The sequence below is a fragment of the Ornithinimicrobium humiphilum genome (assembly GCF_006716885.1).
Classification (GTDB): Bacteria; Actinomycetota; Actinomycetes; order Actinomycetales; family Dermatophilaceae; genus Ornithinicoccus; species Ornithinicoccus humiphilus.
Genome location: NZ_VFPU01000001.1, coordinates 1,312,616 through 1,426,387, shown reverse-complemented (window position 1 = coordinate 1,426,387; position 113,772 = coordinate 1,312,616). Strand labels below are relative to the sequence as shown.

The window sequence follows — 113,772 nt, the reverse complement described above, 5'->3', positions numbered from 1 at the left end:
GGCGCAGGTCCGCCAGGTCTTCGACATGACCCGCAAGGCCGACCCCGCCGCCGTCTGGTGGATGCTGCTGGCGGCGCTGGGCGTGCTCGTCGTGGCCGTCCTCGTCGGCCTGTGGATCGACCAGGTCGTCTACTGCCTGATCATCGGTCTGCCGCTGGCGATCCTCGCCGCGACGATCATCCTGGGCCGGCGCGCCGAGCGTGCCGCCTTCGCCCAGATCGAGGGCCAGCCGGGCGCCACGTCCGCCGTCATGGGCCAGCTGCGCCGCGGCTGGTTCTACGACCAGGAGCCCGTCGCCGCTGAGGCCGGTGGCCAGATGCGCGGCATGCGCGACCTGCACAACGCCGCCATGGTCTTCCGCGCCGTCGGCCGTCCGGGTGTCGTGCTCATCGCCGAGGGCCCGCGCGGCGCCGCCCAGCGCCTCGCCGCCTCCGAGCGCAAGCGCGTCGCCCGCGTCGTCGGCGAGGAGGTGCCGGTGCACACCATCACCGTCGGCTCGGGCGAGGGCGACCTCAAGCTGCGCCAGGTCGTCCCCTCGATCAAGAAGCTGCCCAAGAAGCTCACCAACGACGAGGCCATGGTCGTCCAGCAGCGCCTCAAGGCGCTCGGTGGCAAGAACCGCCCGCCGATCCCCGCCGGCATCGACCCGACCCGCGCCCCGCGCATGAGCCGCAAGGCGCTGCGCGGCCGCTGACACGGCATACCTGAGAGTGGCGGGAGGGCCCGGGCGATGCGTCGCCCGGGCCCTGCCCTTGTCCTAGGTCACGGTCGGTGACGGCTGGCCGGAGCAGCGACGACGCTGGCGATGCACTGTCCCTGGTTGGGATATCCGTAGAGCTCCCATCCGCCCTTCTTGCAGACCTCTGGGGAGGCGGCCGTGATCTGCGCGTTGAGCGAGTAGACACGGTGAGCGACCTGGTCCAGGGGATGCTCGAGCTCGAGCGGCTCGCCGACCTCGGGTGGACCGGACAGGTTCGCCTCGTACGGAGCCGGGGCCCCGAATCCGTAGTCCATCACCACGACGCTGCGGCCGACGGCGTAGAACCCCAGGTTGGAGCCCTCGGTGACACCGACGCTCTCGTCGAAGTCGGCCGTGTGGGCACCTGGGGCGGCTACCTCCACCACTTCGGAGAGCCAGGTCACCGTGTAGTCGGAGTCGACGACGACGAAGCGAACCGCCCCGGCCCACCCGGCGAAGAAGTCGATCGAGGTGAAGTAGCCGTCGAAGGGGGCCGGGTTGTTCGTGTCCACGACCGTGAAGTGCTCGTAGCCGTCGCCCCACGGGCGGGGCACCGCCGGGTTGCCAAATGTGGCGGTGACGGCGAGAGCGGGTGCCGCCAGCGCGGTCACCACCCCGAGGGCCGCCAGGACGGCGACCGGGCGCGGGCCGCGGCGCCGGCGACGCGATCGTGGTACTTGGACTGTGCTCATCTGGGGACTTCCTTTCAACGTCTCCCGAGCTCCGTCGCTTAGGAGAGGCTCTGGCCCCCATGCCGGGCGGGTGCCCGTGTCCTCCCGAGATTCCCTGTGGCCCACCAGTGCGCCAGGCTTCGGCGGCTCCGCATCCTGCTGGTCACGAGCGTCAATCTAGGGCCACCGAGCGCGCGCTGTCCCGGTTCGGAGGCGGGCCTCTCGGAACACTCACGACTCACCACACGATGTTGTCCAGATGGACCGATGCATCAGGCCGATCTGACAACAACGTGTGGTGAGTGGGCCCGACCCGCCCCGGTATGCCGTGCGCGCGACCGCTCGTGCCGCGCCGCGTGTCAGCGGGTGCGGATGACGACCGAGCGCGCCGCCTTGTCGTGCCAGCCGCGGCCCTCGGCGTCCATGACGAGCGCCGGGACGAAGAGGCAGAGCAGCGCCGCGCGCGCGACGGAGCGCAGCGGGGCCGGCGGCACCGGCTGGTGGAGGCTGTCGACGGACACCACGCGCAGGCCCAGGAGCCGGTGCCCGACGGTCGTGCCGAGGGTGCTGACCAGCAGGACGTTCTCGACGAAGAGCAGCCCGAGCGGCAGGAAGGCCTCGGTGCCCTGCACCTCGCCCCACTGCATACCGAGCAGTCCGACGGCGATGAGCTGGCAGAGGAACCAGTCGACGAGAAGGGCGGCGGCACGCCGTAGAAGACCGGCGACCGAGCCGCTACCGCTGGGGGGAAGACCCAGGGACTGACCCTGGTAGGACGGCTCGCTCACACGTCCCAGCGTAACGATCGGTGAAACACTCCTGAAACATCGGGGTGACGGTGCGGAAACCACCTCGGGCTACTGTCAGGCACGACCGAACGGGTCCAACTAGGAGGCACACCACATGTTCAGCAGTGCGGAGGAGGTCCTCGCCTTCATCAAGGACGAGGACGTCAAGTTCATCGACATCAGGTTCTGCGACCTTCCCGGCGTCATGCAGCACTTCAACGTGCCGGCCGAGTCCTTCGACGAGGAGGCCTTCAGCACCGGGCAGATGTTCGACGGGTCCTCGATCCGCGGCTTCAAGTCGATCCACGAGTCCGACATGAAGCTCATCCCCGACCCCCAGACGGCCTACCTCGACCCCTACCGGGCCGAGAAGACGCTGATCATGAACTTCTCCATCGTCGACCCGTTCACCGACGAGCCCTACGAGCGTGACCCCCGTCAGATCGCTCGCAAGGCCGAGGAGTACCTGCGCTCCAGCGGCATCGCCGACACCGCCTACTTCGGTGCCGAGGCCGAGTTCTACGTCTTCGACGACGTGCGCTTCTCCACCGGCCCCAGCGGTGGTTATTACCACATCGACTCCATCGAGGCGGCGTGGAACACGGGCCGCTCCGAGGAGGGTGGCAACCGGGGCTACAAGCCGCGCTACAAGGGTGGCTACTTCCCGGTCCCGCCCGTGGACCACTTCGCCGACATCCGTGACCGCATGTGCCTGGACCTGGCCGAGGTCGGCCTGGCGGTCGAGCGTGCCCACCACGAGGTCGGCACCGCGGGCCAGCAGGAGATCAACTACCGCTTCAACACCCTGCTGCACTCCGGCGACGACATGATGAAGTTCAAGTACGTCATCAAGAACTCCGCCTGGGCCGCCGGCAAGACCGCGACCTTCATGCCCAAGCCGCTCTTCGGTGACAACGGCTCCGGCATGCACACGCACCAGAGCCTCTGGAAGAACGGCGAGCCGCTCTTCTACGACGAGAACGGCTACGGCGGCCTGTCCGACATCGCCCGCTGGTACATCGGTGGTCTGCTCGCCCACGGCCCGTCGCTGCTGGCGTTCACCAACCCCTCGATGAACTCCTACCACCGTCTGGTGCCGGGCTTCGAGGCCCCGATCAACCTGGTCTACTCGGCCCGCAACCGCTCGGCGTGCGTCCGCATCCCGATCACCGGCAGCAGCCCGAAGGCCAAGCGCATCGAGTACCGCGTCCCGGACCCGTCGGCGAACCCCTACCTGGCGTTCTCCGCGCAGCTCATGGCCGGCCTCGACGGCATCCGCAACCGCATCGAGCCGCCGGAGCCGGTGGACAAGGACCTCTACGAGCTGCCCCCGGAGGAGATGGAGGGCATCGAGCAGCTGCCCACCTCGCTGCCGGAGGTGCTCGACGCGCTCGAGGCCGACCACGCCTACCTCACCGAGGGTGACGTCTTCACCGAGGACCTCATCCGGGCGTGGATCGACTACAAGCGCACCCACGAGATCGACCCGATCCGTCTGCGCCCGCACCCGCACGAGTTCGAGCTGTACTTCGACATCTGATCGACATCGCGGCGGTGACGTCGCGAACTGATCAGAGCGAAGCGAGCGTGTCGCAACGGCGCGGCATCTTGACCGGGTGATGCCGGTCCGAGGCCCGCGGTGGGAGACGAGCAATCGTCTCTCGCCGCGGGCCTCACCCTTTTGGGTGAAAGCGACGTTTGGATGCGCTACGAAGACAGGGCCGGGTCTAACGTCAGCAATGGCCCGGCTCGCTCACCGTCAGCACCGGGCCGCCAAACTGCCCGGGGCCGGAAACAGAGTGGTAGGAAATGGTCGCCCTGACGACCACGATCCACCACTCTCCTGATCAGGACCGGACCCCCGCGACTGCACCGCAAGGACACGAACGAGATGGCCGCCACAGGGCGACCACCTCGTCCACGTATGCCGGCTGCGCGTCAGTAGCGCATCACCGCTGCCACGGGAGCCCCGTCGGGAAGCTCCTCGAGCACCCGCACAGCTCCCCCGTTGCGCAGGGTCGCACGGGCGGCGGCGTCGACCACACCGCACACGTCGTCCTCGTCACGGCCCGGGCGGACGATCGCCGGACCGTCGGGGTTGCCGGTGTAGCACCCGTCCGCCGAGATGAGCAGCGTGTCGACACGCCCCTCGGCAGCGGCCGCGGCCACGTCCTCGGGCGTCGCCGCACCGTTGCCCCGGGCCAGCTGCTCCTGGTAGCGGTCGAGCAGCCGCGCGGAGTCCTGTGCGAGGCGGGTCTCGACGAGCCCCCAGGCGGCCGTGCGCAGGTCGTCCGCGCTCATGTCGTCGGGGTTGCGCTCGATCGCCGCGTCGAGCAGGTGCGGATAGGTGTTGATCGTGCGGTAGACGGCCACCCACTCTGGCAGGCCGGCCAGGATCATCGGGATCGTGCGACCGGCCAGGTGCTCCTCGACGCCCCGGGCGACCTCGCGGAAGAACTCGGTGACGTCCTCCTTGTGGACGTTGTCGGCCGAGCCACCGCCGTAGTAGACCGACCCGGCCTGGCCGCTGCGCCCGGACGCCGTCGGCCGCGGCACCGAGTCGGAGGCGGGACCGTCGGGCTCGAAGACGTCCTCGAAGGCGCTCGGCACCGACGGCACGTCGAGCTCGCCGATGCGGTCGCGGCTGCCGCGCAGCACGCGGACGTGCCGCTGGCTCAGGGTGAGGACCACGTAGTTCTGGTCGCTGAGCAGCGGCAGCACCGGCCCGAGCACGAAGCCCGACCCGATGGCTGCCAGCTCGGGCAGCTCCAGCGGGACGCGGTACATCGCGCTCCAGCCGGGGGCGAGATACATGGCGAGCCCGTCCGCCATGTGGCTCCACGCCATACCGTCGCCGTGCAGCTCCCGGGCCGGGGCGAGCAGCTGCGCGACGTCGCGCTGCTCGTGGCCGTCCTCGAGAAGGGCCGCCTCCACCGCGCCGAGCAGGTTCTTCCACCGGAGGCGGTCGGCCTCGCTCTCCTTGCCCCCACCCACGCGGTGGGTCGGGATGAACAGCGAGACGCGCGTGCCGTCCCCGTCTCCCACCAGCTCCTCGAACTCGGCCCGGGTCATCAGATCCATGAGGTCCTCCTTCTCGATCGCGGTTCCTGCGAGGCTAGCCGTTCGCCACGCTTTACGCAGGTGCGTTGCCGGGCCCTCCGGGCTCGGGCGGGAGGGTGTCGGCCCTCCCGGCGGCGTCCTCGAGCGCCTTGACCGCCGCGGTGTAGGTCAGCCCGAGCACGCGCAGCATGTCGACGGACGCCGAACGCACCTGCCAGGCCAGCGCCTGCTCCGCCGGCGAGCCCTTGCGCAGCGCCTTGCTCGCGGTCACGGCGGCTCGCAGCACCTCCTCGCGGGCGGTGTTCATGCGCACGGTGCCCCGGACCCAGTCGCGGAGCACCCGCAGCGCCTGGGACACCTGGTCGACCGCGGTCACGAGGCTCTCGTCGGTCTCACCGCCGTGCCGCGCCAGCGTGGCCGCGGCGCGCGAGCTCGACCGGGCGGAGGTGACCATGATCCCGGCGCGGACGGCCAGCTGCTCCATCGCGCGCAGCCGGCGCCGCTGCACCAGACGCGTCTTGCTCGGCGCGAGCGTGATGCGCTCGCGCGTCGCGTTGATCGCGGTCTCGAGGTCGCGGCCGGCGGTCTCCAGCTGCTCCAGGTCGCTCAGCACGCGACGCGCCGTCTTGAGGTCGGACTCGTCGAGCGCTCGCGCGAGATCCCGGTATGCCGTGGCGAGCCTCTCCAGCAGCTGCTCAGCTGTGGTGAGCGCCACCCGGTGGGGGTCGGGCGCGAAGAGCGCGTTGAGCGTGATGGCCACGAGCCCGCCGATGACCGCGTCGATGAGCCGCACGTGCGGCGGGGTGTTCTGCAGGGGGACGAGGACCATGACGAACACCCCCGTCACGGCCGCCTGGTTGGCCATGAGCGAGCTCGCGCGCAGCGCCACGGCCGCGGACATCCCGAGCAGCACGGCGAGCGCCAGCTGCCACGGCCCCGCGCCGATGAGCCGGGTCAGTGTGTCGGCGAGCAGCAGCCCGAGGACGACGCCGGTCGTGATCTCCGCCGCGCGCACCAGCCGCTGGCCGGCCGACAGCCCGACCGAGACGACGGCGGCGATCGGGGCGAAGACGGCGTCGGCGGACGGGAAGACGAGGCTGGCGATGAGGTAGGCCAGACCGGCGGCGCTGGCGGCGAGCAGCAGGTGGGGCAGGTTGCGCCGCACCCGTCGCAGCGCCCTGATGGCACGCGTGCGGGGGCGGACCCGCCGCATCCACAGCGCCGGGTCGCGCCGCACGTCCGGGTCAGGCTGCACCGGTGCCCAGCGCCTCCCGCAGCCGGCGCCCGTAGGCCTCGGCCTCCCCCTCGTCATACTTCGTCCGCGGCCAGAAGAAGCCCCGCAGCCCGTCGCCCTTGGTGCGCGGCACGACGTGCACGTGCAGGTGGGGCACGGACTGGCTCACGACGTTGTTCATCGCCACGAACGAGCCCTGCGCGCCCAGCTCGGTGCGCATCACGCCGGCCAGGGTCCGGGCGGTGGCGAAGAGCGGCTCGAGCTGGTCGTCGGGCAGCTCCGTCAGCGTGGGTATGTGGTCACGCGGCACCAGCAGCACGTGCCCCTTGAAGACGGGCCGGGTGTCGAGGAAGCCGACCGCCGTGTCCGTCCGCAGCACGATCTCGGCGGGTTCGTCCCCGGAGACGATGCGGCAGAACAGGCACTCCACGCAGCGATGATGGCACGGCCCGACGGGGCCGCGCGGGGTGGAACGACGGGCGTCGCCCACCCCGGCGACGTCAGCCGCGCAGCTCGGTGGCGCCCAGCTGGTCGAGCATGAACGCGATCTCGAAGGCGGTCTCGCGCCACGCGTCATACCGACCGGTCTTGCCGCCGTGGCCCGCGACCATCTCGGTCTTGAGCAGGATCGGGCGCTCGGCCGGGTCGTTGGTGACGGTCTCGCGCAGGCGCGCGACCCACTTGGCCGGCTCGACGAAGAAGACGCGCGTGTCGTTGAGGCCGGTGGTCGCGAGGATCGCGGGGTAGTCGGTCTCGCGGATGTTCTCGTAGGGGCTGTAGGAGCGCATGATCTCGTAGATCTCGGCCGACTCCAGCGGGTTGCCCCACTCCTCCCACTCCCCCACGGTCAGCGGCAGCGAGGGGTCGAGGATCGTCGTCAGCGCGTCGACGAAGGGCACTCCGGCGTGCACGACGCGGAAGCGCTCGGGCGCGAGGTTGACCACGGCGCCCATGAGCAGACCGCCGGCGGAGCGGCCCTCGGCGGCGAGCCGGTCTGGGGCGACCCAGCCGGTCTCGACGAGGTGGTCGGCGCAGGCGACGAAGTCGGTGAAGGTGTTGCGCTTGTGCTCCATGCGGCCGGTCTCGTACCAGCCGCGGCCCATCTCGCCGCCGCCGCGCACGTGCGCGATGGCGTAGACGACGCCGCGGTCGAGGTAGGACAGCCGCGCCACGGAGAAGTAGGGGTCGATGGAGATCTCGTAGGAGCCGTAGCCGTAGAGCAGGCCGGGGTTGGTGCCGTCGACCTGCACGTCCTTGCGCGCCACCAGCGAGATCGGGATCTTGGTGCCGTCGGCGGCCGTAGCCCAGAGGCGGTGCTGCTGGTAGTCGGCCGGGTCGAAGCCGCCGAGCACCGGCTGGCGCTTGACCAGGTCGAGGTCGCCGCTGACCAGGTCGAGGTCGTAGATGCTGCGCGGGGTGACCAGCGACTCGACGACGACCTGGAGGGTGTCGGTGTCGTAGGTCGGGTTGGTGCCGGTCTCGATGGAGTAGACCTCCTCGTCGACGGGCACCTGGTAGCCCTGGCCCACCGGCAGGCCCGCGGTCGACAGCGGCAGCACCTGCACCTGGGTCAGGCCGTCGCGGCGCAGCGAGACCGCGAGGTGGCCGGAGAAGGCCTCGACGCCGCTGATGCGCACGCCCTCCTCCCCGGGCAGGACGGTGCGCCACTCCTCGGCGGAGCTGCTGCCGAGCGGCGCGACCGCAAGCTCGAAGTCGCGGTGGCTGCGGTTGTGGACGATCCAGAGGCGCTCGCCCGCGGGCTCGACCTCGTACTCGACGCCCTCCTCGCGGGGGGCCACGACGCGGAACTCCCCCAGCGGGTCCTCGGCGGAGAGGATGCGGAACTCGGAGGTGTTCTTGCTGCCCAGGCCGATGATGATGTGGCGGTCGTCGCGGGAGGCCCCGACGCCCATCCAGAAGCGCTCGTCGTCCTCCTGGTAGACGAGGACGTCGGTCTCGGCGGACGCGCCGACCTCGTGCCGCCAGACCTGGTAGGGCCGCCACGCGTCGTCGACGCGGGTGTAGAAGATGTGGGCGGCGTCGGCGGACCAGGCCGTGCCGTAGCCGATGCCGGTGACCGCGTCGTCGATGACCTCGCCGGTGGTGAGGTCCTTGATGCGCAGGTCGAAGCGCTCGTCGCCGGAGGTGTCCACGGCATACGCGAGCCGGTCGCCGGAGGCGCTGACGTCGAAGGCGCCGAGGGAGAAGAACTCCAGGCCCTCCGCCTCGGCGTTGCCGTCGAGCAGCACCTGCTCGCCCTCGGGCGGCGAGGCGGGGTCGAGCACCGGGCGGTCGGGCGAGTCACCGACGGCGATGCGGCCGTGCACGGCGTACTGCTGACCCTCGATCGTGCGCGAGTAGTACCACCAGTCGCGGTGGCGCACCGGGACCGAGAGGTCGGTCTCCTGGGTGCGGCCCTTGATCTCGGTGAAGACCGCCTCGCGCAGCCCCTCGAGGTGGGACGTCATCGCCTCGGTGTAGGCGTTCTCGGCCTCGAGGTGGGCGATGACCTCCGGGTCCTCCTTGTCGCGGAGCCACTCGTAGGGGTCGGACACGTCCTCCCCGTGGTGGCTGCGCACGGTCTCGCGGCGTGCGGCGACGGGTGGGGTCGGTCGGGTGGTCTCGGCAGTCACCCGCCCAACGCTACCCGCGAGTCGGGGCGAGGCGTGTATGCGGCCCCCGAGTTTTCGGAGGGAACAACTCCGGAGGTATGCCGTGCGCCGTCTCTCCCGTCCACCTCAGCTGCTGATGCAGGCCGGCCCGAGCAAGGCCTTGAGCTCGCCGAAGAGCTCGGCCGAGGCGTTGACCCGCAGCGACTCGTCGAGGCGCATGAGCACCGTCCGGCCCGGCTGCACGAGCTTGACGTGCACCTCCGTGCCGCCGGGGTGGTTGGCCAGCACGCCCTTGAGCTTGTGGGCCAGCCCGTCCGTGGCCCGGGTCAGCGGCACGTTGAGCACGACCGGTCCGCGCGGGCCCTGCTTGATGTCGGGCAGCTGGAGCTCGTTGGCGAGCAGCTCGGCGCCGTCGTCGCCCTTCTTGAGCCGGCCCTTGACCACGGCGACGGTGTCCTCGGCGAGCATCGTCGAGATCGTCATGTAGGTCTTGGGCCAGAAGACGACGTCGATCGAGCCGGCCATGTCCTCGATGGACAGGCGGGCGTAGGGGTCGCCGTTCTTGGTGCGCTTGAGCTGCAGGTTGGTCATCAGGCCCGCGACGGTGACGAAGTCGCCGTCCTTGGCGCCGTCCTCGCCGACGATCTCCAGGATCGAGGCGCTGGCGTGCTGCGACAGGATGTGCTCGATGCCGTTGAGCGGGTGGTCGGAGACGTAGAGGCCGAGCATCTCCCGCTCGAAGGCGAGCAGCACCGACTTGTCCCACTCCACCGCGGGGATGGGCGGGAGGGTGACGATCTGCATACCCGCGTCCTGCTCGCCGTCGTCGCCGAGGCCGAATCCGGAGAAGAGGCTGTCCTGGCCGATCGCCTCCTGCTTCTTCTCGTCGACGAGGGCGTCGACGTAGCGCTCGTGCACGCTGACCAGGCCCTGGCGGGTGTGACCGAGGCTGTCGAAGGCGCCGGCCTTGACCAGCGACTCGATGGTCCGCTTGTTGCAGACCACGACCGGGCACTTGCGCAGGAAGTCCTCGAAGGAGGTGAAGTCGCCCTTCTCCTCCCGGGTCCGGGCGATCGCGCTGACGACGTTGTGGCCGACGTTGCGGATCGCCGAGAGGCCGAAGCGGATGTCGTCGCCGACCGCGGCGAAGTTGGCGACGGAGGCGTTGACGTCGGGCGGCAGCACCGCGATGCCCATGCGCCGGCACTCGGCGAGGTAGAGCGCCGTCTTGTCCTTGTCGTCGCCGACGCTGGTCAGCAGCGCCGCCATGTACTCGGCCGGGTAGTTGGCCTTGAGGTAGGCGGTCCAGTAGGAGATGACGCCATAGGCGGCCGTGTGAGCCTTGTTGAAGGCGTAGTCAGAGAACGGCACCAGGACGCCCCACAGCGCGGCGATGGAGGCCTCGTTGTAACCGTTGGCCTTCATGCCCTCGGAGAAGGGGACGTACTCGGCGTCGAGGACCTCCTTCTTCTTCTTGCCCATCGCGCGGCGGAGCAGGTCCGCGTTGCCGAGCGTGTAGCCCGCCAATTTCTGAGCAATTTCCATGACCTGTTCCTGGTAGATACATAAACCATATGTATTTCCAAGAATTGGTCCGAGGGCCTCCTCCATCTGGGGCTGCAGCTTGCCCTTCAGCGCCGGGTCGAGCGGCACGACCTCCTGCTGGCCGTTCTTGCGCAGCGCGAAGTTGGTGTGGGCGTTGACGCCCATCGGGCCGGGCCGGTAGAGCGCGAGCGCCGCGGAGATGTCCTCGAAGTTGTCGGGGCGCATGAGGCGCAGCAGCTGGCGCATGCCGTTGCCGTCGAGCTGGAAGACGCCGAGGGTGTCACCGCGGCCCAGCAGCTCGTAGGTCTTCTTGTCGGTCATGTCCTTGGACAGCTGGTCGAGGTCGATGTCCTCGCCCCGGTTGTCCTTGATGTTCTTGATCGCGTCGTCGAGGACCGTGAGGTTGCGCAGCCCCAGGAAGTCCATCTTGACCAGACCCAGCGACTCGCACGTGGGGTAGTCGAACTGGGTGATGATCTGGCCGTCCTGCTCGCGGCGCATGATCGGGATGAGGTCGAGCAGGGGCTCGCTCGACATGATGACGCCGGCGGCGTGCACGCCCCACTGCCGCTTCAGGCCCTCCAGGCCCTTGGCGGTCTCGAAGACCTCCGCGGCGTGCGGGTCCTCGGCGAGGACCTGGCGGAACTCGTCGGCCTCCTTGTAGCGCTTGTGCTCCTCGTCGTAGACGCCCGAGAGCGGGATGCCCTTGCCCATGACGTCCGGCGGCATCGCCTTGGTGAGCTTCTCGCCCATCGCGAAGGGGTAGCCCATCACGCGGGAGGCGTCCTTGAGCGCCTGCTTGGCCTTGATGGTGCCGTAGGTGACGATCATCGCGACCCGGTCGTCGCCGTACTTCTCGGTGACGTAGCGGATGACCTCGGCGCGTCGCCGGTCGTCGAAGTCGACGTCGAAGTCGGGCATCGACTTGCGCTCGGGGTTGAGGAAGCGCTCGAAGATCAGACCGTGCGGGATCGGGTCGAGGTCGGTGATGCCCATCGCGTAGGCGCACATCGAGCCCGCACCCGAGCCACGGCCGGGGCCGACGCGGATGCCGTTGTTCTTGGCCCAGTTGATGAAGTCGGCGACGACGAGGAAGTAGCCGGCGTAGCCCTTGGAGATGATGACCTCGGACTCGTAGGCCGCCTGCTTGCTGGCGTAGTCCGGCACGCCCTCGGGGAAGCGGCGGCGCAGGCCGGTCTCGACCTCGGAGAGGAACCAGCTGGTCTCGTCGTGCCCGGGCGGGCAGGGGAAGCGGGGCATGTAGCGCCCCTCGCCCTCGGTGAAGGAGACCTCGCACCGCTCGGCGACGAGCAGGGTGTTGTCGCACGCCTCGGGCAGCTCGCGCCAGATGTGGCGCATCTCCTCGGCGCTCTTGAGGTAGTAGCCGTCACCGTCGAACTTGAAGCGGTTGGGGTCCTGCATCGTCGACCCGGACTGGACGCACAGCAGCGCCGCGTGCGCGGTGGCGTCCTCCTGGCGGGTGTAGTGCAGGTCGTTGGTCGCCAGCAGCGGGAGGTTGAGCTCCTTGGCGAGCTTGAGCAGGTCCTGCCGGACCACGCGCTCGATCTCGATGCCGTGGTCCATGAGCTCGCAGAAGACGTTGTCCGCGCCGAAGATGTCCTTGAGGTCGGAGGCCCACTGCACTGCCTCCTTCCACTGGCCGAGCCGCAGGCGGGTCTGCACCTCGCTGGACGGGCAGCCGGTGGTGACGATCATCCCCTGGCCGTACTTCTCCAGGAGCTCGCGGTCCATCCGGGGCTTGAAGTAGTAGCCCTCCATCGACGCGAGCGACGCCAGCCGGAAGAGGTTGTGCATGCCGTTGTTGTTGCGGGCCAGCATCGTCATGTGGGTGTAGGCACCACCACCGGAGACGTCGTCGCGCCCGCCGTCGCCGTACTTGACCCGGGTCTTGTCGGTGCGGTGCGTGCCCGGCGTCAGGTAGGCCTCGAGGCCGATGATCGGCTTGACGTCGTAGCGCTGCGCGGTCTTCCAGAACTCGTAGGCGCCGAAGATGAAGCCGTGGTCGGTCGTCGCGATCGCGGGCATCCCGAACTCGGCCGCGGTCTTGAACATGTCGTCGATCCGCGCGGCACCGTCGAGCATGGAGTACTCGGTGTGGTTGTGCAGGTGGACGAAGCTCTGGGCGGGGCTGGCTGCGACTGACATCGCAGTCGATCCTAGATCGCCCGACCGACATCACCGACCACCCGGAGGGGACCTGCGAGAACGCCCGCGCTGACCTGCACGGCAGGAACGCCCGGCGTGTCCGATTCGACCGAGGGCCGAACGAGACCAGGGCCACATGGATTCATGGATTGACGAAATGCTAAACTCGTCAGGTCCGGCTGCTTCTCCTGCAAGGAACCTCGTGACCTCTGCCACCGACGCCCCCCTCTACGAGATCAAGGCCAACCTCTTCAAGGCCCTCGCCCACCCCGCCCGGGTGCGCATCCTCGAGATCCTCGTCGCCGCCGACGGCCCGTGCGCGGTCAGCGACATCCTCGCGGTCCTCGACGTCGAGCCCTCCCTGCTCAGCCAGCACCTGAGCGTGCTCCGCCGTCACCACGTGGTCACCTCGACCCGCGCCGGCAACGCGGTCCACTACGAGTTGGCCCACCCGCAGGTGGCCGACCTGCTGACCGTCGCTCGGTCCTTCCTCCTCGACCGCCTCGCCGCCCAGCAGGAGCAGCTCGCCCTCGCCGCCGCCCTGGACGGCCGCCGGTGAGCGCCGCCGCCGTCCTGCGCGGCCTGCTGCCGGGGCGCGCCGACTACGCCGACGTCCCTCGCACCTGGCGGGCCGACCTCGTCGCCGGTGCCACCGTCGGCATCGTCGCGCTCCCCCTGGCCCTCGCCTTCGGCATCAGCTCCGGCGCCGGGGCCGCAGCCGGCCTGGTCACCGCCGTGGTCGCGGGCATCGTGGCCGCCGTCTTCGGGGGCTCCAACGTCCAGGTGTCGGGACCCACCGGCGCGATGGCCGTCGTCCTCGTCCCGATCGTCGGCGAGCACGGCGTCGGCGCCCTCGCGATCGTCGGCATCCTCGCCGGGCTCCTGCTCGTCGTCGCCGGGGTGCTCCGACTGGGCCAGCTGATCGGGCTGGTCCCCTGGCCCGTCATCGCGGGCTTCACCGCCGGCATCGGCGTCATCATCTTCCTGCAGCAGGTGCCCCTGGTCCTGGGTCCGTCCGCGAGCGCCGGCACCCGCCCCGTGCTGGCCGCCTTCTCGGCCGCGACGCACGCGGACTGGTCCGCAGCCGTCTGGCCGCTGGCCGCTGTCGCCGCGGTCGTGCTGCTCATGCTGCTGCTCCCTCGCATCGACGAGCGCATCCCCGCCTCGCTGCTGGCCATCGTCCTGGTCACGATCGTCGCGGAGGTGCTCGACCTGCCCCTGGCCCGCATCGGCGAGATCCCCTCCTCGCTGCCGATGCCCTCGCTGCCGTCGGTCGACCCCGCGGTGCTGCAGACCCTCCTGACCGCGGCCGTCGCGGTCGCCGCCCTTTCGGCGATCGAGTCGCTGCTCTCCGCCCGGGTGGCCGTCGACCTGTCCGGCGACGCGCGCCACAACCCCGACCGTGAACTCGTCGGGCAGGGTATGGCGTGCCTCGCCTCCGGCGCCTTCGGCGGCATCCCCGCCACCGGCGCCATCGCCCGCACCGCTGTCAACGTCAAGGCCGGCGGTCGCACGCGGCTGGCCGCGATCTCCCACTCCCTGGTGCTGCTGGGTGTCATCTACCTGGCGTCCGGCCCGGTCTCGCGGATCCCCACCGCCGCGCTGGCCGCCGTGCTCATGCTCACCGCGGTCCGCATGATCCCCTACCGCGAGATCCGCACCATCCTGCGCGCGACCCGCTCCGACGCGGCGGTGCTGCTGCTCACCATGGGCGTGACGGTCCTCGTCGACCTCATCGAGGCCGTCCAGCTCGGCATCGCGGTCGCCGCGGTCTTCGCGCTGCGCGCCGTCGCCCGCACCAGCGGGGTGCGCCGCGAGGAGATTGACAGCGACCCGGACCCGGCCGACGCGCGGATCGCGGTCTACCGCCTCACCGGCTCGATGTTCTTCGGGGCCGCCGAGCGGGTGCGGGCCGAGGTCCGTGCCGACGGCGACGTCGAGGTCGTCATCCTCGCCTTCTCCCAGCTGCGCACCCTCGATGCCACTGGCGCCAACACGCTGGCCGAGATCATCCGCTCGCTGGAGAAGCAGGGCGTCACCGTGCTCGTCAAGGGTGTCCCGAGCCGCCACATGGCCCTGCTGCGCTCGGTCGGCGTCATCGAGGCCCTGCGCGACCCACGGCACCTCTTCGACCGCTTCCCGGACGCGCTGGAGCACGCCCGCAGCCACGTGCGGCGCGCCGAGGCCGCGCGCCGCACTCGGGCCACGGTCGCCCCGGCCTGAGCCGGGGTCGCGGTCTCAGCCGCGGATGACGTCCAGCGCGTGCTGCAGGTCGGCCGGGTAGGGCGACTCGAACTCGACGTATGCCCCGCTGCCGGGGTGCAGGAAGCCGAGCTTGACCGCGTGCAGCCACTGCCGGGTCAGCCCGAGGCGCTTGGCCAGCGTCGGGTCGCCGCCGTAGGTCAGGTCGCCGCAGCACGGGTGCTTGAGGGCCGAGAAGTGCACGCGGATCTGGTGCGTGCGCCCGGTCTCGAGGTGGATCTCCATCAGGCTGGCCGACCGGTGGGCCTCGAGCAGCTCGTAGTGCGTGATGCTCGGGCGGCCGTCACGACGCACCGCGAAGCGGTAGTCGTGGCCCGGGTGACGCCCGATCGGGGCGTCGATGGTGCCCTCGTGCGGGTCGGGGAGGCCCTGCACCAGCGCGTGGTAGGTCTTGTCGACCGTGCGGTCGCGGAAGGCCTGCTTGAGCACGGTGTAGGCGCGCTCGGACTTGGCCACGACCATGAGGCCGGAGGTGCCGACGTCGAGGCGCTGGACGATGCCCTGCCGCTCCGGGGCGCCGGAGGTGGAGATGCGGTAGCCGGCGGCGGCCAGACCGCCGACGACGGTCGGGCCCGACCAGCCCACGCTCGGGTGGGCGGCCACCTCGGCCGGCTTGTCGACGACGACGATCTCGCTGTCGTCGTGGACGATGCGCATGCCCTCGACGGGCTCCGCGATGACCTCGAGCCCGGGCGGCGGGCCGACCGGCGGCAGCACGACCTCGACCCAGCTGCCGGCCACGACGCGGTCGGACTTGCCGACGACGCGGCCGTCCTGGGTCACGTGGCCGTTGGCGGCGAGGTCGGCGGCCTTGGAGCGGGACAGGCCGAGCAGCCGGGCGAGGGCCGCGTCGATGCGCTCGCCCGCCAGCCCGTCGGGGATCATGAAGGTGCGGGACTCGCTCATCGGGTGCCCTCCGTCGGGTCGCCCTGCGTGGGAGAGGTATGCGGCGTGGCCGCGTCCTGCTCCTCCCGCGTCGGGTAGGCCTCGGCCTTGTCGGAGTCGCGCGTGCCGTCGGGGTGGAAGCCCCGCAGCGCGAGCAGGGCGATGAGGCAGGCGGCCGTCGTCACGCCGATGTCGGCCACGTTGAAGATCGGGAAGTTGGGCAGGCGCAGGAAGTCGACGACGTGCCCCACGCCGACCCCCGGGGCGCGGAAGAACCGGTCGACGAGGTTGCCCAGCGCACCGCCGAGCAGCAGACCGAGGGCGACCGCCCACGGCAGGCTGCGCACCTTGAACGCCTGCCACACGATGAGCACGACGATGATCGAGGCCACGACTGTGAGGACACCTGTCGAGCCGGTGCCCAGGGAGAACGCCGCGCCCGAGTTGTAGATGAGGTGCAGCCGCAGCAGGTCGCCGACGACCTGGACGGGCTCGCCGAGGGTCAGGGCACGCTCGGCCCACACCTTGGTCAGCTGGTCGAGGACGATCCAGAGGGCGGCGAGGCCGAGGACGACGAGGGTGCGTCTGGGGCGGCTGGGGGTCAGCGGCGTTCCTGCTTCTGCTTGCATGTCATGCATAGGGTCGCACGGGGGAAGGCCTGGAGCCGCATCTTGCCGATGGGACGGCCGCAGGACTCGCAGTCGCCGTAGGTGCCCGCGTCCATGCGCTCCAGCGCGTGCAGGCTCTGCATCAGCAGCCCCTTGGCGTTGTTGGTGAGCGAGAGCTCGTGCTCGCGCTCCCAGGTCGCCGCGCCAGCGTCGGCCTGGTCGTCGCCCGCGCCGTCGCCGAAGCTGCGCATCAGCTCGACGAGGTCGTGCTCGGCCTCGTCCACCTCGGCGCTGAGACGGGCCACGTCGGCCTCGAGCTCGGACCGGACCTCAGCGAGCTCGTCCGCCGTCCAGGGCGCCTCGTCCTCGCGGACGCTCAGCGAGGCGTGCAGGTCGGCGGTCGGAGTGTTCTTCGCAAGCTTGGCCACTACGGCTCTCTTCCCCTGTCAGAAGACCCGACCGGCCCGGGGGCCGGTCTGGCATGGTGCGGAGAATATAGGCCACCTGACCGGCGATGACAACGATGAATCGCCACCGTCGCGCCGGACGCGCCGAGGGCGCCCCGGCCGCGTGGCCGGGGCGCCCTCGTGCGCCGTGCGATCGGGGACCGTCAGTCGGTGCCCTCGACCTTGGCGAGCTGGTCGGAGAGGAACGCGCGCAGGCGGTCGCGCAGCTCGGTCTCCTGGGTCTGCAGCTCGTTGATCTTGCTGCTGAGCGTGGACTGCTGGGTGTTGAGGTCGTGCAGGATGCCGGCGCGGTGCTGCTCGGCCTCGCCGATCATCTGGTCGCGCGACGACTGGCCCTCGTTGACGAGGGTGTCGTGCGTTTGCTGACCGGTCTGCACGAGCTCGTCGTGGCGGGCCTGACCCTCGGTGACGAGGCGGTGGCGCTCCTGCTGCCCCTCCTCGACCAGGGAGTCGTGGGTCTGCTGGCCGGTCTGGACGAGCTCGTCGTGCTTGGCGCGGCCCTCCTCCACGAGGCGGTCGTGCGTCTGCTGGCCGGTCTGCACCAGCTCGTCGTGCTTGGCCTGACCCTCGCCGACGAGGCGGTCGTGGGTCTGCTGACCGACGGTGATGAGCTCCTCGCGCTTCTGGTCGGCCTCGGCCACGACGCGGTCGCGGTAGGACTCGCCCTCCTCGACCAGGCGGTTGCGGGTGCTCTCGCCCTCGGCGACGTGCTGGTCGTGCAGGCGCTGGGCCAGCGAGATGATCGTGGTGGGGTCCTCCCCCGGCACGCCGGCCGGAGCGACGGCGGCGACCGGAGCCACCTGCGCAGCCTGGGCGGCGTTCTCCTCGGCCTGGCGGGCACGCTCGGAGGCCTGCTCCAGCTCGGCCTCGAGCTCACGGATGCGCTCGTCGGCGGCCGCGACGCGGGAGCGGAGCTCCTCGACCTCGGCGCCGGCGTTCTCCGAGCCCGCGGCATGGGCCTGCTCGGCCGTCTGCGCACGCTCCTCGGCCTGCGCCCGGGCGGCCTGGCACTCCTCCAGCTGGCGGCGCAGGTCCTCGACCTCGCCGGAGCGGTCCTCGACGGCAGGGGCGTCGCCGGCGGCGGCGAGGCGCTGCTCGGCCTCGGCGGCGGCGCGGCGGGCCTCCTCGGCGGCGGCACGCTCGGCCTCGACCTGGGCGCGCAGCTCTTCGAGCTCGGCCTCCAGGTCGGCGTCGCGCTGGCCGATGACGGCCGGGCGGATGGACTCGGTCTGGTCGCCGGCATACCCCTGGCCGGCTCGGCAGTCCTCGAGGTCGGACCGCAGGGAGTCGTTCTCCGCGATCAGTCGGCGCAGCTCGACGACCACCTCGTCGAGGAAGTCGTCGACCTGGGTCTCGTCATAGCCTCGCCTCAGGTGCGTCGCACTGAAGCTCTTCTTGATGACGTCCTCGGGGGACAGCGCCATGTTTCACCTCGATCAGGAAGTCATCGGGCATGCCCGGATCACGGCGTGGGCAGGCTCGATGACGTGCGGGTCGTGCACGTGCAGGACGAAACTCTAACGCACTCCAGGCACGCCGGTCACGCCCGAAGCAGCAGGCCAGAGGCCCCCTCAGAAGGGCAGGGCCAGGACCAGCGAGCGGCCCATGCTCACCGCGATGATGAGCACGAGGAAGCCCAGGTCGAGCGCGATGCCGCCCAGCCGGAGCGGCGGGATCACCTTGCGCAGTGCGCGCAGCGGCGGGTCGGTCAGCGCGTAGATCGCGTTGGCCAGCACCAGCACCGGGCCCTTGGGCCGCCAGTCCCGCGCGAAGACCTGCACCCAGTCGAAGACCAGCCGTCCGATGAGGACGAACATGTAGAACGAGAGCAGGAGTGACAGGATCTGGCCGACCATGGGAGGAAGGCTACGTCAGCTCTGGTTGAACGGCCCCTGCGCCTTGTGCCCCGTGGCCTCGACACCGCCGTCCACCTCGACGTACTCCGGGCTCAGCAGGAAGACCTTGCTGGTCACGCGCTCGATGGAGCCGCGCAGACCGAAGGCCAGGCCGGCGGCGAAGTCGACCAGGCGCTTGGCGTCCGCGTCGTCCATGTCGGTGAGGTTCATGATCACCGGGATGCCACCGCGGAAGGCCTCGCCGATGTTCTTGGCCTCGTTGTAGGTCCGCGGGTGGATCGTGGTGATGCGGTTGAGTTCGCTCATCTGGGGCTCCCGGACGACCTGCTTGGCGGGGGTGCGCCGCGGAAGGGGGGTGACCTCGGCACCACGGTCGTCGTCGTGCACGGCGCGCACGGGCGCCTCCGGCGCCTCGTGGCGGACCGGCTCGCGACGAGCCTCGTCGTCGTAGGCGTCGTAGTCGTCGTACCGCTCGTCGGACTCGGCGAGTCCGAGGTACTCCATGGTCTTGCGCAGCGCCCCGGCCATGTGTGCGAGCTCCTTGGTGCGAAACGGGCTAGCACCCGTGGTGGATCGGTCGATGTCGACGCTACAACCGCGATCCCATGATCGAGGTTCCGACACGCAGGTGTGTCGCACCACAAGTCACAGCAGTTTCAAGGTCGCCGCTCATGCCGGCGGAGATCCAGGTGGACTCCGGATGGTCGGCGCGGAGGCTCTGCGACAGCGCGCGGAGGCGCTCGAACGCCGCGCGTGTACCGGCCTCGTCCAGGCCGAGAGGCGCGACAGCCATCAGGCCCCGCAGACGCAGGTGCTCGGTCCCGGCGACGGCGTCGGCCAGACCCGGGATGTCCTCGGGGAGCGCGCCACCCCGACCGCGGTCCTCCCCCTCCCCCAGGTCCACCTGGAGCAGCACCTCGAGCGGGGTATGCCGTGCCCCCTCGTCCAGGGCGTGCCCGACACCGCGGTCCAGCGCCCGCACGAGCTTGGCCCGGTCGACGGACTGGACGACGTCGGCATACCGGGTGACGTGGTTGGCCTTGTTGGTCTGCAGCTGCCCGATGAAGTGGACCGTGAGCTGGGCGCGCACGTCAGGGGCGAGCTCGGCGACCTTGGAGCCGGCCTCCTGGTCCCGGTTCTCGCCGATGTGCCGTGCGCCGAGGGCGGCGAGGTGGGCGACGTCGCTGGCGGGGAAGAACTTGGTGACCGCGATGAGCGTCAGCTCGTCGCGGTCGCGCCCGGCGGCGGCGCAGGCGGCGTCGATGCGGGCGTGCACGGCGGCGAGGTTGGCCGCGAGCTCCTCGCGGCGGGCGTCCGTGCTCATGCGACGCGCTCCCGCTCCAGCAGACGGACGACGCCGACGAAGCGGCCGGTCTGCCCGTCGCGCCGGTAGGAGTAGAGGTCCGGATCCTCCTTGGTGCAGCCGGGCAGCCAGCGCACCGAGACCCCCTCGCGCACGAGCTGCTCGACGACGCCCGAGGCCAGGTCGATGGCGGGCGTACCGGTCCAGGTGACAGCGGCGCTCACGGGCTCGACCGCCGCGGCGGCGTCCCTCATGTCGGCCGGGACCTCGTAGCAACGCCCGCAGACCGACGGTCCGACGAGGGCTTCGAGGTCGCGTGCGCCGAGCTCGCGCATCCGGGCGAGGGTCGCGGGGACGACTCCCGACACCATGCCCGGACGGCCCGCATGCACGGCAGCGACGAAGCCTTCGACGCGGTCGACGAGGAGCACCGGCACGCAGTCGGCCACCATGACCACGAGGGCCTCATCGGTGCGGCCCGAGATCAGGCCGTCGACGGAGGGCGGCACGGCATCCTCCGTCGGTTCGGCCTCCCCCGTGCCCGGGGTCACGGCGACGTCGCAGCCGTGGACCTGGTCCATGAAGCGCAGGTCGGCCAGCCGCAGGCCCAGCTCGTGCGCCAGGCGGTGCCTGTTGGTCGTCACCGCCTCGTCGAGGTCACCGACGTGCCGGGCCAGGTTGAGCTCGTCGAACGGCTCCTGGCTCGACCCGCCCCGGCGGTCGGTGATCGCCCACTCGACGCCATACTCCGCGCCGCTCGGCTCGATCCTCTCCCGCCACCAGAACACCTGGTCAGGGTACCGCCGGGGACTCCACGTCCGACGCGGTGGGCGCGGCCACGCGCCAGCTCTCGTCGTCCAGGCCGGCGAGCTGCTGCTGCACCAGCTGGCGGAGCCGGTCGCGGTACTCCCCCTGCTGGCGGTCGAGCTCGGTGATCCGGTGCTCGAGCAGCTCGCGGCGGGCCTGGAGGTCGGCCAGAATGCCGGCTCGCTCCTCCTCGGCCTCCGCGATGAGCCGGTCGTGCTCGGCCTGCGCCGCCGCGGCGATCTGCCGGCTCTCCTGCTGCGCGGTCGTGAGCAGGCGCTTGGCGGACTGCGTCACCTCGGCCTGCCGGGTGTCGGCGTCCGCCAGCAAGCGGTCGGCCTCGGTCCTCGCCTCGCTCAGCACCCGCTCCTGCTCCGCCGCGGCGTCGGCGAGCACCATGTCGGCCTCTGCCTGGGCGGTCGCGCGCACCTCCTCGGCCTGCGCCATCGCGCTGGTGCGCATCGCGTCGACCTCGGCCTGCGTACCTTCTCGCAGTCGGGCAGCCTCCGCCTCTGCGGCGGAGACGTGCTGGTCGTGGATGCTGCGCGCCAGGCGGCCGATGACGTCGAGGTCGTCCGTCGGGTTCCCGGCGGGCTGCCCCGGCTCGATCCCGAGGATGTCCTTTGCACGAATTTCGGCTTCCGTGCGCAGAGCCCGCAGTTCGGCGACCAGTGTGTCGAAGGCGCCACGGAGATCGTCGTGCACGGCCTGCGCGCGGGCCACCTTCTCCTCCAACGTGGCCAGAGTCGCTTCAGCCTGCTCACGGCGGGTCTCCGCGTCCTGCTGCGCGGCGGTGGCCTGCGCCACACGGCCCTCCGCCTGCGCGACTTCTTTCCGGGCGGCCGTCAGTTGTGACTGCAGCCCGCCCAGCTCGCTGACGAGCTCTTGGCGTTCGTTCCGGATCAGGTCAAGTTGCTCCCGCTCACGGACGACGCGCTCGGTCTCAACCTCTCCGACGGAGCGCGGACGTTGAAGCTCGGCGAGCAGCTCGTCACGCTCGGCCTCACGACGCCGCAGATCGGCGACGATCTCCTCGAGGAAGGCGTCAACCTCCGCCTCGTCGTAACCCCGTCGGAACACCGACGTCTTGAAGGACTTCCTGACGACATCCTCCGGTCCAAGTGGCACGGTTCCTCCTGAGATCAGCAAGCAGTGGTTGGTTAGAACATCGCCAGGGCGTTGAGCACAGCTGGCCCCATGATGACGATGAAAAGGACGGGCAGGATGAGGAGGGTCAGGGGGAAGACCACCTTCACCGGAATCTTCATGGCCTTCTCCTCGGCCAGCTGGCGCCGCTTGAGCCGCATCTCTCGAGCCTGCGTGTTGAGGACCCGTCCCACCGAGATGCCGTTGGCCTCTGCCTGATTGATCGCGCGAACGAACCGGCCCAGATCCTGGACTTGGGTGCGCTCCGCTAGGTCCTCATAGGCGAGGCGCCGTGGCACACCTACTTGGATGTCCTGCAAAGTACGGATGAGTTCCTCCGACAGGGGCCCCGTGCCGTGCCTTGCCACGTGGGAAAGTGCGGCCTCGAAACCGAGGCCGGCCTCGACTGCGATGGACAACTGGTCCATCGCGTCCGGGAGACTGAGCTGAATGAGCTGTCGTCTCTCCTGGCCCCGCCCCCACAGGATGAGCTCGGGCGCCCCCCAGGCCAAGAGCGCACCCACGATGGCCAGGGCGACCAGCCTAGGGCTGGGATCCCGAAGCACGAAGAGTGTGACGACCGTTGCCATCCCGACGCTTAGAACCAGCTTAGTCACCAGCACACGTTCGAGCGGCCAGGCCGCCGGACGGCCTGCACGTGCCAGCAAGGCGTCGATCCAGCGGATGGACGCGCCGGGTGTGAGCCTGTAGGCGGCCTTCCCCATCGTTCCCCGCGCCTCCTGCGGGGCGGCGCCTGACTTCTGCGCCTCCTCGAGACCGCGCTGAAGGTTGCGAAGAGTGCCCCGGCGCGTCGAGTTGGCGTCGATGGTGAAGGAATAGGTCAAGAGTGGGAGGGCCACTGCTACACACGCCGCGGCGATAAGGAGTGGCAGCGAAACACCGTTCACGACGCTCCTCAGAACTTGATCTTGATGATGCGGCTCATCCAGAACGATCCGAGAGCCAGCATGGTGACGGCCGTGACGATCATGAACCAACCGAAAAGGCTCTCGGTCAGGATCGTCATGTAGCCCGGGTTGATGATCTGCAGAATCAGCGCGACGGCAATCGGGAGGCCCACGAGGATGTAGGCAGAGAGCTTGCCCTCCGCAGACAAGGAACGCACCTGCCTTCGAATCGCGTTGCGTTCCCTGATCGTCTCGCCGACCGTGTCCATGACCTCGGCCAGGTTCCCTCCGACCTGGCGTTGAATCGCAATCGCCTGGGCGATCCACCGAAAGTCGTCACTCTCCATCCGCTCGGCCGCGTCCTCGAGCACCCCGCCGAAGTCCCGGCCGACACGTACTTGGTTGACTACCCGTGCGATCTCGCTGGCTGCGGGGTCGTCGAGTTCCCGAGCGAGGGAATCCATGGCCTGGAGCACGCTGTGCCCAGCGCGCAGGTTGCTGCCCAGCAGTTGGACCAGGTCGTCCAGTTGGTCCGCGAAGGCGGAGCGGCGCCTGCTGATCTGCACCGACACGTAGACGATGCTCCCCATCAGCACCAGAGCACCCATCATGACGGCGAGGATGACCCCGCTTAGGGCGGCGCCCAGCGCGGCGCCTGCCAGCATGGCCGCGCCCACCAGCAGCGTGAACTCGGGCACCGTGCGCCTGATGCCGGCTAGCTCGAGCCGCTGGCTCATGGGCTCAACGCGGCCCCGTCTCCGGAGCACTTTCTCGATGACGCCGAGACTGGAGTCAGCAGCGCGAGTGAGGGCGCTGGGCCTCGCGTCTACTCCCGGCCTACGGCGGGACGCCGGGATTGCGCGCGAGGGAACGAGCATGACCCAGGCGGCGAGACAGATCGAGACCACCACGGCAGCAGCAGCCCACCACACGGTCGTCTGGTCGCCCCCGAGTGTCGAGAGCACGTTCATCGACGCCCCCGGCTAGCCGGTGCCTCGAAGATGCCTGCTGGCAGCGGAATCCCCTGGTCGATGATGCGATCACTGAACTGGGGGCGGACGCCGGTTGCCCGGGTGGTGCCACGGAAGCGGCCGTTCGCATCCACACCTGCGTGGAAGTCGAAGGTGAAGGCGTCCTGGAGCGTGATCACGTCACCCTCCATACCCTGCACCTCGGTCACGTGGGTGACTCGACGGGTTCCGTCACGAAGACGTGACAGATGGACGATAACGTCGATGGCCGAGGCGATCTGCTCGCGAATCGCTCGGAGTGGCAGATCCATGCCCGCCATGAGAACCATCGTCTCCAACCGGGCCACCGCGTCTCGAGGGGAGTTGGCGTGCAGCGTGGAGAGCGATCCTTCATGGCCTGTGTTCATGGCTTGGAGCATGTCCAGGCTCTCCCCGCCGCGAACCTCTCCGACGATAATTCGGTCAGGCCTCATACGGAGGGAGTTGCGGACGAGGTCACGAATCGTAACCTCACCACGGCCCTCGATGTTCCGCGGCCGGGCCTCTAGGCGAACGATGTGCTCCTGCTGGAGCTGCAATTCGACTGCGTCCTCGATCGTGACGATGCGCTCGTCCGCCGGAATGAAGGAGGACAGGACATTGAGAAGCGTGGTTTTGCCCGTGCCGGTACCTCCGGACACCAAGATGTTCAGCTTGGCTTCGACGCACGCGCTGAGCATCTCCACCATCTGAGGTGACAGGCTCTGGTTGTCGATGAGGTCCTGCACCTGGAGCGGCTTCTTGCCGAACTTGCGAATCGTCAACGTCGATCCGCTAAATGCTAAGGGCGGGATGATGGCGTTGACCCGGGAACCATCCTCAAGACGGGCGTCGACGAGTGGCGAAGACTCATCGATCCGGCGCCCCACGCGCCCGACGATACGCTCGATGACGCGCCGCAGGTGCTCCTCGGAGGCGAACTCGACGGGCACCCGGCTCAGTCGCCCAGCCCGTTCGACATAGACGTTCTGGGGACCGTTCACCATGATCTCGGTGACGCTGTCGTCATCCAGCAGCGACTGCAACGGACCGTGACCGAGGACGTCGTCCGTGACCTCCTTGATCAGCCGGCGGCGCTCGTCCGACTTGAGCGGGGTCTCCGTAGCAGCGACCAACTGAGTCAGTTCGCGGCGGACCAGCTCGTGAAGTTGCTCCTCGTCCAACGACGTGTCGCTGAGCCGTGCGCCAAGCCGGGTGAAGAGCTGCTCTCGCGCGTCAGCTTTAATCTTGGCCAAGGCGTCCGTGATGCGCACTTGGGTTGCGGCTGGAGCGTCAACGTATCCCTGCGGCCCTGCTGCCGCTCCCCCGTCACTCACGTCGTGAGAAAACGAGCCAATACTGGCAGGTAGTTCCGGTTGCGTGGGCGCCCGGCCCTCAGCGTGCCGGGGCCCGGGCTTAGAGGCAGCCAACCGATCAGACAGGCTCACAGGGCCACCCCCCGATGCCGAGCGCGCCGACGCGTCTGGGGCGTGCCTACAGCAATGGGACTGAACCGGGTCACCATCGCCTCGAGGTCTTTGGTGATCCGGTCTCGTCCTCGCTCTTCGAGGAGAGGCTTACCGCGATTGGTGGACATGAGGAATTTGGGCGATCGGGGAAAAGAGAAGTCGATCTTTCGATCGATCGTCGCCTCGACGTCCGCGACAGTGAGTCCGGTGCCCCGCTCAGCCATGTTAACGACAACGTGGCGCGTCGCCGGGGGGAGATCGAGCTCGTCGAGCAGCTCGAGCTCCTTCCGCAGGCCCCGCACACCGGGGACATCCAGGCTGGTGACGAGCAGGAGATCGGTCGTGTGGTCCAAGGCCGCCAACGTGTGCTCGCCAAGCCCGGGGGCGGTGTCGAGCACCACGTAGCGGAACTCGCTCTTGAGCAGGTTGATGATCGTGCTGACGTGGCCGGCTGTCACGTGGTCCGCCTCGGCAGGTGAGAGCACCCCGCACAAGACATGCAGGCCGGAATCGTGCCGCGTCAGCAGGGTCTTCAAGCCCATGACATCGCGTAACCCTGCACCAAGGACCGCATCCGCCAGCGTGTAGGTCGGTTCAAGGTCAAGGGCAGCAGCCACGTCGCCGAACTGGATATCCAGGTCGACAAGGACCGTCCCCTGCGGTGATTGGCCCGCGAGCCCGACCGCGAGGTTCGTGGCGATCGTCGTCTTGCCCACCCCTCCCTTGGGCGAAGCAACCGTAATGACTCGACCGGCAACAACCTGCTCGTCCAAGGAGTCAACGGTGCCCTGACCAACGCGCGTCTCCACCGCGCGACGGAGGACCCATCGGATCTCTTCGACGGGAAGGGACGGCTCCATGAGGTCTCGCGCACCAGCGCGCAGTGCCGGCAGAGCCAGTTCGTCTGGAGCATTCGTCACGATGACGACGGCCACATGAGGAAACTGTTCCTGGAAACGCTCGGTCAGCCCGAGCGCCGAGTCGGCAGAAGCGCTCGCAGTCACGTCGATAACCACAGCGCGCACCTGTCCGGACCCCTGGGCGAGCGCGAGCAACTGGGCAGGCCCGGCCGGAACCTGCTCTGGCGCTAGCACGAAGAGGTCGTCGCCTGTCGCCAGACGTACACGACGGGCCAGGTCGGTCGAGGCACTGGCCAGGATCACGGAGCTCACTCGAACACGTCCCTCAGCTCGCTGGCCCGCCGTGGCATCAGCGTGACCACAACCTTCGTGTCATCCTCGCTCGCAGACTCAGGCTCAAGGGAAAGCCAGACGGTGCCGAACTCCATGGCATAAACAAGCTTTTCGGCGTCGGCGGCCGCCAGCGCTAGGGTGACCAACACGGTCCCTCCTGAGGCTTGCTCACCCTCCCCGTCACCCGCGGTAGTCACCCGACTACCTTCCACTGCCGTCACCAAGACCTTGTGCAGTTCAAGGTGAGTCATCCCTCCGGACCCAGCGACGAACTCGTCGCTACTAGGCGAGTTCTGCACGTCGCCTTCCTCGGCGGCCGCGGCGTCTGGACCGCCGTCCGCGGGATCCAGGGAGACAAACACACCGACCGTGTCTCCCGGTGCGATGTACCCACCCACTGCGCGCGGCGCATCCAGAGGGATGGTGATCCGATGCAAGTCCGCCGCCTCATCCGGCAGCGTGAACTGGCCGGCAGCACGAATTTCCTCAGGCGTGGCGAAGCGGGCGGCGCTCACCTGCTCTCCTGCAACCAGGGAAGCAGTCAAGATTCGTCCCGCCAAGTCTTCAAGGGAGTCAACGCCACCGGACACAGCAAATCGCAGAGGCACTTGTTCGACATCGACGAGGTCAGCAAGCTCCTCGGCCGGAGTCCCCTCGGCTATCGCTTCTTTGGCGACAAGCACGTCTACTGTTTCCATCCCCTCGAGCGCGCGCTTGTCAGCCCCGTTGGCGTAGGCCACGACTAGGGCCACACCGACAGCAGCCAGCGCCAAGGCAGCGACCGCTCCCAATACCCGCTTGAGCACTTGGCCCCCCTCAGTCCGTCATCTTGATTACGTAGGTCTGGTCGCCCGGCTTAGGAGCAACGAGCTCCATCCCCGCCTCGAACGACAGATATTCGACAAACTCACCGTACAGACAGCTCTTCAGTTCGGATGAAGGCTTCGTTCCACATATTCCAGACGCTGGGTACGCACCGAGCTTGTTATGAATGTCGTACCCCCGCAAAATAAATGCCGCAAAACGCGAGATGCTGATAGGCGCCCCATTCCCACCACCCGGAGCGACATCGAATATCGGGATGAGGACCGGCTCACCACTCAACACGGCACGCTTGAACGAATTGTCAGGTTGGCACTCGTCCGGCTGCGGCGTCCCAGTCTTGGAGTATCCAACACCACCTGTCCCATCGGCCGCGATGTCGATTCGCGCTGCACACTTGCCACCTACGGTCTTCAACCAACCGAAACCTCCGTCGGGGTACGCCTCGTGACAAGCATCCCCGAAGGGATCGCTCGGGTGATCCATCCAGATCGTGATATTGCCATCGATCGGCACGTCGACACCATCGACGCGGTGGAGGAAGGAACACTCAGAGATTGCGATGGGCAAGGAGGCCTCACCAGCGATCGGCACTCCCCACATCACGGTGGCATCCGCGGCGATGTCGCTGCTACCACGTCCCATAATGGGCAGGAACCAGTGCTGCTGCACGGTGGCTGCTCTGACCGAAACTTTGTTGACTGCCAGACATGTCGCCGTTCCTGTCGCGATGACGTCGTTGCGGACGTTCCCTTGCACCCACGACGTCGCCGTCACGCTGTCCGGCACGCAGGCCCCTGGAGCCACTCCCTGAGCCAGCGCGAGAGCTGCGGCGTCCGCGCCATTCTGTAACTCCTGTCGCTTCCAGTAGGAGGCACCCAGGTCGATGGCAATGCCGAGACACAGCAGCAGAAGTGTCATAACCAGGGCCACGACGATCGCGACAGCCCCCTTCTCGCGGTCGGCCCGCACGAGGCTCAGCCTCCGCATCGCATCCTGGCCTCTCCCGTCAGCGGAACATTGAAACCTGTCAGCGTGCGAACAGTAGAGGCAGCTTGGGCCACGACCGTGTTCCCCTCCGTACAGTTCGAAGGAGTCACAGACGGCATGATCACTGCCCCCAGCGCTCCCGGGTAGTTCCTGATGACGTCTTCCGCACCGCTTCGGTTGTTGTGGATGGCCATCTCGCGCGCCCCTTCGCGCGCGGCATGGGAAAGGGCTGACTGAATAAGAAACAGTCGGCCTCCGTCGAGGATGCCAAACAGAAGTGTGATCAGCAGTAGGGAGACAAAAGCGAACTCCACGGCTGCCGCCCCCTTGTCACGATTCGACCCCATCACCCCTCCGCCCATCACGCCCTAGTCGGGCATCCGACCCTCAGTGCAGCGTGGTGGGCGCCTGAATGAAAGGCGCCCACCACGTCAAGCCATTAGCGGCCGATCACGAGCCAGCGCCACCACCAGCGGGGGCGGGAAGGCCGAGCTGGGTCACAGCGTTGGAGATGGCAGTCTGCACACCCGGCACCAGGGTGACCAGGGCGAGGATGATCACGACGGAAATGAGGGCGACGATGACGCCGTACTCAACCGCGGTCGCACCGCGCTCCTTGTCGGCCTCGGCGAGCTTGGCCTTCAGGGTGGAGAGGGCATAGAAAACAGCAGCCATGATGGCTCCTTCACGAACGAGTGCTGATCCCCCCTACGGGACCGTACGCACGATTTCAACGGGGAAACCGGCCCGGGGCGCTGACCCCGATCCAGCCACCCTCAGCATGCCTACCCACCAGTACTGACACAAGGCTTCAAGAGGTGATCGAGGCCACATTGGCGTTTAAACTACTAAACGCTTTACGCGCGTGTGACCTGCGCCTTTACCGTTGCTTTACCTTTGTTGAACGTTGGTCCGAGCTTGGACAGCACCTCGAGCGACCCCACCTCCCAAGCCCTGCAACGCATGCGACGAGGGCCCGGCCGCCTTGTCGGCGGCCGGGCCCTCGTCGGGTCGTGCGGGAGCTGCTTACTTCAGGAAGTCAGGCACGTCGAGGTCGTCGCCCTCGTCCTCGAACGTCACCTGGCGCGGCGGCTGCACCGGGCGCTGCTGCACGGGGCGCTGCGGGGCGGCCTGCGCCGGCGGCGGCACGGTGGCCGTCCGATCCGCGTCGACGGCCTGCGCGGCCGGCTGGTGGCCCTGGGCTGTCGCGGGGGCACCCACGGGGCGCGCCGGCGCCTGCTGGGCCGCAGCGGGCTGCTGGGCCTGCTGCTGCGGGCGGGAGGCGCCACCCGGCTGCACCTGCCCCAGCGCGCGGTCGTTGTCGCGCTGCATCGGGGCGCCGCCGTCGAAGCCGGCCGCGATGACCGTGACGCGCACCTCGTCGCCGAGGGAGTCGTCGATGACCGCACCGAAGATGATGTTGGCCTCGGGGTGCGCGGCCTCCTGCACCAGGCGAGCGGCCTCGTTGATCTCGAACAGTCCGAGGTCGGAGCCACCCTGGACCGAGAGCAGCACGCCGTGCGCACCCTCGATGCTGGCCTCCAGCAGCGGGCTGGAGATGGCGAGCTCGGCGGCCTGGACCGCACGGTCCTCGCCGCGCGCCGAGCCGATGCCCATGAGCGCCGAGCCGGCGCCCTGCATGACCGACTTCACGTCGGCGAAGTCAAGGTTGATCAGACCCGGCGTGGTGATGAGGTCGGTGATGCCCTGGACACCGGAGAGCAGCACCTGGTCGGCGCTGCGGAAGGCGTCGAGCATGCTGACCGAGCGGTCGGAGATCGACAGCAGCCGGTCGTTGGGGATGACGATGAGGGTGTCGACCTCTTCGCGCAGCGTCGCGATGCCGGACTCGGCCTGGTTGGCGCGACGGCGACCCTCGAAGGTGAACGGACGGGTCACGACACCGATGGTCAGCGCACCCAGCGACTTGGCGATCTTGGCCACGACCGGCGCACCACCGGTGCCGGTGCCGCCACCCTCACCCGCGGTGACGAAGACCATGTCGGCGCCGCGCAGCGCCTCCTCGATCTCCTCCTGGTGGTCCTCGGCGGCCCGACGGCCCACCTCGGGGTCGGCGCCGGCGCCGAGGCCGCGGGTGAGCTCGCGGCCCACGTCGAGCTTGACGTCGGCGTCGCTCATGAGCAGGGCCTGGGCGTCGGTGTTGATGGCGATGAACTCAACACCCTTGAGGCCGACCTCGATCATCCGGTTGATGGCATTGACGCCACCACCGCCGATGCCGACGACCTTGATGACGGCCAGGTAGTTCTGCGCAGCGGACACGGTGGACCTTTCGAGGGGGAAGACAGGAGTCGTGCAGTTCTTGTGCCGCGAGCATAAGTCGGAGGGCCCCATGTGCCCATCGAGCGTGAACCTCGACTTCAGGTCGAGGGTCGAGGTCTCGACCGAGGTATGCCGCGTCAGCCCTGGGGAGCGGGTGGCAGGCCGGTCACGACCGGCGTGTCGGGCGTGCTGACGTCGATGGTCTGCGGGATAGCACCCTGCGGGTCGATGCTGTCCTGGCCCAGCAGGGCCGTGACGACCTTCCACTTCTTCTCCGCCTCGGTGGGCTGCCCCCACTTGAGCGTGACCTGGTCGATCGTCATCGTCACGGTGCCGTTGGCGTGGTATTTCGGCCCCGACAGCTTGCCCTCGAGCTCGTCGGCCTTGGGTCGCAGGCTCCAGATCTCACCCAGGCCCAGCACGGTCTCCGGGGCGATGGTCTGCGGGTCCTGCGACACGCTGATCGTGGGCACGCCCTTCGGCGTCTTCTCGACCTGGTCGTAGGCGACGCCGTTCGCATCGGCCAGCCAGATGGCCTTGTTCTGCCGCAGCGCCAGCGCGGGCTCGCGCAGCTCGACCTCGTAGGTGATCGTCGACGGCCACGACCGCTTGACCTCGATGCTGCGCACCCGCAGCTCGTTGCCCAGCACCCGCTTGCTCACCTGCGCGCCCGACACGCGGGCGAGCGGCCGGCCGTTGGGGATGTTGGCGAGACGCTCCACGCTCTGGGCGACCTCACCCTCGGCGCCCGACACGCGGACGGTCTCGACGGTGAACGCGGCCGAGTAGAAGAAGAGGAAGACCAGCGCGGCGGCGAGCACCACGACGGCGCTCCCCCAGCCGAGCAGCGCGCGGCGCCACGCCCGGGGCCCACGGATCCCGGCCCGACGTGCCCGACGCTCCTGCCACCGCTCCGCCCACCCCTGCGGCACCAGCCTCACTCCTGCTCCTCCTCCAGCAGCTGCAGCAGCTGCGGCCCCACGGTGGTGATGTCGCCGGCGCCCACGGTCACGACGAGGTCGCCCGGCCGCACCACGGTATGCAGCACGTCGGCCGCCCGGTCTCGGTCCTCCAGCAGGTGCACCTCGGTGCCCGTCCCCGCCTCGCGCACGAGATCGGCGAGCAGCCCCGAGGTCACCTCGGGGAACTGCTCCTGGGTCTCCCGCGCGCCGTAGACCGGCAGCAGCAGGAGCACGTCGGCCTCGGCCAGCCCGGCCGCGAAGCCCGGCGCGAAGTCACGGGTGCGCGAGAACAGGTGCGGCTGGAAGGCGATGACGACACGCCGACCCGCGGCGGCCGAGCGCGCAGACTGCACGACCGCGGTCACCTTGGGCGCGTTGTGCGCGTAGTCGTCGACGACCTCGACCCCGCCGGCCGCGCCGACGAGCTCGAAGCGCCGGTGCGCCCCCGGGAAGGCGGCCAGGCCGTCCAGCACCGGCTCAAGCGGCAGGCCGAGGCCGGCGGTCGCCGCCAGGACCGCGGCAGTGGCGTTGGCGAGGTTGTGCAGGCCCGGCACCGGCAGCCCCAGCTCGACGGTGGTGCCGTCGGCCACCGGCCCGAGAGCCCGGTGCCAGACCAGGGTGGCGGCGGACGTCATACCCTCCGTGCGCGCGTCGCGGAGCTCGACGTCGGCGTCAGGCCCCGTGCCCCAGGTGACGACGCTCGTGCCCTCGGCGCGCGCACCCTCGGCGAGCCGCGCCGCGCCGGGGTCGTCGGCGTTGGTGACGAGCAGCCCGCCCGAGCGGATGGTGCGGACGAAGTCGGCGTAGCCGCGCTCCACGCCCGCGACGTCGCCCCAGAAGTCGAGGTGGTCGGGCTGGACGTTGGTGACGACCGCGACACGCGGGCGGTAGACGAGGAACGACCCGTCGCTCTCGTCGGCCTCGACGACCAGCGGCGCGCCCTCTCCCCCGGGCGCGGCGTTGGTGCCCGTGCCCGCGAGCGGCGCGCCGATGACGTAGCCGGGGTCGGCCCCGGCCGCCTGCAGCGCGACGGTGGTCATGGCGCTCGTGGTGGTCTTGCCGTTGGCGCCGGCGACCGCGACCGCGTCGCGGCCGTGCAGCAGCGCGGCGATGCCCTGGGAGCGGTGCAGCACCCGCAGCCCCGCGGCCCGCGCCGCGGCGAGCTCCGGGTTGTCCTCGGGTATGGCGCTGCTCACCACCACGGTGCCCGCGCCCTCGAGGTGGGCCGGGTCGTGCCCGACGAAGACACGTGCGCCCTCGGCCTCGAGAGCGCGCAGCGTCGCGCTGTCGGCGCGGTCGGAGCCGGAGACCGGGATGCCGCGGGCCAGGAACATGCGGGCGACGCCGGACATGCCTGAACCGCCGATCGCGACGAAGTGGACGTTGCCGAGCTCCGCCGCGGGCGGGACCGGGGCGGCGAGGTCGAAGCGGGGGTTGGGCGAGGAGATGCGGCGTGCGCCGGAGGTGTCCTGCCCGGGCAGGTCGCTCACTCCGGCGCCCCCGCGCGTCCGGCGGCCCGGAGGATGAGGTCGACGAGCTGGTCGTCTGCGTCGCGCTGGCCGTGCTCGGCGGCCGCCCGGGCCATCCCGGCGAGGCGGTCGGCGTCGCGGACCAGCGGCACGACGGTGCGGCGCACCCAGTCGGCGTTGACCTCCGCGTCGTCGACGAGCAGGCCTCCCCCGGCCTCGACCACGCCCGCGGCGTTGAGCCGCTGCTCGCCGTTGCCGATCGGCAGCGGCACGTAGATCGCGGGGACGCCGACGGCGGACAGCTCGCAGACGGTGCCGGCCCCGGCGCGGCAGACGGCCAGGTCGGCGACGGCGTAGGCGAGGTCCATGCGGTCGGTATAGCTCATCGCGACGTAGCGCGGTCCCCCGGCGTGGGCGGGCACCTCGACGTCCTTGCCCTCGCCGGTGAGGTGCAGCACCTGCACCCCGGCGTCGAGCAGGTCGCCGGCCGCGGCGGAGAAGGCCTGGTTGAGGCGCTGGGCGCCGAGCGAGCCGCCGAAGACCAGCAGCGTGGGCCGGTCGGGGTCGAGGCCGAACGCCGCCAGGCCCTCGGGGCGCGCGGCCTCGCGGTCGAGGTCGCGGATCTCGGCGCGCAGCGGCAGGCCGACGCGCCGGGCGCCGGGCAGCTCGGTGGACTCGAAGGTCGTCGCGACCGCGTCGGTCAGCCGGGCGCCGAGGCGGTTGGCCAGGCCGGCACGGGCGTTCTGCTCGTGGATGACGACCGGCACCCCCGCACGGCGGGCGGCGAGGTAGGCGGGCGTGGCGACATACCCGCCGAAGCCCACGACGACGTCGGCCCCGCAGGAGCGCACGGCCTGCAGCGCGGCGCCGACCGCCGTCTTGAGGGCGGCTGGGAAGCGCAGCGCGGCGGCGTCGGGGCGCCGCGGGAAGGGCACCTTGGGGATGTGGGTGAGCTGGTAGCCGCGCTCGGGCACCAGCCGCGCCTCGAGGCCCTCGGCGGTGCCGAGCACGCAGATGTGCACGTCGGGCACCCGGCGGCGCAGCGCGTCGGCGGTGGCGAGCAGCGGGTTGACGTGGCCGGCCGAGCCACCACCGGCGAGGACGACGCTGAGCGGACGGTCGCCGTCGCCCGCGGCGCTCACCGGCGCCCCTTGGCGGTGCGGCGGGTCGGGACCGCCGAGAAGGTGCGGCGCAGCCGCGAGGGCCTGGCCCCGAGGCGCTCCTGGGCGCCGGGCACGGCCCGGGCCAGCGCGAGCAGCAGGCCGATGCCGATCATCGCGGCGATGAGTGCCGAGCCACCGCTGGAGACCAGCGGCAGCGGCACGCCGATGATCGGCAGCATGCCGATGACGGAGCCGATGTTGAGGAGTGCCTGCGACAGGATCCAGATCATGACGCCGGCGGTCGCCAGGCGCACGAAGGGGTCGTCGGACTGGCTGACGATGCGGAAGCAGGCGTAGGCCAGGATCGCGAAGAGCAGGAGCACCGCGAGCGTGCCGGGCAGGCCGAGCTCCTCGCCGATGATCGCCAGGATGAAGTCGTTGTGCGGCTCGGGCAGCAGGCCCCACTTCTCGCGGGAGGCGCCCAGGCCCAGGCCCCACCAGCCGCCGTCGGCGAGGGCGTACTCGGCGTGGACCTTCTGGAAGCAGCCGCCGTTGGCGGCGTGCGGCGAGTCGCAGATGTCGCCGAGCCAGACCTGGATGCGCTGCATGCGGTTGGCGCTGCCTGCGGCGAGGAAGGCCACGCCGCCGGCGGCCACCGCGCCCACGCCGACGAACCACTTGGCTGGCAGGCCGGCGGTCCAGAGCATGCCGACGATGAGCGCGACCATGATCATCGCGGTGCCGAGGTCGTGGCCCGCCAGGACCAGCCCGACGAGCACCGCCCCGAAGGGCAGCACGAACGGGATGGTCGCCTGTCCGATCCGGTGGATCACCTTGCGGCGGTTGGCGAGCACGGCGGCGCCGTAGACGACGAGCGCGAGCTTGCCGAACTCCGAGGGCTGCAGGCTGTAGCCGGCGATGCTGATCCAGTTGCGGTTGCCCTGGAACTCGATGCCGAGCCCGGAGAAGACCGCGGCCTGCAGCGCCAGCGCGAGCAGGATCGCGGGCAGCGCGAGGGCCTTCCAGGCCCGCACCGGCAGCCGGGAGCCCACGATGGCCAGCACGACGCCGACGCCGGCGAAGGCCAGCTGCTCGAGGAAGACGGTGTAGGAGCTGCCGTTGTCGACGAAGGATCGGGGGCCGCTGGCGGAGAGCACCATGACCAGGCCCAGCGAGATGAGGATGCCCGCGGACGACAGCACCATGTAGTAGGGCGCGACGGGCGAGCGCAGCCACTCCCCGACGGTCGCCATGCTCCAGTCGCCGGCGGCCGGGCCGCGGCCGCGCGAGCGACCCAGGCCGGCGCCCTGCTGACGGGTGATCGACGTCATGCGCCCTCCCCGCCCAGATGGCGACGGACGGCGTCGGCGAAGGTTTCGCCGCGCGAGCCGTAGCTGGGGAACATGTCGAGGGAGGCGGCGGCCGGCGAGAGCAGCACCACGTGGCCCGGGCGGGCCATCGCGGCGGCAGCGGCCACCACGTCGTCCATCAGCCGGGCCAGCGCGTCCATGTCCCCATGGTCCGCGACCCCCGCGTCGTGGACGGGGACCTCGGGGGCGTGTCGGGCCAGCGATGCGGCGATCTGCTCGCGGTCGGCGCCGAGCAGCACGACGCCGCGCAGCCGCCCGGCCACCTCGGCGACGAGGTCGTCGACGTCAGCTCCCTTGAGCTGGCCGCCGGCGATCCAGACGATGTCGGGATAGGCCCGCAGCGCGGCCTGCGCGGCGTGCGGGTTGGTCGCTTTTGAGTCGTCGACCCAGGTCACGCCCTCGACCTCGGCGACGACCGCGGTGCGGTGGGCGTCGGTGCGAAACTCGCGGAAGCCGTCGCGGACGGCGGCGCTCGAGATGCCGGCGGCGCGGGCGAGGCCGGCCGCGGCCAGGGCGTCGGCCACGAGGTGCGGCGGCGGCGTGCTGGTGCCGTCGCCGCCGGAGGCGCGGGCCAGGTCGGCCAGCGTGCCGAGCTCGGCGGCCGAGGTCGCGCGCTCGGCGATGAAGGCGCGGTCGGCGAGCACGTCGTCGACGAGCCCGAGCATCGACAGGCCGGGGGTGCCGAGGGTGAAACCGACGGCGCGGCAGCCCTCGATCACGTCGGCCTCCTCGACCATCCGCTCGGTCTGCGGGTCGTCGACGTTGTAGAGGCAGGCGACCTGGGTGCGCTCGTAGATGCGCGCCTTGTCGGCGGCGTAGGCCTCGAGCGAGCCGTGCCAGTCGATGTGGTCGGGCGCGAGGTTGAGCACGACGGAGGCCAGCGGCGACATCGTGTGCGTGAAGTGCAGCTGGAAGCTCGACAGCTCGACGGCGATGACGTCGTAGGGGTCGGGGTGCTGGACCGCGTCGAGCACCGGGGTCCCGACGTTGCCGGTCGCGATCGCCCGCAGGCCCGCGGTGCGCAGGATCGTCTCGAGCAGCTGCACGGTCGTCGTCTTGCCGTTGGTGCCGGTCACGACGAGCCACGGCGCGGCGCCCACGCGCGGGCGCAGCCGCCAGGCGAGCTCGACCTCGGACCACACGGGTATGCCGCGCTCCAGGGCCGCGGCCAGCACCGGGTGGTGCGGGGGCCAGCCGGGCGAGGTGACGACCACGTCGACGTCGAGGTCCTCGGGCCAGCCGGCGACGTGCTCGGGCCCGCGGCGCACGTCGGCCCCGAGGATGCCGAGGATCCCGGCCTGGGTGTCCTGCTTCTCGGTGCCGTTGCCCTGGTCGACGACCGTGACGGTCGCCTCGTGCTGCAGCAGCGCGTCGGCGGCGGCGAAGCCGGTGACGCCGAGGCCGGTGACGAGCGCACGCAGCGTCGACCAGTCGGCGTCGCGGTGGGTCAGGGCGGAGAGGTCGGCGCCGCTCACAGGTTGGCCACCCACTCGCCGTAGAACAGGCCCAGGCCGACCGCGACCGACAGGCCCGCGATGATCCAGAACCGGATGACGATCGTCACCTCGGCCCAGCCGAGCAGCTCGAAGTGGTGCTGCAGCGGAGCCATCCGGAACACCCGTCTGCCGGTCATCTTGAAGGACGCCACCTGGATGATCACCGACAGCGTGATGATGACGAAGAGGCCGCCGAGGATGGCGAGCAGCAGCTCGGTGTGGGTGGTGATCGCCAGGCCGGCGAGCCCGCCGCCGAGGGCGAGGGAGCCGGTGTCGCCCATGAAGATCTTGGCGGGCGAGGCGTTCCACCACAGGAAGCCGAAGCAGGCGCCGGCCACCGAGCAGGCCACCACCGCCAGGTCGAGCGCGTCGCGCACGTCGTAGCAGTTGGGGCCGGGGGCGAGCTGGCAGTTCTGGTTGTACTGCCAGATGCCGATGACGGAGTAGGCGCCGAAGACCATGACGCTGGCGCCGGTCGCGAGACCGTCGAGGCCGTCGGTGAGGTTGACGCCGTTGGAGGCGCCGGCGATGAGGATGTTGGCCCAGACGATGAAGAGGATCGTGCCGATGACCGGGCCGAACCACGCCAGGTCGACCGCGGTGTCGCGCACGAAGGAGATCGCCGTCGAGGCGGGGCTGCGGGTGTTGTCGCCGGGGGTCTGCAGCGCGGCGACCGCGAAGATCACCGCGACGATCGTCTGGCCGGTGAGCTTCTCGACCGAGGTCAGGCCCAGGCTGCGCTGCTTGGAGATCTTGGTGTAGTCGTCGAGGAAGCCGACGAAGCCCAGCCCGGTGATGAGGAAGAGCACGAGCACCGCGCTCATCGAGAACCGGCTGTGCGTGACCTCCACGAGCCCGGAGAGGTCGAGCAGGATGAGCAGCAGGTGGCTGAGGACGTAGCCGGCCAGCGTCGCGAGGATGATCACCGCGCCGCCCATGGTGGGCGTGCCGCGCTTGGTGTGGTGCGAGGTGGGGCCGTCGTCGCGGATGAACTGGCCGTAGCCGCGCCGCACGAGGAACTTGATGAACAGCGGGGTGCCGAAGAGCGCCACGATCATCGCCACGGCCCCGGCGAGCAGGACGTTGACCATCAGCTCTCCCTCCCCGCCAGCGCGTCGCCGAGGAGACGCAGGCCGGAGTCACGGCTCGACTTCAGCAGGACCACGTCGCCGGGTCGCAGCAGCTCCTCGAGGAGCCGGTGCGCCTCCCCCCGGTCGGCGGCGCGGGTGGTGCCGGCTCCGCCGGCCTCGGTGTATGCGGTGGCCGCCGGCTCGGCGAGCTCGCCGACCGCGACCAGGTGGTCGACACCCAGCTCGGCCGCGAGCCGGCCGACGCCCGCGTGCTCGGCGTCGCTGTCGGTGCCCAGCTCGAGCATGCCGCCGAGCACCGCGATCGTCCGGCCCTCCGGGCGGCGCATCGCGGACAGCGCCCGCAGCGCGGCGCGCATCGAGTCGGGGTTGGCGTTGTAGGCGTCGTTGACGACGGTGACCCCGTCGTCGCGCCGGGTGACCTCCATGCGCCAGCGGGACCTCGGCGTCGCCTCGCCGAGCGCCTGCGCGACGTCCGGCCACGGCATACCCCACTCGTGGGCGGTGGCGGCGACCGCGAGGGCGTTGCCGACGTGGTGCTCGCCCACCAGCTGGAGGGAGACGGGCAGACCCCCGGCCGGACCGTCGGGGGCGTGCAGCGTGAAGGAGGCGCGGCCGTCGGCGTCGACGGAGACATCGGTGGCGCGCACCTCGGCGTCCTCGCCGCGGCCGACGAGCAGGGTGCGGGCCTGCGTGCGGGAGGCCATGGCGGCGACGTTGGGGTCGTCGGCGTTGAGGACGGCCAGGCCGTCTGGCGGCAGCGCCTGCACGAGCTCGGACTTGGCCTCGGCGATCGCCTCGCGGGAGCCGAACTCGCCCAGGTGCGCGGTGCCGACGTTGAGGACGACGGCGACCTGCGGCGGGGCGATGCGGGTGAGGTGGGCGATGTGGCCCGCGCCGGAGGCGCCCATCTCGGCCACGAGGTAGGCGGTCTCCTCGGTGAGCCGGCAGACGGTCAGCGGCACGCCGACCTCGGAGTTGTAGGAGGCCTCGGGGGCCAGCGTGGGGCCGAGACCGGCGAGCACCTGGGCCATGACGTCCTTGGTCGACGTCTTGCCCGAGGAGCCGGTGATGCCGACGACGCGCAGGCCGCCGGCGGCGGCGCAGCGGTCGTGGACCTCGCGCGCGACCGCGGCGAAGGCGCGGGTCACCGCGTCGTAGGGCGGCAGGTCGACCCGGCTGGAGGGGTCGAAGTCCGGCGCCTCGTCGACCACGACGCACGGCAGCTCGTCGACCTCGCGGTTGGTCAGCGCCGCGACGGCACCGGCCCCGGCGGCCGCCGCCAGGTAGTCGTGGCCGTCGGCGTGCTCGCCCCGGCGGGCGACGTAGAGGCTCCCGGGCTCGACGGCCCGGGAGTCGGTGACGACGCTCGCCGACACGGTGGTCGCCTGGGCCTCGGCGGTGGCGGGACGGACCCGCCCACCGGTGACCCGAGCGATGTCGCGGAGGGTCAGGGGGATCACTCACGGGTCCCTTCGTCACGGATGGCAATGTCCCCCAGTGTGACACCGGACGGCTCCCCCGGCGCGGGCGCCGAGGGGTCGAACTCGATGTCGAGCTGCAGCGGCGGGTCGTCCGCCGGGGGCACGCCCTCCTTCTGCAGCGCGTAGCGCATGATCGAGGAGAAGACCGGCCCGGAGACGATGCCGCCGAAGCGGTGGATGCGGGTCGGACGCTGGATGGCGACACCGACGACGTACTTGGGGTCCTCGGCGGGCGCGAAGCCGATGAAGCTCGACGTCACCCCGCTGTAGCCGCCCTTGGTCTCGTCGTAGCGGTCGGCGGTGCTCGTCTTGCCGGCCACGTGGTAGCCGTCGACGGCGGCCAGCGGCGCGGTGCCGCTGGAGCTCGGGATCTGCTGCATGATCTCGGTCAGCGTCGCGGCGGTCTCCGGGGAGACGACCCGCGTGCCCTCGGGCAGCGGCAGCTCGACGTAGCGGCCGTCCTCGTCGACGGTGCCCTGGACGAAGGACGGCGTCAGCCGCACCCCGCCGTTGGCGATCGTCTGGAAGACGCTGACCTGCTGCAGGAACGAGCCGGAATAGCCCTGGCCGAACATCAGCGTGTAGGGCGTGGTCGCGCTCCACCCGGGCGTGTCCGGCTTGGGCACCAGGCCGGCCGACTCGCCCGGCAGGCCGTGGCCGACGGGGCTGCCCAGGCCGAACTTGCGGATCCAGTCGTAGAGGGTGTCCCAGCCCAGCTGCTCGCCGACCAGGATCGTGCCCATGTTGGAGGACTTCGCGATGACGCCGGCGAAGGTGAGGTATTCGACGGGGTGCGGCTCGGCGTCGTGGAAGGCCTTGCCGCCGCGGGGCAGGGACACGGGCACCTCGACGGGGGTGTCGCGCTCGACGAGACCCTCCTCGAGCGCCGCCGCGGCCGTGATGAGCTTGGCGGTCGAGCCGGGCTCGTAGACGTCCTCGATCGCGTGGTTGCGCATGTCCTCGGACGTCTGCGTGCTGTCCTTGGGGTCGAAGCTCGGGTAGTTGGCGAGCGCCACGATGCGGCCGGTCTCGACCTCCTGCACCACGGCATACCCGCGGAGGGCGCCGGCGTCCTTGACCCGCTTGCGGATCGCGTCGTAGGCGTACCACTGCAGGTCGGCGTCGAGGGAGAGGCGGACGTCCTGGCCGGGGACGGCGGGCTCCTCGCGGTAGAGGCCGGTGCTGATCCGCTCGCCGCTGGAGCCGACCTCGAAGACCGCCTCGCCCGGCTCTCCGGTCAGCGCGTCGTGGTGGACCAGCTCGATGCCGCCTGCGGGCATCTCGCCCGCGCCCATCCAGCCCACGAGCGGGGCCGCGGCCTCGCCGAGGGGGTAGTCGCGCTTCATGACCTGCTCGGCGCTGACGCCCCGCACGTTGCGCGCCCTGAGCTCCTGCCACTCCTGGGGCGAGACGTCGGGGTCGAGCACGGTGTAGCGCTCCCCCGGAGGGTCGGTCAGGGCGGCGAGAACCGAGGCCTGGTCGGCGCCGGTGACCTCGGAGACGACCTGGGCGGCCGCGGCGAAGCCCTCGGCGACGACCTCGCCGTCCTCGTCCTTGAGCACGTAGTCCTCGACGAGGGTGGGGTCGGCGACGATGCGCCGGCGCTCGACGCTGACGGCGAGCTCCTGGCCGTTGACGTCGGTGACGGTGCCCCGCTGGGCGGGGATGGCCCGGACCTCGAGGCGGCCGTTGACGGCCGCGGCGGAGACGCTGGCCGCGTCGAGCCCCTGGAGCCGCACCAGCTGGGCGGCGAAGAGGCTGAGGACGACGAGGACCCCCAGCAGCAGGGTGCGCGTCCGGCGCCGGGGGTGGACCACACCGGTGGCCACGGGTCCCCGCCGGGTCCTGCGCGCTGCTGCCACGGAAGTCGTCACCCCTGTTCGCTGAAGTCCGTCGGAAGGCCCGGTCCGCGTGGCCGGGGATGAGGGTCGGTGGCCTTAGTGGTCGGCCGGCGCCACGCCCGTCGAGGGCAGGTCCACGGTAATCGCGCGGCCGCCGTCGACCTTGGAGGCCACGCCGGTGATCGACCCGTCGGACAGGCGCAGGGTGGCCGTCGAGGTGGACGGCACCATCTTGAGCTTGCGGGCGTTCTCGGCCAGCGTCTCGGCGGACTCGAGGTTGGCCAGCTCGGCCTGGAGGGTGACCTTCTGGTCGTGCAGCGCGGTGGCCTCGCTGGTGAGGCGGGACAGGATGTAGGAGCCCTCCGCGCGAGCGGTGTTGAGCACCAGCACCGAGCCGAAGGCCGCGAGCACCAGCACCAGGCAGAGCAGCCGGAAGCCGGCGTGCGCGACCGCGGGCGAGGCGTCGACGACCCGGGTGCGTCCACCTCGGGCCGAGGCACCGACGGGCCGCACGGCCGGGCGGGCCAGGGTGCGGGCGGGGGCGGGACGTCCCAGTCGGGGGGCGACGGTCATCTGGCTCATGCGGGCACCTCAGGCTTGGTCGGGAGTGGGCCGCGTGCGCTCGGCGGCGCGGAGGCGGACGGAGGCGGAACGGGGGTTGGCGGCGATCTCGGCCTCGGAGGCCTGCTCGGCGCCGCGGACGAGGAGCGTGAGCCAGGGCTGCTGCTCCGGGGGCACGATGGGCAGGTCGGGCGGGGCCGAGCTGGTGGCCCCGGCGGCGAGCCCGCGCTTGGTGATGCGGTCCTCGAGGGAGTGGTAGGAGAGGACGACGATCCGGCCGCCGACCGAGAGCGCCGACAGAGCGTGGACCAGCGCGTCGGACCAGACGCTCAGCTCGGCGTTGACCTCGATGCGCAGCGCCTGGAAGGTGCGCTTGGCCGGGTGGCCGCCGGAGCGCTGCGAGGCCGCCGGGACCACGTCGTGCAGCAGCTCCACGAGCCGCCCGGACGTGGTGAACGGCTCGCGCTCCCGCTCCCGGACGATCCGCCTGGCGATGGGCCGGGCGAAGCGCTCCTCGCCGAACTCGCGCAGGATCCGCTCGAGGGCGCGGGCGTCGTAGGTGTTGAGCACGTCGGCGGCGGTGAGGCCGGTCGACTGGTCCATCCGCATGTCGAGCGGGGCGTCGGTACGGTAGGCGAAGCCACGGTCGACCTCGTCGAGCTGCAGCGAGGAGACGCCGAGGTCGAAGAGGATCGCGTCGGCCCGGCGCAGCGGGGGGTCGAGCTCGGCGAGGACGGCCGGCACGTCGTCGCTGACCGCGTGCACCGGGGTGAAGCGGTCGCCGAAGCGCGCCAGGCGCCCGGAGGCCAGCTCCAGCGCCTGGGGGTCGCGGTCGATGCCGATCGCGCGGGCCTGCGGGCAGGCCTCGAGGACCGCCTCGGTGTGGCCGCCCATGCCGAGGGTGCCGTCGACGAAGACCGCGCCCTCGCGCTGGAGCGCGGGGGCGAGGAGCTCGACGCAGCGCTCGAGCATCACGGGCACGTGCCGCTCGCTGGCGGGGCGGTCCGGCATCTGGTCGTCCGTCATGGTTCGTCTGCCCGGGTGTCGTCGTGGGTCGGGGCCGGCTGCCGGTCCCTGCCCCTGGTCCCCCACCGTCCGTTCCGGCCCGGCACCGGGGAAGTGGCGCCGGGAGGGAGTCCGGGTCCGGTCCGGGGGAAGTCGGACCGGCGTCCGGGGCGGTGCGCGTCCGGCACGGGGGAAGTCGTGTCGGCGTGCGCACGGACGGGAGGAGACCAGGGACAGGGCCACGGCGGGACCGCGGCTCACATGAGTCCGGGCACCACCTCCTCCGACTGCGTGGAGTAGTCCTCCTCGGCGGCCGCCAGGTAGTCGGTCCAGCGAGCGGTGTCCCAGACCTCGAGACGGTTGCCGGCGCCGATGACGGTGCACTCGGTCGAGAGGCCGGCGTAGTCGCGCAGCATCTGCGGGATGGTCACGCGACCCTGCCGGTCGGGCACCTCGTCGTAGGCGCCGGAGAGGAAGAGGCGCTGGTAGTCGCGCACCTTGCGGTTGGTGGTGGGCGTGCTCTGCCACTGCATCGCCTGCCGCTCGAACTCCTCCTGCGCGTAGACGTAGAGGCAGTTCTCCTGGCCACGGGTGATGACGAGCCCACGCTCCAGGTGGGGGCGGTACTTGGCCGGCAGGACCATGCGGCCCTTGTCGTCGAGCTTGGGCGTGTGGGTGCCGAGGAAGAGCACTCTCACCACCACCCCTCAGCACGACCCGCGACGACCTACCTGCTCCAGTGCGCCCCACTTTACTCCACTTTGACCCCCCGGCAACCCCTGGAACGCCCTTTCTACCAGGAATTGTCGACGTCTTCGCAGGTCATGGGCCGTGGGGCGAGGTGGAGGGAAATGTGAGGCACATGGCCGATTTCCGCTTCTCCCCCGGTGGCGGCGCGCGCCCCTGAGGTGGTGCGCGACGGCATACCCGCAGGTCAGTGCCCGTCCCAGGTATGACGTGGGGCACGGTGGAGGGAACGGTGGGGCGAAGTGGGGGGCCGCGGTGGGAGGACGTGGAGGATCCGTCCGGCTCGGCAGTCGTCGTGCGCGCCCTCCGTTTGGCAAGATCGACGTCATGTCTGCGACCACGCCCGCGCCCGAAGCCGTCGACCTCGACGCCATCCAGTCCGTCGCCAGCGGCATCCACCGGGCGATCAGCACGGTCATCGAGGGCAAGGACGAGGTGGTCTCCACCGCGGTCACCGTCCTGCTGGCCGAGGGACACCTGCTCATGGAGGACGTCCCCGGCGTGGGCAAGACCATGCTCGCCAAGGCGCTGGCGCGGGCCATCGACTGCGACGTGAGCCGCGTGCAGTTCACCCCCGACCTGCTGCCCAGCGACATCACGGGCGTGAGCGTCTTCAACCAGGACACCCGGGCCTTCGAGTTCCGCCGCGGGGCGATCTTCGCCAACGTCGTCGTCGGCGACGAGATCAACCGCGCCTCCCCCAAGACCCAGTCGGCGCTGCTGGAGTCGATGGAGGAGCGCCAGGTCACCGTCGACGGCACGACCTACCCGCTCCCCCGGCCCTTCCTCGTCATGGCGACGCAGAACCCCATCGAGATGGAGGGCACCTACCCGCTGCCCGAGGCGCAGCGCGACCGCTTCATGGCGCGGCTGTCGATGGGCTACCCCTCGGCCGCCTCGGAGAAGGCGATGCTGCTCTCGCACGGCGGCGACAACCCCCTCGACGCGCTCACCCCCGTGACGACGGCCGCCGAGGTGCAGCGTCAGATCGAGGCGATCCGCGGGCTGCACACCGCCGACGCGCTGCGCCAGTACGTCGTCGACCTCATGCACGCCTCCCGCAACCACCGACAGCTGCGTCTCGGGGCCTCCCCGCGCGCCGGCCTGCACCTGCTGCGCGCCGCCCGCGCCCACGCCGCGCTCTCCGGGCGCGACCACGTGCTGCCCGAGGACGTCCAGACCATGGCGGTGCCGGTGCTCGCGCACCGCGTGCTGCCCACCGGCGAGGCCTCGCTGGCCCGCCACAGCACCAGCGACCTGGTCCGCGACCTCCTGGGGCGGACCTCCGTCCCCGCGGGTCGCTGAGCAACGGGCAGGGGTGATCGTGCGAGCGACGACCGCGACGACGCGGGGTGGGGCGTGAAGTCACCCTGGGCGCTGCTGACCTCACGCGGCAAGCTCTTCGTGGTGCTGGGCGCGGTGGTCCTCGCTGCCGGCATCCTGCTCGGCTACGAGGACGTCATGCGCATCGGCCTGGTGCTGCTGGCCCTGCCGGTGCTCGCGCTGCTGCTCATGCCGCGCCGCGTGCCGAAGATCCGCGTCGACCGCGAGGTCGAGCCGACCCGGCTCCAGCCCGACGAGCGCGGCCAGGTCGTCGCCCGCTTCACCAACGTCGGCAAACGCCCCACGCCCCTCTACCTGGCCGAGGAGCACCTCGACTTCCAGCTCGGCGACCGGCCGCGCTTCGTGCTCCCCCGCCTCTCCCCCGGCGAGGACCGTCGGCTCCGGTATGCCGTGCGCTCCCGCCACCGCGGCGCCTACCCGCTCGGGCCGGTGCTGCTGCGCCAGCGCGACCCCTTCGGCCTGACCTTCCTCACGCTGCAGCTCTCCTCGACCACCGAGGTGCTCGTGCTGCCGCGCCTGCACAGCCTGGGCGAGGGCCGCGTGCGCGGCACCTCTCGCGGCAGCGAGGGCGAGATGCCTCAGATGGTCGCCCTCCACGGCGAGGACGACGTCAGCATCCGCAGCTGGCGCGAGGGCGACGAGCTGCGCCGCGTCCACTGGCCGGCGACCGCACACCGGGGTGAGCTCATGGTGCGCCAGGAGGACCGCCCGGCCCGGCGCCGCGCGCTGCTCATCCTCGACTCCCGCGCCACGGCGCACCCGGGCTCGGGGGTCCGCGCGTCCTACGAGTGGGCGGTCTCGGCCATCGCCTCCGTCGCCCGGCACCTGGTCGCCGACGGCTTCGTCGTCCACCTGCTCACCGACACCACGCTGCGCGACGGCACCACCGACCACCCGGTCGAGCTCGACGCGGCCCTCGACGCGCTGGCCCGGGTGCAGCCCGAGGACGACGCCCGCCTCGACCGCCTCGCCGCCGCGGCGGCCCCCTTCACGACCGGCGGCGTGCTCGTCGTCGCAGCCGTCGTCGCCTCTGACGAGCAGTCGCTGCGGACCTTCGCCGCGATCCGCCAGCCCGGCTCGCGAGCGATGGCCTTCGTGCTCGATCCCGACAAGTTCGCCACGCGTGGTGAGGCGCGCCGGGGCTCCGACCGGTCCGGCGACGGCTCCGAGCGGTCCGGGGCGAGGGCCGGCGAGCGCCCCGCCGCCGCGACGTCGCTGCTGGCCGACTCCGGCTGGCAGACGGTCGTCGTCGGGCCGCACACCGACGTCGGCCGGGCCTGGGTGGCCATGAGCGGCGCGACGCCAGCGGGGGTGCGGTCATGAAGCTCGACGCCAGCCGCGAGGCCTTCGCCCGCGGCATGTGGGCCGAGGGCCTGGTCGCGGCCCTCGCGACGCTCGCCGTCGCCTGGCCGCTGACCGACCTGCTCCGGGAGAACTCCTGGATCACGCCCGCGGTGCTCCTCGTCGCGCTCGTCGCGCTGTCCGGGGCGATCCTGCGCACCCTCGACGTCCCGCCGAGCATCGTCTCGATCGTCCAGCTCGTGCTGGGGCTGGTTGGGCTCACGCAGGTCTACCTGCGCGACACGCTGTGGAGCGGGTTCGTGCCCACGGGAGGCACGCTGGCGCTGGCCGGCGAACTGCTCCGCGAGGCCGGCACCGTGCTCCAGACCTATGCGGCCCCGGCGCCGACGACCGACGGCGTCGCCTTCCTCGTCGTCTCCCTCATGACCCTGACGGCGGTCTCCGTCGACTCGATGGGCGTCACCGGCCGGGCCCCGGCGAGCGCCGGCATCCCGCTGGCCGCCGGCTTCCTGGTCTCGGTCTCCAACTCGGGCCAGGCGATGGAGCCGTGGTACTTCGCGGCGGTCGCGGTGCTGTGGCTGGTCATGCTCGCCCAGCAGGGGCACCGCGTGCTGGCGGGCTGGCCGTCGGCCAACCGGCGCGAGGCCCGCGGCAGCGACGACGTCAACGCGAGCGTGCCCACCTACCGTGGCCTGTCGCAGGTGCTCGGCGCGCTCGCCCTCGTCCTGGCGGTCGTCGGCGCGGCCCTCATCCCCCACCTGCCGCCGACCTTCCTCGGCGACGGCCTGGCGCGCAGCCCCGAGGCCCGGTCGGCCGGCGGCGACAGCGCGCAGGTGGCCTTCACCGAGACCATGGACCCCTCCCGCGACCTGCGCAACCAGTCGCGAGCCCCGGTCCTGACCTACCGCACCAGCGCGACCCGCCTCGAGCCGCTGCGCGTCACCGCGACCGAGCGCTGGGAGGACGGCCGCTGGGTGGCGCCCGACCGGCCGACCTCCAACCTGCTCCCCGTCGACGCCCCCTTCCCCCGCCCGGCCGGGCTGGACGAGGCGGTCGAGACCCAGCAGCAGCAGATCACGGTCAGCGGCAACGCCCTCGACCTGCCGCACCTGGCCGCGCCCTCCCCGCTGGTCTCGCTCCAGCTGCCCCAGGGCTCGGCCTACCGCTACGACCCGACCGACGCGACCGTGCTGCTGCAGGCGCCCGCCCAGCAGTACACCGCGACCTACCTGACCGTCGCGGGCGGCGGCGACCTGCCCGCCGGCGTCGGCGAGACCCCCGCCGACCCCTCGCAGTTCGACGACGAGCTGCTCGAGGTCGACCCGGTCTCCGAGGACGCTGTCGCGGCGCTGGCCGACGAGGTGGTCGGCGGCACGACCAACGCGCTGCAGGCGGCGATCCTCATCCAGAACCACCTGCGCAGCGCGCCCTACCAGTACTCCCTCACCCTCGCCCCCGCCGCCGAGGCGGACTCCGACGACCCGATCGGCGGCTTCCTCGAGACGCGGCAGGGCTACTGCGTGCAGTTCGCCACCGCGATGGTGATGATGGCCCGCTCCGAGGGCATCCCGGCGCGGATGGCCGTGGGCTTCCTGCCCGGCGAGATCCAGGTCGACGGCTCACGCCGCGTGGTGGCCTCCGACGCGCACACCTGGCCCGAGCTGTGGATCAGCGGTATGGGGTGGACGCGTTTCGAGCCCACGCCCGGCATCCGCAGCGAGGCTCCCCCGGCCTACGCCCGGACGCCCGCGAACACCGGTGACGTCGCGCCGACGACGGCCACGGTCACGCAGCCGGTGGAGCCGACGACGGCCGCAGAGCCGCAGGCGCCGCAGGAGGAGGACCGCGGGATCGACCTGTGGCCGGTCGTCAGCCGCACGCTCCTGCTCGTCCTGGTCCTGGCCGCGCTCATGACGCTGGTTCCGCTGGCGGGCCGCCGCTACCGCGAGGAGCTGCTGCGCACGGCGCGGACCCCCGCGGAGAAGGTCGAGGGCCAGTGGCTCCTGCTCGTGCGCAGCCTGGGCGACCTCGGCGTCGACCGGCCCCCGTCGCGCAGCCCGCGGGAGATGCGTCGCTTCTACAAGGAGAAGACCGTCATGCGCTCCGAGGGCGAGGAGGCCCTGGGACGGATCACGTCCACGCTGGAGCGTTCCCGGTATGCCGCGCCCGACCACCTGGACGACTCGGCCGCCACGGACATGGGCCATGATGTCCGGACGGTGGTCGAGCAGGTGCGCGAGACCACTCCGTGGAACATCCGTGCCAACGCGGCGCTGCTGCCGCAGAGCGGGCTCGCCGGGGTCAGGGCCTGGGTGAGGGGAGTCTTCCGTCGTCGCTGAGAGTCCCGCCGGCCCCCGGGCCGCCTCCGCCGGTATGACGGAGGGCTGGCTCGGGGCGCTGCGCCGTAGCCGCCTGACCCTCGTGGCCTGGATCGTCGGAGCGCTGCTGACGTTGTGGATCCTCTGGGGCCCGTTCCTCGACGTCGCCTAGCACGGTCGCTACCTGCGGCTGCGGCTCGCCGACGACCTGCTCATCGGCCAGAGCCTGGTCCTCCTCGCGGCGGCCAACGTGCTCAGCGGCATCACGCAGACGCCCTCCGACGCCCCCGCGGCGCAGTTGTGGTTCGTCGCGACGCTGCGCTTCGCCGCCGCGTTGCTGATCCTCGTGGCGGCCGTGGTGCCGGCCAGCCGCCAGCTCGGCACGCCGTGCTGCGCATCGTCCGGGAGGCCGTCACCAACGCCGCGCGGCACGGGAGGGCGGGCCGCGTGGAGGTCCGGATGACCCGCGAGGGAGGCGCCACCGTCGTGAGTGTGACGGACGACGGATGCGGATTCGACCCCGCCTCTGTCCAACGGGGGGTGGGATACGGCATCATGAGCATGGCCGAACGCGCGCGTTCGCTGCCCGGCACGTTGTCCATCGACAGCGAGCCGGGTCGGGGAAGCGAGATACGTGTGCGTTGGTGACCTCGTCCGGGAGTCGTGAATCCGGGCGGGGCCTCTCGTGCATCACAGTGAGGGAAGGGCAGGTGCGCACCAGATGAGCGGCGACGTCGTCGTCGGTCCGGAGTCCCCGATTCGGATCGTTCTGGCGGATGACCACCCGCGCGTGCGCGCGCAGGTGCGGGAGGCGTTGGAGATGGCCGGCATGGTCGTCTGCGCCGAAGCAGGAAATGGTGGGGACGCCGTGGCCCTCACCCTCGAGCACGAGCCCGACGTGGCTCTCCTCGACGTCCACATGCCCGGCAGCGGCATCTACGCCGCCGACGAGATCACGCGGCGGCTGCCCCACATCTCGGTGGTGATGCTGTCGCAGTCCACCGAGGACGAGGATCTCTTCGACTCGCTCCGTGCAGGTGCCTCGGGCTACCTCCTCAAGGGGGGCGACCCGGCCGAGCTGGCCGGCGCGCTGCGCGACGTGCTGCGGCACGGGTCGGTGATGACCCCGCAGCTCGTGGGCCGTCTCATGCAGGAGTTCCGCGCGCCGCGGCGTCGGCCGTTCGCGCGCTCCTCGTCGGTCGCGGCCAAGCTGAGCACCCGTGAGTGGGAGGTCATGCAGCTGCTCTCCGACGGCCTCACCACCGACGAGGTCGCCAAGCGGCTCTTCCTCTCGCCGACCACGGTGCGGGTGCACGTGTCGTCGGTGCTGCGCAAGCTGCGCGTGAAGGACCGCGAGGCGGCCTTCAGCCTGCTGCGTGATGACCTGTCGGCTCGCACGCCCGCGTTGCCAGTTCGCTGAGCGCCCGGCCCAGGTGGCGGACCTGGCCGGGCGAGAACTCGTCCTCGCCCACCATCACCCACGGGCCGTCGCGCTGACCCGTCACCGGGTCGACCGACATCGTCAGCAGTGCCGCCACGCGGCTGGTCACGTCGAGCGGCGCGCTGACGTGCAGCCAGTCGTCCTCGCCCCGTGCCGGGTCGTGCTCGACGACGCACCACTGCGGACAACAGCTGCCGCTGGCGTGCTCCTGATCGTTCTGGGGCACCCCGAACCCCTTTCCCTGTCGTAGCACCCGGGTCGCCCCGGTGTGCCGGTCGTTCACGAGACCGGCGGTGGCCGGTCGCAACCGGCTGGCCCGGGACCGGGCCGCTCGCATCCTAGCGGGCGGCCCGGCCCCGGTGCAGCACCGGCACTCGGTGGGCTGCACCGAGTGTCAGCAGCGGGTCAGCGCAGCTTGAACTGCGCCTTGATCTTCGAGCCGTCCTGCGTGGTCATCGTGACCTCGTAGCAGCCGGTCGTCTTGGGCGTCTTCCAGTTCTGGATGAACTGGCCGTCCTCGGTGTCATAGCGCAGGACGGTGCCACCGGTGGAGGCGATCTCCTCCACCTCGTCGACCGGCAGCGAGGTGTCGCAGCTGATCGTGCGGGTGGTGAAGGACTTGACCGCGGCGACGTCGGTGATCTCACGGTCGCCGGCGAAGACGCGGAACTTCAGCGGCACGGTGCTGCCACCCTTGACGGTGTTGAGCACACCCATGTCGACCGGCTTGAAGAAGCCGGTGAGCGTCCAGGCCTTGATCTCGTAGGTCAGCTCCTCCGTGGTGGTGTTGCCGGCGTTGTCCGTCGCGGTCGCGGTGAACTTGTGGGGGCCAACAGAGGTGCCCGGCTCGTCCGTGACGACACAGCCGTCGGCGTTGACGCCGGAGGTCGCGTCCGTGGCGGTGCAGGTCGGGACCGGAATCGGGTCGCCGTAGTAGATGTCACCCGTCGGGCCGCCCACGAACTCGACCTCCGGAGCGGTCGCGTCGCGCTTGATCGTGACCTCGACCGGACCGAACGAGCCGCCCGCGCTGGTGGCGGAGCAGGAGTAGGTGGTCTCCTGCTGGTCCTCGGTGATGAGCTGGTCGACGCAACCCGTCGTGACGAGCGAGCTGGGCGACTCGGGCTCGCTCACGGTCCAGGTGAGGGAGACGTCGGAGCGGTACCAGCCGTTTTCACCGTCCGGGACCGCCGGAGTCAGGTCGTAGGAGATGGCCGGGGCCGTCGGGTCCACGATCGAGTAGGTGGCGCTGGCGGTCGCAGTCAGACCACCCGCGTCGGTGTAGGAGCAGGTCGCGGTCTGCTCACCGATGCCGTCCACGGCGTACGGCCCCGAGATCGCACTGAGCTCGGCCGCGAAGGAGCCGGTGCCGTCCTCGGCGTCCTCCCACTCGCACATCGCGACCGGGACCTCGCCCGTGTTGTAGGACGCGCCGTCCACGACACCCGTGACGCGGATGGTGGGGGCGGTGTTCGGGGCGGTCACGATGACCGTGAAGGTGGCGGTCTCGCTGACGAACTTGCCCTGGCCCTTGGGGGCGGGCCAGTTAACGTTGGACCACCCGGCGTCCGCCAGCGTGAACACCGCGGTTCCGGCCTGGTGCGCTGTGACCGTCAGGAGGGAGGTGTCCGCGCACTTGTCGAACCGGACGTAGCTGGGGTTCACCGTCGCCACCGCCGGGTCGCTCGAGACCACGTTGTAGGAGACGTAGTCAGGCGTCTGCCCACCCTGCAGGTTGCACCCGGGCTCCGGGTCACCATCCACCTCGTCGCGCTCCACCAAGGACAGCACGGTCTGCCCGGTCTCGTCGACATTCAGCCTGATGGTCTTGTCGGCAGCCACGATGTTGTTGACGATGTCGTCGGCGAGGGCGGTGGTGCCCCCGAGCGTCGACACTCCCAGCACGGTCGCGGCGGTCACGGCCAGCGCGCGGCGTGCCCAGGAAATCTTCTTCATGCATTCCTCCTGGTCTGATCGATGAGGAGGGCAGGCCACAATGACCACCCCACTTCTCACCTCAGCCAAAGATAGGTGCGAGAACGCTTCGTGAGGCCATCGAGAGGCGTTCATCTTGGTAAACGCCGCTGGTCAACGGACTGACGTAGGGGAAACCAACGCCGGTCGGAATTTCTGTGGGCCTTTTTGCGAGAGCGGGACGACGCGGTGGGAAATGGGCGCCCCAGAGGGAAAGCCGTTCCGGGCACATTGACGACGCGTGCCCGGCTGCCAGACTGGCCTCGTGCCCGACCCGTCAGCCGATCTCGACCTCGTGGTGCCGCCCGGTCCCGGGCTGCGCTCGGGGCTGGTCGTGCCGGCGGCCGAGCTCGAGGAGCGCTTCAGCCGGTCGTCCGGCCCGGGAGGTCAGGGCGTCAACACCACCGACAGCCGGGTCGAGCTGTGGTGGGACCCGTCGACCTCGACGATGCTGAGCGACCGGCAGCGCGAGCGGGTGCTCGCCACGTTGGGGCCGCAGCTCGTCGGAGGTCGCGTCCGGGTGGTGGCGTCGGAGCACCGGTCGCAACGGCGCAACCGCCGGGCTGCCAGGGACCGGCTGGCCGCGCTGCTGCGCGAGGCCCTGGCCCCTCCTCGCCCGGCCCGGCGGGCCACGAAGCCGACCAAGGGCTCGCAGCGCCGTCGCCTCGACGCCAAGAAGCGCCGGTCGGAGATCAAGAGCGGACGCGCGCGCCCGACGGGCGACGGCTGAACGGGCTCAGACCGGCCGCGCCATCTCCAGGTCGCGGCCACCAGGCTGGTGCGGGTGCGGCAGGGATCGCCCGGTGAGCGTGTAGCCGTGGCGCTCGTAGACGCGCCGGGCGACCACGTTGCGCTCGTTGACCTGGAGCAGCATGCGCCGGGCGCCCAGCCCGTCGCGGGCCACTTCCAGCGCGGTGTCGAGCAGGAGGTCGACGACGCCGCGGCCGCGGGCGGCGGGCACGACGTAGACCGCCAGCACGAGGGCGTCGGCGCTGCCGGGCTGCAGGCCGAGCTCCGGCGGGGTGAGCGACGTGAGCAGCGTCAGGGTGCCGAGCGGCGAGCCGTCGGCGTCACGCGCCTGCAGGGTGCGGCCGTCGCTCGAGCGGCGCCACTCCTCCTCGGTGCGGCCCTGCACGTCCTCCAGACGACTCCAGAAGGCCCCCGGTGCGTCGCGGAGCATCCCGATGCGCAGCTCGGCATAGCTCTCCCAGTCGTCGGGGGTGAGCCGCACGACGTGGACGCCGTCCTCGCGGGCCGCGACCTCGCGACCGGTGGGGATGCGCCGACGGCGCCCGTCCTCCCCGGCAGGGGGGACGGGCGCCGTCGGGTCGGACTCCGCAGACGCCATGGCGGCGCTGCTCAGTCGAGGTAGTCGCGGAGGACCTGGGAGCGCGACGGGTGCCGCAGCTTGCTCATGGTCTTGGACTCGATCTGGCGGATCCGCTCGCGGGTCACGCCGTAGACCTTGCCGATCTCGTCGAGGGTCTTGGGCTGGCCGTCGGAGAGGCCGAAGCGCATCGAGACCACGCCCGCCTCCCGCTCGGACAACGTGTCGAGCACCGAGTGCAGCTGCTCCTGGAGCAGCGTGAACGACACGGCGTCGGCCGGCACGACCGCCTCGGAGTCCTCGATGAGGTCACCGAACTCGCTGTCGCCGTCCTCCCCGAGCGGGGTGTGCAGCGAGATGGGCTCACGGCCGTACTTCTGGACCTCGACGACCTTCTCGGGCGTCATGTCCAGCTCCTTGGCCAGCTCCTCCGGGGTGGGCTCGCGGCCCAGGTCCTGGAGCATCTGGCGCTGGACGCGGGCCAGCTTGTTGATGACCTCGACCATGTGCACCGGGATGCGGATGGTGCGGGCCTGGTCGGCCATCGCGCGGGTGATCGCCTGGCGGATCCACCACGTGGCGTAGGTCGAGAACTTGTAGCCCTTGGTGTAGTCGAACTTCTCGACCGCGCGGATCAGACCGAGGTTGCCCTCCTGGATGAGGTCCAGGAAGAGCATGCCGCGGCCGGTGTAGCGCTTGGCCAGCGAGACGACCAGTCGCAGGTTGGCCTCGAGCAGGTGGTTCTTGGCGTTCTTGCCGTCCTGGGCGATCCACCACAGCTCGCGCTTGAGCTTGGCGTCGAGCTTCTCGCCGGAGTTGAGCTTCTCCTCGGCGAAGAGGCCGGCCTCGATGCGCTTGGCGAGCTCGACCTCCTGCTCGGCGTTCAGCAGCGCGACCTTGCCGATCTGCTTGAGATAGTCCTTGACCGGGTCGGCGGTGGCGCCGGCGGTCACGACCTGCTGGGCCGGGGCGTCGTCCTCGTCGGCCGTCGAGAGCACGAAGCTGTCGTCGTCCTTCGTGACCGCCGCGGTCTTGGTGCCCACGGTGCCGTCCTCGGACGCGGCCTCGTCGACGACCTCGGCGATCTCGTCGTCCTTGAGGAGCTCCCCGGGGTCGACGTCGCCGTCGCCGTCCGCCACCGGCTCGCCGGCGGCCTTCTTGGCGGCGGTCTTCTTGGCCGTGGTCTTGGTGGCCGCGCGCTTGCGCGTCGTCGCCGTGCCACCGCCCGCGGCCGACGCGGCGGCGCGGGTCGTGGTGGCCTTCTTGGCCGCGGTCTTCTTGGCCGGGGCCGCAGCGGCGTCGCCCTCGGCCGCAGCAGCCTTCTTCGTGGCGGTCTTGGTCGCGGCGGCCTTGGTCGCCGTGGTCTTGGCCGCGGTGGTCTTGGCGGCGGCCGCCTTGGCCGGAGCCTTGGTGGCGGCCTTCTTCGTGGCGGTCTTGCGGGCGCGGGTCTTGGGAGCCGCCTGCGAGGTGCCGTCGTCGCGGATCTCGATGGCGTGGTCGCTGAAGATGCGCAGCACCTTCTTCTGGGCCGCGGGGGTGGCCACCTCCGCCGCCTGGAGCGCGTCCCGGACCTGCGCCATCGCCACGTGGCCGTCCCGGGTGCCCTGCGCGAGCAAGCCGGCGAGAGCCTCGTGGGCGAAGGCCGGGGGGAGGGTGGTGGTCGTGGCGTCGGGCGTCCGGGGTGTCTTGGCTGTCACGGGAAGAACCAACTCTTTTCTGGCGGGGCAGGCGGTGGAACCGGGCAGGTGGGGTCCTCGGCGCGATCCGGGAGCGGGGTGCGCTCTGCCGCGACGGCAGGTGACCCTAGACATTATAAAACGTCGAGGGTTCCCCAGATATGCCCCGGCCCGCCGACCGCCCGATTCGGGGCGGTGGCGGGCTGTGGGGGAAGGGTTCGTCAGTCGTCGTCGCCGGCCTTGACGGCCAGCACCGGGCACGTGGCCTCGAGGAGGATCCGCTGGGCGTTGGAGCCCAGGATCAGCTTGCCGATCGGGGTGCGGCGGCGCAGGCCGATGACGATGAGCTGGCCGTTGCTCTCCTCGGCCACCTCGACCAGGTCCTCCGCGGGCTCGTTGCCGCGCACCAGGGCGCGGACCTCGTGCTCGATGCCGGCCTCGTCGAGGTCGCGCTGGACCCGGCCGAGCTCGTCCTCGAAGCGCTGGGCCTCGTCGGCGTCGAAGTCACGACCGCCGCGGTGGGAGTTGACCACCACGAGCTTGTCCTGACGCAGCAGGGCCTCGGCGCGAGCGGCGCGCAGGGCGGCGCGGCCTTCACGGGTGGGGATGTAGCCGACGATGATCGACATAGGGAGATTCTCCTCCTGTGGGGGTCCTGACAGGGAGGCTACACCGCCGTGCCCCGCCGCACCCGGGGGCTCCACCCCTTCGGGACCGGTGCGTCAGGCCACGTCGGCGGAGCGTCCCAACGGGGGCAGGCCCGCGTCGAGCGCGGCCCGCAGCAGCTGCGCCATCCGGTAGGCCGGATCGGTCTCCAGGGCGAGGTCGATCGCCTCGTTGGCGACGGTCCCCTCCCCCGTGTCCCAGGCCATCCCGCCGGCGAGGGTCAGCAGCGGCACGGCGTCCTCCGTCGGCACCTGCCCGGCCAGCCGCAGCAGCCGGTCGAGCGGGGCCGCGTCGCGCCGCGGCCAGGGCGGGACGGCGCGGCGCAGCCGGCTCGCGCCGTCGGCCGGCAGGACGTCCTCGACCCGGCACAGCCCGGGGAGCCACCGGGCCAGCACCGCGTCGCGGACGGTCCTGTCGGCGAGCACCCGGACGATGCGTGCCCGGTCGCGGGCCGCCGGCTCGTCCTCGCCGTGCACCACCCAGCGGCCCAGGCGGGTCAGGGCGTCCTCGACGTCGCAGGACTCCGGCGCCAGCTCCAGCAGCGTCAGCGCGAGACCGGTCGCGGTCGCGGCGGCCTCGTCGCGCTGCCGCACCCGCGCCGCCACCTCCTCCCGGCTGCCGAGCGGGGAGCGGCCCTGGAGGACCAGGTCGGCGACCGCGGGCACGTCGGCGGCGTCGGGGACGGGCCGCCAGTCGTCGCCGGACTCGTCGGGTGCCGGACCGGCGGACGTCCTGCTCGCGAGCAGCGACCGGTAGCGCCCGTCGACGACGTGCACGAGCTCGTGCAGGGTATGGCCGGTGCGCCGCACCAGGGCGCGCACCGCCGCGGCGACCGCCTCCACCTCCCCCGGGTCGCCGTCGTGGACGAACGCGTGGACGAGCAGCGGCCCGCCCGCCTCCCGGCCGGCCCGCACGAGCGGCTCGGCGAGCACCCCGACGGACGCCGCGGCGTCCTTGACGTCGGGCAGGTCCTGCCGCGCCGTGCAGCGCACCGGCGCCCGTGGTGCGGATGCCCCCGGTGCGTCGGCGTCGACCGGACCGCACGCCAGCACGACGAGCGAGCGGCGCGGGTGGTAGCCGAGCAGGTGCGGCACGCTCGCGAGCAGCTGGGCCGTGCCGGAGAGCACGACGGTCGGCGCGGCGGCCCCGGCGGACGGGTGGGACGGGCTCTGGATCGGTTCCATCCGCCCTACCGTGCCGAGATCGGCGCCCCCGTGCAGGAGCGCCTGTGGACAACCGGGAGGGCCCGGCCGCGGCCGCGGCCCGGTCGCTGCGTCAGCCCTGGGCGGCGGCCTCCGCCAGCGCCTGCCGGGTGAACTCCTTGCGGGCCAGGTCGGCGATGCGCTTCATGAGCAGGCCGTCGAGCCCGGCGCCGACGATGCCACCGGCGATCGGGACGAACCGGACGACGCGGCCCAGGGCGCGGGCGCCCACGTTGGTGAGCAGGCGGAAGCCGATGGCCTTGTTGACCATCATCCCGGCGGCCTGCGGCATGCGGGACATCGCCAGGCGGGCGAGGCGGCCCGACCCGGTCATGCCCGTCACCGCGCTGAGGCCGGCCTTGCGCAGCAGGTCGTCGGCGTCGCCACCCACCAGCGTGAGGAGGACCGCCGCGCGCCCGCCCGGGCTGCGCACGTCATACCCCCGCAGCTCGGCGATCGCGGCGACCATGCGGGTCGCCAGGGTGTAGAAGCCGAGCACGTTGGCGGGCAGCGCCACCGGCATGGTGAACAGACCGCCGAGGCCGGTGACGAAGCCGCCGGCGCCGCCCAGCTTGAGGTGGTCACGCACGACCTCGGCGACCGCCTTCTCGACGTCGCCGTGGTGCTTGCGCAGCGCGTCGGCGGCCACTGCGGAGGAGGACGCCAGCGGGCCGACGCCGTCGATGCCGAGGTCCATGATCCGGTTGACGAACATGTTGGCGACCGCGTCGAGCGGCCCGCCGCCGCCCTGCGCGGGCAGGTCGTCCTGTCGCGCCGGGCTGTCGTCCTTGGAGCCGAAGAGACCCATCCTGTGTCCTCCTGGGGTGTGGATACCGGCCCTCATGGTGGCACGTCCTCAGTAGAGTTGCGCTCCATGCCGACCCCTCTCGGCGCGACGACGCGACTGTCGGTGCCGCTCGCCCTGGTGCTGGCCGTGGCCGGTGCCGTGCTGCTCTGGCTCGGCCTCTCCCCCGCCCCGCAGACCCCGGCGGAGGAGCTGGCGCCGCTGGCCCAGGACGGCACGGTCGAGGTGGGCGAGGACGGCTTCTCGCTGTGGTCGGACGACCCGGAGGCCTACCAGGACGCCTGGTGCGTCGCCGACGCGACGCCGCTGCTGCGACCCACCGGCCCGTGGTCGCTGGCGAGCGGCGACCGGGAGCTGCACGAGGTCGCGCGCAGCCCCCGCGCCCTGCCCCCCGGCACGTATGCCGTGAGCTGCACCCCGGAGCAGGCGCTCGTCGTCGGCCCCCACGCCGAGCTCACGGCAGGGTGGCTGCTGCGGGGACAGGTCGGGGTCGTCGCCGGGGCCGTCACGCTGCTGCTCGCGCTGGTCCTGACCGTGGTCGCCGTGATCGCCACCGTCCGTCGCCGCCGGCTGGAGTCCTGGCGGGTGCCGCCGCACCGCCTTCAGGGCTGACGCGCGGCCCGGGCTGCCCGACGGCCGCAGACGCACGAGCGCCCCGGCGGGGCGGCCGGGGCGTCCGACGTGCGCGTGCGTCAGTGCTCGGTGGTGCCCGCCTCGTCGGAGGGCTCCTGCGGGGCCGGCCCGGCCACGTCGGGGTCCTGCAGGAACTTCTCGAGCTCGGCGCCGATCTCGTCGGCCGTCGGCAGCTTGGAGGCCTCGGCGGCCAGCAGGCTGCGACGGCGCTGACCCTCGACGAAGTGGTCGTAGCGGCGCTCCAGGCCCTCGACGACCTCGCGGGCCCCTTCGTTCTGGTCGAGCTCGCTCTCGATGCGGGCGCGGGTGACGCCGGCCATCGCGATGAGCTCGGCGGTCGGCAGCACCAGGCCGGTGAGGTCCATGATCGCGTCGACGGCCGCGACGACCGCGTCGCCGAACTGGGTCTCGGCCAGGTAGTGCGGCACGTGGACCGCGACACCCATCGAGGTCAGGCCGGCCTCGGCCAGGCGCAGGTGGAGCAGCGCCTCGGCGCTGCCGGGCACCTTGACCGAGCCGAAGAGCGGGGTGTGGTCGCCGAGCAGCTCGCGGTCGCTGGAGAACCGGGTCATGCCGACCGGGCGGGTGTGCGGCACCGCCATCGGGATGCCGTGCGCGCCCACGACGCGGCGGACGCCGAACGCCAGGCACAGCTGGCGGACGGCCTCGACGAAGCCCTCCCAGCGGAAGTCCGGCTCGACGCCGTGCAGCAGCAGGAACGGCTCGCCGGCCGCGTCCTGCATCCGGTAGAGGACCAGCGTCGGCTCCTCGTAGTCGGCGTAGTGGTCGACGTCGAAGGTCATGAGCGGACGGCGGGAGCGGTAGTCCACGAGGGAGTCCACGTCGAAACGGGCCACCACCTCGTGGTCAAGGGTGTCGAGCAGGTGCTCGGCCAGGCTGGAGCGCACCATGCCGGCGTCGATGAACCCCTCGAGGGACACGAGCATCAGCGGCGCGGGCTGCGGCTGGCGGGAGGCGTCGGCCTCCAGCCGGAACAGTGGCGAGTGCGTCGTCACGTCGATTCCTCTCCTCTCGTCGAGCAGGGTAAACGTCGGACAGGGGTCTTTTGATTCCGGGTGATAGGGATAGACCATGAGCGCACCCGCGAGCGTCTTCGCCGACCTCTCCCACTACGTCGCCGTCCCCCGCCTCTCCGGCCTGGCCATGTCGCCGGACGGCAGTCGCCTCGTCACCACCGTGGCGACCCTCAACCGCAAGGGCACCGGCTACACGACCGCGTTGTGGGAGATCGACCCCACCGGGGAGCGCGAGGCGCACCGTCTGACGCGCAGCGCGAAGGGCGAGGCGGGGGCCGCCTTCACCGCCAGCGGCGACCTCTACTTCACCTCCTCGCGCCCCGACCCGGACGCCGACGAGGACGAGCCGCGCTCGGCGCTGTGGCTCGTCCCGGCCCGGGGCGGCGAGGCCCGCGTGGTCCACAGCCGGCCGGGCGGGATCAGTGGCGTGACCTGCGCCCGCGACGCCGACGTCGTGCTCGTGACCGCCGGGCTGCTGCCCGGCGCCCGCAGCGAGGAGGAGCACGCCGCCCTGGCCACGGCCCGCTCCGAGGGCGGCGTCGAGGCGATCCTGCACTCCGGCTATCCGGTGCGTTTCTGGGACCACGACCTCGGCCCCGAGCGCCCCCACGTCTTCGTCGTCGAGGAGGCCCCCGAGGCCACGGCGGGCGAGGACGGCGAGGACGAGGCCCCGCCGCCGCTGCCGGGCACCGTCGACCGCCCCGCTCCCCTGCAGCTGCGACTGCTCACCGGCGGCCTGGCCGCCCCGCTCAACGAGCCCCACCCCGTCGTCGCGCCGGACGGCTCCTTCGCCCTGCTGAGCGTCCCGGTGCCCCAGGCCCGCGCCGAGCGGCGCTCCGCCCTGGTGCGCATCGACCTGCCCAGCGGCGAGCGCCGCACCCTGCTCGACGAGGACGGCCACGAGGTCGAGGCCGGCCCGATCAGCCCCGACGGCACCCGCGCCGTCGTGGTCGTCGACCGCATCACCACGCCCACCGAGGGCCCGCACCCGCGCCTGTCGCTCATCGACACGACCACCGGCGAGACCGCCCCGCTGGCGCACGACTGGGACCTCTGGGCCGACCCGGTCGCCTGGACCCCCGACGGCTCCGCCCTGCTCGTGCTCGCCGACAGCAACGGGCGCCGCCCCGTCTTCCGCGTCGACGTCGCCACCGGCGAGGTCACCCAGGTGACCCACGACGACGCCGCGTGGAGCAACCTCGCGGTCGACCCCGGCGGCCGGGTGGCCTACGGCGTGCGCAGCTCCTACCTCTTCCCGCCCGAGGTCGTGCGCCTCGACCTCGCGACCGGCGAGGTCACGCCGCTGCCCGGACCGGTCGAGCGACCGAGCATCCCCGGCCGCCTCGAGGAGGTCGAGACGACGACCGAGGACGGCACCCGGGTGCGGGGCTGGCTGGCGCTGCCCGAGGGCGGCGGTGAAGGCGACGGCACGGCATACCCGCTGCTGCTGTGGATCCACGGCGGCCCGCTCAGCTCGTGGAACGCCTGGACCTGGCGCTGGAACCCGTGGCTGATGACCGCCCAGGGGTATGCCGTGCTGATGCCCGACCCGGCGCTGTCGACCGGCTACGGGCGCGACTTCGTGCAGCGGGGCTGGGGCGCGTGGGGCGAGGCGCCCTACACCGACCTCATGGCGATCACCGACGCCGTGGTGGCGCGCGACGACATCGACGAGACCCGGACCGCGGCGATGGGCGGCTCGTTCGGCGGCTACATGGCCAACTGGGTCGCCGGGCACACCGACCGGTTCCGGGCGATCGTCACGCACGCCTCGCTGTGGGCGCTGGACGGCTTCGGCCCGACGACCGACGCGGCCTTCTACTGGCAGCGCGAGATGACGGCCGAGATGGGCGAGGTCCACAGCCCGCACCGCTACGTCGAGCAGATCACCACGCCGATGCTCGTCATCCACGGCGACAAGGACTACCGCGTGCCGATCGGCGAGGGCCTGCGCCTCTGGTACGACCTGCTCTCGCGCTCCGGCCTGCCCGCCGCCGAGGACGGCTCGACGGTCCACCGGTTCCTCTACTTCCCCAGGGAGAACCACTGGATCCTCGCGCCGCAGCACGCCAAGGTCTGGTACGAGGTGGTCAGCGCCTTCCTCGCCGAGCACGTCCTGGGCGAGGAGCCGCGCGAGCTGCCGCACGTGCTCGGGCTCTCCCCCGCGCCCGCCGAGGTGATGGAGCAGGCGCGCAAGGCCTGACCCCGACGGTCGGGGTGGTGGCACAGTGATCCGTATGGAGAACGCCCGCCTCACCCCGACCGTCGCCAGCGCCGACCCCGACCTCGCCGACTGGCGGGTGCTGCTGGGCCGGCTGACGGCGCGCTACGCCACCGGCGACTTCGTCACCGGGTCTCGTCTCGTCGCCGCGATCACCGACATCGCGGAGGAGCTCGACCACCACCCGGACGTCGACCTGCGCTATCCGCACGTCACGGTGACGACCCTGAGCCACGACGTCGGCCACCTCACCGACCGCGACCGCGAGCTCGCCCGCCGGATCTCCCTGGCCGCGCGCGAGCTCGGCGTCGCCCCGGTCCCGGCCGAGGTGTCCTCGCTGGAGGTCGCCCTCGACGTCCTGGACGCCGACGCCGTCCGGCCGTTCTGGGCCGCGGTGCTCGGGATGAGGGTCGACGAGGAGGGCGACCTCTACGACCCGGCGGGACGGATCTCCGCGCTGTGGTTCCAGCAGATGGACGAGGCACGACCGGGGCGCGGCCGCTTCCACCTCGACATCACCGTGCCGCACGACGTCGCGCAGGACCGGCTGCGGGAGGCGCTCGCCGCCGGCGGCCGGCTGGTGAGCGAGGAGCACGCACCGGCCTGGTGGGTGCTCGCCGACGTCGAGGGCAACGAGGTCTGCGTCTGCACCTGGCAGGGTCGCGCCAGCAGCTGACGCCTCCGCGGTCGAGGCTGCCTCAGGGGGTCCAGCCGGTGCGGGCGGCCCACTCCTCGGCGCGCGGCACGGCACGGGCGAACCACGGCTCCTTGGCCTGCGCGTAGTCGCTCGAGGACAGCCCGGCGGAGAGGAGCTTCTCCTTGAGGGCCAGGTAGTCCCGCCGCGCCTCCTCGTCCCCGCGCAGCCAGTCGCGCAGCAGCAGCGCCACCCGCCAGGCGGGCCCGTCGGCGACCCGCCCGTGCACGTGGACCACCCGGCCGGGGTCGCCGCCGCCCCAGAAACGCTTGGGCCACCGACCGTCGGCGACCCCCTTCCCTCGGGCGTGGTCCCAGTTGGGCGCCGGCGGGGAGAAGCCCACGCGCGCCAGTCTGCGGTGGACGGCGGGGTCGTCGAGCACCTCGAGCGAGGGCACGACCACCTGCAGGTCGACGACGTCCTTGGCGGGCAGGCCCGGCACCGCGGTCGAGCCGATGTGGTCGACCCGCACCGCCGACTCCCCCAGCGCCCGCTGCAGCCGCGCCGCCAGCCGGGCCGCCTGGGCGGCCCACCGCGGGTCGGGGTCGACGACCTCGAGGATCTCGCTGCGCCGGACCCGCCGGCCGTGGCGCACGTTGGCCTCGTAGGGCACCAGACGGTCCCACCACAGGGCGTCGACCCGGGTGCGCAGCTGGTCGAGCGTGCCGGCGTTGGGCAGCAGGACGTCGGCGGCCGCCCGGCGCTGCGCGTCGGTGGCCTGCACCGCGATCCGTGCCCGCGCCTGCTGCTCGTCCATGCCCCGCAGCTCCACGAGCCGCCGCACCCGCTCCTCCTCGGGCACGTCGACGATCACGGTCAGCGCGTAGTCGGCGGCGCGGTCGAGCTCCACGAGCAGGGGTATGTCGTGCACGACCACCGCGTCGTCCGGCGCGGCCGCGACGAGCTGCTGGGTCCGCTCAAGGATGCGCGGGTGGGTGATCGCCTCCAGGGCTCGACGGGCGGCCTCGTCGCCGAAGACGACGGCGCCCAGGGCCTGGCGGTCGAGCGAGCCGTCCTCCGCGATCACCGAGGGGCCGAAGCGCTGGGCGATCTCGGCGAGCCCCGGGGTGCCCGGCTCGACGACCTGCCGCGCGATCTTGTCGGCGTCGACGACGACGGCGCCGTGCTCGGCGAGCCGCGCCGACACCGTCGACTTGCCGGACCCGATCCCGCCGGACAGACCTACCCAGAGCATGGGGGTCAGCGTAGGTGCACCGGAGACCCGGGCGGCGGGCGCGGCACGCGCCGAGCTGTCGGGCTAGCCCGACATCAAGTCGCCGACTGGCAGGCTGGGGCCAGGCAGCCGTCCGCGATGAGATGGAGGACATGATCAGCACGGACACGCCCCCTCCCCTCCCCGGGCTCCCCGGTCGCGAGCCGGACGACCTCGACGACCTCCACGACCGCGCTCCCGCCACGACCACCGACGGGCCGGAGCGGACGCGGTCGGCCGCGCGCCGCACGGTGCGGGAGGCGGCATACCTCATCGTGTGCTTCCCGGTCGCGGTCTGGACCTTCGTCGTCGCGGTGGTGGGGCTCTCGGGCGCGGCCGCGCTGGTCACCGCGCCGCTCTTCGTGCCGCTGGCCGGGGTGCTGCTGCGGGCGAGCGCCACCATCGAGCGCTCCCTGCAGCGCCAGCTGCTCGGCCGGCGGGTGCCGCAGCCGGTCTACGCCTCGGACTTCCCGACGACGGGCTCGGCGGCGGGCAACGTGTGGCGCCGGGTGACCGACCCGCAGACCTGGTTGGAGATCGTCTGGGGCATCGTCGGCTTCGTCGTCGCGACCGTCACCTTCGTGCTCACCGTGACCTTCGGCGCGATCGCGGTCGCGGGTCTGACCTCGCCGTTGTGGTTCTGGATCATCGTGCGGATCCCGGAGTACGCCGGGCTGGGCGACCTGCTCGGCATCGGCCCGGGCTTCGTCGTCGACTCCGCCGCCAACGTGCTCGCCGGGCTGGTCGGCCTGGCACTGCTCGTGCCGACCACGCGCCTGGGGTCGATGCTGCAGAGCGGCATCGCCGGCGCACTCATCGGCACCCGCGCCACCGAGGAGCGCTACGCCGCGATCGCCCGCGCGCACACCGCCGGGCAGCAGGCCGAGCGCGACTCGCTGCGCCGCCTCGAGCGCGACCTGCACGACGGCCCGCAGCAGGGGCTCGTGCGCCTGCAGATGGACCTCGCCCGGGCCGAGCGGCTCATGGAGACCGACCCGCAGAAGGCCCGCGAGATCCTCGCCGGTGCCGGCCTCACCGCCTCCTCCACCCTGGGGGAGCTGCGCGCCCTCAGCCGCGGCATCGCCCCGCCCGAGCTCGTCGACCACGGGCTGCACTCCGCCCTGATGTCGCTGGCCGCCAGCCACCCGGCCCGGGTGACGATCCACGACCGCATCGGCACCCGGCTGCCGGAGCAGGTCGAGACCGCGCTCTACTACGCCGTCAGCGAGGCGCTCACCAACGTCGCCAAGCACGCCCGTGCGCGGACCGTCGAGGTGATCCTGCAGCGCCGGCCCGGCTGGGCCGAGGCCGTGGTCACCGACGACGGCGTCGGCGGCGCCTCGATCGCCAAGGGCCACGGGCTCGCGGGCCTCGAGCGACGGCTGGCCGGGGTGCAGGGCACCCTGTGGCTCTCCTCCCCCGAGGGCGGTCCGACCACCCTCGTCGCGGCCGTGCCCTCGGGCACGGCACGATGAGGGTATGACGTTGCGCGTGGTCGTCGCCGACGACTCGATCCTGCTGCGCGAGGGGCTGAGCCTGCTGCTCGGCGACGCGGGGCACGAGGTGGTCGCGGCCGTCGGCGACGGACCGTCGTTCGTGCGGGCGATGGCGCAGGAGCGTCCCGACCTGGGCATCACCGACGTGCGGATGCCGCCCGGGCACACCGACGAGGGCATGCGCGCCGCGGTCGAGGTGCGCGAGGCCGACCCCGAGGCGCGGGTGCTGGTGCTCAGCCAGTACGTCGTGCTCGCCTACGCCGACGAGCTGCTGGCCGACGGCCGCGGCGGCGTCGGCTACCTCCTCAAGGACCGGGTCTCGCGGCTCGACCAGTTCCTCGGCGCGGTGGAGCAGGTCGCCGGCGGCGGTACCGTCCTCGACCCCGAGGTCGTCACCCAGCTCTTCGGCCGGCGACGTGCGGCCTCCGATCCCGTCGAGAGCCTCACGCCGCGCGAGCAGGACGTGCTCGGGCTCATGGCGCAGGGCTTCACCAACGCCGGCATCGCCCGCGAGCTCGTCGTGACCGAGGGCGCCGTGGAGAAGCACAGCCAGCGGATCTTCGCCAAGCTCGGCCTGGCCGAGACCGACCAGCACCGGCGGGTGCAGGCGGTCCTGACCTGGCTGCAGAGTCGGGGCTGACGACAAGGAGGACGCCATGACCGGTCGGGACACCCGGAGAGACGTGCGGACGCTGACCTTCCTCGGGGCCGCGTCGACGGTGACCGGGTCCAAGACGCTCCTGACGGTGGACGGCCGCCGCATGCTCGTCGACGCCGGCATGTTCCAGGGCGAGAAGCACCTCCGGGTGCGCAACTGGGAGCCCTTCCCGGTGTCGCCCTCCACGCTCGACGGGATCGTGCTCACCCACGCCCACCTCGACCACTGCGGCTACCTGCCCGCGCTGGTGCGGCAGGGCTTCGCCGGCCCGGTCTGGTGCACGGCCGACACCGCGACCCTCGCCGAGATCGTGCTGCGGGACTCCGCCTACCTGCAGGAGAACGATGCGGCCCACGCCGCGAGGCGGGGCTACTCCAGGCACGACCCGCCGCTGCCCCTCTACACCGTCGCGGACGTGGAGCGGACGCTGCCGCTGCTGCGCACCGTCGACTACGACGAGGACGTCGACACCGGCGGTGGGGTGCGGGTCCGGATGACGCGCGCCGGCCACATCCTCGGCTCGGCGAGCGTCACCCTGGGCTGGCCCGGCGGGTCGGTGCTCTTCTCCGGCGACCTGGGGCGGGCCGACCACCCGGTGCTGCGGCCGCGCGAGATCCCGCCGGGCGCGCCCGACGTGGTGGTCGAGTCGACCTACGGCGACCGGGAGCACCCCGACCCCGAGGGCGCCGCCCACGAGCAGCTGGCCGAGGCGATCCGCCGCACCGTCGCCCGCGGTGGCACGGTGCTCGTCCCGGCCTTCGCCGTCGACCGCACCGAGGTGGTGCTGCGGGCGCTGGGCGAGCTGCGCAGGGCCGGTCGCATCCCCGACCTGCCGGTCCACGTCGACAGCCCGATGGCGCTGGCGGCGCTCCGCGTCTACCGCAGGGCCGCCTCCCGCGGCGAGCTGCGGCCGGACCTCCAGGGCGACCTGGTCGACCTGCCGCACCTCTACGAGGCCCGCACCGTCGAGGACTCGATGGCGCTCAACAACCCGCGCATGCCGTGCGTCATCATCAGCGCCTCCGGCATGGCCACGGGTGGCCGGGTGGTGCACCACCTCAAGCACCTGCTCCCCGACCGTCGCAACACCGTCGTGCTCACCGGCTACCAGGCCGTCGGCACGCGCGGCCGGTCGCTCGCGGACGGCGCGCAGGAGATCAAGATGCACGGCGACTACGTCCCGGTCCGCGCCGAGGTGGTGCAGGTCGAGGAGTTCTCGGTGCACGCCGACTCCTCCGACCTCCTCGCCTGGCTCGCCGCCCTCGACCCGGCGCCGCGGCGGGTGCTCGTCAACCACGGCGAGCCGGGGTCGTCGGCGGCGCTGGCCGCGCGGATCCGGCGCGAGCTCGGGATCACCGCCGTCGTCCCGGCCGACGCCGAGGTCGTGGACCTGAGCCGGGGCTGAGCCTCAGGAGCCGGTCGCGTCCTCGGCGGCGTCCATCGCCGCGTAGATCCGCTTGGCCGAGACCGGACCGGCGGTGCCGAGACGCTGGGCGAAGACCGAGACGCGCAGCTCCTGGACCGACCAGACGACGTCCATCACGTCGGGGTCGGTGCGGCGGTGGGGCGGCAGCGTGGCGAGGAAGGTCTCCAGCTCCTCCTCGACGACCTGCACCTCCTCCATGCGACGGCGGTCGCGCGGCAGGTCCTGCACGCCCTTGTCGAGCCGCTCGGCCATGCCGCGCAGCCAGACGACCATGCGCGGCAGCCGCTCGTAGCCGACCTCGGCGACGAAGCCGGGGTGGACGAGCCGGTCGAGCTGGCGGCGCAGGTCGAGGGCCATGTCGGCGGCGGCCGGGGTCGTCAGGCGCTGCAGCCGCAGCGAGACGTCGCGGGCGGTGTCGAGGATCGGCACCAGCGCCTCGACGATCTCCAGCACGCGCGGGACGGTCTGCTGGCGGACCGCGACGAGCGCCTGCTCGAACTGCGCGGGGGTGCGCACCGTCGCGCCCGGCATCTCGGCGACGACCGAGTCGACGGCGGCGGCGAGCGCGTCCTCGAGGAGCGCCGGCACGGAGCCGTGGGGGTTGTGGCCGAGCGAGAGCTTCTGCTGGTTGGTCAGCAGCGCGAGCAGCCGCTTCCAGGGCGGGCTGGTGCTCAGCAGGATCAGCCGGCGGATGCCGCGGCGGGTCTCCCGGTCGGCCTCCGAACGGGTCGCGAGCACGCGCACGTCGACGGCGTCACCGGTGTCGACCAGCGCCGGGAAGCCCTGCACGACGCGCGGCCCGACCTGCCGGGAGAAGGTCTCCGGTAGCGGGTCGAGGTCGGGCGGCCAGGTCTTCAGGCCGGTGCGCTCCACCTCGGAGGCCGCGGCCGCCATCGTCGTGCGCACCTGGCCGGCGAGCTGCCGCTGCAGCTCGGCGAGGTCCTTGCCCTCCCCGAGCACCTCGACGCGCCCACGCGCCCGGCCCCGGTTGCCTCCCTTGCCGGGGCGCACCGCGCGCTCGACGCGGAAGGTCATCCGCAGGTGGTCCGGCACCCGCTCCATCTCGAAGTCGGAAGCGTGCACGCGCACCAGGCCGCGGCGGGTCAGCTCCTCGGCCAGCGCGTCGCGGACCGGCATCGCACCCACGGTGCCGGCCTCCTGCATACCCCGCAGGGCCGCGCGGGCGTGGTCGGGCGCGGGCACGAAGTTGCGGCGCAGGTCCTTGGGCAGCGCCTTGACCAGGGCGGTGACGAGCTCCTCGTGCATGCCCGGGACGAGCCAGTCGAAGCCGTCCTCGGAGACCTGGTTGAGCACCTCGACGGGGATGTGGACCGTCACGCCGTCGGCGTCGGCGCCCGGCTCGAACTGGTAGGTCAGGGCGAACGTCAGCTCGCCCTGGGTCCAGCTCGTGGGGAAGTCGTCCTGGCTGACCGCCTCGGCCGAGTCGCTGACCAGCAGCTCCTCGGTGAAGGTCAGCAGCGTCGGGTCGGTGCGGCGGGCGGTCTTCCACCACGCGTCGAAGTGCGCGCCCGAGACGACGTCGGCCGGGATCCGCTCGTCGTAGAAGCGCACGAGCGTGTCGTCGTCGACGAGGATGTCGCGGCGCCGGGCGCGGGCCTCGAGCTGGCCGAGCTCGCGCACCAGCCGCCGGTTGGCGTGGAAGAACTCGTGGCGGGTGTCCCAGTCGCCCTCGACGAGCGCGGTGCGGATGAAGAGCTCGCGCGCGGTCTCGGGATCGACCCGCCCGAGGGGGACGGTGCGGTCCGCCACGAGCGGTATGCCGTAGAGCGTCACCCGCTCGTCCGCGACGGCGCTGGCCCGCGAGCGCGACCAGCGGGGCTCGCTGTAGGAGCGCTTGACGAGGTGCTGGCCGAGCTCCTCCGCCCAGGAGGGGTCGATGACCGCGTTGGTGCGGGCCCAGAGGCGGGTCGTCTCGACGAGCTCGGCGGTCATCACCCACTCGGGGTTCTTGCGGTGCAGCACCGAGCCGGGCTGCAGCACGAAGCGCGCGCCGCGGGCGCCGAGGTACTCCCGGCGCTCCCGCTCGTAGAGCCCGACGTGGGAAAGCAGGCCGGAGAGCAGCGACCGGTGGATCGAGTCCGGCGGGGCCGGGTGCTCGTTGGTCTCCAGGCCGAGGCTCTTGGCCGCCTGGCGCAGCTGGGTGTGGAGGTCCTGCCACTCGCGCACGCGCAGGTAGTGCAGGTGCTCGGCCTTGCAGAGGCGGCGGAAGGCGCTGCCGGAGAGCTCCTTCTGCTGGCGCTGCAGGTAGCGCCACAGGTTGAGCAGCACGAGGAAGTCGCTGTCGACGGTGTCCTTGGCCCCACCGTCCTTGCGGGGGCCCTGGCCGCCGGCGCCCTGGACGCGCACCGGCTCGCCACCCGTGCGCTCCTGGACGTCGCCGCCGCGCGGCACTCCCCCGACGCGGCGGAAGCGGGCGTGCAGCTGGTCGGCGCGCTCGCGCCCCTCGACGGGTCGCTCGCGCACGTCCTGGATGGACAGCGCGGAGACGACGACGAGGACCTCCTTGAGGGCGCCCTCCTTCTCGGCCTGCACGAGCATCCGCGCCAGGCGAGGGTCGACGGGCAGCGCGACGATGGCCCGGCCGTAGGGCGTGATGCGCTTGCGCGGCAGGTGCGCCGGGGCCGTCGGGTCGATGGCCTGCAGCTCGGTGAGCAGGCGGACGCCGTCGGCGACGTGGCGGGAGTCCGGCGGCTCGAGGAAGGGGAAACGCTCGATCTCGCCCAGGCCCAGGTTGGTCATCTGGAGGATGACGCTGGCCAGGTTGGTCCGCAGGATCTCGGGGTCGGTGAACTCCGGCCGGGACTCGAAGTCCTCCTGGCTGTAGAGCCGGATCGCGATGCCGTCAGCGAGACGCCCCGCGCGGCCGGCGCGCTGGTTGGCCGAGGCCTGGCTGATCGGCTCGATCGGCAGGCGCTGGACCTTGAGGCGCTGGCTGTAGCGGCTGATGCGCGCGGTGCCGGTGTCGACGACGTACCTGATGCCCGGGATGGTCAGCGAGGTCTCCGCGACGTTGGTGGAGACGACGATGCGCCTCCCCGGGTGCGAGGAGAAGACGCGGTGCTGCTCGGCGGCGGAGAGACGGCCGTAGAGCGGGAGCACCTCGGTGGAGGGCAGGTCCAGGCCCTCGAGGGCGTCGACGACGTCGCGGATCTCGCGCTCGCCCGAGCAGAAGACGAGGACGTCCTCACCCAAGCCGTCGCGCCCGGTCGACTCGGTCCACAGCTCCTCGACGGCCTCGACGACACCGGTGACCTGGTCGATCTCGACCTGCACCATCTGGGCGTCGGCGCCGCCGCGCTTGGGGGCGACCTCACGGACGAGCGGGCGGTAGCGGATCTCGACCGGATAGGTGCGGCCGGAGACCTCGACGATCGGTGCCGGGGTGCCGTCGGCGTCGGAGAAGTGCGCGGCGAAGCGCTCCACGTCGATCGTCGCCGAGGTGATGATCACCTTGAGGTCGGGCCGCTTCGGCAGCAGCTGGCGCAGGTAGCCGAGGATGAAGTCGATGTTGAGGCTGCGCTCGTGGGCCTCGTCGATGATCAGCGTGTCGTAGCGGCGCAGCATCCGGTCGCGCTGCAGCTCCGAGAGCAGGATGCCGTCGGTCATGACCTTGACGAGCGTGTCCTCGCGGGAGCGGTCGGTGAAGCGCACCTGGTAGCCGACGAGCGTGCCGAGCTCGGCGCCCAGCTCCTCGCTGATGCGCTCGGCCACCGAGCGGGCGGCGATCCGGCGGGGCTGGGTGTGGCCGATCATGCCTTCGACGCCACGGCCGAGCTCGAGGCAGATCTTGGGCAGCTGGGTGGTCTTGCCGGAGCCGGTCTCGCCGGCGACGATCACGACCTGGTGGTCGCGGATCGCGTCCCGGATGTCGTCGCGGCGGTCGCTGACCGGCAGCTCGGGCGGATAGCTGATCGAGCCCGGCGCCGGGAGGGCGGCCCGGCGGGCGACCACGGTCTCGGCGTGGCGACGGGCACGGGCCTCGTCGCGCCCGTCGCGGCGGGGGCGGGTGCCGTCCTGACCCTCGCGTCGCCGCTGGTCGTCCCCACCCTTGCCGCGGGGTCGCCCGCGTCCCCGGCCCTGTCTCCGGGCAGGCCGGGACGACGGCGAGGGGGCTTCGGGCACGCGTTCCACTCTACGAGTCCGGCGCAAGCCGGTTTTCGGCGGCGGCGCGCGCCGGTCAGCCGAGCTCGAAGGTGGTGATGCCGTAGGTCCGGTCCCAGGGCAGCTCCGGGATCGGCCCGCGATACATCCGCGCCGTCTCGAAGGCGGGCTCCAGCCCGTGCAGGGTCGCGAGCGCGACCGCGGCGGCGACGGGCTCGGGGCAGTCGAGGAAGACCGGCCCGTCCTCGAGCCCGGCGACCAGCCCGCGGAAGAGGAGGTCGGCACCCTCCTCGCTGTCGGCGAAGAGCGGCCCGATCTTGGCGCCCTCCAGGCACCGGCGCACCACGCCGTACCCGCGCACCCGCCCGTCCTCGACGAGCGCGAGCGCCGTCCGGCGCGAGGGGTCGAGCCAGGCGCGCAGGAAGTCGGAGCGGTCGCCGGCGAAGAACGCCGTGTCGTAGACGAGGACGGCGTCGAGGAGGTCGCTCGTGACGTGCCGCAGCCGCGGGTCGTCGACCGGCTCCCCCGTCACGGCCCCGCCGTAGCGGACGTTGCGGTGCTCCAGGACGAAGCCCGAGCGGCGGTAGGCCGGCTGCTGCTCGACGACCCCGTCGAGGCCGACGACCCGCTCGCCGAGCAGCTCCAGCCCTGCGCGCCAGGTGGCGATGCCGTGCCCCTGCCCGCGCCGGTCCGGCACGACGATGTAGAAGCCGAGGAAGCCGAAACCCTCGCCGTAGCGCACCACCGAGATGCAGGACACCGGTTCGTCGCCGAGGCGGCCGACGAGGAAGCCCCCGGGGTCGGCGGCCAGGAACGCCTCGGCGTCGTGGAGGCCGGGGTTCCAGCCCTCCTGGGCGGCCCAGCCGACCATGAGGTCGAGGTCCTCGGGCGTGGCGGTGGTGACGCGCAACTGCTCGGGCATGGCGCATGCTAGCGCCGGGCCGCGGCCGTGCGCAGGGATCCTCGCGTGGCTCTCCGCCGCCGGTCGGGGCGGCTCACGGGGCGCCGCCGCGCCTGCCCGCCTAGGGTTCTCGGTATGCGGTGGCGGTCGGTCCAGGAGTTCGTCCACCTCGACCGCACGATGCTGGTGCGCCGTCCCGAGGGTGACCTCGACGACGGCCCGGCGGTGGTCCTGGTGCACGGCATCGGTGTCTCCTCGCGCTACTGGACCCGGCTCGCGCCGCTCCTCGCGCCGCACGCCTCCGTCCACGTCGTGGAGCTGCCGGGCTTCGGCGACGCGCCCCGGCGGGACGAGGTGCTGAGCATCGAGGAGCACGCCTCGACGCTCCTGGCCCACCTGCGCACCGAGGGCCTCGACTCTGCCGTGCTCGTCGGGCACTCGATGGGCGTGCAGGTCGTGGTCGAGGCGGCCCTGCAGGACCCGGCCCGCGTCCGGGCGGTCGTGGGGATCGGCGGGGTCGTCGACCCGTCCTCCCGCAGCACTCTCCGTCAGGCCCTGAAGCTCGGCCACGACGTGCTGCGCGAGCCTCTCTCGGCCAACAAGGAGGTGCTCCGCGACTACGCCCGCACCGGGCTGCGGTGGTACCTGCGGACCGTCCCGTCGATGATCGGCTACCGCACCGAGGACGCGCTCCCCCGGCTCGAGGTGCCGCTGCTCGTGGTCCGCGGGTCCCGCGACCCGATCTGCACCCGGGAGTGGGCCGAGGAGATGACGGCGCTGGCTCCGCGGGCCCGCCTCGTCGAGATCCCCGGCGGTGCCCACGTGACGATGTTCTCCCGCCCCCAAGAGGTCGCCGACGAGGTGCTCGCGGAGGTGCGGGCGACCGCGGCGGCGCCTCCGGCGGCGACGGGGCCCGCCGCGGCGACCGGGCCGTCAGTCGCGGCGGCCCCTCCGTCGTGAGCCGCGTCGGCCGGGCGGCCCGCAACGGCTGGTCCTGGCTGCTGGACTACGCCTACGTCACCCGCCACCAGGTGGGCGGGCTGCTGACCCGCGACGACCCGGCGGGCTGGCTCGCGGGCGGCCGTCAGCCCGTCGTGCTCCTGCCCGGCGTCTACGAGCGCTGGCAGTTCCTGCGGCCCCTGGCCCGCGTGCTCCACGACCGTGGCCATCCCGTCCACGTGGTGACGGACCTGCGCTGGAACACCGCCCCGGTGGTGGCGAGCGCCGCGGTGGTGGCGGCATACCTGCGGACCCACGACCTGCGCGACGTCGTCCTGGTCGCGCACAGCAAGGGTGGCCTGATCGGCAAGTACGCGATGCTGCACGAGGACCCCGAGGGCCGGATCGCCCGGATGCTGGCGGTGGCGACGCCCTTCGGCGGGTCGGTCTACGCGCGGCTGTTCTGGCTGCGGAGCGTGCGGGCGTTCTCGCCGCACGACCCCACCCTGCGGGCGCTGGGCGAGCAGCTGGAGGTCAACCGCCGGATCACCTCGATCTGGGGCGCCTTCGACCCGCACGTCCCCGGCGGCAGCCGCCTCGAGGGGGCGACGAACGTGCCGCTGCGCACGTCGGGGCACTTCCGCCTGCTGGGCCGGGACGAGCTGCTCGACGCCGTCGTCGAGGCGCTCACGCCACGTCCCACCGACCCACGAGCTCCGGTGCCACCGGGAGCGCCACGATCCCGCCGTTCGTGACGACGAAGGTGCCGTGCAGGTCGAGCGGCGCCCGTCGGCAGACGTCGATCGCGTGCTGGTGGACGCGCCGGTCGGCGTCGGTGATCGAGACGCCCCAGGGCCGCACCATCGCCACCACGAGCCCGCCCACCCCCGGCATCGAGACGCAGTTGAGGGCGATCGCCGAGATCGTCTCGCGCTGAGCGCCCTCGTCGTGGGCACCCTCCACGAGGACCGGCTGCGCCAGCCGCCCGTCCCCGCGGCACAGCAGCAGGCTCACCCCGCCCCGGGAGCGGTCGGCCGGCGTGACGATCGCGTCGAGCAGCTCGCCCGCCAACGCCGGGTCGGCGAGGGAGCGGGCGTACCAGTCGGTCGGGAGGTGGTCGTCGCGGCTCATCCCGGAAGCCTGCCGGGGCCGGGATCGAGTCCGCAGATCTTGTCCACAGGCTCCGCGGGAGGCCCGTGGTTCCGCGGTCCACAGGGGCGGCGAACCAGCGGGAGGACAGCGGGCCCGGCGGCCAGTGCGGCAGCGGTCAGAGACCCGTCGGTCAGAGGATCAGCGAGACGCTGTGGATCACCAGACCCACGAGCGCGCCGACCACGGTGCCGTTGAGGCGGATGAACTGCAGGTCGCGGCCGACGTGCAGCTCGATCTTGTCGGAGGCCTCGCGGGCGTCCCAGCGGCGGATGGTGCCGGAGATGACCGAGGTGATCTCCGGGCCGTAGCGCTCGACCAGGCTGACGACCAGGTCGGCGGTCCAGGAGTCGAGGCGCTCGCGCAGCGCGGCGTCCTCGACGATGCGCTGGCCGAAGCCGGAGAGGGCGCCCGACATCCGGGTGCGCAGATGGCCCTCGGGGTCGGTGAGCGCGTCGAGCAGGCTGCTGCGCAGGGTCTCGCCGAGACGGACGCCGGTGGCGCTGACCTCGGGGTGGTCGAGCAGTCGCTCCTTGAGCGCCTCGAAGCCCGCCATCGAGCGCGGGTCGTGCTGCAGGTCGGAGGCGAGGTTGGTCAGGTAGGAGTCGAGCGCGGCGCGGACGTTGTGGTGCTGGTCGTCCTTGACGTCCCGGGCCCAGCGCAGGACCTCCTGGTAGACGCGCCGCGTGACCTGGTCGTTGACCCAGGTGGGCGCCCAGGACGGGGCACGCGAGCGGACGATCTGCTGCACCTCGTCCTCGTGGAGGGCCAGCCAGGCGTGCAGCTCGCGGGCGACGAGATCGACGAGCCCACGGTGCGAGCCCTCCTCGACGATGCGCTCGAGCAGGTGCCCCGCCATCGGTGACAGCGGCTCCTTCTTCACGCGCGGGAGCAGGACGTCGTCGATGAGGGTGCGCAGCTCGTCCTCGTCGATGCGCTCGACGGCGCGCACGATGAAGGGCACCGCCTCGGAGACGACGCGATCGGCGTTCTCGGGACGGCCGACCCACTCCCCCAGCCGCAGCACGACGCCGGCGTCGAGGTACTTCTCGCGCATGACGTCGGGGGTGAGGAAGTTCTCGGTGACGAACTGCTCCAGGCTGTCGCCCAGGTCGTCCTTGCGCCTGCGCACCAGAGCGGTGTGCGGGATCGGCAGTCCGAGCGGGTGGCGGAAGAGGGCGACGACGGCGAACCAGTCGGCGATCGCGCCGACCATGCCCGCCTCGGCCGCGGCGTTGACGAAGCCCCAGGCACCGTCGCGCCCGTGCGTGAGGACGTAGATCACCGCCATGACCACGAGCAGGCCGGTGGCGACCGTGCGCATGCGCCGCAGGCCGGCCCTGCGGGTCTCGTCGTCGACGCGGGCGGCGCCCGGCGTGGTCAGCGTCGTGGTCACGGGTGCGAGCGTAACCGCTGAGGCGGACACGGCCCCTCCGGCCAGCCCCCGGGGACGGTGGCGCGTCCGTGCTCCGGTGAGCGTCTGCCTACCCGCGACCGATGAGGACTGTCGGTGGGCGTGGTCACACTGCCAGGAGCGGTTGCACCGACGCGCCGCCCGACAGAAGGAGATCGGACATGGTGACGCTCAACCCCTACCTCAGCTTCACGGGCCAGGCCCGCGAGGCCATGGAGTTCTACCGGTCCGTGCTGGGCGGTGAGCTGACGCTGAGCACGTTCGGTGAGTCCGGCATGGGTGAGGGCGCGGAGGCCGACCAGATCATGCACGCGCAGCTCGAGACGCCGGCCGGCATCACCCTCATGGGTGCGGACACGCCGGAGGGTATGCCGTACACCCCCGGCGACAACATCAGCATCTCCCTCAGCGGGCCGGCCTCGGACGAGTCCGAGCTGCGTCGCTACTGGGAGGGCCTGAGCGAGGGCGCCACTCCGGGCGTGCCGCTGGACAAGGCGCCGTGGGGCGACTGGTTCGGGATGCTGACCGACCGTTATGGCGTCGGCTGGATGGTCAACATCGCCGGTCAGTAGGTCTCAGCCGATCCACCGGCCGGTGTCCCACGCCTGGTGGAGGACCGCGCTGTAGGGCCGGAGGTCCCAGCCCTGCGCGGCGACCCAGGCGTCGTCGGCGTGGCTGTCGGCGTAGCGGCTCGCGTCGTCGCACAGCAGCGTGACGATCGAGCCGGGACGGCCGGCGGCACGCATCTCGCAGGCGAGCCGCAGCACGCCGTAGAAGGCGGTGCCCGTGGAGGGCCCGCAGGCGAGACCGGTCCGGTCGCGCAGGAAGCGCATCGCGGCGACCGAGGCGGCGTCGGGCACGCCGAGCATCCGGTCGACCACGCCCGGGACGAAGCTCGGCTCGACCCGGGGCCGTCCGATGCCCTCGATGCGGGAGCCGACCGGGGCGCACTCCGGCATCCCCGCGAAGGCGGGCAGGAAGGCCGAGCCCTCGGGGTCCACGACGCACAGCCGCGTGGCGTGGCCGCGGAGCCGGACGTAGCGCCCGATGGTCGCGGACGTGCCTCCGGTGCCGGCACCGACGACGACCCATTCCGGCACCGGGTGCCGCTCCAGGGACATCTGCTCGAAGATCGACTCGGCGATGTTGTTGTTGCCCCGCCAGTCGGTCGCGCGCTCGGCGTAGGTGAACTGGTCCATGCAGTGCCCGCCGCAGCGGTCCGCCAGCTCCCGGCTCACGGCATACACGGCGGTGGGGTCGTCGACGAGGTGGCAGGTGCCGCCCTCGCGCTCGATGAGGGCGATCTTCTCGGGGCTGGTGCCGCGGTGCATCACGGCGACGAAGGGCAGGCCCAGCATCCGCGCGAAGTGGGCCTCGCTCACCGCTGTCGAGCCCGAGCTCGCCTCGATGACCGTCGTGCCCTCCCGCAGCTCGCCGTTGCACAGGGCGTGGAGGAAGAGCGAGCGCGCGAGGCGGTGCTTGAGGCTGCCGGTCGGGTGGGTCGACTCGTCCTTGAGGTAGAGGTCGACCTCCCAGCCCGCGGGCAGCTCCACGGCGACCAGGTGGGTGTCGGCGCTGCGGTTGGCGTCGGCCTGGAGCCGGCGCACGGCCTCGTCGGTCCACGCCCGGTCGGCGGGGCGCACCGCCGTGACGTCGACGAGCGGCGTCGCGGCGTGTGCATTGTCGGTGGGCTCGTGCGGCGTCCGTGCCGGGGCGTCCGAGTCGGTCACGGGTGCGACGCTACCGCCCGGCCACGAACTCCTCGGCGCGGGTCTTGGGGCGGCCGATGATCGCCCGGTCGCCGCGGATCAGCACCGGACGCTGCATCAGGCGGGGGTGCTCCACGAGCAGGTCGGCGACCTGGTCGGGCGTGACGACGTCGTCGGGGTCCAGGCCCAGCTGGTCGAAGTAGGCGTCCTTGCGGACCAGGTCGGCAGGCGGGTCCTCGAGCTTGCCGATCAGGTCGAGCAGCTGCTCGCGGTCGAGCGGGGTGCGGAGGTACTGCACCACCTCGGCCTCGACCCCCGCCCCGGCGACGACGTCGACGGCGTGGCGCGAGGTGGAGCAGCGAGGGTTGTGCAGGACGGTCAGGTCGGCCATGGCGCGGACCCTACCGCTCGGGGGCGCCACGTCGACCGTCGTGCCTACGATGCCGAGGTGACCTCGACGCGCTGGCCCCGCTCCGTCTACGGGACGGGGACCGAGCCCGACCCGCGCTTCTCGCTGGCCAACGAGCGCACCTTCCTGGCGTGGATCCGCACCAGCCTGGCGCTGCTCGCGGTCGCGGCCGCGGTCGACGCCCTCCCGCTCGGGATCGGGCCCACCGCCCAGGTCGTGCTCGCCGCCGTGCTGGCGCTCACCGGTCTGCTGGCCGCGGTCCACGCGTGGCGGGGCTGGGCCCGGGCCGAGGCCGCGATGCGCCAGGACCTGCCCCTCCCCGGCAACGCCGCGGGCATGGTCGTCGTGGTGGGGGTCGCGCTGGCCGGCGTCGTGCTGCTCGTCGCCACCCTCCTGCGGGCGGCCTCGTGAGCGAACCGACGCCCTGGCGCGACCCTGGCCTGCAGCAGGAACGCACGGTCCTGGCCTGGCGCCGCACCGGGCTGGCGCTGGTCATCGGCTCTCTGACGGTGGGGCGCCTGACCATGGACACCCTGGGCGCGGCGGGCCTCGTCCCGGCGGTGATCACCGCGGTGCTGGCCGCCTGGGTCGTCGGCGCCACCCTCCGGGGCGGACGCTCGGCGATCGCCCACCCGGACGAACCGACCTTCGACCGGGTGCTGCGGGACGGACGCGTGCCCGCGGTCGTGGCCGTGGCAGCCGGCACCGTCGCCGTGGTCGAGCTGGCCGCGGCGGGGATGCGGATCGCCACCCTCTGAGTCTCAGGCGCGGATCGTCAGCTGCACGGTCACGAGGTCACCGAGCTCGATGCCCTCGGAGGCGCGGACCGCGTCCTTGAGCGGCACCCAGAAGGTGCCCTTGCGCGGCCAGATGGAGGTGGTGAACTCCGTGTACCCGATCACCCCGGTGACCGGGATCATCCCCCAGCCGTAGGTGACCTCCGGCATCACGTCGGCGAGCCACTCCGACTCCTCCGGTGGCGTCACGAGGAAGCAGTAGGGCGCGGGGCCCCGCCACTCCACCACCTCCGCGGTGAACTCCAGATCGGGACCGTCGTCGGTCGCCGTCATCGTCCCGGCCGTCCCACTCGTCGTCTCCCAGGTCGTCGTGATCGTCGCCTGCCGTGTCGCACCGTCCATGGAGCGACGCTAACGAGGCATGCGGACAGCTCCCGTCCGCAGCCGGTGGCTCCTCGTCCCGACTCCCTAGTCTGCTGCCCATGGCGGAGACGTGCCGGTTCACGGCGGAGCTCTGGCGCTCGGGAGAGCCGCCGGAGGGTTGGCACTTCGTGACGCTCGACGAGGCGGCGAGCGAGGCGGTGCGGGAACGGCCACGACCACCGCGCGGCTTCGGGTCGGTGCGGGTCGAGGTCACGATCGGGTCGACGACCTGGCGCACCTCGGTCTTCCCCGACAGCGGCAGCGGGCGCTACGTGCTGCCGGTCAAGCAGAAGGTGCGCCAGGCCGAAGACCTGCTGCAGGGCGATCCGCTGGACATCCGCCTCACCATCCTGGAGTGAGGTGCGTGACAGCCGCCTCACCATCTTGGAGTGATGTGAGGTGAGGTGAGGCGAGTGCGCGGGCCGTCAGGCTGCGCTGACATGCCTCATCGCCCGGCCGGTGCGGGCCGGGCTCGGGGCGGGGTCATCTCAGATGCCACCGGACCCCGAGCTCCGTCACGGTCGCCGTCAGGTTCCGGTCGTGCACGAAGGTGTGGTGCCTCGGACACAACAAGGCGTAGTTCGAAAGGTCTGACCGCCCGCCGAGGGCCCAGGGGATGACGTGGTGGGCGTCGCACCAGGTCGCGGGCACGGTGCACCCCGGGATCGTGCACCCCCGGTCCCGTGCTGCGAGCCGGACCCGCTGTGCTGGGGTGACGAGGCGCTTGCGGCGGCCCTGGTCGAGGATCTCGCTTGGTCCGCCGAGCACGACGGGGATGATGTCGGCCTCGCACGCCAGCTTGCGGATCGCCTCCGCCCGCAACGGCGCCCCGGCCAGGGTCGAACCCACCCCGGGCAGGTGGCCACCGGTCTCGGACAGCTGACGCTTGAGCGTCTCGAAGTCCAACGTCACCATCAGCATCGCCTTCGGTGTCGTCGGCTGACCAGCCGTGCCGGCCACCCCGCGGCGCATCACGGTCATGAACGCGTCGTACCTGCGCTGGCCCGCCGTCCGCAGGTCCAGCTCGCCCGTGGCGTCCTGCTCCTCCTTGGTCGCCGGCGCCGCCAGCGGGGAGTCGATGATCGCCTTCGCAGCTTCGTAGTCGGCGTCGTCACCGAAGGTGATGACCCACCGCTTCACCGACCCGTCCGCCAGGCTCGACTCGTAGATCCCCCGCATCGCCTGCTTCTTGCGGGCCTTCGCCTCGTGATCCCGCTCGTCCACGCACTGCGCGACGAGCCGGTCCACGATCCTGCCGATGTCCTTGTCGTCGAACACCGGGTCGGACCCGGCCTTGGCCAGCAGCTCGACCGCGGCGGCGTACTCCTCCGGAGGCAGGCCCGGCCGCACCCGCTGCAACGCCCGGTGCAGCCTCGCCGCCCGCGCGATCGACAGCTGTCCATCCTTGACGCGTTCGAGCAACGGCGCGTGCACCGGCTCCCGACCCGCCTGCGCCAACCGCGCCAGGTCCATCAACGCCCGCCGCTCCAGGTCCGGACACCGCAGCGCCAGCCAGTCCACCACCGAGAACCCCTCGGCCAGGTGCAGGCCCCGGTCCACGGCCTCCGTGGCCATCACCAACCGGGACCGCTCCAGATCCGACACCGCCCGGGAGATCCACCCCAACGACTCGACCACCAGGTCGTCCTGCACCAGCTCCGGCCGGCTCACGTCCGCGGGCAGCCCCGCCAGCAGCCAGGAGTCACCGACCGCCGACTCCGTCCCCCTCGGCGGCCGCACCGTCCCCAACGACTGCTGCATACCTCGATCATATGTTCGAACACCGACAGGCCCTACGACCGACACGCCGTAACCTTGCACGACATGACCACCCGCCCGACCGTCCGACACGTCCGCGCCGACGAGCACGACGAGGTCGGCCGCCTCCTCGTCGCCGCCTACGCCCCGAGCGGGATGGCACCCGACGAGCCCTACTGGCACCACCTCCGCGACACCGCCGCGCGTACCCGCGACGCCGAGGTCTGGGTCGCCGAGCTCGACGGTCGCGTCGTCGGCACCGTCACCTGGGCCGGAGCCGGGTCGAGCCAGCAGGAGATCGCGCAGGAGGGCGAGGCGGAGTTCCGCATGCTGGGCGTCGACCCCGGGGTGCAGGGCCGCGGCGTGGGACGGGCACTCCTCCAAGCCATCGAGGACCGTGCCCGCACCGACGGCTACCCGGCGCTCGTGCTCTGCAGCGCCACGTGGATGACCTCCGCCCACCGGCTCTACGAGCGGGCCGGCTTCCACCGCATACCCGAACGGGACTGGTCACCCACGCCGACCGTCGACCTGCTGGCCTACCGCCTCCCCCTCTGACCGCCCACGAGAAGGGAGTGCCTGACCGGGCAGTTATCCCCCGTGTGATTGGGTGGAACTCGCGGCACAATGGGGCCGTCCGACCGGCGGGTCCACATGGGGGTCCCCACGCGCCGCGTTACCGACTCGAGGAGAGAGACACATGACCGACCAGCCCCTCGCCGCACCCGAGCCGCTGTCCGCGCCCAGCCCGCTCACGCTGACCGTGCCGGAGCCGACGAAGCCGGTGGCGGAGACGGCTGCGCCGAAGATGGCGCCCCCGGTCGACCCCGCGGTGATGCCGACGCTCGACAAGAAGGTCGAGGAGTTCCTCCACGGCCTGACCCAGACCGAGGTCCGCTCGCCCGAGTTCGCCCGCCGCGCCGCCGACGTGCGCACCATGGGTGACGCCGAGATCCGCGCCGCCGCCGAGACCTCCAACCGCCTCCTGAAGTCGCCGGTCCGCGCGCTCAACGAGGGTGGCGTCTCCAAGGAGTCCAAGGTCGGCCGCACCCTCATGGAGCTGCGCCGCACCGTCGAGGACCTCGACCCGGGCCAGGCCCAGGGCTCCAAGAAGATCCTCGGGATGATCCCGTTCGGCGACCGCCTGCGCGACTACTTCCGCAAGTACGAGTCGGCCGAGAAGCACCTCGACGGCATCCTCCACGCGCTGCGCAGCGGCCAGGACGAGCTGACCAAGGACAACGTCGCCCTCAACATGGAGAAGCAGCAGCTCTGGGACTCCATGGGCCGCCTCAACCAGTACGTCTACATCGCCGAGCAGCTCGACGCGAAGGTGTCGGCGCACGTCGCGATGCTCGAGGAGACCGACCCCGAGAACGCCAAGGCGATGCGCGAGGACGTCCTCTTCTACGTCCGCCAGAAGCACCAGGACCTGCTCACCCAGCTCGCGGTGTCGATCCAGAACTACCTGGCCATCGACATCATCATGAAGAACAACATCGAGCTCATCAAGGGTGTCGACCGCGCCTCGACGACGACGATCAGCGCGCTGCGCACCGCCGTCCTCGTGGCCCAGGCGCTCAACAACCAGCGCCTCGTCCTCGACCAGATCACCGCGCTCAACAGCACGACCTCCGACATGATCCAGCGCACCTCGGAGATGCTGCGCGACAACTCCGTCGCCATCCAGGAGCAGGCTGCGTCCTCGACGATCGGCCTCGAGCAGCTGCAGGCCGCCTTCGCCAACATCTACGAGACGATGGACGCGATCGACAACTTCCGCTCGCGGGCCCTCGACTCGATGGCGCAGACCATCGGCGTCCTCGAGGGCGAGGTCGAGAAGTCGCGCGGCTACCTCGACCGCGCGCAGCGCACCGACGCGCGTCTGGCCGGCGGCGAGCTCGACCTGGGCGACACCCCGCCCACCAGGCGCTGACCGCATGGGGTTCTCCGACCTGCTGGACCGCATGCTCGGCCGGGCGCCGGCGCACGAGCAGGAACGCCTGGTCCTGCCCCCGCCGCCCACGGCCGACGACGTGTATGCCGCGCTCACCCAGACCGAGGAGCTGCTCGCCTCGAGCGCGCTGCCCTCGGTCGTGGTGGCGCGCGCCCAGCGGGTCGTCGACACCGTGCGCGACACCGTCCCCCGGCTCGCGCGGATCAGCGGCAACGACCTCGGCTACACCGTCATCGCGACCGCGACCGACTACCTGCCCGAGGCGATCGGCTCCTACCAGCGCCTCCCCCGCCGGTATGCCGACACCCGCCCGGTCGACGGCGCCAAGACCTCCCTCATGGTGCTCGTCGACCAGCTCGACCTGCTCGGTCTGACGATGGACCGCGTCTTCGACGCCGTCTACCGCGACGACGCCCGCGAGCTCGTCGCCCAGGGCCGGTTCATCGCCGAGAAGTTCGGCAGCGCCGGCGCCGGTGGCGACCTGCGGATCACCGCCGAGGACCGGGCCGTCGTGCCGCCGCAGCCCACGGAGCCCGCCGACCCGGCGCCCGCCACCGGCTCGCCCCTCAGCCCGCCCGAAGGAAGGGACCGATGACCACCCAGCCCCTGCGCGACGCCGTCGACGTGCTCGCCCGGGTCGGCCGCGAGGCCGGCCTCGACGAGGGCGCCGTCCGCGCCGAGGGCATGGCGCTCGCCGCGGCCGTCCTGGAGCGCTCCACCGACACCATGCCGATGGCTCGGATCTGGGGCGAGACCTTCGGGCGCCCCGCCAGCGAGTTCTTCGGGATGGTCCCCCGCGGCCGCCGCTACGGCTCGATCCCCACCACCCTGCTCGGCACGCTGCTGGCGGAGTCCAGCGCCCGTGCCCAGGGGTATGCCGTGGCCCTCTCCGACGTCGCCACCGCCGCCTGCACGGTGCCGGGTGCCGACGCCGACACGGTGGGCCGCGCCGCCGTCGCGGCCCGCACCCAGCTCGGCGCCGCGGGCGTCTCCGGGCATGGCACGGCCGACAGCCCGGTGCCGATGCCGGCTGCTCCGGACGCGGCCGCGGGCGCCCCGCAGGCTCCGGGCGCCCCGCAGGTCCCGGGCGCCGCCCCCGTCACCCCGGGCACCGCCCCCGGCCTCCCCACCAGCCACGACGGCCTCCGCGACCTGTCCTCCGACCTGCTGCGCCGCGCCCAGGAACAGTCCGAGCGCGTCCGCGAGATGCTCGGCCACGTCGGCCGCCTCGGCCAGGCCGGCGGCCCCGGGGGACAGCTGCCGCCCTACCCGCCCGCCGGCCTCGACGGCGGCGACCCGAGCGGCGGCGCCGTCCCGGGCACCACGGCATACCCCGACCAGGTGCAGACCCAGGCCCCGCCGGAGGGCACGCCCGAGCCCGAGCCGGAGGAGCCGGCCCAGCCCGAGCGTTCAGTCGAGGAGCTGCTCGCCGAGCTCGACGAGCTCACCGGCCTGACCCGCGTCAAGGCCGAGATCCACCGGCAGGTCGCCGTCCTCAAGATGGACGCCCGCCGTCAGGAGGCGGGCCTCAAGGTCGCCACGCTGACCCGGCACCTGGTCTTCGTCGGCAACCCCGGCACCGGCAAGACGACCGTGGCCCGCCTCGTCGGCGGCATCTACCGCGCGCTGGGCCTGCTGAGCAAGGGCCAGCTCGTCGAGGTCGACCGCTCCGAGCTCGTCGCCGGCTACCTCGGCCAGACCGCCGCCAAGACCGCCGAGGTCGTCGCGTCGGCGCTGGGCGGCGTGCTTTTCATCGACGAGGCCTACAGCCTCAACGGCGACCAGTACGGCAAGGAGGCCATCGACACCCTCGTCAAGGAGATGGAGGACCACCGCGACGACCTCGTCGTCATCGTGGCCGGCTATCCCGAGCCGATGGCCGAGTTCATCTCCATGAACCCCGGGCTCGAGAGCCGCTTCCGGACGATCATCGAGTTCGACGACTACAGCGACGACGAGCTCGCCGAGATCCAGCGCACCCTCGCCGCCAAGATGGACTACGACATCGCTGAGGAGGCGGCCGAGCGCTTCCGCGAGATCCTCGCGGCCACCCCGCGCGGGCCGTCCTTCGGCAACGGCCGCTTCGCCCGCAACCTGCTCGAGGCCGCGATCGGTCGACACGCCTGGCGCCTGCGCGACGCCGAGGACCCGAGCGTCGAGGACCTGCGCACGCTGCGCAAGGAGGACTTCGAGGACCGCGACCTGGTCGACACGTCGGTGGCTGTCGCGTCGGTGGCCGATGCTCCGCAGGGTATGGAGCCCGCCCCAGCTCGGGAGCGCGGCTCCTCGGAGGTGGACGAACCGCCGGTCGACGCTGACGACGACCTCGACGAGCCCGACGACGAGCGCGCCGAGCCCGGCGAGGACGAGCGATGAGCACCCCCGCCGGCGCCGCGCACCCGGCCCGGGCCACGGCTCAGGGCACGGCCGGTCAGGCCACGGCCACCGCCGCCCAGACCGCGACCACCCAGACCGCGCAGAACGCCCCCGCCCAGGCCAACCAGAACGCCCCGGCGGCCCGGGCCCAGCAGCCGCAACCCGACCCCGGCACCCAGCGCTCCAGCACGCCGCGCCTGCTGCGTGTCGCGCGCACCGCCGCCACCGCCGCGGCGCTGCTCACCGGCGTCGTCGCGACCGGCACCTTCGACACGAGCGGCCTCAACAGCACGCCCAACGTCATCGCCAACCACTGGGTCGCCGCCGAGGAGGCCCGCGTCGAGATCGCCGAGGCCGACCTCGTCGCAGCCCGCGCGGTGGCCGAGGCCGTGGCCGGCGAGAGCACCGACGCCGACATCGAGACCCCGCTCACCGCGGCCGCCGACGCCCACGCCCGGTCCGGCGGAGACGCCGGCCGGGCCGGACAGGTGGCCGGCGACCTCGTCCGCGTCGGGCTGCTCACCGGCGAGGCCCTCGCCACGGCGCCGGACGACGCCGAGGCGGCGACCACCACATACGCCTCCGCGAGCGCTCTGGCGCGCACGGCCGCGGACACCGCCCAGCAGGTGGCCGCCCAGCACGCCACCGACCTGCAGACCGGCTCGCGCTCCATGCTCACCGCCCTGGTCGGGCTGTTCTCGACGGCTCTCCTCGGCGGCATCCTCGTCTGGCTGGCGCTGCGGACGCGGCGCATCATCAACGTGCCGCTCCTGGTGGCGGCCGCCATCACGGGCTGGCTGTCCTACGTCTCGGTCAACCCCTCCGCCCTGCCGCTCGACATCGACCGCCGCGTCGACCAGGTCGCCACCGCGGCGACCGCGCTGCAGGAGGTTCGCGAGGCGCGGCAGGCGGAGTACGCCACCGTCCTCGGCCTCGACGACGCCGACCTCGAGACCGCCGGCATGGTGGCAGGCGACGCGGTCTTCCAGTCGGGGTCCAGGGACGCAGAGGCCGCCTGGACGCAGGTCGTCGACGGGCACGAGGCGGTCCTCGCGGCCGACGGCCCCGCCGCCGCGCTGGAGGCCGTCCGGGCGACCGAGACCTCCTTCGCCCAGGCCGAGGCTGCGCTGCAGGAGCTGCTCGACAACCGTCTCGCCCCCGCGACGAGCTCGATCGGCACGCCGGCGGCGATCACGTCGGGCGTGGCGCTGCTGCTGGGCCTGGTCGCCGCGGTCGCGGCGTGGACGGGGCTGACGCAGCGGCTCAAGGACTACCGCTGACCGTGGGCGGGTGCACGACGACCGGCGGGGTGCCGGTCGGGACGACGAGGAGGGGACGCCGGTGAGCGACGAGGACGAGCGGGGCCCGGAGCGGCCGATGCTGATCCTGGGGCAGGACTACCCGGACGTGGAGGACACCACGCCCGAGGAGCTGCGGCGCCAGGAGCAGCGGGCCCGCGAGGAGATCGAGCGCAAGCGCCGGGAGGCGCAGGAGGAGATCGAGCGCAAGCGGCGGGAGGCCGAGCGCGAGATCGCCGAGCTGGAGAAGCAGAAGGCCCGTGAGCTGCGCGAGCGCGAGCGCGAGCTGGAGCAGACCCAGAAGAAGCTCTACGACCGCGAGACCAAGCTGCTGCGCAAGGCCCGGGCCACGAGCGGCCAGAAGCCCGCGCGCGTCGTGCAGCGCCCACCGTCCCGGCCGCTGCGCTACACCGGGCTGCGCTCGCACGGCTTCGCCGTCCTCCTCGCCTTCCTGGCCGCCGGCGGCATCGTTCTCGGGGGCCTGACCGGTGGGTCCTCCATCGGGGAGGAGACCCTGGCCGAGGTCGACTCCCTCGACCAGGCCCGGGTCCACTACCTGCGGGCCGCCCTGGAGATCGACGAGGCCATGGCCGCCCGGATGGCCGGGGAGCCCGGGGCAGCAGGTTCCGTGCCCGGCTCCTCCTCGATCGAGGAAGCGCTCGCGCTGGCCTCCGAGTCCGACTACTACGGCTCCCGGACGCTGGAGCAGGCCGAGGGCATGGTCGACGAGAGCATCGGCACGGTCCGGTCACTGACCCTGTGGGAGGAGGCCAGCACCGGCGCCACCTACGCCGTCGCCGCCTACGAGGTGGAAGACCTCTACGAGGACGACCTCACCTGGTCGGTGGGGTCGATCGTGTGGGTGTCGATCGGGCTCGCAGCCCTCCTCGCACTGATCGTCATGGCGGTGCTCGCGCGTTCCTGGGTGAGCGTGGCCCTGCTGGTGCTGGGCGCGGGCCTGGCCATCTCCCTCTACCCCGTGCTCGCCGGCGGCCCCACCCGCACCGCGATCGAGGCCGCCGAGAACCACCGGGCCGCCGACGACGTCGTCGACGACATCGTCGACCAGGTCCACGACGACCTCACCGTCGTCTACGGCACCAGCCGCTCCTCGTTGAGCCGCCGGGCGGACTACTGGGACACCGAGGCCTACTACTACTCCCTCGAGCCCGAGGGGGACCCGCACCTCACGGCCTACTTCGAGGCGCGCGAGGCCGTCGGGGAGGCCGAGGGCGAGGAGGAGAACTACGCCGCGGCGATCGGCCTGGTCGCGGCCGGGCGGGAGGCCTTCGAGGCCCACGTGAGCGGGCTGGAGCAGGCCCGCGGCGAGATGCTCCGCGCGATGGACGACCTGCCCTCTCCTGTGCTCCCCACCATGCTCGGGCTGGGTGGCGGAGTGCTGGTCGTCGCCGGGCTCCTGCTCTCCCGCGGTCCCCGTGGGAGGTCCTCGTGACCCAGACGTATGCCGTCGCGCCGCCGGCGCCGGGGTCGCTCGGGACCGACGTCCCGGCCCCGGAGCTGCTGCGCTACCTCGACGCGATGCTGCGCTGGCGCGACCAGCGGCGCAGCGAGCTCGAGGCCCTGGACCGGGCTGCCATGGAGCTGCCCGACCCCCAGGAGCGGATCTCCGTCACGCCCGACGTCACGCTGTCGATGACGTTGTGGCAGGCGGTCGCCGACCGGCTCGAGCTGCTGCTCGCCACCTGGGACGACGGGCGGGTCGGCGAGCACGAGCGGCGCCGGATCACCACCCTCGTCTGGGGCACGCTGGAGCAGCCGGGGTCCCGTGCCGGAGCCCAGGCGCTGGCCGTCTCGCTCCCCGAGGCCTGCCGGCTCTCGGACTCCCTGGCCACGAGCCTGCGCTCGCGCCTGCGTCTCGACGGCTCGGACCCCCGCACCACCGAGCGCCTCACCGCGCTGCGCGCCCAGGTGGCCCGGATCGCCGACCAGGTCGCGCTCATCCCCACGAGCCGCCGCGGCTCCGCCCAGGAGGTGCACGACCGGCTGGTCCAGCGGGTCGAGGACCTCACGGAGCGCGCCCGTCGCGGCGGTGACGTCGGCGGCTTCCTCGGCCCCCTCGAGGCCGACGCCGCGACCGCCGAGCGCGACCTCATCGTCGCCGCCTCCGCCCGCGCGCACGCCAAGGCCGACCACGCCCAGGCGACCCGCGAGGTCGCCGAGATGAAGGCCCGCGGCGACGCCGTCCGCGCCCTCGCCCGCCGCGCCCGTGAGCTGGTCACGCCCGCGCCGACGCTCGGCGTGCCCGACGTGACCGCCCTCGGACCGGTGCCGAGCGAGCCCGCCGAGCTCACGTCATACCTGTCCAAGCTGGAGCGCGTCGACAAGGCGCTCGGCATCGCCCAGACCGCCTACGCCCAGGCGCTCGCCCGGCGCGAGGAGCTCGCCCAGCGCGCCGGCGCGGTGCGCGCGGCCCTCGCCGGTGACGCCGACGCCACGGCCGCGATGGGGGGCCTGGCCGAGCAGGCGGCCGCCCTGATCGAGTCTCGTCCGACGGACCTGACCCGCCTCGAGGCGCTGGTCCAGGCCCAGGAGACCTTCGCCCGCACGATGGGGGTGCATCTGTGAACCGCTGCGTCCAGCCCGGCTGCCCGGGCGTCTACGAGGATGGGTGGTGCAACGTCTGCGGCTCGCCCGAGCCCACCGCCGCACCCGAGGCCGCGCCCGTCGCCCCCGCGACGCCGGCCCCCGCCTCCTCCCCCGCGAGCCCGGCCGGCTCGGCCTCGACCCCGGACGGCCTCTCCGCGGAGGTCGACTCCCAGGTCGCCACCCCCGGCCCGGGACGCTCCCGCGAGGCCGTCCGCGCCGCCGTCGTGCGCCGTCAGCGCGCCTCCGCCCGCCACCGCCGCACGACGCTCGGCATGGGCCTGACCCAGGTGCCGCCGGTGCCCGTGGGCGACCCGATGCAGGCGCTCATGGTCGACCCGCAGGTGCCCGAGGAGCGGCGCGTCTGCCCCAACTGCGGCGCCAAGGTCGGGCAGGCCGCGGGCGAGGCGGGCGGCCGCCAGCAGGGCTTCTGCCCGCAGTGCCGCGCCCCCTACTCCTTCACCCCCAAGCTGCAGCCCGGTGAGCTCGTCGCCGGGCAGTACGAGGTCGCCGGCGCCCTCGCCCACGGCGGCATGGGCTGGATCTACCTGGCCCGCGACAAGAACGTCTCCGACCGCTGGGTGGTGCTCAAGGGCCTGCTCAACACCGGTGACTCGGACGCGCTCGAGGCGGCGGTGGCCGAGCAGCAGTTCCTCGCGCAGGTCAAGCACCCGCTCATCGTCGAGATCTACAACGTCGTCACCCACGACGGCGACGCCTACACCGTCATGGAGTACGTCGGCGGCACGAGCTTGAAGCAGATGCTCAAGCAGCGGATGACGACCGCCGGGCGCTACGACCCGTTCCCGGTCGACCAGGCGCTGGCGTTCGTGCTCGAGACGCTCCCGGCCTTCAGCCACCTGCACGACCTCGGCCTGCTCTTCTGCGACTTCAAGCCCGACAACCTCATCCAGGAGGGCGACGGGGTCAAGCTCATCGACCTCGGCGGCGTGCGGCGCCAGGACGACCTGGAGTCGCCGATCTACGGCACCGTCGGCTACCAGGCGCCCGAGGTGGCCGAGGTCGGCCCGTCGGTCGCGTCCGACATCTACACGATCGGCCGGACGCTGTGCGTGCTCACCTTCGAGTTCCGCGGCTACCAGTCGGAGTACGTCGACTCCCTGCCCCCGGTCTCGCAGGTCCCGGCCTTCGTCGAGAACGACGCCTTCTACCGGCTGGTCGCGCGCTGCTGCGCCCCCGACCCCAACGACCGGTTCCTCACGATCGACGAGCTGCGCACCCAGATGATCGGCGTGCTGCGACAGGTCGTCGCCTCGCGCTCGGACCACGCGGCCACGATGTCGGCGCACTCGATGGCCTTCGAGGCGCCGGTGTCGACGGGCGAGACGCTGTCCTGGTGGGAGCTGCCCGAGCTCAAGCGTGACGAGACCGACCCGATGCTCGACTGGCTGTCGTCGCTGCAGGTCGGCGATCCGGTCGCGCTGCACTCGACCCTCGTCGGACACGACCAGCAGACCCCCGAGGTGCTGCTCGCCCGCGCCCGCGCCGGCGTCCGCGTCGGGCAGCGCGCCTGGGTCGACGACGCCCTGAGCCAGCTGCTGCGGGAGGACCCGTGGGACTGGCGGGCCGCCTGGGTGCGCGGGCTCTGGGAGCTCTCGCAGGCCGGCCCCGACGAGGAGAGCACCCGTCGCGCCGGGCAGGCTGCGGCCTCGCAGTTCGCCGCCGTGCGCGACGCGCTGCCGGGCGAGATCGCCCCCCGCCTCGCGCTCGCCCTCGCGAGCGAGCTGGGCGGCTACGCCAAGGCCGCCGAGCTCGACTACGAGCGGGTATGGCGTACCGACGCGGCCTACGTGGCCCCCGCCGCCTTCGGACTGCACCGGGTCCGCCTCGGCCGCGGCGACGTCGAGGGCGCCATCCGCGCGCTCGACTCCGTGCCGGCCGGGTCCCGGGCGCACCCGCGCGCCCGGTGGCTGCGGGCCGAGCTGCAGCGCCGCCGCGGCAGCCTCGCCGACCTGCGCGAGTCGATGTATGCCGTCTCCCGGCTGACCCTCGACCCCAAGCAGCGGGCGCTCTTCAACGCGACGATCTACGAGCAGGCGCTCGGCCAGGTCGCGCAGCACGGCGAGCGCCCCGACTGGCGGCTGGGCGAGGTGCCCGTGACCCGCGACGCGCTGCGGCGCGCGCTGGAGGCGGAGTACCGCACCCTCGCCGACTACACCCCCGACCCCGTCGAGCGCGCGACGCTCATCGACAAGGCCAACGCCGTACGCCCCTGGAGCTGGACATGACGACCGAGCAGCCCGAGCAGCCCGCCCCGACGACGCCGGACGAGAAGATCGTGCCGCTGACCCCGCCCGACCCGGTCGAGGTCGAGGTGACCGAGAACCCCGGCGTGGCCGCCGACGGCACGTTGCAGCCGGAGGCCGGGGTGGAGACGGAGCGCCATCCTGTGCCCGAGGCGGAGATCGACTCCGCCGAGGCGGACCTCGAGGAGGACCTCGACGGCGAGCCCGACCTCGACGAGGAGCCGGAGCCCTTCACCGACGGCCCGCCCCCGCTCCCCACGCCGATGCTCGTGCTCGACGGCGAGCTGCCCCCGGAGCCCGAGCCGGTCGCCGAGGAGCCCGTCGACCACGGCACCTGCCGCTGCGGCGGCGCCTTCGACGCCGACGGCTGGTGCACCGAGTGCGGCGAGCGCCGCCCCGACCCGCGCCACCACTTCACGGCCCGGCCCGCCGACCACGTGGCGGCGGTCTGCGACCGTGGCATACGGCATACCGACAACGAGGACGCGATGGCCGTGTGGGCCGGCGAGGACGGCAGCGCCGCCCTCGTCGTGTGCGACGGCGTGACCACCGCGACGCGCTCGGCGGAGGCGAGCCTGGGCGCGGCCGAGGCGGCGCTGCAGACCCTCACCTCGACGTCCGGGTCCGCCGCCGAGCGGATCGTGGCCGCGACCGACGCGGCCGCCGAGGCGGTGGCCCAGGTCGGGCGCGACTTCCCCGACTCGGCCCCGTCGTGCACCTACGTCGCCGTGGTCGTCGAGGACGGCCTGGCGACCTACGGCTCGGTCGGCGACAGCCGCGGCTACTGGATCCCCGACGAGGGCGAGCCCCGGCGGCTGACCACCGACGACTCGATGGCCGAGGAGCAGATCCGCGCCGGGCTCGACCGGGCCAGCGCGGAGTCCGGGGCGCTCGCGCACACCATCACCCGGTGGCTCGGTCCCGACTCCCCCGACCACCGCCCCGTCATCACGACCCAGCAGGTGGGCGAGCCGGGCTGGGTGCTGGCCTGCACCGACGGGCTGTGGAACTACGCCTCCGAGCCGGCCGACCTGCGCGCCGTGCTCCGCCAGGAGGAGCGCCGCGTCGGGCGCGACCCGCTCGACCTCGCGCAGGCGCTGGTCGCGTGGGCCAACGGCCGAGGTGGCGCCGACAACATCACGGTGGCGCTGGCCCGGACCGGCGCGCACGCCTCGGCCCCGGCCATCGCCGAGGAGCAGACCAGAGACACCCCGCACCCGGCGGCCTCCGACGAGCTGACCGTGGAGACCCCGCACCCGGCGGCTGCCGAGGGTGCCGACGCGAGGCAGGATGGGACGCATGGCTGAGTTCACCGCGACGGTCCACCAGAACGAGTTCCTGCCCGACGGCGGGACCGACGTGCACGCGATCGTCTCGATCACCTGCACGGGCGCCGGCACGGTCACCCCGATGAGCTCCGCCTCGGGCGAGGCCGGCGAGATCATCATCGTCGACGTCTCCGGATCGATGGACGTCCAGGGCGTCCAGGCCGCCGCCTACGCCGCGTCCGCCGCGCTCGACCAGATCGTCGACGGCGTCTACTTCGCGATCATCGCCGGCAACCACGAGGCGGCCCTGTGCTATCCCGACGGGATGTCCGCGGCGATGGTCCGCATGTCGCCGCAGACCCGGCTCGAGGCCAAGCGCTCGCTCCAGCGCCTCGCCCCCGGCGGCGGCACCGCGATGGGCCGCTGGCTGATGGCCGCGGCGCAGCTCTTCGGCACCGTGCCGGCCCTGACCAAGAAGCACGCGATCCTCCTCACCGACGGCGCCAACCAGCACGAGACGCCGCAGGAGCTGAGCTGGGCGATCGAGCAGGTGCGCGGGCGCTTCCAGGCCGACTGCCGTGGCCTGGGTGCCGCCTGGCAGGTGGCCGAGGTCCGCCGCATCGCCGAGGCCCTCATGGGTGGCGTCGAGCTGATCCGCACCTGGGACGGCCTGCCCGAGGACTTCGCGCGCCTCATGCAGCAGTCGATGGGACGCGGCATCGCCGACGCCCAGCTGCGCGTGTGGGCCCCGCAGGGCGCGGAGATCCTCTTCGTCAAGCAGGTCTCCCCCACGCTCGAGGACCTCTCGCCCCGCCGCACGCAGATCAACCCGCTCACGGGTGGCTACGACACCGGCGCCTGGGGCGACGAGACCCGCGACTTCCACGTGGCGGTGCGTCTCGCGCCGAAGGCGGTCGGCCAGGAGCAGCTCGCCTCGCGCGTCCAGCTCGCGGTCGGTGGCCAGGTGGTCGCCCAGGGCCTGGTCAAGGCGCGGTGGTCGGCCGACAGCCTGCTCACCGCCCAGATCAGCCCCGAGGTGGCGCACTACACCGGCCAGACCGAGCTCGCCTCGGCGATCCAGGACGGCCTGCGCGCCAAGGCGCTCGGCGACGACGCGACCGCGACCTCCAAGCTCGGCCGTGCGGTGCAGCTCGCCCGCGAGACCGGCGACGAGGCTGCCACCTCGCGGCTCGCCCGCGTCGTCGACATCGAGGACGCCGCGACCGGTCGGGTGCGGCTGCGCCGCAACGTCGACAAGCTCGACGAGATGGAGCTCGACACCGCCTCCACCAAGACGACGCGGGTGCGCCCGACGTGAGCGCCCGCTGCCCCGAAGGTCACCTGAGCGACGCGCTGGACTACTGCGACGTCTGCGGCACACCCATGGGTGCACCGTCGTCGGCGGCGGGTGCGGCCGGGGCCGCCGCAGGTCTGTCGTCGGGCGGCCCGGGCGCGGCTGGTCACGGTGCTGCCGGTGCTGACGGGGCTGGTGCTAGTGCCGCTGGTGCCGGTGCCGAAGGTGTGGGCGTCGGCGGTGCGGGTGCCGGCGGGGCTGGCGTCGGTGTGCCTGGTGCGGCCGGCGAGGCTGCGCCGACCCAGACCTGCCCCTTCTGCAGCGCCCTCAACGTCGCCGACGCCCTCTTCTGCGAGGCCTGCGGCTACGACTTCACGACCGGCACGCCCCCGATGGGCGCAGACCCGGTCGAGGACGCCGAGGCCGGGGACGGCGAGGTCGACGAGTCTGAGGCCGAGACCGAGCACGAAGGGAACCCCGACACCGATCCCGACACCGATCCCGACGCGCCGAGTGACCCACGTCCGTCCGCCGACACGGACCTTTCGGGTGCCGAAGTGGGCCTCTCGGCGAGCTCGACCGGCGACGGCGGGGACGAGGAAACCGGGGTGGACACCGAGCGAGAGCCAGCGTCCGAGCCGGTCACGGACGACGAGGCACCGCATCCCGACGCGCCGAGTGACCCACCTTCGTCCGCCGACACGGACCTCTCGGGTGCCGAAGTGGGCCTCTCGGCGCGCTCGACCGGCGATGCCGAGATGGACGAGCTCGACCCCCCGGCCAAGGACGAGGCGAGTGCACCGCCTGCGTCGGACGACGCCGCCTCCGGACCGACCGAACCGGGGCACTCGCCGGACTCGTCGAGCAAGCCCGAGCCCGCACCCGAGCCGATCCCGACGCCCGAGCCCGATCCCGCGGCGCCGCCCGCGCACCGCAAGGCACGGCATACCCCGCCGTCGCGGGCCCTGGCCGAGGCCTGGGTGGCGGAGCTGTGGGTCGACCCGGACTGGTACGCCGTCCAGCAGACCGACGAGAACTGCCCCAGCGCCGGGGTGCCGGACATCGTCCTGCTCACCCGCAGCACCGCGCTCGTCGGCCGCCCGTCCGGCAGCCTCGGCGTCCGGCCCGAGATCGACGCGGGGGCCGACAGCGCCGTGTCCCGACGGCACGCTCAGCTGACGAGCGACGGCCAGCGCTGGTGGGTCGAGGACCTGGGCAGCAGCAACGGGACGTTCGTCGGCACCGTCGGCGAGCCGCTCCCGACCACCCCGCTCACGCCCGGCCAGCGGGTGGAGATCGACCGCGACGACCGGATCTACGTGGGGGCGTGGACGCGGATCGTGCTGCGCCAGGCCACGGAGTCGGAGCGCCGGGGCGAGGGCTGAGGCAGGTCGCGGGACGGGGCGGCGGCGACGGCCGCCCGTCCGCTGCGCCAAACCCCTTGTCATGCGGATCGTGCCCTCGCCATACTTGCTCAGCGCCCCGCCCGGGGCGCACGTGGAGAACCGCACCGGCCGCAGGGGGCCGGTCCGCCGGCGCAGGGGCCGGACCGGCTTCTCCGCGCGTGCGGAAGGGGTCTGTGTCATGGCTGCGCTCGAGAAGGTGACCGGCGCCGTGTGTGTCGTCGCGGGGACGGCGTGGGCCGCCGCCTGCGTGGTCCACAACCTGCAGCCGCAGGGCTGCATCGGGGACGGGTGCGCCGCTGGCGCGCCGATGCGCGGGGGCAGCCCGGCCGGGCTGGCCCTGCTCGCCCTGGCGGGGATCTGCCTCTCCGCCGGCATCGCCGGACTCGTGAGCCTGGCCCGGCGCAGGCTGGGTCCCACCCGTGTCGCGCTCGGCGCCGTCCTGGTCAGCACGACCGCGCTGCTGCTGCTCGTGGCGGCTGCCGTCATGGGACTGGTCTCCCCCGACTGGAGCGGTATGCCGCTGCTGGTGGGCCCAGGGGTCGTGCTCCTCGTGGGTGGGGTGGCCCTGGTGGCCGTCAACCTGTGGCGGGCGCGCGTGGTGCCCCGACCGCTGTTCGTCGCGGTCCTGGCGACCGTCGCCCTGCTCCTGCGGGCCAACGAGCAGACGTCGCTGATCCTGCTGGCGGTGCCCTTCGGACTGGCGCTGGTCGCGGTCGGCGCGCACCTGGTGAGGCAGCCCGGAGGAGTGCCCGACCCGGTCCTCGTCCCGGCCAGCAGTCACTCCTAGGACAGCACCCCGCCCCCGGCGTGCCGCAGGCTGTCAACCCGGCCTCCCGCCGCCTAGAGTCGGGGGCATGTCCTCCCCCGACGACGCGTCCCAGCCCTCCGGACGTCCGCGCTCCAGCCGGGCCCGTCTGCGCCGTTCCGCGCGCGCCCTGCTCCGCGTGGGTGCCGTGCTGACGGTGATCAGCCTGGTGGTGGCGCTCGTCGGCGGCCTGACGACCCGAGGCCTGATCAACAACCTGCGCGACAACTCCGCCGAGCTGGTCGACGGCGCGGCGACGGTCTCGCTGTCGGCCGGTGCGGAGCGGACGCTCTACGTCACCGGCGGGCTGGTCGCCCCCGGCGACGACCTGCCGACCCCCGTCGAGGACATCCAGTGCACCGTGACCGGCCCCGGCGGCGCCGTGCCGGTCAGCCACCTCTCCGACGAGGGCCAGCGGGTAGGTCTGGACAACCCGCTCGCCCGCTTCCAGGTCGTCGGCTCGTTCCGGGCGGCCTCGGCCGGCTCCCACACGATCGACTGCAACGGCCGTGGCGTCGTGGTCGCCCCCGAGGTCAGCCCGGCCGACGGCCTGCTGCGTCTCGGCGCGCTCACGCTCGGCAGCATGGGCACCTTCGCGGGCCTGACCCTGCTGCTCATCGGCGCCGTCCTGTCCCTCGTCGTGCGGCACGGCACCGAGGGCGACGACGAGGACGACGAGGGTGACGGCGCGCTGCCGCCCTCGGAGGGCGCCGAGGAGTGGTGGGAGGACGAGGCCCGGGCCCGCCACGAGCGCGCAGCCGGGACCACCCCCGACGACGACGAGGACGCTGACGAGGACGACGCCGACGCCGGTGAGGACGACTACGTCGACCTCACCGAGGAGGAGCTGGCCGCTCTCTCCGAGGAGGAGATCGACGCGCTCGTCGCCTCGGGCGCCCTCGTGTTCGTCGACGAGGACGAGGACGACGTCGACGGCCAGCCGGACGCCGCGAACGGGCGGAACGGCGGCGAGCCCTTCGACCAGGACGCCCCGAGCGACACCTACCGCTGAGCGCCGTCCACAGCACCCGAGCCGACCGCCCCCCGGGGCCGGATAGGTTGGTCCCGTGAGCACGTACCCGAACCAGTACGCCTACGGCCAGCAGCCCGTCCCTCCTCGCCGCAACGGCATGAAGACCGCCGGCAAGGTGCTCTTCTTCGTCGGGCTCGTGCTCGGCGTGATCGCGGTCGTGGTCGGCGCCTGGGGGGTCACCCGGGCGATCTCCGACATCGAGAAGTGGGAGAACGACGCCATCTCCATCCAGGGCGAGACGCCCGTGCCGATGGAGACCGACGACACGCGCTTCGTCCTCGCCCCGCAGGGCACCAGCCCGACGTGCACGGTCACCGCTCCGGACGGCTCGTCGGTGCCTCTCACCGAGGACAGCTCGATGAACGACATGGCCGGCGACGAGCAGACCACCGTCGTCGGGATGATCACCGCCACGCAGGCCGGCGACCACGTCGTCGCCTGCGACGGCCCCGCCGAGGTGAGCCCGGCGCTGAGCTTCAGCGACGCCCTCGGGATCGGCGCGGCCAGCCTGGCGTTCCTCGCGCTCTTCCCGATCGGGTTCATCACCCTGCTCGGTCTCGTGCTGTGGCTCGTCGGCCGCAACCGCGACAAGAAGGCCGCGCTGGCCGCGTCCGGCTACGGCTACCCGGGCGGCTACGGCGGCTCGGGCTACGGTGGCCAGGGGTATGTCGGTCAGAATTACGGCTCGCAGGGCTACGGCTCGCAGGACCAGGGCTACGGCGGTCAGACCTATGGCGCGCCCGGCCAGGGCCAGGGGACCGGGACGCCCTCCGACCCCTATGGCACCCCGCCGCCGCCCGGCTCGACGGCCAACCCCTACGGCACTCCCCCGGCGCCCGGGTCCTCCACCGACCCCTATGCTCCCCCGCCCGGCAACGGCCAGGACGGGACCTCCGAGGACCGTCGCTGAGGACGCGACGGGCGGCGCTGGTCAGCTCCGGTCGTCGGCGCCGGTCCGGTCGTCGTCCTCCTCCTCGGCAACCGGGCCTGACGCCCCCGGCTCGCCCGGCACGCCCAACGGGTGGTCGAAGGTCACCTCGACCTCCTGGTAGTCCTTGATGATCGTGGACGCCGTGGCGTCGCGATAGGTCTGCACGTCGGCCTCGGTGAGCGGGACGCTCGTCGTGAACGGTCCCAGCAGCGCCCGCGGCCAGAGCCGCTTGACCCGCACCACGTTGATCTCGACGGAGAACACCACGACCTGGGCCGCGGCGAAGATGAAGACGATCAGGCCGAGGACGATGGCGAAGACGCCGTAGGTGTCGCCCGACCGGGCCACGATCTGGTTGGCGTAGGTGATGCCGAAGCGCTGCAGCAGGAGCCACCCGAGGGCAGCCACCAGCGCCCCGGGGAGCACGTCCCGGAAGCGCAGGTCGTAGGTCGTGCCCAACCACATGCCGAGGGCGAAGACGAGCACCGCGACCAGGAAGCTGAAGAGCAGCACCAGCGCGGGGAGCATCCGCCGCAGCTCGACGCCGTAAGCCCCCGCCGACGTCGCCAGCACCGTGCCGACCGTCGTGCCCAGCAGCATGAGCCCGGCGATCGCGATGAGCGGCAGCGAGCGGATCGGCGAGCGCAGCGGGTCGGGGCGCTGGTGCCGGGGCACCGCCCAGCAGATGTTCATCATGTGCAGCGTGGCCTGCGAGGCCCGGATCGCGGCCCACAGCGCCACGACGACGCCGATGACCAGCGCGGTGGTGCTGCCGGAGAACCCCTCGCGGCCGATCTCGGTGCCGAGGACGGGGAACTGGCTGACCGCGGTGCTGAGGATCTGCGAGCGCAGCTCGGGGTTGCCGTCGAGCACGAAGCCCAGCAGCGAGGTGAGCAGCAGCATCATCGGGAAGAGCGCCAGGAAGCCGTAGTAGGTGATGAGCACCGACAGGTAGACGCCGTGGTCGTCGAAGAACTTGAAGACCACCGCCACCGGGAAGCCCAGCCAGGGCCGCCGACGCTGCAGCTCGTCGAGCCGTCGCGGGAAGGACGTCACGCTCCAGATCCTGCCCCACCCACCGGCCCGGCGCCGGGAGGACCGCCCGGTATGCCGTGCGCCCCGTCCTGCGGCCACGTCCCCGGCCAGGGGCGCTCCCCCAGCACGGGCAGCTCGACGAAGTCCTCGACCGCGCCGGTGCGGGCGAAGACGGTGCGGATCGGCTGCGGCATCCGCGCCACCCCCTCGGCCGGCTCCAGCACGCGCGGGGCCCCGAGCTCGAGCAGCGCGCCGCCCAGCCGCATCCGGCAGCGCCCGGCGGCGCGGACGTTGGCCAGCCACTGCACGCGCGGACCGTAGGTGAGGGCCAGCGTCACGACGTCGCCCCTGCGGAAGGCCAGGAGCGGCGTGTGCCGGACGGTCCCGGTGCGGCGCCCGACGTGCTCGAGGTCGGCGAACCAGCCGTGGCCCGCCAGGTGGATGAGCACCGGGTTGACGAAGCGCCGGACGTAGGGCGTCACGGTGAGGGGCGCGGGCATGTCGTGTCCTCCCGGTCAGAAGAGCTCTCGGTGCCGGCGCAGGTGGGCGGTGGCCTCCTCTGGCGTGCCCAGCCCGTAGGTGCGCAGCAGGTCGGCCAGCCCCGGGTGGGCACCGGCCAGCAGGTCCGCAGCCTGGCGCAGCTCGGAGCCGGAGGCGACGGCGCGCAGCAGCTGCCGCACCGTCGCGGCCTCGGTGGCGTCCCGGTCCTCCCGCGACGGCGGTGCGGCCGGCAGGTCCACCCGGGTGGTGGTCCACGACTGGCTGGACTCGCGGACGGCGGCCACCTGCTCCGCCACGTCGGCCATCCGGACCCGCCCCGCGTGCACGTCGTCCAGCAGCTGCTGGAGCGCCTCCAGCCGCCGCAGCACGGCCGGGTTGCCTATCTTGATGCGGTGCGCGGAGCCGAGCTGGGAGAGCATGGGCGGCGACATGCCGATCGTGCGCGCCAGGCCCGCCTGCGTCAGGCCGAGCCCGGAGGTGAGGCGCGCGAAGACGTCGGAGAGGGGCTCGCCGTACAGCTGCACCTGCTCCGCGCGGTTGCGATCGCGCTCTGCGTCGGACATGCTCGCTCCGGTTGACTTTGCAAATGCAAACGACTTACGTTTGCGAACACAAACACTACCCGACCACCGAGGGGAACCCCATGCGGCACACCAGACTCGCGGCCCTGGCCACCAGCGCCGCCCTGCTGCTCGCGCCCGGCGTCGTCGCGGCCTCGGCCGCCCCGGCGGAGCAGGCCGAGGACGCCGAGCTCCTGCTCATGCTCGACGCGTCGTTCTCGATGGCCGACCCGGACGCCCAGGGCGAGCCCAAGATCGACTCGGCGCGCGCCGCGCTGCACGAGATGATCGACGGCCTCGACCCGAGCCAGTCCGTCGGCCTGCGCGTCTTCGGCGGCGGCGTCGATCGCAGCCAGCCCAAGGAGGCCAAGTGCAGCGACAGCGAGCTCGTCGTGCCGATCGGCGCGGGCAACGCCTCGGCGCTCTCAGACGCGGTCGACGACTACGCACCGCTCGGCGAGACCCCGATCGCCTACGCGCTGCAGCAGGCGGCCGGTGACCTGTCCGACTCCGGCGACCGCACGATCGTGCTCGTCTCCGACGGCCTCGCGACCTGCGACCCCGACCCCTGCGAGATCGCCCGCCAGCTGCGCGCCGACGGGCTCGACCTCGTCGTGCACACCGTGGGCCTGGGCGCGGACGACCGCACCCGCAGCCAGCTGCAGTGCATCGCGGCGGCCGGCGGTGGTGACTACTTCGACGCCACCGACAGCGAGACGCTGACCACCGCGCTCGTGCGTCTTTCCACCCGGGCCTTCCGCCCCTTCGTCTACGACGGCACCCCGGTGGTGGGCACCCCGCAGCCCCAGGGCGCGCCGGAGCTGACCCCCGGCTCGTGGACCGACACCATCGCCGAGCAGGAGAACGCACCCAAGCACTACGCGGTGACCCGTTCCGAGCCCGGCTCGCGGCTCTTCGTCGGCGCGACCATGAAGAACCCCACCCCCGGCGGCGTGTCCGGTGTCCAGGTGGAGCTGGAGACCCCGGACGGCACCTCGTGCGGCCGGGGCACCATGCCCGTCTTCAGCCCGGGCGGGCAGACCTCCTTCGGCAGCATCGGGCTCGCCACCGCGACCGACCGGTCCCCGGCCTGCGCCGAGGCCGACGCGCTCGTGCTCTCGCTCCAGGCCGGCTCGGGCTCCCAGCAGATCCTCGGCCAGCCCGTCGAGATCGTCGTCGACGAGGTCGCCCCGGTGAGCAACGGCGACGAGCTGCCCGGGCCCGCCGACAAGCCGCAGTGGTCCGGCCCCTCGGCCGGCGAGCCGTCGGCCGAGGTCATCGGCGGGGTGTCGCCCTCGGCAGCGACGCCGGTCGAGGCCGGGTCTACCGTGAGCTTCGACCTCGTCCCTGGTGAGATCGCCTTCTTCTCGGTACCGGTCGACTACGGCCAGCGCCTCGAGGCCCTCGTGGAGTTCCCCGGCGTGGACGGTCCGCTCGCCGCGGAGATGCGACCCACGTCCAACATCATCGACATGGCGATCGTCGCGCCGAACCGCGCGCAGGTCCACGGCCTCAGCGTCCCCGGCGCACCGTCCACCCGTGTCTCCCTCGACGGGGAGAAGGCCTCGCAGGCGGCGGCCGCCATGCCGGAGGTCCGGTGGGCCAACGACGGGACGAAGGCCTCCGCCCTGGGCGGCGACCACGTCGTCATGGTCTCGCTGACCTCCAGCCGCGAGCGGATGACCCCGATCCCCCTCACCCTGACGACGGACGTCGTCGGCGAGGTCAGCGGGGTGCCCGAGCACGCCGCGCCCGAGGACGACGCCTCGCAGACCACGGCGCCCGCCGACGACGCGGAGACCACCGCTCCCGCCGACGAGGCCGAGGAGCCGCCGGTGGCCGACGGTCCCGCCGACGAGGACGGCGGCTCGTCCTGGCTCCCCTGGGCCCTGGCCGCGGGCGGCGTGCTCGTCGCCGGTGCCGGAGCCGTGCTCCTGGGCCGCAGGCGCGGAGGCGCCGAGGGCTAGACGAGCACGAGCAGCAGCGAGGCCAGCATCATCAGCAGGCCCAGCACCACCAGGGCCAGGCCCGTCCGCAGCTGCGGGCGGGCCTGTCCCGTGCCCGGGGGCTGCGTCGCGACGTCAGCGGTGGCGGGGGCATCCGGGTCCTGCTCACCGCCGTCGGCACGGGTATGCGGCTGCTCGACCCTGTGCGTCGCCGTCGCCTCGACCCGGGGCCGGGGCACCTCCTGCGTCGGCGGGCCGAGGTCGGTGCGGGTCGGCTCGCCGGTCACCTCGCGCGACCCGGTCGGCCTCCCGGTCGCTCGCGGCAGGTGGGGCACGGCCGGCGCCCCCGGCACGTCGGGGGACGCCACGGCCGGTGCCCCCGCCACGTCCCCGACGGCCGGTGCCGCCGGACCGTCCTCGCCCCAGCCCTCCGGCAGGGGCGGCAGCTGGTCGAAGACCTCGACGCCCAGGTCGCCCAGCTCCTGCGCGCTCCGGGCGACCAGCCCGGTGGCGGCGAGCTGCGCCCGGGCCTCGGTCGCGGAGGCCGGGCGGTCGTCCGGCAGCGGTGAGGCCAGCCGGAGCACGAGGTCGGCGAAGGGGGACGGCACCCGGACCTGGTCCAGCACCGCGGCGACGTCGGTCTGCGCCGTCGGTCGTTCCGCGGTCAGCAGCTCGACCGCCGTCAGACCGGCGCCGTAGAGGTCGGCGCGCGGGTCGGGGTCCCAGCCCGCCTCCAGCGTCTCCGGCGCGGCGTAGCCGAGGGTCCCGACCGAGTGCGTGACGTGCGTCAGCCGGGGCTGGTCGACCGCCGCGGCGATGCCGAAGTCCGCGAGGCGCACGCGCGGCATACCCCGGCCCGTCGCGTCGAGGAGCAGGTTGGCCGGCTTGACGTCGCGGTGCACCAGACCCTCGGCGTGGATCGACTCGAGAGCGGCGAGCAGCTGGTCGAGCAGGGTCGCGGCCCAGACCGGCGGCAGCGCGCCGTGGTCGCCGACGAGCGTGGCGGCCGAGCCGCCGCGCACGACCGGCATGGTCAGCAGCACCCGGTCGTCCTCCCCCGCCCAGCCGTGCGGGGTGAGCACGTGACGGTGGTCGATGCGCACGGCCTGCTCGCGCACGAAGCGCAGCAGCGAGCCGGCGTCGGACTGCCGCATCACCTTGGCGGCGACGTAGCGCCGCTCGCGGTGGTCCCAGGCACGCCAGACCACGCCCGTGCCGCCCTCGCCCAGCGGGTCCACGAGCTCGTAGCGTCCCGCCAAGATCTCACCCACGGCCCCCACCCTATGCAGCCCGTCCTGCTGGACCGGCACGCGACGCCTCCCGGTGCCAGACTTGCGGGCATGGACCAGTCCCCCGAGAGCACCGAGCCCGAGATCGTCTCCCGCGAGGAGGTGCCGGCCGCCGTCGTGCGCGCCACCCTGCGGATGGAGGAGCTGCCGCAGCTCTTCGACCGTGCCTACCGCCTGGTCGCCTCCGTCCTGGAGCAGCAGGGCCTGGAGCCCGGCGAGGCCTTCGCGCGCTACCTGACGATGCCCGGCGAGACGATGGAGGTCGAGGCCGGCTTCACCACCACCGGGCCGGTCGAGCCCGAGGAGGACGTCGTGCCGACCACCCTCCCTGCCGGGGAGGTCGCGCGGCTGACCCACACCGGGCCCTACGACACGCTCTCCTCGAGCTGGGACCGGCTCGGTCGCTGGATCGGCGACCAGGGTCGTCGCCCCGGCGCCGCGCTCTGGGAGGTCTACGTCACCGAGCCGACGCCCGAGGCCGACCCGGCCACCATGCGCACCGACCTCTACTGGCCGCTCGAGGGCTGACGCACCCGGCCGGGGCACGGCGATCCCCCGGAGGTTTGCCGTGCCCGGGCACGGTCACCTCGCCGGGGTCCACCTGCGCCCGTAGCGTGGCGGGGACGAAGGAGGTGCACCATGACCCAGCACCCGGAGCACCACCAGAACGACGCGCAGGACCCGCAGCAGCACGACGAGCAGCCCGGCAACCAGCTGCCCAAGGAGACGAGCTTCACCCGCTGGCTGCCGATCTTCGGCCCCGCGGCGATCGTCCTGGTCGCCCTGCTCATCATGCTCGTGATGTGGCTGCCGCAGTGACCCTGCGCCGGGCCGTCCAGGCCCCACGGAAGGACCAGGGGCCTGCGTGCGTTGGCAGCGGTATGACGTCCGCACCCCTGGCCCTGTCCGTCCTCGACCTCGTCCCCGTCCGCACCGGTCAGACGACCGGGCAGGCGCTGACCGCCTCGCGCACCCTGGCGCAGCAGGCCGACGAGGCGGGCGTGCGTCGCTACTGGGTCGCCGAGCACCACAACGGCCGGTCGGTCGCCTCCACCAGCCCGCCGGTCATCATCGCGATGCTGGCCGCGGCGACCCGCCGGATCCGCGTCGGCTCCGGCGGCGTCATGCTGCCCAACCACGCGGCGCTGGCCGTGGCCGAGCAGTTCGCGCTGCTCGAGGCCGCCCACCCGGGCCGCATCGACCTCGGCATCGGTCGCGCGCCCGGCACCGACCCGGTCACGGCCTGGGCGCTGCGCGGCGGCGCGACCGACCAGGAGGTCGTGCAGCACTTCCCCGACTACGTGCAGCAGGTCATGGCGTTCATGGCGCCCGAGGGTGCGGCCGTGCAGATCGGCCCGCGCCAGCACCCGGTCGTCGCCACGCCGGCCGCGGTCGCCGCTCCCCCGGTCTGGCTGCTCGGCTCGTCCGACTACTCGGCGCGGCTCGCGGGCCAGCTCGGGCTGCCCTACGTCTTCGCCCACCACTTCTCCGGCCACGGCACCGCCGAGGCGCTGGAGCTCTACCGCTCGACCTTCGCCGGGCCGGGCGAGCCACGGACGTTCCTCACCGTCAACGCCGTCGTGGCTGACTCCGAGGAGGAGGCCCGCCGTCTGGCGCTGCCCTTCCAGCACATGATGGCGAGCCTGCGGGCTCCCGGCCCGATGCGGCAGCGGCCGATCCTCACCGTCGAGCAGGCGCTGGAGGAGCCGCTGCCGATCCCCGAGCCGGACTTCGCGGCGGTCACGCGCCCCTGGCTGCTGGGCACGGCCGACGAGGTCGCCGACGGGGTGCGCGATCTCGCGGCGACCTTCGACGTCGACGAGGTGATGGTCCAGCCGATCGGTGGGTCCTGGGCCGACGAAGCGCTCGACCGCGGCCTCTCCCGCGAGCGCACGGTGACCGAGCTCTCGGCCCGGCTGGTCGCGCAGCCGGTCGGCTGACGTCGGGAAACGCCCACGCGGGTTCCAGGAGGCTGGGCTACGGTACGTGGTCCGGCCCCCTGCGAGAGGAGATCGCGTGCGTCGCACGACACGCAGGTCGTTCCACCCCGTCCCGGCCGTCGCGGTCGGTGCCCTGCTCGTCCTGACGGCGTGCGACACCGGCAGCGGCGACGTCGCCGACCGGTCCGGACCGGTGGACGAGGTCGGAGGCGGTGACGACGAGCCCGACGCGCCGCAGGAGCCGGAGGCGCTCGTCGCGACGACCTCGGCCCCCGCGGAGACCGCGGTCCTCGTCGGCCCCGGCGCCTCGGAGCGCTCGGTCGAGCTGTCGCGGGCGCTCTTCGCCAGCGCCCCGGTCGTCGTGCTCGCCGCACCGGAGCAGCAGCTGCAGGCCGCCTCCGCCGGGGCCGCGCTCGGCGTGCCGGTGCTCGTCGACGGCGAGGGGGTCGCGGCGGAGCTCGAGCGTCTCGGCGCGCAGGCGGTCCTCGCCCTCGGTGCGGTCGCCGACCCGGGGATCGACGTGGTCGTGCCCGGCGACGACGCCGAGCTGGCCGAGCTGCTGGGCGTGCCCACGACGACCGTCGACGCCGACCAGGCCGTTGCCGGGCTCTCCGCCTTCGACCCCTCCGCCCCGCAGCTGCTCGTCCCTGCCGACGGCGGGGACGCCTCCTCCTCGACCGCGGAGCCAGACGGCACGGCTGACCCCGACGACCCGGACGACACCGACGCGGCCACCGCCGGGCCCGACGGAGCAGCCGCCACCGAGGCTCCCCCGGCCCCGCTCGAGGCCGACCTCGACACCCTGCCCGCGACCGCACGCCCGGAGCCGGTGGCCGGCACCGCGGTGCTCACCTCCGGCGAGGAGGACGACCTGGCCGCGCTCGGCACCGCCCTCGCCGCGGGCGCGACCGTCGTGCGCGCCCCCGACGGCGATCCCCGCTCCTCCGCCGAGAGCGTGCAGGCGGTCGCCGGCGCGGCGCCGCAGGTGCTCCTCGGTCTCGGTGAGGCCTTCGGCGACGCCGAGACCCTGACCTGGCGTGCCGCCACCGCGGCGACCGGCGTCGAGCTCCCCGGCGGCGGCCAGCTGGTGCTGCCCGGCAAGACCTACGTCGCCCTCTACGGCACCCCCAGCACGGGCGCGCTGGGCGTGCTCGGCGAGCAGCCGATCGAGGAGACGGTGACGCGCGCCGAGGAGCTGGCCGCGTCCTACGAGGGTCTCACCGACCAGCCCGTGGTCCCGACGCTCGAGATCATCGCCACGATCGCCAGCTCCAGCGCCGGCGGTGACGGCAACTACTCCGCCGAGCTGCCCGTCGAGGAGCTGCGCCCGCTGGTCGACCTGGCCGGCGAGCACGGGATGTACGTCGTGCTCGACCTGCAGCCGGGACGGACCGACTTCCTGACGCAGGCCAAGCACTACCAGGAGCTGCTCGAGCTGCCCCACGTCGGCCTCGCGCTCGACCCCGAGTGGCGGCTGCGCCCCGACCAGGTGCACCTGCAGCAGATCGGCTCCGTGGGCCTGGAGGAGGTCAACCAGGTCGTCACCTGGCTGGCCGACCTGACCCGCGACAACGCGCTGCCGCAGAAGGTGCTCGTGCTGCACCAGTTCCAGAACCGGATGATCCCCGAGGCCAACGCCGTCGACCGGTCGCGCTCGGAGGTCGCCGTGCTCATCCACGCCGACGGCCAGGGTGCGCAGCCGGACAAGCAGGCGACCTGGCGCGCGCTGCACGCCAACGCGCCGGACGTCGAGCACTGGGGCTGGAAGAACTTCTACGACGAGGACGTGCCCGGGCCCCTCTCCCCAGAGGAGACGATGACGCTCGTGGACCCGGTGCCGGACTTCATCTCCTACCAGTAGGTGCTGGTCAGCGGCGCGCGTCGGCAGTACCGTTGGTGCACGGGGCGCGACGGCCGCGGGTCCCGTCGGGACGGGAGGGTGTGCGCCGTGAAGGAGCTGAGGTGCAGCGACGTCGGTTTCGACTGCGACGCGGTCGTCACCGGCGAGACGGTGTATGACGTGCTCGGCCAGGCCGCGCAGCACGCCCAGGAGGTCCACGGGCTGAGCCAGGAGCAGGTCGACGACCCCGACTTCGAGAGCCGGGCCACCGCGCTCGTGCACGACGGGCCGTGACCGCCATGGGCCTCCTGGACTTCATCCGGAGGCCCCTGGACGAGAGTGCCCGGGCCGCTGCACCCGCGGCCGAGGTCGACGACGACCGGCTCGCCGGCCGCTGGCGCATCGACCCCGACCGGAGCACCCTCGGCTTCAGCGCCCGCTACGCGATGGTCATCACGGTGAACGGCCGCTTCACCTCCTTCGAGGGCGGTGGCGTCCTCGACCCGGGCCGGCCCGAGGTGTCCTCGGCCGAGGTCGTCATCGACGCCGCCAGCGTCGACACCGGGGTCGCCGACCGCGACGCCCACCTGCGCTCCAGCGACTTCTTCGGAGTCCGGCGCCACCCGCGGCTGTCCTTCACCTCGACCCTCGTCGAGCGGGTGCCGCCGGCGATCTGGCGGGTGACCGGCGACCTGTCGGTGCGTGAGGTCACCCGGCCGGTCACGGTGGACTTCGTGCTCACCGGCCTCGAGCTCGACCCCGACGGGCGCCCGCGGGCCGCCTTCTCGGGGTCGACGAGCATCGACCGCAAGGACTGGGGGCTGACCTGGAACGCCGCCCTCGAGACCGGTGGCGTGCTCGTGGGCGAGACGATCCGGCTGACGCTCGACGTCTCCGCGGTCCGCGAGGACTGACCGGTCGCGACGCGCCGGGCAGGGTGGACGACGACGCGTCACCGGGCGACCATGGACCATGGCCGCCGTCCCCGAAGGACTCGAGCAGCACCTGGAGCAGGTCCGTGCCTACCGGGCGGAACTGCGGGAGTCGATGGCCGCCGTGCGCACCGCCCTCTCGAACACCTCGGCCGGCGGCCTGTCGCGGCAGCGGGTCCACGCCGCGCTCGTCGAGCTCGCGCGCGACCTCGCCGAGCACGTCGACCTCGCCGAGCGTCCGGACGGGCTCTTCCAGGGGGTGCGGGCGGTGCCGCGCCTGGCCTCCGCCGTCGACCAGCTCACCGCCGAGCACCCGACGCTGCTCACCGACCTGCAGGACTACATCGGTCTGCTGGAGGGCAGCGACGGCATCGCCGACGTCCCGGCGTTCCGCGACGAGGTCGCGCGCCTGCTCGATCGCCTCGTCGAGCACCGGCGCCGCGGCGACGACCTCATCTACGAGGCGTTCGCCGTGGACATCGGCGGGCAGGACTGACCCGGGGCCACGTTCTACCCTCGCGTCGTGAGCTTCTCCGGGATCCCGCACGCCGCCGCCGACTTCTACGCCGAGCTGGAGCAGGACAACACCACCGAGTTCTGGGCCGCCTCCCGCGAGCGCTACGAGCGCGACGTGAGGGAGCCGATGGCCGCGCTGGTGGCCGAGCTCGAGGAGGAGTTCGGCACCCCCAAGGTCTTCCGGCCGCAGCGCAACCTGCGCTTCTCCCGGGACAAGACCCCCTACAAGACGCACCAGGGCGCCTTCGTCGGGGCGGGGCCGCGGACGGGCTGGTACGCCGAGGTCTCCGCCGACGGCTTCCGCGTCGGGGGCGGGACCTACCACCTGGAGCCGGACGGGCTGGCGGCCTACCGGCAGGCTGTCGCCGGACCGCGCGGCGCGGCGCTGCAGCGGATCGTCGACGGGCTGGGCGAGGAGGGCTGGGAGATCGGGGGCTCGACCCTCCGCACCGCCCCGCGCGGGATGCCGCGCGACCACGTGCGCGCCGAGCTGCTGCGTCATACCTCGGTGTCGGCGATGCGCTGGATCGAGGACGCCGACGTCGTGACCACGCCGGCCCTCGTGGACCGCGTGCGGGAGGACTGGCGGCGGCTGCGGCCGCTCGTCGAGTGGCTCGGCGCGGCCCTGCCCGCCTGACGCGTCGCTGGTCCATCACCCCAGGTCAGTCGGTGCGCAGGGGCCCGTCGTAGGGTGTGCCCGAAGCGGGGCAGACCCGCCGCGACGGTGCGACACGAGGAGGCACGATGGCGATCCACGGCTCGCTGTTCGAGGACTTCCGCGAGGCGGAGTCCCGCGACCAGTTCACCCGGCAGAACTCCAAGCTGCTCAAGGTCCGCATGGACTACGGCCCGGTCTGGGCGCGGCTGGGCTCGATGGTGGCCTACCAGGGCGACGTGCGCTTCGCCAACCGCGGCTCGGGCAGCATGGAGCGCATGCTCAAGTCCGCCTTCACGGGCGAGGGCGTGCCGCTCATGGAGGCGACCGGTCAGGGCGAGCTCTTCCTGGCCGACGACGCCGCCGACGTCCAGGTGATCTACCTCGACCACGACATGGTCTCCGTCAACGGCGCCAACGTGCTGGCCTTCAGCTCCTCGATCGAGTGGGACATCCACCGCGTCTCCGCGCGCGGCGGGGCCCTGGCCGGGGGCATGTTCAACGTGTCGCTGCGCGGGTCCGGCTACGTCGCCGTCACGACCCGCGGCGAGCCGGTCGCGCTCGACGTCGCCGAGGCGCCGACCTACGCCGACGCCCACGCGGTCGTGCTGTGGACCGCCGGCGTCCGGATGGACGTGCGCGTCGACACCGGCGGCCTGGGCTCGCTGCTGCGCGGCGGCACCGGCGAGACGGTGCAGATGGCCTTCACCGGCAACGGCCACGTGCTCGTGCAGCCGGCCGAGAGCCGGGACACCGGCGCGGGCGAGAAGACCGGGAAGGGCGGCCTCGGTGCCCTCTTCGAGTGAGCTGATGCGGGCCGTGCGCTACGACGCCTTCGGCGCGCAGCCCTACGTGACCGAGGTGCCGGTGCCCCGCGCCGAGCCGGGCGGGGTCGTGATCCGCGTCGGGGCCACCGGCGTCTGCCGCTCCGACTGGCACGGCTGGCAGGGCCACGACGACGACATCCGCACGCTGCCGCACACCCCCGGGCACGAGTTCGCCGGCACCGTGCACGAGGTCGGCGAGGACGTCACGCGCGTGGCGGTCGGCGACCGCGTCGTCGTCCCCTTCGTCTGCGGGTGCGGCACCTGCGAGGTATGCCGTGCCGGCCTCGCCCACGTCTGCCCGTCCCAGTGGCAGCCGGGCTTCAGCGGGCCGGGGTCCTTCGCCGAGCTGGTCGCCGTCCCGTGGGCCGACGCCAACGTCGTGCCGCTGCCGGAGCAGATCGGCCTCGACGTCGCCGCCGGCCTGGGCTGCCGCTTCGCGACCGCCTACCGCGCCGTGGCCGACGTCGGCCGGGTGGTCGACGGCGAGACGGTCGCGGTCCTCGGCTGCGGCGGCGTGGGGCTCGCGGCCGTGATGGTCGCGGCGTCGCTGGGCGCCACGGTGGTCGCGGTCGACGTCAGCGCCGAGGCGCTCGCGCTGGCGCGCACCGTCGGCGCCGCGCACGTGGTCGACGCGTCGGCGGGCGACAGCGCAGACCAGGTCCGGGCGCTCTTCCCCGCCGGGGTCCAGGTGGCCGTGGACGCCCTCGGCAGCATCGCGACCGCCGCTGCCGGTGCCCGGTCCCTGGCCGTCCGCGGCCGGCACGTCCAGGTCGGGCTGCTGCCGCCGGCGGTCGTGGGCGACCGCGCCACGGTGCCGATGCACACGGTCATCGGCCGCGAGCTGCAGGTCCTGGGCAGCCACGGCATGCCCGCGATCGACTACCCGCGCATGCTCGAGGACGTGGCGAGCGGCCGCCTGCGTCCCGAGCTCTTCCTCGGCCGCACGATCACCCTCGACGAGGCCCCCGAGGCCCTCGTCGCCATGGGCGGACCCACCCCGCCCGGCGTGACGATCGTCCGGCCGTAGCGGGGCGACCCGTCAGCCGTGCTGGTCCTCCGCCGACCCGTCCGGCTGGACCGACCACTCCGGCGGCACGTCCTTGCCCGACTCCTCGTCGCGCTCGGCGTCCTCGGCCGTGGGCTGCACGATGCCGGGCGCGTGGTGCACCGGGGCGTAGACGGCATACAGCCGCACCGGCTCGTCGCCGGTGTTGATCACGTCGTGCCAGGTGCCCGCCGGGACCTGGATCGCCCAGCCGTCCTCGACCTCCTGCTGGAAGGTCAGCTCGTCCTTGGACGGCCCCATGACGCAGCGGCCCCGGCCGGCGTCCAGGCGCAGGAACTGGTCGGTCTCGGGGTGCACCTCGAGACCGATCGACTCCCCCGGCGGGATCGACATGAGGGTCACCTGGAGGTACTTCCCGGTCCAGGCGACGGTGCGGTAGGTGCTGTTCTCGCGGGTCGCCGTCTCGATGTCGAAGGCGTTGGGGTTCGGTCCGTTGTCACTGATGTCCACGCAGGTCTCCTTCTCGCGTCGGGGTCGGCACCAACCTTCCACACGTCGCCCCGCCGCGCACCCCCTCGAGGGTCGTCCGTCAGCCCTGGCTCAGGCCTCCAGCGCCTGCCGGACCACGGCGAGCGCCTGCTCCGGGCTGAGCCCGAGGGACCGGGTCGTCTCGGCGTAGCGCTCCGCCGCCGCACGGGCGGAGGCGGCCGCGAGCGCGATCCGGCCGTCGGTCACGGTGGCGCGCACGAAGGTGCCGGTGCGGCCGCGGCCCTCGAGCACCCCGTCGGCCTCGAGCTCGCGGTAGGCCCGGGCGACGGTGTTGGCGGCGATGCCGAGCTCGGTGGCGAGGTTGCGCACCGGCGGCAGCCGGTCGCCGGGGGCCAGCGTGCCGTCGCCGACCCGGTCCAGCACCTGCTGGCGCAGCTGGGCGAAGGGCGGCTCCCCCGACAGGGGGTCGATCGAGAACCTCACGCGCTGACGCTGGCAGCACCGGGGCCGCGGTGTCAACGCCGCCGCCGCTTCGGGGAGCGCGACGCTGCCCCGCCGCACACCATGGGGCGATGAGCGACATCCGGTTCGGCTACACGTTGATGACAGAGCAGGCCGGTCCCAAGGACCTGGTCCGGTATGCGGTGGCCGCCGAGGAGCGCGGCTTCGACTTCGAGGTCAGCAGCGACCACTACTTCCCCTGGCTGGCGGCGCAGGGACACTCCCCCTACGCCTGGAGCGTGCTCGGCGCGGTCGCGCACGCCACCGAGCGCGTGGGCCTGATGACCTACGTGACCTGCCCGACCATGCGCTACCACCCGGCCGTGGTCGCGCAGAAGGCCGCGACGCTGCAGCTGCTCGCCGACGGCCGCTTCACCCTGGGCGTGGGCAGCGGCGAGAACCTCAACGAGCACGTCGTCGGCCGGGGCTGGCCCACCGTGCAGACCCGGCAGGCGATGCTCGCCGAGGCGATCGACATCATCCGCCAGCTGCACACCGGGGAGCTCGTGGAGCACCAGGGCGAGTACTACGACGTGCCCTCCGCCCGCATCTGGGACCTGCCCGACGAGGGCGTCGACCTCGCGGTGGCCGTCGGCGGGGAGGAGGCGATCAGCACGCTGGCGCCGCTCGCCGACCACATGATCGCGACCGAGCCCTCCGCCGACCTGATCCAGACGTGGAACGGCACGAAGGGCGCGCCGCAGGTCGGGCGGAAGGCCCGCGCGGTGGGCCAGATCCCGATCTCCTGGGACCCCGACGAGAAGGCCGCCGTGGCGCGCGCCCACGACCAGTTCCGCTGGTTCGCCGGCGGCTGGGCGGTCAACGCCGACCTGCCGACGACGGCCGGCTTCGCCGGTGCCACGCAGTTCGTCCGCCCCGAGGACGTCGCGGAGCAGATCCCCTGCGGCCCCGACCTCGACGCGATCGTCGAGGCGGTGCGCCCCTACTGGGAGGCCGGCTTCACCGACATCGCCCTCGTCCAGATCGGTGGCGAGACGCAGGACCGCTTCCTGGAGGAGTGCGCGGAGCCGCTGCTGGAGCGGCTCCGCTCGGCGGCGGGCTGACCCCGACGGCGGTGCGCCGGGTGCGCGACCACGGGGCGGCCCGCGTGAACGGCCGGCACGCCCGTTCAGGAAGTTGAACGGCCCCGGTGGGACAGGGCGTGGCTCACCCCTTCCACGGGGTCCGGTCGCCCGCTAGATTTCCCTCTCGTTGCGGCAACGGCGCCGCAACAACCTGCTTCCGGGGCGGGCGGCGCACGGGGGTCCGCCGCCCGCCCGGAGCGGGGGGCGTGAGGTCGCTCACGCATGCTTGACGACACCCTTCCCGCACCGCATCATTCAGGTGCTGCGACGTCGTCGTGACCGGCCCGCAGACGGGGGCCTGGTCGTGTCCATGGGGGATCGACGACGGCGCACCGGTTCGTCCCGGCCATCTTTGCGAAGAACGGAACACCTGCATGCTTCCTGCACGTCGTCGTGCCTCCCTCGCGGCCGCCCTCGTGGCGGCCGTCGCGCTCGGCCCGCTGGCCGTGGCGCCCGCCCTGGCCACGCCCAGGGCCTCGGCCGGGGTGACC

General features: G+C 72.5%; 108 protein-coding genes (2 of these 108 only partly in view). 49 read left to right on the top strand and 59 right to left on the bottom strand.

The features are described from left to right. Window positions 1–694 carry the 3' portion of a DUF4191 domain-containing protein gene (locus FB476_RS06550; RefSeq protein ID WP_141818067.1) on the top strand. 98 nt of this gene lie to the left of the window's left edge, so the window shows 694 of its 792 coding nt (coding positions 99–792); its start codon lies beyond the left edge, outside the window; it ends in the stop codon at window positions 692–694. Between the two features lie 68 nt (window positions 695–762). Here the strand turns inward: FB476_RS06550 and FB476_RS06545 are convergent, their stop codons facing one another. Both FB476_RS06545 and FB476_RS06540 read right to left on the bottom strand, forming a co-directional pair. Beyond that, complete coding sequence (locus tag FB476_RS06545; protein ID WP_141818066.1) at window positions 763–1,431, bottom strand: hypothetical protein; 669 nt, start codon at window positions 1,429–1,431, stop codon at window positions 763–765. Window positions 1,432–1,769: 338 nt separating this feature from the next. Next, entirely contained in the window at window positions 1,770–2,198 is a 429-nt protein-coding gene (locus tag FB476_RS06540) for an RDD family protein (protein WP_238329583.1), read from the bottom strand. 115 nt (window positions 2,199–2,313) lie between these two features. Between FB476_RS06540 and glnA the strand changes: the two genes are divergently transcribed. Beyond that, window positions 2,314–3,738: a type I glutamate--ammonia ligase gene (gene glnA / locus FB476_RS06535; protein ID WP_141818065.1), complete on the top strand. Its 1,425-nt coding sequence runs from the start codon at window positions 2,314–2,316 to the stop codon at window positions 3,736–3,738. Between the two features lie 398 nt (window positions 3,739–4,136). Here the strand turns inward: glnA and FB476_RS06530 are convergent, their stop codons facing one another. The 5 genes from FB476_RS06530 to dnaE form a co-directional block, all read right to left on the bottom strand. After that, entirely contained in the window at window positions 4,137–5,279 is a 1,143-nt protein-coding gene (locus FB476_RS06530) for a baeRF3 domain-containing protein (RefSeq protein ID WP_141818064.1), read from the bottom strand. 52 nt (window positions 5,280–5,331) lie between these two features. After that, a complete protein-coding gene (locus FB476_RS06525; protein WP_170233553.1) occupies window positions 5,332–6,513 on the bottom strand; it encodes an FUSC family protein in 1,182 nt (393 codons plus the stop codon). After that, window positions 6,503–6,922 (bottom strand): HIT family protein, encoded by a 420-nt coding sequence (locus tag FB476_RS06520; protein WP_238329582.1) that lies wholly within the window; start codon window positions 6,920–6,922, stop codon window positions 6,503–6,505. The genes FB476_RS06525 and FB476_RS06520 overlap by 11 nt, the downstream gene beginning before the upstream one ends. Window positions 6,923–6,992: 70 nt before the next feature. Then, a complete protein-coding gene (locus FB476_RS06515) occupies window positions 6,993–9,125 on the bottom strand; it encodes a S9 family peptidase (RefSeq protein ID WP_141818061.1) in 2,133 nt (710 codons plus the stop codon). A 105-nt stretch (window positions 9,126–9,230) separates the two neighbouring features. Beyond that, entirely contained in the window at window positions 9,231–12,815 is a 3,585-nt protein-coding gene (gene dnaE / locus FB476_RS06510) for a DNA polymerase III subunit alpha (RefSeq protein ID WP_141818060.1), read from the bottom strand. Between the two features lie 202 nt (window positions 12,816–13,017). Between dnaE and FB476_RS06505 the strand changes: the two genes are divergently transcribed. Both FB476_RS06505 and FB476_RS06500 read left to right on the top strand, forming a co-directional pair. Next, a complete protein-coding gene (locus FB476_RS06505; protein WP_238329581.1) occupies window positions 13,018–13,374 on the top strand; it encodes an ArsR/SmtB family transcription factor in 357 nt (118 codons plus the stop codon). Beyond that, a complete protein-coding gene (locus FB476_RS06500; RefSeq protein ID WP_141818058.1) occupies window positions 13,371–15,038 on the top strand; it encodes a SulP family inorganic anion transporter in 1,668 nt (555 codons plus the stop codon). Before FB476_RS06505 ends, FB476_RS06500 begins: the two co-directional genes overlap by 4 nt. A gap of 15 nt (window positions 15,039–15,053) precedes the next feature. Here the strand turns inward: FB476_RS06500 and FB476_RS06495 are convergent, their stop codons facing one another. The 29 genes from FB476_RS06495 to mraZ form a co-directional block, all read right to left on the bottom strand. Next, complete coding sequence (locus tag FB476_RS06495) at window positions 15,054–15,983, bottom strand: RluA family pseudouridine synthase (RefSeq protein ID WP_141818057.1); 930 nt, start codon at window positions 15,981–15,983, stop codon at window positions 15,054–15,056. Beyond that, window positions 15,980–16,591 (bottom strand): signal peptidase II, encoded by a 612-nt coding sequence (gene lspA, locus FB476_RS06490; RefSeq protein ID WP_141818056.1) that lies wholly within the window; start codon window positions 16,589–16,591, stop codon window positions 15,980–15,982. Before lspA ends, FB476_RS06495 begins: the two co-directional genes overlap by 4 nt. Next, complete coding sequence (locus FB476_RS06485; protein ID WP_141818055.1) at window positions 16,564–16,998, bottom strand: TraR/DksA family transcriptional regulator; 435 nt, start codon at window positions 16,996–16,998, stop codon at window positions 16,564–16,566. The genes lspA and FB476_RS06485 overlap by 28 nt, the downstream gene beginning before the upstream one ends. 182 nt (window positions 16,999–17,180) lie before the next feature. Then, on the bottom strand, window positions 17,181–18,461 hold the full coding sequence (locus FB476_RS06480; RefSeq protein ID WP_141818054.1) for a DivIVA domain-containing protein: 1,281 nt from the start codon (window positions 18,459–18,461) through the stop codon (window positions 17,181–17,183). Window positions 18,462–18,608: 147 nt separating this feature from the next. Further along, entirely contained in the window at window positions 18,609–18,893 is a 285-nt protein-coding gene (locus tag FB476_RS06475) for a YggT family protein (protein ID WP_141818053.1), read from the bottom strand. Window positions 18,894–18,908: 15 nt separating this feature from the next. Next, the gene (locus FB476_RS06470) at window positions 18,909–19,421 is read right to left on the bottom strand and encodes a cell division protein SepF (protein ID WP_141818052.1); all 513 of its coding nucleotides are present in this window, start codon (window positions 19,419–19,421) and stop codon (window positions 18,909–18,911) included. 61 nt (window positions 19,422–19,482) lie between these two features. Next, window positions 19,483–20,217: a YggS family pyridoxal phosphate-dependent enzyme gene (locus tag FB476_RS06465; RefSeq protein ID WP_141818051.1), complete on the bottom strand. Its 735-nt coding sequence runs from the start codon at window positions 20,215–20,217 to the stop codon at window positions 19,483–19,485. Beyond that, on the bottom strand, window positions 20,214–20,984 hold the full coding sequence (gene pgeF, locus FB476_RS06460; protein ID WP_141818050.1) for a peptidoglycan editing factor PgeF: 771 nt from the start codon (window positions 20,982–20,984) through the stop codon (window positions 20,214–20,216). Before pgeF ends, FB476_RS06465 begins: the two co-directional genes overlap by 4 nt. A gap of 4 nt (window positions 20,985–20,988) precedes the next feature. Continuing rightward, on the bottom strand, window positions 20,989–22,128 hold the full coding sequence (locus tag FB476_RS06455) for a DivIVA domain-containing protein (RefSeq protein WP_170233551.1): 1,140 nt from the start codon (window positions 22,126–22,128) through the stop codon (window positions 20,989–20,991). 32 nt (window positions 22,129–22,160) lie between these two features. Next, window positions 22,161–22,991 carry a type II secretion system F family protein gene (locus tag FB476_RS06450; RefSeq protein ID WP_238329580.1) on the bottom strand — a complete coding sequence of 277 codons (831 nt, stop codon included), beginning with the start codon at window positions 22,989–22,991 and terminating at the stop codon, window positions 22,161–22,163. A gap of 71 nt (window positions 22,992–23,062) precedes the next feature. Next, a complete protein-coding gene (locus FB476_RS06445; RefSeq protein ID WP_238329579.1) occupies window positions 23,063–23,791 on the bottom strand; it encodes a type II secretion system F family protein in 729 nt (242 codons plus the stop codon). A gap of 230 nt (window positions 23,792–24,021) precedes the next feature. Beyond that, window positions 24,022–25,491, bottom strand: coding sequence for a TadA family conjugal transfer-associated ATPase (locus tag FB476_RS06440; RefSeq protein ID WP_202876920.1), 1,470 nt, complete (start codon window positions 25,489–25,491; stop codon window positions 24,022–24,024). Continuing rightward, a complete protein-coding gene (locus FB476_RS06435; RefSeq protein ID WP_141818047.1) occupies window positions 25,488–26,684 on the bottom strand; it encodes a CpaE/TadZ family protein in 1,197 nt (398 codons plus the stop codon). The genes FB476_RS06440 and FB476_RS06435 overlap by 4 nt, the downstream gene beginning before the upstream one ends. After that, window positions 26,681–27,511 (bottom strand): Flp pilus assembly protein CpaB, encoded by an 831-nt coding sequence (cpaB, locus tag FB476_RS06430; RefSeq protein ID WP_141818046.1) that lies wholly within the window; start codon window positions 27,509–27,511, stop codon window positions 26,681–26,683. Before cpaB ends, FB476_RS06435 begins: the two co-directional genes overlap by 4 nt. A gap of 10 nt (window positions 27,512–27,521) precedes the next feature. Then, window positions 27,522–28,499, bottom strand: a complete 978-nt coding sequence (locus FB476_RS06425; RefSeq protein ID WP_170233550.1) for a pilus assembly protein TadG-related protein — start codon at window positions 28,497–28,499, stop codon at window positions 27,522–27,524. Between the two features lie 5 nt (window positions 28,500–28,504). Further along, a complete protein-coding gene (locus FB476_RS06420) occupies window positions 28,505–28,831 on the bottom strand; it encodes a TadE/TadG family type IV pilus assembly protein (RefSeq protein WP_202876919.1) in 327 nt (108 codons plus the stop codon). Between the two features lie 136 nt (window positions 28,832–28,967). Further along, entirely contained in the window at window positions 28,968–29,192 is a 225-nt protein-coding gene (locus tag FB476_RS06415; RefSeq protein WP_141818044.1) for a Flp family type IVb pilin, read from the bottom strand. Between the two features lie 351 nt (window positions 29,193–29,543). Continuing rightward, entirely contained in the window at window positions 29,544–30,800 is a 1,257-nt protein-coding gene (ftsZ, locus tag FB476_RS06410; protein WP_141818043.1) for a cell division protein FtsZ, read from the bottom strand. A 137-nt stretch (window positions 30,801–30,937) separates the two neighbouring features. Beyond that, on the bottom strand, window positions 30,938–31,732 hold the full coding sequence (locus FB476_RS06405) for a cell division protein FtsQ/DivIB (RefSeq protein WP_170233549.1): 795 nt from the start codon (window positions 31,730–31,732) through the stop codon (window positions 30,938–30,940). Window positions 31,733–31,737: 5 nt separating this feature from the next. Next, entirely contained in the window at window positions 31,738–33,252 is a 1,515-nt protein-coding gene (gene murC / locus FB476_RS06400) for a UDP-N-acetylmuramate--L-alanine ligase (RefSeq protein WP_141818041.1), read from the bottom strand. Continuing rightward, a complete protein-coding gene (gene murG, locus FB476_RS06395) occupies window positions 33,249–34,373 on the bottom strand; it encodes an undecaprenyldiphospho-muramoylpentapeptide beta-N-acetylglucosaminyltransferase (protein WP_141818040.1) in 1,125 nt (374 codons plus the stop codon). Before murG ends, murC begins: the two co-directional genes overlap by 4 nt. After that, window positions 34,370–35,665 carry a putative lipid II flippase FtsW gene (gene ftsW / locus FB476_RS06390; RefSeq protein WP_238329577.1) on the bottom strand — a complete coding sequence of 432 codons (1,296 nt, stop codon included), beginning with the start codon at window positions 35,663–35,665 and terminating at the stop codon, window positions 34,370–34,372. The genes murG and ftsW overlap by 4 nt, the downstream gene beginning before the upstream one ends. Beyond that, the gene (murD, locus tag FB476_RS06385; RefSeq protein ID WP_141818039.1) at window positions 35,662–37,179 is read right to left on the bottom strand and encodes a UDP-N-acetylmuramoyl-L-alanine--D-glutamate ligase; all 1,518 of its coding nucleotides are present in this window, start codon (window positions 37,177–37,179) and stop codon (window positions 35,662–35,664) included. The genes ftsW and murD overlap by 4 nt, the downstream gene beginning before the upstream one ends. Further along, on the bottom strand, window positions 37,176–38,291 hold the full coding sequence (gene mraY / locus FB476_RS06380) for a phospho-N-acetylmuramoyl-pentapeptide-transferase (protein WP_141818038.1): 1,116 nt from the start codon (window positions 38,289–38,291) through the stop codon (window positions 37,176–37,178). The genes murD and mraY overlap by 4 nt, the downstream gene beginning before the upstream one ends. After that, window positions 38,291–39,751 (bottom strand): UDP-N-acetylmuramoyl-tripeptide--D-alanyl-D-alanine ligase, encoded by a 1,461-nt coding sequence (locus tag FB476_RS06375; RefSeq protein WP_141818037.1) that lies wholly within the window; start codon window positions 39,749–39,751, stop codon window positions 38,291–38,293. Before FB476_RS06375 ends, mraY begins: the two co-directional genes overlap by 1 nt. Beyond that, complete coding sequence (locus FB476_RS06370) at window positions 39,748–41,601, bottom strand: peptidoglycan D,D-transpeptidase FtsI family protein (RefSeq protein ID WP_170233547.1); 1,854 nt, start codon at window positions 41,599–41,601, stop codon at window positions 39,748–39,750. Before FB476_RS06370 ends, FB476_RS06375 begins: the two co-directional genes overlap by 4 nt. Window positions 41,602–41,709: 108 nt before the next feature. Continuing rightward, window positions 41,710–42,195 carry a cell division protein FtsL gene (gene ftsL / locus FB476_RS06365; protein WP_141818035.1) on the bottom strand — a complete coding sequence of 162 codons (486 nt, stop codon included), beginning with the start codon at window positions 42,193–42,195 and terminating at the stop codon, window positions 41,710–41,712. Between the two features lie 9 nt (window positions 42,196–42,204). Then, window positions 42,205–43,200 carry a 16S rRNA (cytosine(1402)-N(4))-methyltransferase RsmH gene (gene rsmH, locus FB476_RS06360; RefSeq protein ID WP_141818034.1) on the bottom strand — a complete coding sequence of 332 codons (996 nt, stop codon included), beginning with the start codon at window positions 43,198–43,200 and terminating at the stop codon, window positions 42,205–42,207. A gap of 236 nt (window positions 43,201–43,436) precedes the next feature. Continuing rightward, window positions 43,437–43,871 (bottom strand): division/cell wall cluster transcriptional repressor MraZ, encoded by a 435-nt coding sequence (mraZ, locus tag FB476_RS06355; RefSeq protein WP_202877010.1) that lies wholly within the window; start codon window positions 43,869–43,871, stop codon window positions 43,437–43,439. 382 nt (window positions 43,872–44,253) lie between these two features. On the opposite strand from mraZ, the gene FB476_RS06350 reads away from it, so the two are divergent. From FB476_RS06350 to FB476_RS06330, 5 genes are all read left to right on the top strand, one after another. Continuing rightward, window positions 44,254–45,231: an AAA family ATPase gene (locus FB476_RS06350; RefSeq protein WP_141818032.1), complete on the top strand. Its 978-nt coding sequence runs from the start codon at window positions 44,254–44,256 to the stop codon at window positions 45,229–45,231. Between the two features lie 54 nt (window positions 45,232–45,285). Next, entirely contained in the window at window positions 45,286–46,593 is a 1,308-nt protein-coding gene (locus tag FB476_RS06345) for a DUF58 domain-containing protein (RefSeq protein WP_141818031.1), read from the top strand. Beyond that, on the top strand, window positions 46,590–48,911 hold the full coding sequence (locus FB476_RS06340; RefSeq protein ID WP_141818030.1) for a transglutaminase TgpA family protein: 2,322 nt from the start codon (window positions 46,590–46,592) through the stop codon (window positions 48,909–48,911). The genes FB476_RS06345 and FB476_RS06340 overlap by 4 nt, the downstream gene beginning before the upstream one ends. Before the next feature lie 114 nt (window positions 48,912–49,025). Next, window positions 49,026–49,538 carry a sensor histidine kinase gene (locus FB476_RS17215; protein ID WP_420359351.1) on the top strand — a complete coding sequence of 171 codons (513 nt, stop codon included), beginning with the start codon at window positions 49,026–49,028 and terminating at the stop codon, window positions 49,536–49,538. Between the two features lie 73 nt (window positions 49,539–49,611). After that, entirely contained in the window at window positions 49,612–50,310 is a 699-nt protein-coding gene (locus FB476_RS06330; RefSeq protein ID WP_141818029.1) for a response regulator, read from the top strand. Here FB476_RS06330 and FB476_RS06325 read toward each other — a convergent pair. Both FB476_RS06325 and FB476_RS06320 read right to left on the bottom strand, forming a co-directional pair. After that, window positions 50,255–50,557 carry a DUF6907 domain-containing protein gene (locus FB476_RS06325; protein WP_141818028.1) on the bottom strand — a complete coding sequence of 101 codons (303 nt, stop codon included), beginning with the start codon at window positions 50,555–50,557 and terminating at the stop codon, window positions 50,255–50,257. The genes FB476_RS06330 and FB476_RS06325 overlap by 56 nt on opposite strands. Window positions 50,558–50,736: 179 nt before the next feature. Beyond that, window positions 50,737–52,287, bottom strand: coding sequence for a PxKF domain-containing protein (locus FB476_RS06320; protein ID WP_141818027.1), 1,551 nt, complete (start codon window positions 52,285–52,287; stop codon window positions 50,737–50,739). Between the two features lie 283 nt (window positions 52,288–52,570). Between FB476_RS06320 and arfB the strand changes: the two genes are divergently transcribed. Then, on the top strand, window positions 52,571–53,035 hold the full coding sequence (arfB, locus tag FB476_RS06315; RefSeq protein ID WP_238329576.1) for an alternative ribosome rescue aminoacyl-tRNA hydrolase ArfB: 465 nt from the start codon (window positions 52,571–52,573) through the stop codon (window positions 53,033–53,035). A 6-nt stretch (window positions 53,036–53,041) separates the two neighbouring features. Here the strand turns inward: arfB and FB476_RS06310 are convergent, their stop codons facing one another. From FB476_RS06310 to FB476_RS06290, 5 genes are all read right to left on the bottom strand, one after another. Next, window positions 53,042–53,653, bottom strand: a complete 612-nt coding sequence (locus FB476_RS06310) for a GNAT family N-acetyltransferase (RefSeq protein WP_141818026.1) — start codon at window positions 53,651–53,653, stop codon at window positions 53,042–53,044. A gap of 11 nt (window positions 53,654–53,664) precedes the next feature. Then, window positions 53,665–55,212 (bottom strand): RNA polymerase sigma factor, encoded by a 1,548-nt coding sequence (locus tag FB476_RS06305; protein ID WP_420359366.1) that lies wholly within the window; start codon window positions 55,210–55,212, stop codon window positions 53,665–53,667. Window positions 55,213–55,529: 317 nt separating this feature from the next. Beyond that, window positions 55,530–55,937 (bottom strand): universal stress protein, encoded by a 408-nt coding sequence (locus tag FB476_RS06300; protein ID WP_141818024.1) that lies wholly within the window; start codon window positions 55,935–55,937, stop codon window positions 55,530–55,532. A 93-nt stretch (window positions 55,938–56,030) separates the two neighbouring features. Continuing rightward, the gene (locus tag FB476_RS06295) at window positions 56,031–57,158 is read right to left on the bottom strand and encodes a DUF4192 domain-containing protein (RefSeq protein ID WP_141818023.1); all 1,128 of its coding nucleotides are present in this window, start codon (window positions 57,156–57,158) and stop codon (window positions 56,031–56,033) included. 91 nt (window positions 57,159–57,249) lie between these two features. Beyond that, a complete protein-coding gene (locus FB476_RS06290; RefSeq protein ID WP_141818022.1) occupies window positions 57,250–57,984 on the bottom strand; it encodes an EcsC family protein in 735 nt (244 codons plus the stop codon). A gap of 66 nt (window positions 57,985–58,050) precedes the next feature. Between FB476_RS06290 and FB476_RS06285 the strand changes: the two genes are divergently transcribed. Further along, window positions 58,051–58,593, top strand: coding sequence for a hypothetical protein (locus tag FB476_RS06285; protein ID WP_141818021.1), 543 nt, complete (start codon window positions 58,051–58,053; stop codon window positions 58,591–58,593). A gap of 80 nt (window positions 58,594–58,673) precedes the next feature. Here FB476_RS06285 and FB476_RS06280 read toward each other — a convergent pair whose 3' ends face one another. Beyond that, window positions 58,674–59,630 (bottom strand): PAC2 family protein, encoded by a 957-nt coding sequence (locus FB476_RS06280; RefSeq protein WP_141818020.1) that lies wholly within the window; start codon window positions 59,628–59,630, stop codon window positions 58,674–58,676. Window positions 59,631–59,706: 76 nt separating this feature from the next. Between FB476_RS06280 and FB476_RS06275 the strand changes: the two genes are divergently transcribed. Next, window positions 59,707–61,854: an alpha/beta fold hydrolase gene (locus tag FB476_RS06275; RefSeq protein WP_141818019.1), complete on the top strand. Its 2,148-nt coding sequence runs from the start codon at window positions 59,707–59,709 to the stop codon at window positions 61,852–61,854. Window positions 61,855–61,888: 34 nt separating this feature from the next. Beyond that, window positions 61,889–62,548 (top strand): VOC family protein, encoded by a 660-nt coding sequence (locus FB476_RS06270; protein ID WP_141818018.1) that lies wholly within the window; start codon window positions 61,889–61,891, stop codon window positions 62,546–62,548. Window positions 62,549–62,570: 22 nt separating this feature from the next. Here the strand turns inward: FB476_RS06270 and coaE are convergent, their stop codons facing one another. Further along, window positions 62,571–63,761: a dephospho-CoA kinase gene (gene coaE / locus FB476_RS06265; RefSeq protein ID WP_141818017.1), complete on the bottom strand. Its 1,191-nt coding sequence runs from the start codon at window positions 63,759–63,761 to the stop codon at window positions 62,571–62,573. Between the two features lie 131 nt (window positions 63,762–63,892). On the opposite strand from coaE, the gene FB476_RS06260 reads away from it, so the two are divergent. From FB476_RS06260 to FB476_RS06250, 3 genes are read left to right on the top strand one after another with little or no spacing between them, the layout of a single operon-like run. After that, on the top strand, window positions 63,893–65,254 hold the full coding sequence (locus FB476_RS06260; protein ID WP_170233545.1) for a sensor histidine kinase: 1,362 nt from the start codon (window positions 63,893–63,895) through the stop codon (window positions 65,252–65,254). Between the two features lie 10 nt (window positions 65,255–65,264). Further along, window positions 65,265–65,915 (top strand): response regulator, encoded by a 651-nt coding sequence (locus FB476_RS06255; RefSeq protein ID WP_141819942.1) that lies wholly within the window; start codon window positions 65,265–65,267, stop codon window positions 65,913–65,915. A gap of 16 nt (window positions 65,916–65,931) precedes the next feature. Next, window positions 65,932–67,338 (top strand): MBL fold metallo-hydrolase RNA specificity domain-containing protein, encoded by a 1,407-nt coding sequence (locus FB476_RS06250; protein WP_141818015.1) that lies wholly within the window; start codon window positions 65,932–65,934, stop codon window positions 67,336–67,338. A 3-nt stretch (window positions 67,339–67,341) separates the two neighbouring features. Here the strand turns inward: FB476_RS06250 and hrpA are convergent, their stop codons facing one another. Continuing rightward, entirely contained in the window at window positions 67,342–71,502 is a 4,161-nt protein-coding gene (hrpA, locus tag FB476_RS06245) for an ATP-dependent RNA helicase HrpA (protein WP_141818014.1), read from the bottom strand. Window positions 71,503–71,557: 55 nt separating this feature from the next. Then, a complete protein-coding gene (locus FB476_RS06240; protein ID WP_141818013.1) occupies window positions 71,558–72,403 on the bottom strand; it encodes a GNAT family N-acetyltransferase in 846 nt (281 codons plus the stop codon). Window positions 72,404–72,517: 114 nt separating this feature from the next. Between FB476_RS06240 and FB476_RS06235 the strand changes: the two genes are divergently transcribed. Both FB476_RS06235 and FB476_RS06230 read left to right on the top strand, forming a co-directional pair. Next, window positions 72,518–73,342: an alpha/beta fold hydrolase gene (locus tag FB476_RS06235; RefSeq protein WP_141818012.1), complete on the top strand. Its 825-nt coding sequence runs from the start codon at window positions 72,518–72,520 to the stop codon at window positions 73,340–73,342. Then, the gene (locus FB476_RS06230) at window positions 73,339–74,076 is read left to right on the top strand and encodes an esterase/lipase family protein (protein WP_202876918.1); all 738 of its coding nucleotides are present in this window, start codon (window positions 73,339–73,341) and stop codon (window positions 74,074–74,076) included. The genes FB476_RS06235 and FB476_RS06230 overlap by 4 nt, the downstream gene beginning before the upstream one ends. Here the strand turns inward: FB476_RS06230 and FB476_RS06225 are convergent. Together FB476_RS06225 and FB476_RS06220 are read right to left on the bottom strand one after the other, a co-directional pair. After that, on the bottom strand, window positions 74,009–74,452 hold the full coding sequence (locus tag FB476_RS06225; RefSeq protein ID WP_141818011.1) for a hypothetical protein: 444 nt from the start codon (window positions 74,450–74,452) through the stop codon (window positions 74,009–74,011). The genes FB476_RS06230 and FB476_RS06225 overlap by 68 nt on opposite strands. A gap of 151 nt (window positions 74,453–74,603) precedes the next feature. Continuing rightward, the gene (locus FB476_RS06220) at window positions 74,604–75,866 is read right to left on the bottom strand and encodes a DUF445 domain-containing protein (RefSeq protein WP_238329574.1); all 1,263 of its coding nucleotides are present in this window, start codon (window positions 75,864–75,866) and stop codon (window positions 74,604–74,606) included. A 179-nt stretch (window positions 75,867–76,045) separates the two neighbouring features. Between FB476_RS06220 and FB476_RS06215 the strand changes: the two genes are divergently transcribed. Continuing rightward, entirely contained in the window at window positions 76,046–76,456 is a 411-nt protein-coding gene (locus FB476_RS06215) for a VOC family protein (RefSeq protein WP_141818010.1), read from the top strand. Between the two features lie 3 nt (window positions 76,457–76,459). On the opposite strand, the gene FB476_RS06210 is transcribed toward FB476_RS06215, so the two are convergent. Then, complete coding sequence (locus FB476_RS06210) at window positions 76,460–77,527, bottom strand: PLP-dependent cysteine synthase family protein (protein ID WP_141819938.1); 1,068 nt, start codon at window positions 77,525–77,527, stop codon at window positions 76,460–76,462. 97 nt (window positions 77,528–77,624) lie between these two features. Beyond that, window positions 77,625–77,984: an ArsC/Spx/MgsR family protein gene (locus FB476_RS06205; RefSeq protein ID WP_141818009.1), complete on the bottom strand. Its 360-nt coding sequence runs from the start codon at window positions 77,982–77,984 to the stop codon at window positions 77,625–77,627. Window positions 77,985–78,041: 57 nt separating this feature from the next. Here FB476_RS06205 and FB476_RS06200 point away from each other — a divergent pair, with 57 nt between their 5' ends. Together FB476_RS06200 and FB476_RS16650 are read left to right on the top strand one after the other, a co-directional pair. Beyond that, window positions 78,042–78,413 (top strand): YidH family protein, encoded by a 372-nt coding sequence (locus FB476_RS06200; RefSeq protein ID WP_141818008.1) that lies wholly within the window; start codon window positions 78,042–78,044, stop codon window positions 78,411–78,413. Further along, entirely contained in the window at window positions 78,410–78,760 is a 351-nt protein-coding gene (locus FB476_RS16650; RefSeq protein ID WP_141818007.1) for a DUF202 domain-containing protein, read from the top strand. The genes FB476_RS06200 and FB476_RS16650 overlap by 4 nt, the downstream gene beginning before the upstream one ends. 3 nt (window positions 78,761–78,763) lie before the next feature. Here FB476_RS16650 and FB476_RS06190 read toward each other — a convergent pair whose 3' ends face one another. Continuing rightward, window positions 78,764–79,141, bottom strand: a complete 378-nt coding sequence (locus tag FB476_RS06190) for a DUF1905 domain-containing protein (RefSeq protein ID WP_337678337.1) — start codon at window positions 79,139–79,141, stop codon at window positions 78,764–78,766. Window positions 79,142–79,221: 80 nt separating this feature from the next. Here FB476_RS06190 and FB476_RS06185 point away from each other — a divergent pair, with 80 nt between their 5' ends. Next, entirely contained in the window at window positions 79,222–79,521 is a 300-nt protein-coding gene (locus tag FB476_RS06185) for a DUF1905 domain-containing protein (RefSeq protein ID WP_141818006.1), read from the top strand. A gap of 124 nt (window positions 79,522–79,645) precedes the next feature. Here FB476_RS06185 and FB476_RS06180 read toward each other — a convergent pair whose 3' ends face one another. After that, a complete protein-coding gene (locus FB476_RS06180) occupies window positions 79,646–80,923 on the bottom strand; it encodes an HNH endonuclease signature motif containing protein (RefSeq protein WP_141818005.1) in 1,278 nt (425 codons plus the stop codon). A gap of 63 nt (window positions 80,924–80,986) precedes the next feature. On the opposite strand from FB476_RS06180, the gene FB476_RS06175 reads away from it, so the two are divergent. From FB476_RS06175 to FB476_RS06105, 14 genes are all read left to right on the top strand, one after another. After that, entirely contained in the window at window positions 80,987–81,478 is a 492-nt protein-coding gene (locus FB476_RS06175) for a GNAT family N-acetyltransferase (protein WP_141818004.1), read from the top strand. A 142-nt stretch (window positions 81,479–81,620) separates the two neighbouring features. Continuing rightward, a complete protein-coding gene (locus FB476_RS06170) occupies window positions 81,621–82,856 on the top strand; it encodes a toxic anion resistance protein (RefSeq protein ID WP_141818003.1) in 1,236 nt (411 codons plus the stop codon). Window positions 82,857–82,860: 4 nt separating this feature from the next. Next, entirely contained in the window at window positions 82,861–83,472 is a 612-nt protein-coding gene (locus tag FB476_RS06165; protein ID WP_202876917.1) for a hypothetical protein, read from the top strand. Next, window positions 83,469–85,253, top strand: a complete 1,785-nt coding sequence (locus FB476_RS06160) for an AAA family ATPase (RefSeq protein ID WP_141818002.1) — start codon at window positions 83,469–83,471, stop codon at window positions 85,251–85,253. Before FB476_RS06165 ends, FB476_RS06160 begins: the two co-directional genes overlap by 4 nt. Beyond that, on the top strand, window positions 85,250–86,533 hold the full coding sequence (locus FB476_RS06155) for a hypothetical protein (protein WP_141818001.1): 1,284 nt from the start codon (window positions 85,250–85,252) through the stop codon (window positions 86,531–86,533). The genes FB476_RS06160 and FB476_RS06155 overlap by 4 nt, the downstream gene beginning before the upstream one ends. Before the next feature lie 61 nt (window positions 86,534–86,594). After that, window positions 86,595–88,004 carry a hypothetical protein gene (locus tag FB476_RS06150; protein WP_141818000.1) on the top strand — a complete coding sequence of 470 codons (1,410 nt, stop codon included), beginning with the start codon at window positions 86,595–86,597 and terminating at the stop codon, window positions 88,002–88,004. Continuing rightward, window positions 88,001–89,137, top strand: coding sequence for a hypothetical protein (locus tag FB476_RS06145; protein ID WP_141817999.1), 1,137 nt, complete (start codon window positions 88,001–88,003; stop codon window positions 89,135–89,137). The genes FB476_RS06150 and FB476_RS06145 overlap by 4 nt, the downstream gene beginning before the upstream one ends. Further along, window positions 89,134–91,404: a serine/threonine-protein kinase gene (locus tag FB476_RS06140; protein ID WP_141817998.1), complete on the top strand. Its 2,271-nt coding sequence runs from the start codon at window positions 89,134–89,136 to the stop codon at window positions 91,402–91,404. The genes FB476_RS06145 and FB476_RS06140 overlap by 4 nt, the downstream gene beginning before the upstream one ends. Then, window positions 91,401–92,729: a PP2C family protein-serine/threonine phosphatase gene (locus FB476_RS06135; protein ID WP_141817997.1), complete on the top strand. Its 1,329-nt coding sequence runs from the start codon at window positions 91,401–91,403 to the stop codon at window positions 92,727–92,729. Before FB476_RS06140 ends, FB476_RS06135 begins: the two co-directional genes overlap by 4 nt. Further along, on the top strand, window positions 92,722–94,008 hold the full coding sequence (locus tag FB476_RS06130; RefSeq protein WP_141817996.1) for a vWA domain-containing protein: 1,287 nt from the start codon (window positions 92,722–92,724) through the stop codon (window positions 94,006–94,008). The genes FB476_RS06135 and FB476_RS06130 overlap by 8 nt, the downstream gene beginning before the upstream one ends. 245 nt (window positions 94,009–94,253) lie before the next feature. Further along, complete coding sequence (locus FB476_RS16930; protein ID WP_238329573.1) at window positions 94,254–95,369, top strand: FHA domain-containing protein; 1,116 nt, start codon at window positions 94,254–94,256, stop codon at window positions 95,367–95,369. Between the two features lie 199 nt (window positions 95,370–95,568). Further along, entirely contained in the window at window positions 95,569–96,177 is a 609-nt protein-coding gene (locus tag FB476_RS06115; protein WP_141817994.1) for a hypothetical protein, read from the top strand. A gap of 67 nt (window positions 96,178–96,244) precedes the next feature. Next, window positions 96,245–97,207: a hypothetical protein gene (locus FB476_RS06110; protein WP_141817993.1), complete on the top strand. Its 963-nt coding sequence runs from the start codon at window positions 96,245–96,247 to the stop codon at window positions 97,205–97,207. Between the two features lie 55 nt (window positions 97,208–97,262). Then, window positions 97,263–98,138, top strand: coding sequence for a hypothetical protein (locus FB476_RS06105; protein WP_141817992.1), 876 nt, complete (start codon window positions 97,263–97,265; stop codon window positions 98,136–98,138). A 21-nt stretch (window positions 98,139–98,159) separates the two neighbouring features. Here FB476_RS06105 and FB476_RS06100 read toward each other — a convergent pair whose 3' ends face one another. Genes FB476_RS06100 through FB476_RS06090 form a run of 3 tightly spaced genes read right to left on the bottom strand, consistent with a single transcriptional unit; the run spans window position 98,160 to window position 100,258 of the window. Next, a complete protein-coding gene (locus FB476_RS06100; RefSeq protein WP_170233544.1) occupies window positions 98,160–99,215 on the bottom strand; it encodes a YihY/virulence factor BrkB family protein in 1,056 nt (351 codons plus the stop codon). After that, window positions 99,212–99,694 carry a nitroreductase family deazaflavin-dependent oxidoreductase gene (locus FB476_RS06095; protein WP_141817990.1) on the bottom strand — a complete coding sequence of 161 codons (483 nt, stop codon included), beginning with the start codon at window positions 99,692–99,694 and terminating at the stop codon, window positions 99,212–99,214. The genes FB476_RS06100 and FB476_RS06095 overlap by 4 nt, the downstream gene beginning before the upstream one ends. A 15-nt stretch (window positions 99,695–99,709) precedes the next feature. Beyond that, a complete protein-coding gene (locus FB476_RS06090) occupies window positions 99,710–100,258 on the bottom strand; it encodes a DNA-binding protein (RefSeq protein ID WP_141817989.1) in 549 nt (182 codons plus the stop codon). Between the two features lie 80 nt (window positions 100,259–100,338). Here FB476_RS06090 and FB476_RS06085 point away from each other — a divergent pair, with 80 nt between their 5' ends. After that, window positions 100,339–102,222: a VWA domain-containing protein gene (locus tag FB476_RS06085; protein ID WP_170233543.1), complete on the top strand. Its 1,884-nt coding sequence runs from the start codon at window positions 100,339–100,341 to the stop codon at window positions 102,220–102,222. On the opposite strand, the gene FB476_RS06080 is transcribed toward FB476_RS06085, so the two are convergent. Further along, window positions 102,219–103,472 (bottom strand): serine/threonine-protein kinase, encoded by a 1,254-nt coding sequence (locus tag FB476_RS06080; RefSeq protein WP_170233542.1) that lies wholly within the window; start codon window positions 103,470–103,472, stop codon window positions 102,219–102,221. The two genes, FB476_RS06085 and FB476_RS06080, sit on opposite strands and share 4 nt — an antisense overlap. A gap of 69 nt (window positions 103,473–103,541) precedes the next feature. Between FB476_RS06080 and FB476_RS06075 the strand changes: the two genes are divergently transcribed. The 10 genes from FB476_RS06075 to FB476_RS06030 all read left to right on the top strand — a co-directional run bounded on the left by FB476_RS06075 (window position 103,542) and on the right by FB476_RS06030 (window position 111,227). After that, complete coding sequence (locus tag FB476_RS06075; RefSeq protein ID WP_170233541.1) at window positions 103,542–104,018, top strand: GyrI-like domain-containing protein; 477 nt, start codon at window positions 103,542–103,544, stop codon at window positions 104,016–104,018. A 111-nt stretch (window positions 104,019–104,129) separates the two neighbouring features. After that, on the top strand, window positions 104,130–104,309 hold the full coding sequence (locus FB476_RS06070; RefSeq protein WP_141817986.1) for a hypothetical protein: 180 nt from the start codon (window positions 104,130–104,132) through the stop codon (window positions 104,307–104,309). Between the two features lie 62 nt (window positions 104,310–104,371). Next, window positions 104,372–105,430: an LLM class flavin-dependent oxidoreductase gene (locus FB476_RS06065; RefSeq protein WP_141817985.1), complete on the top strand. Its 1,059-nt coding sequence runs from the start codon at window positions 104,372–104,374 to the stop codon at window positions 105,428–105,430. Window positions 105,431–105,506: 76 nt separating this feature from the next. Then, window positions 105,507–107,291 (top strand): hypothetical protein, encoded by a 1,785-nt coding sequence (locus tag FB476_RS06060; protein ID WP_141817984.1) that lies wholly within the window; start codon window positions 105,507–105,509, stop codon window positions 107,289–107,291. 87 nt (window positions 107,292–107,378) lie between these two features. Then, window positions 107,379–107,564: a DUF1059 domain-containing protein gene (locus FB476_RS06055; RefSeq protein WP_141817983.1), complete on the top strand. Its 186-nt coding sequence runs from the start codon at window positions 107,379–107,381 to the stop codon at window positions 107,562–107,564. Between the two features lie 5 nt (window positions 107,565–107,569). Continuing rightward, window positions 107,570–108,184 carry a YceI family protein gene (locus FB476_RS06050; protein ID WP_141819932.1) on the top strand — a complete coding sequence of 205 codons (615 nt, stop codon included), beginning with the start codon at window positions 107,570–107,572 and terminating at the stop codon, window positions 108,182–108,184. A 58-nt stretch (window positions 108,185–108,242) separates the two neighbouring features. Beyond that, window positions 108,243–108,698, top strand: a complete 456-nt coding sequence (locus FB476_RS16385; RefSeq protein ID WP_170233540.1) for a hemerythrin domain-containing protein — start codon at window positions 108,243–108,245, stop codon at window positions 108,696–108,698. 27 nt (window positions 108,699–108,725) lie between these two features. Then, window positions 108,726–109,355, top strand: a complete 630-nt coding sequence (locus FB476_RS06040) for a DUF2461 domain-containing protein (RefSeq protein WP_141817982.1) — start codon at window positions 108,726–108,728, stop codon at window positions 109,353–109,355. Between the two features lie 107 nt (window positions 109,356–109,462). Continuing rightward, on the top strand, window positions 109,463–110,179 hold the full coding sequence (locus FB476_RS06035) for an AIM24 family protein (protein ID WP_141817981.1): 717 nt from the start codon (window positions 109,463–109,465) through the stop codon (window positions 110,177–110,179). Next, a complete protein-coding gene (locus tag FB476_RS06030; protein WP_238329572.1) occupies window positions 110,163–111,227 on the top strand; it encodes an alcohol dehydrogenase catalytic domain-containing protein in 1,065 nt (354 codons plus the stop codon). Before FB476_RS06035 ends, FB476_RS06030 begins: the two co-directional genes overlap by 17 nt. Window positions 111,228–111,239: 12 nt before the next feature. Here FB476_RS06030 and FB476_RS06025 read toward each other — a convergent pair whose 3' ends face one another. Next, the gene (locus FB476_RS06025; protein WP_141817980.1) at window positions 111,240–111,716 is read right to left on the bottom strand and encodes a cupin domain-containing protein; all 477 of its coding nucleotides are present in this window, start codon (window positions 111,714–111,716) and stop codon (window positions 111,240–111,242) included. Window positions 111,717–111,806: 90 nt separating this feature from the next. Further along, window positions 111,807–112,178, bottom strand: coding sequence for a GntR family transcriptional regulator (locus FB476_RS06020; protein ID WP_141817979.1), 372 nt, complete (start codon window positions 112,176–112,178; stop codon window positions 111,807–111,809). Window positions 112,179–112,267: 89 nt separating this feature from the next. On the opposite strand from FB476_RS06020, the gene FB476_RS06015 reads away from it, so the two are divergent. Together FB476_RS06015 and FB476_RS16645 are read left to right on the top strand one after the other, a co-directional pair. After that, window positions 112,268–113,260: an LLM class F420-dependent oxidoreductase gene (locus FB476_RS06015; protein WP_141817978.1), complete on the top strand. Its 993-nt coding sequence runs from the start codon at window positions 112,268–112,270 to the stop codon at window positions 113,258–113,260. A 395-nt stretch (window positions 113,261–113,655) separates the two neighbouring features. Beyond that, a protein-coding gene (locus tag FB476_RS16645; RefSeq protein WP_141817977.1) for a sunset domain-containing protein crosses the window boundary here: on the top strand, window positions 113,656–113,772 show its beginning. Its footprint extends 1,752 nt past the window's final position; the window shows 117 of its 1,869 coding nt (coding positions 1–117); the start codon lies at window positions 113,656–113,658; the stop codon falls past the right edge of the window.

Coding starts and splice junctions, on each gene's coding strand:
- FB476_RS06465 (WP_141818051.1), bottom strand. CDS start 20,217: ATGAGCACGGACGCCCGCCGCGAGGAGCTCGCGGCCAACCTCGCCGCC.
- FB476_RS06185 (WP_141818006.1), top strand. CDS start 79,222: ATGGCGGAGACGTGCCGGTTCACGGCGGAGCTCTGGCGCTCGGGAGAG.
- FB476_RS06225 (WP_141818011.1), bottom strand. CDS start 74,452: ATGAGCCGCGACGACCACCTCCCGACCGACTGGTACGCCCGCTCCCTC.
- FB476_RS06350 (WP_141818032.1), top strand. CDS start 44,254: ATGTCTGCGACCACGCCCGCGCCCGAAGCCGTCGACCTCGACGCCATC.
- FB476_RS06300 (WP_141818024.1), bottom strand. CDS start 55,937: ATGTCGATCATCGTCGGCTACATCCCCACCCGTGAAGGCCGCGCCGCC.
- FB476_RS06305 (WP_420359366.1), bottom strand. CDS start 55,212: ATGGCGCAGGTCCGGGACGCGCTCCAGGCGGCGGAGGTGGCCACCCCC.
- FB476_RS06285 (WP_141818021.1), top strand. CDS start 58,051: ATGCCGACCCCTCTCGGCGCGACGACGCGACTGTCGGTGCCGCTCGCC.
- FB476_RS06480 (WP_141818054.1), bottom strand. CDS start 18,461: ATGGCGCTGTCCCCCGAGGACGTCATCAAGAAGAGCTTCAGTGCGACG.
- FB476_RS06095 (WP_141817990.1), bottom strand. CDS start 99,694: ATGCCCGCGCCCCTCACCGTGACGCCCTACGTCCGGCGCTTCGTCAAC.
- FB476_RS06215 (WP_141818010.1), top strand. CDS start 76,046: ATGGTGACGCTCAACCCCTACCTCAGCTTCACGGGCCAGGCCCGCGAG.
- FB476_RS06260 (WP_170233545.1), top strand. CDS start 63,893: ATGATCAGCACGGACACGCCCCCTCCCCTCCCCGGGCTCCCCGGTCGC.
- FB476_RS06035 (WP_141817981.1), top strand. CDS start 109,463: ATGGCGATCCACGGCTCGCTGTTCGAGGACTTCCGCGAGGCGGAGTCC.
- rsmH (WP_141818034.1), bottom strand. CDS start 43,200: ATGACGGACGACCAGATGCCGGACCGCCCCGCCAGCGAGCGGCACGTG.
- FB476_RS06295 (WP_141818023.1), bottom strand. CDS start 57,158: ATGGAACCGATCCAGAGCCCGTCCCACCCGTCCGCCGGGGCCGCCGCG.
- FB476_RS06445 (WP_238329579.1), bottom strand. CDS start 23,791: ATGAGCCAGCGGCTCGAGCTAGCCGGCATCAGGCGCACGGTGCCCGAG.
- FB476_RS06250 (WP_141818015.1), top strand. CDS start 65,932: ATGACCGGTCGGGACACCCGGAGAGACGTGCGGACGCTGACCTTCCTC.
- FB476_RS06175 (WP_141818004.1), top strand. CDS start 80,987: ATGACCACCCGCCCGACCGTCCGACACGTCCGCGCCGACGAGCACGAC.
- FB476_RS06160 (WP_141818002.1), top strand. CDS start 83,469: ATGACCACCCAGCCCCTGCGCGACGCCGTCGACGTGCTCGCCCGGGTC.
- FB476_RS06475 (WP_141818053.1), bottom strand. CDS start 18,893: ATGGTCGGCCAGATCCTGTCACTCCTGCTCTCGTTCTACATGTTCGTC.
- FB476_RS06205 (WP_141818009.1), bottom strand. CDS start 77,984: ATGGCCGACCTGACCGTCCTGCACAACCCTCGCTGCTCCACCTCGCGC.
- FB476_RS06130 (WP_141817996.1), top strand. CDS start 92,722: ATGGCTGAGTTCACCGCGACGGTCCACCAGAACGAGTTCCTGCCCGAC.
- FB476_RS06015 (WP_141817978.1), top strand. CDS start 112,268: ATGAGCGACATCCGGTTCGGCTACACGTTGATGACAGAGCAGGCCGGT.
- FB476_RS06180 (WP_141818005.1), bottom strand. CDS start 80,923: ATGCAGCAGTCGTTGGGGACGGTGCGGCCGCCGAGGGGGACGGAGTCG.
- FB476_RS06110 (WP_141817993.1), top strand. CDS start 96,245: ATGTCCTCCCCCGACGACGCGTCCCAGCCCTCCGGACGTCCGCGCTCC.
- FB476_RS06415 (WP_141818044.1), bottom strand. CDS start 29,192: ATGGCTGCTGTTTTCTATGCCCTCTCCACCCTGAAGGCCAAGCTCGCC.
- FB476_RS06070 (WP_141817986.1), top strand. CDS start 104,130: ATGACCCAGCACCCGGAGCACCACCAGAACGACGCGCAGGACCCGCAG.
- FB476_RS06495 (WP_141818057.1), bottom strand. CDS start 15,983: ATGAGCGAGTCCCGCACCTTCATGATCCCCGACGGGCTGGCGGGCGAG.
- FB476_RS06075 (WP_170233541.1), top strand. CDS start 103,542: ATGGACCAGTCCCCCGAGAGCACCGAGCCCGAGATCGTCTCCCGCGAG.
- dnaE (WP_141818060.1), bottom strand. CDS start 12,815: ATGTCAGTCGCAGCCAGCCCCGCCCAGAGCTTCGTCCACCTGCACAAC.
- ftsW (WP_238329577.1), bottom strand. CDS start 35,665: ATGACGTCGATCACCCGTCAGCAGGGCGCCGGCCTGGGTCGCTCGCGC.
- FB476_RS06065 (WP_141817985.1), top strand. CDS start 104,372: ATGACGTCCGCACCCCTGGCCCTGTCCGTCCTCGACCTCGTCCCCGTC.
- FB476_RS06190 (WP_337678337.1), bottom strand. CDS start 79,141: ATGGACGGTGCGACACGGCAGGCGACGATCACGACGACCTGGGAGACG.
- FB476_RS06470 (WP_141818052.1), bottom strand. CDS start 19,421: ATGGCCGGGGCGCTGCGCAAGACCATGGAGTACCTCGGACTCGCCGAG.
- FB476_RS06235 (WP_141818012.1), top strand. CDS start 72,518: ATGCGGTGGCGGTCGGTCCAGGAGTTCGTCCACCTCGACCGCACGATG.
- FB476_RS16385 (WP_170233540.1), top strand. CDS start 108,243: ATGGCCGCCGTCCCCGAAGGACTCGAGCAGCACCTGGAGCAGGTCCGT.
- FB476_RS06310 (WP_141818026.1), bottom strand. CDS start 53,653: ATGGCGTCTGCGGAGTCCGACCCGACGGCGCCCGTCCCCCCTGCCGGG.
- FB476_RS06530 (WP_141818064.1), bottom strand. CDS start 5,279: ATGGATCTGATGACCCGGGCCGAGTTCGAGGAGCTGGTGGGAGACGGG.
- FB476_RS06170 (WP_141818003.1), top strand. CDS start 81,621: ATGACCGACCAGCCCCTCGCCGCACCCGAGCCGCTGTCCGCGCCCAGC.
- FB476_RS06085 (WP_170233543.1), top strand. CDS start 100,339: ATGCGGCACACCAGACTCGCGGCCCTGGCCACCAGCGCCGCCCTGCTG.
- FB476_RS06135 (WP_141817997.1), top strand. CDS start 91,401: ATGACGACCGAGCAGCCCGAGCAGCCCGCCCCGACGACGCCGGACGAG.
- FB476_RS06270 (WP_141818018.1), top strand. CDS start 61,889: ATGGAGAACGCCCGCCTCACCCCGACCGTCGCCAGCGCCGACCCCGAC.
- FB476_RS06320 (WP_141818027.1), bottom strand. CDS start 52,287: ATGAAGAAGATTTCCTGGGCACGCCGCGCGCTGGCCGTGACCGCCGCG.
- FB476_RS06340 (WP_141818030.1), top strand. CDS start 46,590: ATGAAGCTCGACGCCAGCCGCGAGGCCTTCGCCCGCGGCATGTGGGCC.
- coaE (WP_141818017.1), bottom strand. CDS start 63,761: ATGCTCTGGGTAGGTCTGTCCGGCGGGATCGGGTCCGGCAAGTCGACG.
- glnA (WP_141818065.1), top strand. CDS start 2,314: ATGTTCAGCAGTGCGGAGGAGGTCCTCGCCTTCATCAAGGACGAGGAC.
- mraY (WP_141818038.1), bottom strand. CDS start 38,291: ATGGTCAACGTCCTGCTCGCCGGGGCCGTGGCGATGATCGTGGCGCTC.
- lspA (WP_141818056.1), bottom strand. CDS start 16,591: ATGCAAGCAGAAGCAGGAACGCCGCTGACCCCCAGCCGCCCCAGACGC.
- FB476_RS06050 (WP_141819932.1), top strand. CDS start 107,570: ATGGGCCTCCTGGACTTCATCCGGAGGCCCCTGGACGAGAGTGCCCGG.
- FB476_RS06275 (WP_141818019.1), top strand. CDS start 59,707: ATGAGCGCACCCGCGAGCGTCTTCGCCGACCTCTCCCACTACGTCGCC.
- FB476_RS06290 (WP_141818022.1), bottom strand. CDS start 57,984: ATGGGTCTCTTCGGCTCCAAGGACGACAGCCCGGCGCGACAGGACGAC.
- FB476_RS06165 (WP_202876917.1), top strand. CDS start 82,861: ATGGGGTTCTCCGACCTGCTGGACCGCATGCTCGGCCGGGCGCCGGCG.
- FB476_RS06090 (WP_141817989.1), bottom strand. CDS start 100,258: ATGTCCGACGCAGAGCGCGATCGCAACCGCGCGGAGCAGGTGCAGCTG.
- FB476_RS06330 (WP_141818029.1), top strand. CDS start 49,612: ATGAGCGGCGACGTCGTCGTCGGTCCGGAGTCCCCGATTCGGATCGTT.
- FB476_RS06545 (WP_141818066.1), bottom strand. CDS start 1,431: ATGAGCACAGTCCAAGTACCACGATCGCGTCGCCGGCGCCGCGGCCCG.
- ftsL (WP_141818035.1), bottom strand. CDS start 42,195: ATGAGCCAGATGACCGTCGCCCCCCGACTGGGACGTCCCGCCCCCGCC.
- FB476_RS06240 (WP_141818013.1), bottom strand. CDS start 72,403: ATGCCCGAGCAGTTGCGCGTCACCACCGCCACGCCCGAGGACCTCGAC.
- FB476_RS06115 (WP_141817994.1), top strand. CDS start 95,569: ATGGCTGCGCTCGAGAAGGTGACCGGCGCCGTGTGTGTCGTCGCGGGG.
- FB476_RS06155 (WP_141818001.1), top strand. CDS start 85,250: ATGAGCACCCCCGCCGGCGCCGCGCACCCGGCCCGGGCCACGGCTCAG.